We start from the raw sequence: 100,009 nt of genomic DNA on the forward strand, positions 1-100,009 counted from the left end.
GGTGCGCATCTATAACCAGGAACGGCCGCATACGGCCTTGCAATACAAAACGCCCGATGCGGTGCATCGGGCGTTTCTACAGCAGTAAATACTGTCAACCTATTTTAGGACTGGACACCTGCGGCAGCGGCCGCAGGAACTACGCTCTATATTACTTGCGCTTGTTGGCGCCCACTTCTTCCTCGCGGAATTTCACTGCCAATTTATCCAGCACGCCGTTCACATACTTGTGGCCGTCGATACCGCCAAACGACTTGGCCAGCTCGACCGCTTCGTTGATGACGACGCGGTACGGGATTTCCATGTTGTTCTTCAGCTCGAACGCGCCGATCAGCAGGATGCCGTGTTCGATGGGCGACAGTTCCGCGATGTTGCGGTCGATCAAGGGTGCCATGCTGTCGCGCAGCGCCAGCGAATCCTTGATGGCGCCGTACAGCAGCACCGTGAAATGATCGCCATCGGCCTTGTCGAAACCATGCGCGGCGCGAATATTGTTCACGACGGTGGTCGCGTCTTCATTGTTCAGCAGCCACTGGTACAAGCCCTGCAGCGCAAACTCGCGCGCGCGATGACGCGGCGTGCGGTTTTTGCTGGGGTTGGCGAGCAAATTTTTCTCAGTCATGATTGTTACCTGTTCTTAAGTACGTGTTCACTACAAATTCCGGCGAGACAGCACGGCGCGCTTTTCAACGCGCCGCAGCCAACCGCGTGTCAGAACGTTCGAGAAAATGCTCAGAGCAAGGCGCGAGCCCGAAGACAGTACGAATGTACGGCGAGGGCTTGCAACGCAGCTATGGGCGTTTTATCGGACGTTCACTACACGGCTAGTCCTCCTCGGATTCTTGCAACTCTTCTAGCGCTTGCGCCAGATTAGCCATTTCCACTGCCACGCGTGCCGCTTCGGCTCCCTTGACCAGCATGCGCACTTCCGCCTGCTCGTCGTTTTCGGTCGTCAACACTGCGTTGGCGATGGGGATGCCGTAATCGAGACCGATGCGCGTGATGCCTGCGCCCGATTCGTTCGATACCAGCTCGAAGTGGTAGGTTTCACCGCGAATCACGGCGCCCAGTGCGATCAGGGCGTCGAATTGCTCGGTTTCTGCCATTTTTTGCAGAATCAGTGGGATTTCCAGGGCGCCCGGCACGGTCACGTGCAGGATATCTTCATCGGCCACGCCCAGCTTGCTCAACTCTTCCAGGCATGCCGACAGCAAGCCACCACCGACGATTTCATTGAATCGTGCCTGGACGATACCGACGCGCAAACCTTCGCCGGCAAAATTGGTTTCATAGGTTCCTACGCTCATCATATGCCTCTTTATATGTGCTCAGCGGCGGCGCCGTGCGCCGGGCCGCTGAAGGTGATTAATTACTGCTGGCCTGGATGGCACTGAAAACCGGTGACTTCCAGGTCGAAACCGGCCATCGACGGCATCTTGCGGGGGCTGGCCAGCAATTGCATCTTGCTCACGCCCAGGTCGCGCAGGATTTGCGCGCCGATGCCGTAGCTGCGCAAGTCCATGCTGGCGGCGCGGCCTTTCGGCTTGGCTTGCGGCGTGTCCAGAGCGGCGAACTGGGCAAACAGCTCGCTGGAGGTCTCGCCACAGTTCAGCAAGACCATCACGCCCCGTTCGGACTGCTTGATGGCGGCCATCGAGGCCGCTACCGTCCACGAGTGGGTGGTCGCTTCGCTCTCCAGCACGTCCAGCAGGGAAACAGGCTGGTGCACACGCACCAGTGCTTCCAGGCCGGGCGCCAGGTCGCCATGCACGAGGGCCAAATGGGCCGATGCGCTCGGCTTGTCGCGGAACGCGATCAAGCGGAATTCGCCATGCGCCGTGTGCAGGGTGCGCTCGGCAACGCGCTCGACCAGGGACTCCGTCTGGCTGCGGTAATGGATCAGATCGGCAATCGTGCCGATTTTCAGGCCATGCTGCTCGGCAAACACCAGCAAGTCCGGCAGGCGCGCCATGGTGCCGTCGTCCTTCATGATTTCGCAAATCACGGACGCGGGCGTCAGGCCGGCCATGGCCGTCAAGTCGCAGCCGGCTTCGGTATGGCCTGCGCGCATCAGCACGCCGCCTTTTTGCGCTTTCAGCGGGAAGATATGGCCAGGCTGGACGATATCGCTGGGCTGCGTGCCCTTGGCCACAGCCACCTGGATGGTCTTGGCGCGGTCGGCGGCGGAAATGCCCGTCGTCACGCCTTCGGCCGCTTCGATGGAGACAGTAAAGTTGGTGCCGTAGGCGGTGCCGTTGCGCGACGTCATCATCGACAGGTTCAGCTCGTCGCAACGCTCTTCCGTCAGGGTCAGGCAGACCAGGCCACGCGCATGCGTGATCATGAAATTGATGGCTTCAGGCGTCACGAAATCGGCGGCAAGCACCAGATCGCCTTCATTTTCCCGGTCTTCTTCATCGACCAGTATCACCATGCGGCCGGCGCGCAATTCAGCGACGATCTCTTCGGTGCTTGATATAGACATCATTGATCCTCTTAGTGAGACTAAAAACTGAAACATCGCGTGCGAATATTCCGCGAATTTCCGGGAATTTTCTTATAACCTGCTATTTTAAAGGATTTAGCGCTTGCAGACCTGAAATAAGACAGCTTTGCGGCATGCGCGCCGCAGCCTGTCCCGCAAAGCGCCCATTCCCTGATCCGCCGCACACGGAGGCGGCAAGACGCGCGCCGCCGGCCTTGCGAAGAGCATAAGATCAGCCAGTCACCGCCACGGCGCTGACACTCCACTCGCAGCGACACCCTACACAGGAGCGGCAACATGAAAACCAACGGATCGGCCATCTGGTCAGGCGGCATCAAGGACGGCAAAGGAGCCATCAGCACGCGCAGCGGCGCCTTGCAGGAATATCCCTACGGCTTTGCCAGCCGCTTCGAAGGCAAGCCCGGCACCAATCCCGAAGAATTGATCGGCGCCGCCCACGCGGGCTGCTTCACCATGGCCCTGTCGCTGATCCTCGGCGAAGCGGGCCTGACGGCGGAAAAGATGGAAACGACGGCCGAAGTGACTCTCGACAAGGTGGACGACGGCTTTGCCATCACGGCCGTCCACCTGATCCTGAAAGCAAAGATACCGGGCGCCGACCAGGCAACATTCGAGGCATTGACGGGCAAGGCCAAGGCCGGCTGCCCCGTATCGAAGTTACTTAAAGCCAACATTACCCTGGACGCTACCCTGCTGCCCTAGATTTTCGTCACGGGCTTGACCGGCTCCACGGCAGCGACGGGCGCCACCAGCGGCAGGCGCGAGTCGCTGGCCGGCAATGGCCGGTTCATCAAGCCCGGATTCAGCGCTGCATTGTTCAGGTTATACGCGGCGATGGCCGCCGCCACGGACGGATCTTGCGACGAGGGCGGCGGCACAGCCATGCCCGCGTTTTGCGCGGCTAGCGCTTGCGCCTGCGCATTTTGCTGGGCCAGCTGGGCTTGCGCCGTCGCCAGGCCCGCATCGGCTTGCACTTGTGCTTCTCCTGCCAGCGACTGAGCCCGGTCGGACGCCGCCTGTATCGCCCGCGCAGCCTCCTGCTGCTGCGCCTGCTGATCGGTATTCACGCGTTCGCTGTCGATGCGCCGGGCATCCACGCGCTGGCTGTCTGCCCGCTGCGCCTGCAGCAAGTCCTGCTCATCAATGGTAACGGCTGCCGGCGACGGCGGCCGCAATTCCTGCAAGTCCAGGTTCAACTCTTCCGTTTCCAGTTGCTGCTGCAGCTCCAGTTGTCGTTGTGCAATGGCAGCCGTTTGCGGCGGTGCCGCATCAACGGCCTGCGGCTGCGCGGCCTGCACGGCGCTGGATGGCAATGCTGCGCCCGTCAAATCCGCTTCGACCACGGCCGCCAGCGGCGCACCCTGCTGTTGGGCCAGCACGGCGCCCACCTGTGCCAGCACGTCCGTTCCCTGTTGCAAGGCATCCAGGGTGGCCTTACTGTCGACCGCATACGCGGCCTGTAAAGTTGTTGCGTCGACATCTTCATTGCGCAAGTCGATGCCGATGCGCGCCAGACCCGCCTGGGTGAGCAGGCTGCCGTCCTGCGCCAGCGCGGCCGCCGTATCCGTCGTACCGTCGCCCGACAGCAAATCGTAGCGCTGCGCCAGGCTGCCCGGTGTGTCGCCCGCCGTGGCCAGCTGGCTGGCATCGATGCCGCTCGTTTGCAGCTGGGCGAACGATTCCGTCAGCTGCCGCGCCAGCGCCAGCAAGTCGTCATTGACATTCACGGGGGTATTTGCCGTGCCGGCCTGCTCTGCGACGCCCTGCAAGGCCAGCAGTTGCCGGCGCGACAAGGCCACGCCGGACAGGAACTGCCCCAGCGGCGAGAGGTCGACCTGCGTCGATGACAGAGCGGCAAGGGCCGCCGCCGCGCTGGACGACGGCACGGGCAGCGCCGGCGCCAGCGGCGCAGTCTCGCCCACGCGGAACGTGGCCGGGATGGTGTTGGGCACGGTTGCGCGCGAAATCGGGTCCATGGTCAGCCTCCACTGCGGAAAGCTTCATAGTATGCGCGTCGGCAAGAAAAGCAACACACTCCTGGCAAGGACGATGTGTTGCCGTATCCAGTTCTACTTATCTCAGGCGGCGGCCTTGTCCAGCGACAACATCCGCTCGACATAGCGGGCGATCAGATCGATTTCCAGATTGACCTTGCCATCGACCGTCAGGTGCTTCAGGGTCGTCATGGCGATGGTGTGCGGAATCAGGTTGATCGAGAAGCGGCAGCCATTGACGGCGCCCGCGCCCAGGTCTTCCACGCGGTTGACGGTCAGGGACACGCCGTTGACGACAACGGAACCTTTGAAGGCCAGGTATTTCGCCAGTTCATGCGGCGCTTCGATGACCAGTTCCCACGATTCGCCGACAGCTTCGAACTTGCGCACGATACCCAGGCCGTCGACGTGGCCGGACACCAGGTGGCCACCCAGGCGCTCGGCCAGGGTCAGGGCTTTTTCCAGGTTCACTTCCGTGGTCGTATCGAGGCCCACGGTGCAATTGAGGCTTTCACGCGAGACATCGACGGCAAAACCCGTGTCCGACTTTTCCACCACCGTCATGCAGGCGCCATTGATGGCGATCGAATCGCCCAGGGCCACATCGGCCAGCGGCAAGCCGCCCGCATGGATGCTCAGGCGCACGCCGGCATCGAGGCCACCGTCGAGTGCTTGCACGGTTTCAATCTTGCCGATGGCGGCAACAATTCCTGTAAACATGGAGCTAACCTTATAAAAATGATGAAAGTATTAATTGCGCTGGGCGAATCTTGCAAGGATACGCAAATCCTCGCCCACTTGCTGAACCTGGTGAAACCGCAAAGTGCGCTGCTGTTTGAGATCCGTCAAGGCCGGCAAGGCAAACATGCCTTGCGCATCGCCCAGCAAGGTGGGCGCCAGGTAGACCAGCAACTCGTCGACGCAGCCTTCGCGGATCAGCGAGCCGTTCAGTTTGGCGCCTGCCTCGACGTGGACTTCATTGATTTGCCGGCGTCCCAGTTCCAGCATCAGCGCGGCCAGGTCGACCTTGCCGTCCCCGTTCGGCAACAGGATGACTTCCGCGCCCAGGGCGCGCAGCTGCGCCTCTTTCTCGGGGTTGGCCATGGCCGCCACGATCCACGTGCCGCCGCCTTGCAAGATGCGCGCATCGAGGCGGATGTCGAGCCGGCTGTCGACGACGATGCGGCGCGGCTGGCGCGGCGTCTCGACGGCGCGCACGTTCAATTGCGGATCGTCCGCCTTGACCGTGCCGATGCCCGTCAGGATGGCGCAGGCGCGCGCGCGCCAGGCATGGCCGTCGGCACGCGCCTCCGGTCCCGTGATCCACTGGCTTTGCCCATTGTGCAAGGCCGTCATGCCGTCCAGGCTGGCCGCCGTTTTCATGCGCACCCACGGCTTGCCGCGCTGCATGCGCGAAAAGAAACCGATATTCATTTCATATGCCTCGTCGGCCAGCACGCCGGTGCTGACGGCGATGCCGGCCGCTTCCAGCCTGGCCAGCCCCTGCCCCGCCACCAGCGGATTCGGGTCCGTCATGGCGGCCACGACGCGCCCCAGCCCCGCGCGCACGAGCGCATCGGAACAGGGCGGCGTGCGGCCATGGTGGTTGCACGGCTCCAGCGTGACGTACGCCGTGGCGCCGCGCACGTCGTTGCCGCGCGCCGCCGCATTCGCCAAGGCTTGCACCTCGGCATGATCCTGCCCCGCCGCCTGCGTCACGCCGGCGCCGATCACCTGGCCATCCCTGACGATCACGCAGCCGATGCGGGGATTGGGCGAGGTCGTGTACAAGCCGCGCGCCGCCCATTCCAGCGCCAGGCGCATGCCATCGATATCGTTGAGTATTTCCACGGGCTTCTTTGATAGTGAGTAATAGATGAGTCGGGTTACGAACTGTCGGCCACGCCGCTGCAATTGGTCGCCTGCTGCTGCGGATCGCACACGCGCACCCGGCCCAGCATATTGATTTTAATATGGCGCACCTGCTTTCCCAAAGTCAGGGACAAGGTACCCCAGCGCGCCGCCAGACTATTGGTCGCGCTGCAACTGCGTCCTGCGCCATTGTAGGCGATATAAAACGGCGCCGTGGCCGAGGAAAACGCAAACTGGGCCGCAATGCCCGCCGGCAGCGGCCCCTGGCGCAACAGCAATTCGTCGCCGTCATCGAACGCCAGGTTGGCATTGCGGTCGATGAATGCCAGCCAGCCGGTGCCCCAGTCCGTGCCACCAGGCCCGGCCGGCATCAGCAGCACGCGCTGCCCCCGCGCCATCGCCTGCGCCCGCGTCAATTCGATGGCCGAGAACAAGTCCGTGGCCGCCGCGCGCACCTGCTGGCGCGCCAGCAACTGCTGCAAACCTGGCATGGCGGCGGCCGCCAGCAGCGCCGCCATCGCCAGCACGGCCAGCAATTCGAGCAAGGTATGCCCGACGGCGTGCCCGAAAGTGTGCCTGCTCCAGGGTGGCCGCTTGCGCATGGCCACGCCTAGGGCCAGCAATGGCTGGCCGGGCCGCTGCTGCCGCGCTGGCCCGTGCTGCTGAACGACAGGACACCACAATCGGCATCCTGGAATTGCGCATCGACCTTGGACGTGCCCGGCATGGCCCGCAACAGCACGCATTGCCCGATCGTCGAGCCGGGACAGGCCAGCGCCTCGATTTCATACGCGCTGGCAGCCGGCCCTTCGCCGGACCACCACGGAAACGCTTGCACCTGCGGTGCCGGCGAGGCCGAGGAAAAGGCCAGGTAATGATTGTTTTGCGAATAATAACGTTCCTGCTGTTGCATCAGCCGCAGCAAGGTCGCCTGTCCCTGTACCCGCTTGGCGCGCACGACATGGCCGTGATAAGCGGGTACGGCCAGCGCCAGCAGCAGGCTCATGATCGCCAGCACGGACAGCAGTTCGATCAGGCTGAAGCCCAAGGCGGCGGCCGGTGCGCCATCGTCTGCAGCGGACCAGTGCCGCCTTGCCAACGTCCCCATGCAACCGCCCTCCTCTGCTAAAAGCACCAGCCATGCGCTGCGCCGGCCTGTACCGCTGCTTTAACTTTCGGCACGCCAGCCATGCCCACGCCTATTTCTTCTTGGCCGCCTCGTGCAATTCGCGCCAGTTCGCCACTTCGCGCCAGCTCAGGCGCCGCGCCGGCAGCGGCGCGCTGACGACCTTGAGCACCGTCCCGCTGGTCGCACCGGGCAAGCCAGGTTGCAGCACGGCCAATTCCTTGCGCCCCTCGGCCCGCCCTGCCGCCGTCGCGGCGCCCACCGTGCTGTTCAACTCCAGCGCCAGCGGCGGCGCGCGCGCCAGGCCATCGAACAAGCGCCCCGTCTGCGCGCCCGCCTGCACGACGCCGGCGCCATCGGCGGCAAAGCCGCTCAGCACATCGAGCACGTACAGGCGCGTGGCCGGCTTGCTGCAAGGGTCGCGCCCCGGCAAAACGGTATTGAACAGCACCTTGCCGGCGGCCAGCAAGGGACTATTGATGCTGCGTTCGCCCGTCTGCGCCGTATCGAGAAAATCGAGGTACCAGCCGCGCATGGCCTCGCTGCCCGTATAGCGCAGCTCCGCGCCGTCGACGCGCACGCCGCCCACCGCTTCGCCCAGGCTGCGCTGTTCCAGGTCGGTCCGGCTGCGCGTGGGAGACGACTCCCGCAAATCGTCGTGCACGGCATAAAACGACTGGGACAGAAAGGCGGAAGGCCAGGTATCGGCCGCTTCGACCAGCTTGCCCGTGCCGAACAGCAGCACATAGCCGCCACCGGGCGCGTACGCCACGCTCGGTTGCTGCGTCACGGGCTGGCGCCGCCCCTGCGCGTCGCGCGCGACAAAGACCAGCTTGCGCCCCTGACCCTCCTTCCACGGCGGCCCGCCAGCCATGTCGAAGCGCCAGATATTGCCCTGCAAATCGCCGGCATAGATGTACGCCAGTGCGCCGTCACCGCCTGGCACCACGGAGGGCGGGCCCAGCGCATGGGACATGGCGTCGGCGTCCTCATCAGTTTCATGGCCACCGCCACCGCTGGCCACGGGCACCTTGAGCCGGAAGTAATTATTTCCCAACAGCCACGGCGTGCCAGGCGCCTTGTCCAGCGCCAGCAGAAAAATGGCGGCGGCCGCTGCGGGCGCCGTCGTGTCCTTGCCGTCATTCACATGGTTGTTGTAGGCGCTGGCAACGATGGCAACATCGCGGTAGGCCGGCGCGCCCTCCTTGCCGCCCATGTTGATGCGCGCAAAGGATGGCGGCGCGCGCACGTTGCCCATCAGCCTGTCGTCGCGGTCGGTAAACTCCCACAGCGCTCCGTCCTGCGCGAAGCGGGCCGGGTCGGTGATGTCGAGCGCAAACACGCCCTGCGCCCCGCCGCCCATGCCCGCCGCCAGCACCGTCTTCCAGTGTCCCGACGCCAGCACTTCCGCCGTGGCCGCGCCGCCATCGAGCAGCGGACCCGGACTGTAGTGAGTGCTCGCAGCGGCTGCCGCCGCGTGCAGCAGCGCCTGCGGCAAATAGGCAAACACTTCGCTGCCCGTGCGCGCATCGAAGGCGTGCAGCAAGCCATCGTTGGCGCCCAGGTACAACATTTTGCGCCGCTGCAGCAGCGCCTGGCGGTGCAAGCCATAGCCAGCGCCCGGCATGCCCAGCCCCGGCGCGCCCACGTACAGCAGATTGCCGTAGGGTGCCGCACCCAGGCTGCCTGACCGGCGCCGCAGGACGCCGCCCGGCCGGCCCACCTCGTGCGTGCGCTGACCCAGCAGGTACGCCAGGCGCGCCTCCCCTTGCCCATCGCCGCCGTCGAAGGCGCCGCGCTGCTCCGCATCGAGCCGCGTCCAGGCCAGCGGCATCAGGGCGCCCTTCGCGTCGAGCGTGTAGACGGGACGCAAGGACGCGGGCGTTCCATCCGGCACGGGCTTGTCCTGTCCGCCGGCGCGCCACCATGGCTTGCCGGGAAGCAGTGCGCCATCGGCGCCCAACGCAAACGCGGTGCGCGACAAGCTCATGCTGCCATCGGCAAGGCGCAGCTGCGTCTGGAACCAGTATGCCTCTTCCGTGCCACTGGCCAGCGCCATCAGGGCCGGCCCCGCCAGCGTCGTCGGCAAGGTAGCCTTGTCGGCGGCGACAAAGGCTGCGCGCAGTCCCGCGATCAGGGCAGCCGGGTCGCTGCCGGGCAAGTAATGGGCGGGCCAGCGGCCATCCACGCTCCATTCCTCCAGCGCGCTACCCGTTGCACTCTTGAAGGGGTTGGCGTCGCCGTTCGCATCGAGAAAGCCGCCATATTTGGCCACCAGTGACAAGGGGGTGGCGGCGGACGTGGCCGCAGATTCGCCAGCCGGGTCGCCCTGGCGCAAGTCGCCCGCATAGTGCTCGACCCTTGCGACGCCGTCGTGCTTGCCGCCAGGGCGCAGTGGCTGCACATGCGACCAGTAGGCCAGCCCTGCCGCATGGTAGCTGGCGCCGCCCGACCCGTCGGACAGCCATTCCAGCGCCGCCAGGTCGGGCCGTGGCGCGGGATTGCCCTGCACGCCGCCGCTTTCCAGGCTGCCCACCGCGTGCGTCCAGGCCATCGCATCCAACGGCGGCGACGCAAAGCCATCGGCGGCGCGGGCACGGTCGCCGTTGGATGCGGGAGTTAGCGGGACATTGCCGGGCACGTAGCGGTCGCCCGCCATGCCCGCATCGCCGAGGCTGACGATGCCGTGGCGCTGGCAACTGGCGGTTTGCGGGTCGCTCCACGCAATCAACACCGGCAAGCCGTCGTCAATGGCGGGCGGGGCCGTGGCGGGCGGCACCACCGCGCTCGCCTGCCTTCCCTGCAGGTAGCGCAGCGATTCGTACAGCAATTCGGCTGTCGGCGCCGCGCTGGCATACCTGCCGGGATGCCCGGCGCTGCTGCGGCCCAGGCCATTGATGTAAGCGGTCACCCCGCCGCCAGGGCCCGCACCTTGAACCACCGTTGGCGCCACATATACGCCGGTGGCGGGATGCCACTCGACGTCGGCATTGTCTTGCGGCAGATAGTCGGGCGCCGCCCAGCGTTGCCGCCCCACGTGGGCCAGCGGCGCGCGCAGCACGCCGCCATACACGGGTCCGGCGCTGGCGCTCACGCCATTCAAGTGGCCAAACACGCCCACGCGCACCCTGCCGCCATGGCGCTGCACGGCGCCCACCGGCTTGTAGTGCTTGCCATATGCCAGGCACAAGTCGTCGCGCAGCGGTCCTTCTTCAGCGTCGCAGACGCGCACGCGCGCGAGGAACACGCCGTGCGTGGCGGCAATGCCGGGCGCGTCGCAATTGCCGCCCGCAGGCAAGCTGGCGTCGCCGAACAGCAGGCGATTACGGCAGGAAACGATAGCCAGTTGCGCCAGGGCAAACGGCGTCGCCGCCGCCACGCCGGCCTGCAAGACCTTGCGCGGGAAAAAGACGGGGTGGGCAAAGAAGTCGATGGGGCTGTCGGCATCGGGCAGCCAGGCGCGCTGCAGCACCGTCTTGCGCACTTCGTCGATGACGCGGCCGCCGCCCGTCAGCGCGTAGCGGACGATATCGAGCATGCTGGCGCTGGCCCAGTTCAGAAAGTTGCCGCTAAAACTATCGCCGCCGCAGCCGTGCAGCGCATCGGCCGGCTTCAGCACGGAGAAGTAAGCGGTCGCCACGCGCAAATCGGGCTGCATGACGCCATCCTTGCTGCGGTACGGATAGCTGTAGCACATGCGCGCATGGAAGTACCCCAGGTACTCGCGCTGCGGCGCATAGTCGCCGCCATGCGCGGCGGCGGCTGCCGCATGCGTGAGGGACAGGTTGAGCAGCAGATTCGGCGGCACCCTGGCGCCGTGCAAGCCCGCGTCGGCCCGCGCCAGTTCCACGGGAGGAGCGGCGGCAAGGGCGCCGCCGCAAGTGAAGTAAACGATGCAGGCCAGCAGAAGCCAGACGCGGCCGGCATGCCGGCGGGCAGACCACAAAGTGGATCGCAAAGCGGATAGCAAAGCCCTCATGGCACCGCTCCCGCCGCCTCTTTGCGATAGTAGCTTTGCAGCACGACTTGCGTGCTTTCCTGCGCGCCAAAACCGATGGCCGTGATGCGGTACACATAGCTTTCCGTGGCCAGGCCGCCAGTCACTGCCGCCGCCTGCGCGCCGGGCGGGTGGAATGGCAGCAGTTCGATCAGGTAGCGGGGCCGGCGCGACGGCAGGAAACCCTGCCCCGTCTGCATGACGGCGCCCGTGAACTGGCCATATGGCACGGCGCGGCTGCTCCCTTCGGCGCCATCGAGATCCGTACTTAACCAGAGGGCCGGCGCGTCCGGGGCTGCGGGCAGGCACAGGCCCAGTGCGCCTCCCTCGCCACAGCCGTCCACAAACCCGGCCGCGCTGCCTGGTGCGAACAGGCTGCTGCGTCCCGGCGCGCCGGACAAGCCTTCGATATCGTTCTGCGCATCCATCAATGCCTCCTCCGCCGCCTGAAACGCGATCTGCCGGTCGCGCTCACCGCGTGCCGCCTTTTCCCCCTGCAAGGCCATCTGCGCCGCCGATATACCCAGCAGCAAGATGATCACCAGCAGGCACAGCACATACACGAGGGTGGCGCCACCGTGACGTACACGAGCTGCGCACCAAGGTTCGCAACAGCGCCCGCCCGCGCCAGCCATCATGGCGCCCGCCTAGACCGGCCCGTTGCGCAGCATGATGCTTGTCTGCACCAGTTGTCGCAGCCGCGAGCGCGTTGCTATGGGCAAGGCCGTGCGCGCGATGCGCACGCCCGTGTCGCCAGCGCCGTGCGCCTCGGCATACGCCTTGCCGAACAGGTCGAACTGCGCCGGCCCCAGTTCCGCCATCTTGTCCGCCTGGCCCGCTTCGCCATGCAACAGCAGCGCCACGCGCACGCCGGCCACGCGCTTCCAGTGCGTGCGGCTGTGCAAATCGCGCTGGCGCGCGGCCGCATCCACGCCCACCAGCACCAGCGCCGCATCGTAGGCGTCGAGCGCGCTGGCGTTGACATAGCGGTTCGCCACGCCGTCGGGCGGCGTATCCGTATCGAGGCCATACAGCACCTGGAAACCGTCGACGCCGCGGATGATGGCGTCCGCGCCCCAGCCGTTCGCGCCACGGTATTTGCAGCGCAGTTCGCCTTCGCCATCGGCGCCCTGGGCCACATAGAAAATGCTCCAGCCCCGCTGCGCCTGCGTTTGCGCGGCGCCCACGCCGAAGCCGGCGCAGTTGAGCACGGAACCGTCGCCACCCTCTTCCTTGCCGGCACCGTAATAGCGCAGGGCCAGCACGTCGCTGCCATGCAGGGCGCCGGGCAGCGCGCCGCTGATGCCCTCGCTGTTCTTGCCCAGGCTGTGCGCGTCGAGCCCGGCGATATTCGCGCTGTCGTGCGCGGCATGGGCGACGGGCGCGGCGCTGCTGTCCCAGTTGACATAGGCCGTCTGGCGCACGGCGCGGGCGATGGTGTCGAGCGCATAGCGGCCGTTATCATCGAGGCGCGCGCTGGCGGACTGGTCGCCATAACTGCCGCTGGCCGCCAGCAGCACGGTGCTGGCGGCCAGCATCAACAGCGCGCCCAGCGACAGGGCCACCAGTAATTCGACCAGGCTCATGCCGCGATGCCGGCGCAAGACCGTGTTCATGCGCCGCCTCCGCCCAACTGAAACGCCAGCCTGGGCAGCGACCCGCCTGCCGCATTCACGGCGGGCGAGCCGCCGGGCAGGCGGGCGCGCCAGCCCAGCTTGATGACGATGGGCGCGCCCTTGCCGCCGCTGCACGCCCACGGCAAGCCCTGGGCGGCGGCATCCCAGGCGGGCGCATCGCGGCAGATATGCAGGCGCGCGCCGGGCAAGGCCGCATGCAGTTGCTGCTTCCACTCGGCGATGTCAAATTGCGCCAGCTCGGCCGCGCTGCAGGCGGCAGCACCGAGGCAGTCGGGCGCGCCACCGCCTGCTTCCGCGTCGTCCGCCGCCGCGTACGTCACGTTCAGGTAGGGATTGCCCGTATCGGGACCATTCATGAGCACGCTGTTCGCGCGCATGCGCTCGGCCATGCCGGCGGCCAGTTGCACGCCCGCCGACAACAGCGCCGACTCATGGCGCGCGCGCAGCGAGTGCAATTGCAGGATGCTGGCGCCCAACAAGCCCAGCGCCAACAGCAGCAGCGACACCAGCACCTCGACGAGGCTGCTGCCACCCGCAGGAAACATCGTGCGACCGCCATTGCACATGCGCTACTCCCTTCCGCAGACAGAGTCGCAAGAACAGGCGGCCCAGCTACACGATAGGCGCGCGCAAAAAACCGGGTCTGCGCTGGCGCAAACAGCACGGCGATAAGGTGAGAAGAACAGCGTAGGGATTGATCAGACCGCTTGCCAGGCGAACGCTGGCGTGGTGCACACGGGGCGCAGAACCGGCCCCGTTTTCAGGTTTTCAATAGGTGAACGTCAGGGCTTGCTGCGCGCCTGGCCCACTTCGGCGATCGCATCCTGGAACTCGGCCAGGTCTTCGAAATTCTTGTAGACGGAAGCGAAGCGGATATAGGCGATCTTGTCGAGGCGCTTCAGTTCTTGCATGACGAGCTCGCCGATATAGCCGGAATCGACTTCGCGCAAGCCGCTGGTCAGCAGTTTTTCCTGGATGGAGGCGATGGCCGTATCCACGGAGGCGGCCGCGACGGGACGCTTGCGCAAGGCCAGCATCAAACTGCCGCGCAACTTATCCGCAGCGAACTCCGTCCGGCTGCCATTCTTTTTGACGACGGCCGGCATGATAAGTTCAATGCGTTCGTACGTGGTAAAACGCTTGTCGCATTTGCCGCAGCGGCGGCGGCGCCGAATGGCATCCCCTTCCTCCGATACGCGCGTATCGAGAACCTGGGTGTCGCCGTGCTGGCAAAATGGACATTTCATGGGCTGGCTACAACTTTATAGTAATAATTACGGGAAATCGCCGCCCTTGTACAAAGGGCGCCCGAATCACTCCGGGCGCCCTTGGGCACGAAGGAATGTGTCATACAGAATCTTACTCTGTATGACACATTCTGGACAAATAATTATGCGTACACCGGATGCGCGTCGGCCAGCACTTTCACGGCCGCTTTCACGCGCTCGATGGTGGCGGCGTCATGCGGATTGTCCAGCACGTCGGCGATCAGGTTGCCCACTTCTTCCGCTTGCGCTTCCTTGAAACCGCGTGTCGTCATCGCCGGGCTGCCCAGGCGGATGCCCGAGGTGACGAACGGTTTTTGCGGGTCGTTCGGGATGCCGTTCTTGTTGCAGGTGATGTGCGCGGAACCGAGGATGGCTTCGGCTTCCTTGCCCGTCAGGTTCTTGGCGCGCAGGTCGACCAGCATGACGTGCGATTCGGTGCCGCCGGAAACGATGCGCAGGCCGCGCTTGATCAGGGTTTTCGCCAGCACGTCCGCGTTCTTGACCACTTGCTTCTGGTATTCGACGAATTCCGGGCTCAGCGCTTCCTTGAAGGCGACGGCCTTGCCGGCGATCACGTGCATCAGCGGGCCGCCCTGGATGCCGGGGAAGATGGCCGAGTTGATGGCTTTTTCGTGCTCAGCCTTCATCAGGATGATGCCGCCGCGCGGGCCGCGCAACGATTTGTGCGTGGTCGAGGTGACGAAGTCGGCGAACGGCACCGGGTTCGGGTACAGGCCGGCGGCGATCAGGCCGGCGTAGTGGGCCATGTCGACCATGAAGTAGGCGCCCACTTCCTTGGCGATCTTGCCGAAACGCTCGAAGTCGATCTTTTTCGAGAAGGCCGAGGCGCCGGCGATGATCAGCTTTGGCTTGCGTTCGCGGGCCAGACGTTCCATTGCCTCGTAATCGATGTCTTCTTCCGCCGTCAAGCCATATGACACGACGTCAAACCACTTGCCGGACATGTTCAGCGGCATGCCGTGGGTCAGGTGGCCGCCTTCGGCCAGCGACATGCCCATGATCAGGTCGCCTGGTTTCAGCATGGCAAAGAACACGCCCTGGTTCGCCTGCGAGCCGGAGTTCGGCTGCACGTTCGCGCATTCGGCGCCGAACAGCTGTTTCACACGGTCGATGGCCAGTTGCTCGGCCACGTCGACGTATTCGCAGCCACCGTAGTAGCGCTTGCCTGGATAGCCTTCGGCATACTTGTTCGTCAGCTGCGAGCCTTGCGCTTCCATGACGGCTGGCGACGTGTAGTTCTCCGACGCGATCAGTTCGATGTGATCGTGCTGGCGCGTGTTCTCTTTTTGAATGACGGCGAACAATTCAGGGTCGACGTTGGCGAGGGTGTGATCTTTTGCAAACATGTAAAAACTCCAAGTATGAGGGTGCTTGTACTGGCAGGTTGGATCGAATGAGGGGAGCCGGCGTTAAGTGAATAACAACATTGGACAGGCAGCCTCTTCGTGCTTTTCCATAGTGGCTACCCAGGCGAACGGCTGATGAAAAATCTCACGTTTCCCGGTGGGTGCCCACCTTTCGCCGGTTTGCCGATCGCCATCCAGGGAGATCGCCCGACTTTTCGCCAGTCACGTGAGACGTAATGGAAATCAAATTGTAAGTTAAGTGCCCAAATTGAGCAAGGAATGCAACCGTGCAGCTATAATCGCGGCGCGCCATCGCAGCCCGGGCATGACCACAGGCCGCCCCGCAGCGTGACTGCGGCCCTTAAGCTGAACGTAAACCTGGCTGCGGCATGTAAGCGTATGTTACGAAGCTTGCCATTGTGCCCCCCGGATTTACAATGCTGCGGTGCAACTTATATGCAGCTTTTGCATGGCTTTCCAGCAAGCGCCCACAGTCACAAGAAGAAAAATCGCGTAAAATGTTGCTCAATCTCACTACTGGCGCAATAAACATGCCTTCAGTCTTTACCTGGAACGTACGTGTCTACTATGAAGACACCGACGCCGGCGGCATCGTCTATTACGCAAACTACCTGAAATTCTTCGAACGCGCGCGTACCGAATGGCTGCGCGCCATCGACGTGGGCCAGCAGGCATTGCTGGAACAACACGACGCGATGTTCGTTGTCAAAAGCGTCAACGCCGACTATCATGCGCCAGCCAGGCTCGATGACACGGTAAGATTAACCTTAAGCATAGAAAAAATGGGGCGCGCCTCCATCGTTTTCCTGCAACAAGCCTGGTGCGGCGACCTCCTGCTGAACACGGCCCGCGTCAAGATCGGCTGCGTCGACTCGGCATTGCGCCCGCGCGCCGTGCCTGATGCAGTGGCGGCCCGCATGCGCGCCGCCTGAGCCCTACCGCCACCCCCCCGGACAATTCACCCAACAGACTGCCAGCCAATGAACGTTACACAAGATCTTTCTTTCCTCGCGCTCATCTCCAATGCCCATTTGATCGTGCAACTGATCATGGCCCTGCTGCTGCTGATTTCCCTGACCAGCTGGACTTACATTTTCCGCAAGATGTTTGCCGTGCGCCAGGCGCGCAAGCAAACCATCGAATTTGAACGCAGCTTCTGGGCCGGCGGCAACCTGCATGCGCTGCATCAAAGCGCCAGCGGCAACCGTGACCAGAGCGGCGCGCTGGCGCGCATCTTCGACGCCGGCATGGGCGAATTCATCAAGGGCAAGGCTTCCTACGGTTCGCGCGAAGCGCTGGACGTGGGCGCCGTGCTCGACGGCGCACGCCGCGCCATGCGCGCCGCCTTCCAGCGCGAAATGGACGTGCTCGAATCGCACCTGGCCTTCCTCGCTTCCGTCGGCTCCGTTTCGCCGTACATCGGCCTGCTGGGCACCGTCTGGGGCATCATGAACGCCTTCCGCGGCCTGGCCAACGTCCAGCAAGCCACGCTGGCCGCCGTCGCGCCCGGCATTGCCGAAGCGCTCATCGCCACCGCCATCGGCCTGTTCGCGGCGATTCCCGCCGTCGTCGCCTACAACCGCTTTTCGCATGACATTGACCGCCTGGCGATCCGCTTCGAGAGCTTCGTCGAGGAATTCTCCAACATCTTGCAGCGCCAGTCGCGCTAACAGGGAGCAAGGTCCATGGGTTCCTCATTCAATAGCGGCGGCATGCGCGGCGGCCGTGGCCGCAAGTTCAAGTCCGAAATCAACGTCGTGCCGTATATCGACGTGATGCTGGTGCTGCTGATCATTTTCATGGTGATGCCGTCGTCGAACAATCCCAGCGTGGTGAACCTGCCCAACGCGGAAAAGTCGGCCAAACCACCCGATGACTATATTCAGATCGTGCTGAAACCGAATGGTTCGCTGTCAATCGGCGTCATCGGCAAGGAACAGCTGTCGCCGGAAACGGAACCGAACCGCGACGCCCTGCTGCGCAAGCTGCGCGGCTTGCACGAGAGCAATCCCGACTATCCCGTGATGATCGCGGGCGACAAGGAAAGCAAGTACGACGATGTGATCCAGCTCATTTCGGAAGCGAAAAAGATGGGCATTACCAGAGTTGGCCTGGCCACCAAGTAAGCGCATTACCCTGTTTCCAGACTTGACCGTTTTTAGATAGACTAGACTTTGCAGACCAAACAAATCGACCATGTACTCGGCAAGCCTTACAGCGTGCCGCGCGAACGCAGCCGCTGGCCCTCGCTGGGCCTGGCGCTGGCGATGCACCTTGGCCTGCTGTTTTTCCTGTGGGTGGGCGTACACTGGCAAAATACGGAACCTGTCGCCGTCGAAGCGGAAGTGTGGGACCTGAAAGTGCAGACGGCCGCGCCGCCGCCCGAGGTGGCGACCGAACCGGAGCCGACACCGGCACCTCCGCCGCAACCGCAAGTGGAGCAGCCGGCCCCGCCGCCACCGCCGCCGGTGGCCGCGCCCGAGCCGAAGGTTGACCTGCGCGAGGCGGAGATCGCCCTGGAACGCAAGAAGGCCAAGCTGAAGGAAGAAAAAGACAAAGCGGCAGCGGAAGAACGCCGCAAGCAGGAATTGAAGGAACGCGAGGAAGAAAAGCGCGAACTGGAAAAGCAGAAGCAGAAAGAAAAAGACAAGGCTGCCAAGCTGGAAAAAGAAAAAGCCGACAAGCTGGAAAAAGCCAAGGAAGCCAAAGAGAAAGCGGCGGAAGAAAAAGCCGAGAAAGAACTGGCCGATAAAAAAGCGGCAGCGGAAAAAGCCGCCAAGGCCAAGAAAGCGGCGGCAGAAAAAGCCGCTGCCGACAAAATGCGCGCCGATGACATGAAGCGCATGATGGCGCAGGCAGGCAATGGCACCACGGGCACGGCCGCGAAAGCGACCGCGCCACGCAAGGACAGCGGCTATGTCGCTGCCCTGACGAGCAAGATCAAGAGCAATATCGCGTACAGCGGTAGCACGGACGTGCCGGGCAACCCGCGCGCCGTGTTCAAGATCGAGCAACTGCCAACTGGGGAAATTATTTCGGTCCGAAAGATTAAAAGCAGCGGTCTGCCGGCGTATGACAGCTCGGTGGAAAACGCCATTAATAAATCGTCGCCACTGCCGAAGAAAAAAGACGGCACCGTGGAACGCGAGATTGAACTCATATTCGAGATGAAGGATTTGCCTAAATGATGATCATGAAAAAAATGAGCTATGTCGTGCTCTGTGCCGGCCTGATGCTGGGAGCGTCAAGCGCCCAGGCGCAGCTGCGCGTGGAGATTACAGGGATCGGCAGCAACCAGATCCCGGTGGCTGTCGCCAGCTTCGTCAATGAATCGGCGGCGCCGCAATCGCTGTCCGGCATCATCAAGGCCGACCTGGCGCGCAGCGGCGTGTTCAAGCTGATCGACGCCGATGCGCCCGTATCGGAAACGGCGCCCGTCAGCTACGACCAATGGAAGTCGCGCGGCGCCGACGCGCTGGCGGCCGGCAGCGTGCAAAGCATGGCCGATGGCCGCCTGGACGTGCGCTACAAGCTGTTCGACACCATCAAGGGCGCGCAGATTTCCAGCATGAACAATGCGGCCGCGCCGCAGTTCAACCGCCTGCTGGCGCACAAGATCGCCGATGACATCTATGAGAAGCTGACGGGCACGAAAGGCGCGTTCGCCACGCGCATCGCCTACGTCACGCAATCGGGCCGCGAATACCGCCTGGAAATCGCCGACGCCGATGGCGAAGGCATCCAGGTCGCCCTGCGCTCGAACGAGCCGATCATTTCGCCGTCGTGGTCGCCGGATGGCACCAAGGTGGCGTATGTCTCGTTCGAAAAGAAAAAACCCATCGTCTACGTGCAAAACCTGGTGACGCGCCAGCGCACCATCGTGTCGAATGAAAAAGGCAGCAATTCGGCGCCGAGCTGGAGCCCGGACGGCGCACGCCTGGCCGTGGCCCTGTCGCGCGATGGCCATACCCAGGTCTACACCGTCAATGCCGACGGCAGCGGCTTGCGCCGCGTCAGCAACAGCAGCGGCATCGATACGGAACCGCAATTCTCGGCCGATGGCCAAAGCATTTACTTCACCAGCGATCGCAGCGGCGGACCACAGATCTACCGCATGTCGGTTGGCGGTGGCGACGCCAAGCGCGTGACGTTTGGCGGCTCCTACAACATCAGCCCGCGGATTTCCTCCGACGGGAAGACTCTCGCTTATATTTCCCGTCGCGACGGCAATTTCCAGCTCTACGCGCTCGACCTGGCTAGTGGCCAGGAACTGCGCCTGTCGGACACCGCCAACGACGAATCACCGAGCTTTTCGCCCAACGGGAAATATATCATGTACGCGACCGAATCCGGACGACGCAAGTCGCTGGCAGTGGTATCGGTGGATGGCCGCGTCAAACAGCGTTTGACTACGCAAGCTGGCAATATCAAGGAGCCCACCTGGGGTCCTTTCATGAAGTAAATGCTGTACAGTTTCACCTTTAACCATGACCCGGAGAATAAAAATGAGTAACTTTAAAAGTTTGGCTTTCATCGCCGCCACCGCAGCCCTGCTGTCCGCCTGCAGCACCCCAGTCAAAGTCGCAGAAACCCCAGTGGTTGAGCGTGCTCCTGAAAAAGTCGTCGCTCCAGTTGACACCCGTCAAGTTCAGCCAGTAACGACCGCATCGGTCGATCCACTGGACGATCCAAAAGGCGTGCTGGCTAACCGCAGCATCTACTTCGACTTCGACAAATACGTCGTGCGCGAAGCGGACACCCCAGTCGTGCAAAACCACGCTGCCTACCTGGTGAAAACGCCTAGCCGCAAGATCCTGATCCAAGGTAACACCGATGAACGCGGTGGCGCCGAGTACAACCTGGCCCTGGGCCAGAAACGTGCTGAAGCCGTGCGCAAGTCGATGGCCGCCCTGGGCGTGTCAGAAGGCCAAATGGAAGCCGTGTCGCTGGGCAAAGAAAAGCCTAAAGCTCAAGGCAGCAACGAAGCAGCATGGGCAGAAAACCGCCGCGCTGACATCGTTTATTGATGTTCACGGGTGAGCGCGGCAGCATTGACGCTTACCTAACTGGCCAGTCATAGGCATAATAATGGGGCGCAGCGCGGTGATTCACCGCCCAGCGCCCCGTTTGCATGTTTTGCGTAACCTTTGAAAGCCCGACCCATGATGACATTCTCGAAAGCCGGCGTCGCCGCCGCCTTGATGGCCGCGTTTGCCTACCTGCCCCTGCACGCCAACGCCGCCCTGTTCGACGACGACGAAGCGCGCAAGGCCATCCTGGAGCTGCGCGCCAAGGTGGACGCCATGGCACGCGACCTGAACGGCCGCATCGACACCAAGGCGGACAAGACCAGCACCTTGAGCCTGCTCAACCAGCACGATCAGACCATGCAAGAGATCGCCCGCCTGCGCGGCCAGATCGAAGTGCTGGGCAACGACCTGGCGAACACGCAAAAGCGCCAGAAGGATTTCTACACCGACATCGACGCGCGCCTGCGCAAGCTCGAGCCGCGCCAGGTCACCATCGATGGCCAGGAAGCGGCCGTGGGCGTCTCCGAGCAAAGCGCGTACGAGTCGGCATTCGGCCTGTTCAAGTCGGGCGACTACAAGGGCGCCGTCACGGCTCTGGACGCCTTCGTGAAGCGCTATCCGGAATCGGCCTACGCGGCCAACGCGCAATACTGGCTGGGCAACGCCTATTACGCCCAGCGCGACTGCAAGAGCGCCATCACGGCCCAGCAGGCAGTGCTGAAACACTATCCGGACAGCCCGAAGGCGCCCGACGCCATGCTCAACATCGCCAGCTGCTACACGGAGCTGAAAGACAAGCCGAACGCGACCAAGACCCTGAACGCCCTGATCTCGCGCTACCCGGACTCCAGCGCGGCACAAGCGGCCAAGGAACGGGGCGGCAAAAAGTAAAAGCGGGGAAAAAGTTGCCCGTTCGGTTTGACAGAATCCCGGGCACCCCCTATAATCTTCCTTCTTCGGGTCGTTAGCTCAGCTGGTAGAGCAGCGGACTTTTAATCCGTTGGTCGCAGGTTCGAATCCCGCACGGCCTACCACGAATACGCAGTACTGATCTGCTTGCAAGTTGTACCAGCAAGCATTTTTTTACAGCACAGTGTTACCGAAGTTGTTGTAAAAAGTTTTTGGGTCGTTAGCTCAGCTGGTAGAGCAGCGGACTTTTAATCCGTTGGTCGCAGGTTCGAATCCCGCACGGCCTACCAAATACTATGAAGAAGCCAACCGTTCGCGGTTGGCTTTTTTGTTTCTGGTCGCTCTCTGGTGGCACCCTCACTTTTCGCAAACATCGATTTATCACTTGTCAACAAGCCTTCGAATTGCGTCAGTCAGGCTAATTTCCGTAGGCGACACCAATACTGCAAGAGGTATGCTTAATATCCCACAAACCTCGCGAGCATGCGTCTCTTCTTCCGCAGCAAGCGCCCGAATAGAATCTGGCGTCGTATGGACGCCGTCGCGCTGCAGGAGGCGTACCGCGATTCTGTCAGCCTCCTCATGTAGCAAAACAACCCCAGACAATTTCAAGGCGGAGAAGACTCCCGCCTCCAAGCGTATGAAGTCACCATTTGGCGCGCGAAGGACAAAGTGCCCGTCCAGCAATAAAGCCTGCCTTGAATCACGCAACCGTTCGATAGCTTGAATTAGTGCGCGCTGATTATCGTCAACATCTGTGACGAATTTATCCTTTCCCCATGACTCGCGCACCCTCTCCTCACGAATGAGTTGGCTAGCTGTCAGATGTCGCACACTGAGACCAGTAGACACCAGAGCACCTAGATGCCCTTTCCCAACTCCGTGAACTCCTGCAAGAAAGATCACCGTCATGACTTCTTCCTTTTGATTAGCAATTTCTCTAATTTCTTCAATTCATCTGGCGTCAAGTATCGGAATGATTGTGGCGGAGTGAACTTAGAAAAAATAAAGTGGGGCTCAATGGGGCTGTCAAATTGTCTAACTTTTCCCAGCATAATTGCGAAGCCTGTTTTCTTGCCACTGTAATAGCCTCTTAATTCACTGCGAGTAAGACCGCCGCCGTTATCTCTAGCTATTTCCCATAGACGAGATGCACTTGCTTCGATCACCTCGACGATTTCGACCAATGCAACAATGGCCTGAATAGGTGAAGACGAATAGATCGCCATCGCTTTAATAGCCTGAGTCGGTGCTGCACGACGCAACTCCACGTGCTTGCTTCCTGCAAGAATAAGATCGGCATATCGAGGTTTAATCGAAATGAGTATTGAACTACCAGTTGGAGATTGAGAGCAATTTTGAGAAGGAATCATCGGAGATTTTTGTAATAGACTGAGGAGGACCAGAGACAATGCCCTCACTTATTAACGAGCTAAACGCCACTGGTTCGGGGAAGTGCCCAACCAACCGGAAAAGCATAACTTTGGTGGCAGTATGCGCCATTAGTTCGATATCTTTTTGACTGTAGACCGTTCTACGTCGAACGACCTGCATAATCTTTGCCGCATCGTTATGAACCTCATAACATTCAACAACGCCAATTGATGTTGCAGCCATTTCGTCGACAGTCCGGTAAAAAATCACCACATCACCGGGCTTCACTTGGTTGGTGGGTGCTTTGCATAAGTATGCCTGCTTGATAGCATTTCCAGCTGTCGAACAAGAGGAAAATAGTTGGGCCTGCCTCGCTAGATCAGGGAAAAGGATCTGATGGAACTGCGGCTGAATAGGGATCAAAAATTTCTGCACAGAGTCATCACGACGAAAGTGGGGGAAATACAGACGTGCGTAATCGGGCGTCGGCAGTGTGGACTCCGGCGGCTCAACTGGATGCTCCTTAACTAGCATTATATCTGCGCCATACATCCCATTCTTCTGGAATCCGAAGTCCTCAAGCAACGCTAATAAATAGACCTGCCCAGGATTAGTATGGACAAATATATTCTCACATCGATTTTCCGTCGCAAAGCGAAAGGCCGCCTTAAGGAATAACTCACCAATCTTTCTCCCCCGAATTTTCTCGCCGACCTTGAATGTACATAGCTTAAGCGATGAGCCATTGAGTTGCTTATTAGAGTCATTAATAACCTCATCCGTTTGAATCGCGTAAATACAGATTGCCTCAAGTTGCCCATCATCCGTTCGAGCGACCCACGCCTTTCTTCCCATCTGCGCTTTTTCACGAAACCATACATTAAAACTCCGGGAAGGCGTATCGTAACTCTCCCGAAGACTATCAAAGAGCGCAGAGTCTAGTTGATTAGTGAGTTCATACAGGTGAACATCATCAATATTGGGAAGTTGAACCTCGGAGGGCTCGTGGAGCCGCCTAAGCCAGTCCTCGGCAGTTTGAATATTGTAGACACGACTACCCAGCCCTGCTTGCCGTGCTTTATTGTGAATCTCACGGTCCTCAGTAACTAGCGCGTGAACAGCAGAGCATTCAAGCGAATGAAGAATGTCATTATCACAGGCATCGTTGGCTGAGGTCTCGTTCGTGTTGCAAGGGCTTGACGGAACACCATCAAGGCGGGCGTATTGAGCTAACCGTGCAAGCGTTCGATCTCGTCTTTCTTTATCTTTGTCGCGCTTTATATCGATTTCAGAGGCAGGATGATAAAGAAGCTGATGCCCACCTGCATTTGCCAAACGAGCAAAGTTGGCGAGACTAGGCTCAAGCACCACCATCGAATCCTGAAGTGGTATTAAAATATTGGTATCAAGCAAGAAGCGCAAGCGTTGATTCAAAATTTATCTCTCAATGGTTACTGTGCTTCTTAATTGTCGGCGACTATATCCAAGCCGCTTTATAGATAACTTCTCGTAACAATTTAGCCGAATGCATCGCCATCTTATCCAATTCAACCTCATAAACTGCTGGGTTTTCGATAATGCTACGATCATTCAAAGGATCGTCTACATGCACCCAAGAATTTCTATACTTTCTCAATGAATGTAAATCGCTTCTAAGTCTTGATGTCCCGGGGACGCGATCTATCAAATCCACAAGACGCTCCGTCCCGTTTACCGAGTGCTCGGCACGCAAATACGTCTCTATTGCCGCGACAGCAGTAAGGATCGAGGCCAGATGAGCACCGTTTACGAAAGCAATATCGGCCTGCTGGACAATAAATGAGCACCATTCCGGCAAGATAACCCCACCTTTGAGCAGCTCGTCATCCAAAGCTATCAGATAGTCCCAACGTTCGTTCGGTTCCATAGGCAAGTTCAGGTGGCAGCGACTGAGAGGGTAGCTAACAAGGATACCGATAGTGTATCTCAGGCAACCTCCAAAACGACGCTTACAAAAATATTATTTCCGCAAAGTTAATCATCAACAAAAGTCGGCCTGCCGTTTCCAATTTTCAACCAATCCTGAGGGAAGAGCGCTAGGGCCAACGCAGCACCCGCGTCACCACTGTGTCGCCGCCAGCCACTCTTCGGAAGACGTAAACGCTTGCCGTCCGGACCAGAAATGGAGCGGACTTCCCAATCTGGTTTTCTTGGTACAGAAATCCCAGCCTATGAGTAACGTTGGCCAACAACTAATGGCACAGATCCGTACCCATCAAATCCTGATCCACGGATTCGAACTTCCCGTAACCTCTGGATTACGAGCGACTGGAATTGTTCGGACCAGCGGGCGAAATGTTATCCTTTCTTACAAGTGCAGAATGAGCGTTTCAGGCAACCCGCCAAACTTCAGCGTTTGATAACCAAATAAGGAGCCACGATGTCCAGCGAAAGCCCGGCCGCCCCCGTCGAAGTGTCGTCACTTGCGGAATACATGGCATGGAAGAAAGCAAAGATGCCCACTCCGAATGGCGAAGGCTATGCGCTACTCTACCGTGGCCATCCAGATGCGACTTACCTGCTTGAGCCGACGGCATACCGGATCAAGGACGGGAAGTCGTTCAGGGCCGTCGAGCACCAGTTGTACGAAGAACTCATGCGGCTCGATCCCGTTGCGTTTTCCAACGACAAGTCGGTTTTCGAACGGTTGGTACGAATGCAGCATTACGGCCTACCTACCCGCCTCCTAGATCTTACACACAGCCCTTTAATCGCGTTATTTTTCGCATGCAGCAGCCATGAGGAAAGGGACGGCGAAGTGATGTTCTTTCCTTGGAAGACAGAGGAAGTGTTCCAACCTTCCGACGTGCCCGACGCGTCCCTTGCCGGAATCCGTATGCAAGCGGACTTTTCGTTCATAGGCAGGGATATCGTTGGAAAATTAAAACGGTTCTTCGCCGATGAAGCAGCATTCGGCTCCGGTCATGACGGATTTGACGGCGCCAGGCAAGTATTTCTACGCGCGGTAATCAACGAGACTGACAAGCTAGCTGAAGGCGATTTCCTAGTCCAGTCGCTGGCGATCCACATCATCGAAGAAAAATTCGTCAGCGAGCTCATCACTCCGTGGAGAAACAGGCTGGACATTGAAAGGAAGGAGTTAGGACTGACTCGAGAAGCGTTGGCCGTATCGGACAGCCAGGCCTTTCTCGAAAGATTCCATAACCGGTTCTGGGACTTGTGCTTGGCAAGCATCGATTCGGTATGCCGCCAGTTGAGGATCGAGAACAATTCTGAGCGGAGCAGTCTCGGCAGATTCCTGGCGCAGTTCACGCACTTCTATTTCGCTTACGCGCCCGTCAACAGCGAGCGCATCCGCCGCCAACAAGGCGCATTCATCATCTGCGCACCGGCCAAGACTAGTTTCTGGCAAGTGGAGGACCACAAGAAGCCTAGCAGAATACGCATCAAGGGAGCGACTAAGAAAGCGATCCTGGGCGAATTAGCGGATTTGGGCGTCACCAGGAGCTACGTTTTCCCAGAACTCCCGGAACAAGCAGCGGAAGCGCAGCGACGCTACCCCGCCCGGTGACGCTCCTCTACAGCACTTTCCAATATCATCTAGGAGTTGGGCTTGGCTCTTTGTCGCAAGACTTCGCGAAACTCGCAACGGGAGCCGCGCATGTGCAGGCTGTGCAGAAACTTAGTTCGTCCAACGGCTTGAAGCCAAGGCCTGCACTCGCTCATAGTGAAGGTCGCTCCGGTACTCCTCCGGTCGCACTACATAAACTGTGGACCAATACGCCCCCATCACGACTGGTCCCCATTACACAATCATACCCTGCTCATCGGCAATGTAGGCGTCTGGTCGCTCTCTGGGCAAGGCCAGATACAATACCGTCAAGCTGGAGCAATCAGCAGCAAAGACCAGTGTAGCGTTCGTGCGAGAAACGACGTAACGATACGTTTAGCCACACAAAGGAAGTAGCGGAACGAACGCCACCAATGCCGCTGCGCCAGCGTAACCCCACGTCGTCGGCTTCAAGTTCTTTTAATCCGTTGGTCGCAGGTTCGAATCCCGCACGGCCTACCAAATACTATGAAGAAGCCAACCGTTCGCGGTTGGCTATTTTGTTTCTAGACTTGCCTGGATCGCAACCACTCCCTCAGCGCATCATTCATGCGCGTTTGCCACCCATCTCCGGTGGACTTGAAGGCAGTGAGAATTTCAGCGTCGAAGCGTATGGTCGTGCTGACCTTGCCGCCAGTACCGGCGGGCCTGCCGCGGCGGCGCGGCATTTCTTGCTGCGCCTCGGCACGGGAAACGGGCTTGTCGCCCACTTGCCAGACGCCCTGCTCGAAAAAACCGTCCGTCAATTCAGGCGCGTCGTCCGGATCAACCCAGGCTTTGCTTGTATTTGTCGATTTCGCGTTCATTTGCCTTCCTCATGCTGATGATTCTGCGCGCCAAACCACGCGGCGTCCAGACCAGTACGAGCAGGCGCTCGTCGAGCCAGCCCGCAGTGATGAAGCGGAGTTCGCCGTAGTCCTGACGCTGGTCCGGCAGCGTAATGGTGAGCCCGTCAAACACTTCGCGCGCACGCGCAAAGTCGAGACCACGCTCCCTGAGCGTCTTTTCACGCTTGACAGCATCAAAAGTGATTCTCATTATTTATTGTAGTAACAAATAATAGAAACAGCCAGCCCTATTTCCGGGCCAAGGGCAGTACCGGAACAGCTAGATCGCCGATCTTAACGCGATACCAGCGCCGGCCTCCCGGCCAGATGCGCCACCACACCGCCCATCACCCGCCCCAGCGGCACCTCCACCCAGCGGTAAAACGCGGCGCCGGCCACCAGGCTGGCGCCCCAGGCCGTCAGCATGCCCAGCGCCTGCCATGCCGGTTCGAGCGGGGCATACGTGACAAACAAGGCATTGACCAGCAGGCTGACGGGAAAGTGGACGAGGAACACCGCATACGAGATGCGCCCCAGGGCGTTGATGATGTTCCAGGCGCGGCCCTGCGAAGGCGTGCGGGCGCGGCCGAACAGGAACAGGGCGCAGGCGACGATCAGCGCCAGGGCGATGCGGCTGCGGTAATCGACGGCCAGCGCCAGCAGGACGGGCACGGCGGCCATGACCATAAGCGCGGTCATGGCACCGGGCTTGCGCCTGGGGTCGCTGGCCCACCAGGCCATGAGTCCCAGGCCATAGCTGCCGAAGAAATACGGCGCCCAGTTGTCCCAGTCCGCGTCCAGGTTGAAATACAGCAGGGAAAAGGCGATGCCCACGGTGACGGCCAGCGGCATCAGCCAGCCCATGCGCCGCTGGCCCGCCAGGCGGCCGCCCAGCCACAGCAGCGATACCGTCAGCAGGTACAGCTGGAAATCGATGGCCACGTACCAGGCGCCGGCCGACAGCGATTCATAGCCCAGCACGCCGTGCAGCAGCAAGGCATGGGCGCTCAGCTGGCCCAGGGTGACGGCGGCCGACATGGAATCGTGTTGCATCCAGATGCCGGCCACGGGCGTGATGATGGCGGCGAGCAAGGTCGCGGCCAGGAAAGGCGGCGCCAGCTTGGCATAGCGGCGCCAGACGGCTTGCAAGGGGGTGGCAATGCCGGGACGGCCGGCGGGCGAGAGGGATTTGGCGACCAGGAAGCCGCCGATGACGAGAAACACTTGCACGGCGATGCGCGCGCTGCCGCCCAGCCAGTCCAGCAACTCGGGCCACAGGGGGCGCACGTAGTCGGACATCGGTCCGTAAAATGCCAGGTGGTGCAACACGATCAATTGCGCCGCGCCCGCCTTTAAACCATTGATCCAGGCAAACTGCGGACGATTTTCCAGGTCCGCCTGTACTACCACTGCTGCTGCCGTCATTCCCATCCCTTGCCATGCCAGGTAGTGTCGCCAGCCCATCGCGCAACAGGCGCGCGGCCGAGGATTTACCGAAAGGCCGACATGATAGCCGAGCCTGGCAGATGGCGGGGCACGGCAGGCGGCTAAGCCGCCGGCTTTTCCGCCTCCGGCGCCGCGGGCGCCAATGGCTGCTGCGCCAAAATGGCATCGAGCAAACCGGGGAAACGGCTCTCGATATCGGCGCGGCGCAAGGTATTCATGTGCGTCGTGCCCGCGTTTTCCGTGTAGACCAGGCCCGCTTCGCGCAAGACCTTGAAATGGTGGGAAACGGTCGACTTCGGCCGTCCGCCGTCGAGGTCGCCACAGGCGGCCGCGTCGACTCTGGCCAGGTGGCGCACGATGTCGAGGCGAATGGAATCGCTCAAGGCGTAGAGTACGCGTTCGAGGACGAATTCGCCGGCGGGGGGATGTTTGTGTGGACGCATGAGCAGAATCATACAGCATGCGCTATACTAATTCCATTATTCGAATATTTACGAACTACCGAATCAGTATTTCCCTACATTTCCATCAACACACACAAAGGCCACCATGTCCGCCCTCTTCCAACCCTACACACTCAAAGACATCACCCTGCGCAACCGCATCGCCGTGCCGCCCATGTGCCAATACATGGCCGTCGATGGCCAGGCCAACGACTGGCACCTGTCGCATTATGCGGGCATGGCCCGTGGCGGCGCTGGGCTGGTGATCGTCGAAGCGACGGCCGTGGCGCCGGAAGGGCGCATCACGCCAGGCTGCACGGGCATCTGGAATGATGATCTGGCGCAAGCCTTCGTGCCGGTGGTAAAAGCCATCAAGGCGGCCGGCTCCGTGCCCGGCATCCAGATCGCCCACGCAGGCCGCAAGGCCAGCGCCAACCGTCCATGGGAAGGCGACGACCATATCGCTGAAGGCGACGCGCGCGGCTGGCAAACCATCGCGCCGTCGGCCATCGCCTTTGGCGGCGGCCTGCCGAAAGTGCCGCGCGCCATGGACCTCGACGATATCGCCCGTGTGCAACAGAACTTCGTCGACGCGGCCGTGCGTGCGCGCGAAGTCGGCTTCGAATGGCTGGAACTGCATTTCGCCCACGGCTATCTGGCGCAAAGCTTCTTTTCCGCCCACTCGAACCAGCGCGACGATATCTATGGCGGCAGCGTGGAAAACCGCAGCCGCTTCCTGTTGGAAACATTGAAAGCCGTACGTGCCGTATGGCCAGAGCACCTGCCGCTGACCATCCGCTTCGGCGTGCTGGAATTTGACGGCCGCGACGAGCAAACCCTGCTCGAATCCATCGGCCTGGTGCGCCAGTTCAAGGAGGCCGGCATGGATATGCTCAGCGTCAGCATGGGCTTTACCATTCCCGACGTGGCCATTCCGTGGGGCCCGGCCTTCATGGGCCCGATTGCCGAAAGAGTCCGCCGCGAAGCGGGTGTGCCCGTCTCGTCCGCCTGGGGCTTCGGCACACCAGCGATTGCCGAGCGTGTCGTCAAGGAAGAACAGCTCGACGTGGTCATGGTTGGCAAGGCGCACCTGGCCAATCCGCATTGGGCATACTTTGCCGCCAAGGAGCTCGGCGTCGAGCGCGCCTCGTGGGTGATGCCGGCGCCGTACGCGCACTGGCTCGAGCGCTATTGATCGTCCTTGACCGTTGCCGGATGCCCCTCCAGGGGTAGTTCCGGCAGGAACAGCAGGAAGACCAGCCCCACTAACAGCAGCACGGCGCCGGCGCCAAACACGCTGGCGATCGCATGGCGGTAGACTTCCACCGTCTGTACCGCCGCCTGCGTGCCCAGCGCCGAGACGGCTTCCACGCCATGCTGGTGCAGCTGATGCGCCAGGATGGCGCCGGACGCCGTCACGCCCAGCAAGCCGCCCAGCGAGCGGAAGAAGGCCAGCATGGCCGTGCCCACACCCCGGCGCGCCAGGGGCAAGGCATTTTGCACGGCAATCGTCATGTTCGGCATCACCAGTCCCAGCCCCGTGCCGAGGAAGAAGATGGCCGGCTCGATGATCCAGTACCCGCGCGACGTTGCCATGGCCCACGCCAGCACGGCAAACGCCAGCACCGCCACGGCCAATCCCGCCACCTGCACCATCTTGTACTTGCCCGAGCGCGACAGCACGCGGCCGTTGAACATCGACGACGCCACCAGCCCCACCATCATCGCCACCGTCATCACGCCCGACTCCGCCGGGCTGGTGCCCATCACCAGCTGGAAGAACAGGGGAAAGAAGACGCTGGCACCCATCAGGCCCATGAAGGTCATGGCCATCACCAGGCTGGCGATATTGAAGGTGCGGTTTTCGAACAGGTCGGGCGGCAGCACGGGTTCATCCACGCGGCTCACGTGGAAGGCCAGCCAGATAGCCAGCAGCACGGCGACGCCGCCGCATACCTTGATGGCCAAGGCATCCCACGGCCACTCGGTGCCGCCCAGCGCCAGCACCAGCAGGGCCGCCGTGATGGCGCCCGTCAGCAATGCCGACCCCAGGTAGTCGATCTGGTGCGCATGCGTGCGCGCCGGTTTGCGCATGGCGCGCGCGATGATGACAAAGGCGGCCGCGCCGATGGGCAGGTTGACGTAAAAAATCCAGTGCCACGACAAGGCATCCGTGATGACGCCGCCCAGCACGGGCCCCAGCACGCTGGTGACGGCAAACACGATGGGTACCATGCCTTGCCGCTTGCCCCGCTCGGCAGGCGGCACGATGTCGCCGATGATGATTTGCGCCAGCGGCATGAAGCCGCCCGCACCGAGGCCCTGGATGGCGCGGAAGATGATCAGCTCCGTCATGTTCTGCGCCAGCCCGCACAGCACGGAACCGAGCAAAAAGGTCAGCAGGGCCGTGAAGATCATGGAACGGCGGCCGTACTGGTCGGCCAGCTTGCCGTACAGGGGCATGGTGGCCGTCGAGGCCAGCACGTAGGCCGTGACAACCCACGACAGATGCGCCATGCCGCCCAGGTCGTCGACGATGCGCGGCAAGGCCGTGGCGACGATGCTCTGGTCCAGCGCACCGAGACCCAGCACGGCCATCAGGCCCAGATAGATGGCGCGCACTTCGCGTTCGGTGAAGGGTTTGGCCGGGTTTTTTTCTGCGCCTGTGGCGTGATCGGGGCCGCTCATGCCTGGCCAATCTCAAGCAGCGGCTGCATGGCGGCGGCCAGTGCATCGATCTGCTGCGGCGACAAGCGTGCGATGCGCCGCGCCAGCGCATCGCGGCGGCGCGCGCGCAAGGTTTCGAGCATGGCCAAGCCTTGCGCGGACACCTGCAGGCCCGAGCGGCGCCGGTCCTGCGGATCGGGCGCGCTGCGCTCGACCAAGCCCGCTTCTTCGAGCGACTTGACCTGCGCGCTGACGGTGGGCCCGCGCACATTCTGCAGACGCGCCAGCGCGGCCACGCCGATGCCGGGCTGCTCGTGGATCAGGGCCAGCAGCATGTACTGCATCATCGACACACTGCCCTCCAGCTCGCCCCCTTCGCGCTGCATGGAGCGCAGCAGGCGCTTGAACGCCGTACGCAATTCATCGGACAGCGCCAGCGCGCGTTCGGGGATGGGAATATCTTCGGTAGTGGACATAGGCATATATAAGTAGGTAGGCTATCTACCTATATTATGCTCTACCCGGACACCATGCAAGGTTTTTTCCATCCCCGCCCTTCCCAAAACCGCCGTTGGCCGTCATAATAGCCGCCCTTGGGTCGTTAGCTCAGCTGGTAGAGCAGCGGACTTTTAATCCGTTGGTCGCAGGTTCGAATCCCGCACGGCCTACCAAGATTCAGTCGTCATCATGGCAAGCATGTTGATACGGCACAGCGTTATCGCAGTTCAGTAGTCAAAGTTTTTGGGTCGTTAGCTCAGCTGGTAGAGCAGCGGACTTTTAATCCGTTGGTCGCAGGTTCGAATCCCGCACGGCCTACCAAATACTTCAGAGAAGCCAACCGCTCGCGGTTGGCTTTTTGCATTTTCCGCCACTATGTCCATGCTACGCCCCGTATCGCCACAAAATAGTCTCTCCACCCTCATTGAAAAACAAATACACAACGCCACCTTCCACGGGCAAACATCGATAAACCACTCACAGGAATCCATGTATGGATACGGCACGCGATACAAGAACCCTCGATTTGGTCGAATGCGAGGAGCTTTGGACCATGGAAACAGTGGATCGCAACGGCTTTATCTGCCGTGGATGCACCACCCAAGTATTTCCTGCATCGTTCGATAAAGAGCACAACAAAAAGCGCCCGTACTTCACGCTAGGGCCGAGCAACAAGCATCAGGCGGGTTGTGATATTGACGGTGAGGACAAGATAATCAAGCGCGCAAAGAAAGAGCGAGTTGGCACGCCAGAAGGGTTCCCACTACCGTTCCCCAGCAAATTGATACTCACCGACAAACGCCCCGTAGAAGCTAAAGACCTCGTTACGCAAGGATTATCCGGCAGCACAAGAACAAGCAGCACGTCGGATAAAAATGCCGCCACGCCACGCAAGTATCATGGCCATTCAGTAAAAAGCATTCGACCCGCATGCCGTGCATTCATTCAGCTTCCAAACGACCGCGACTTTCTGCCGCTCGAGATTCCTGGTGTTGCAGGCAACACCTATGCCAAAATCTTCACTTACCTGCGTAGCAAAAAGCCAGAACCATTCAAGTTTCCAACCCGGCTTTATTACGCAGCAATCCGCTGGACAGCAAGGCCACTGATAACAGAAGAGTACTGCGAGCTGACGCTTAACGCAGGCGAATGGAGCCAAGAAACGGGGGGATACAAGACGCTTTGCAAAGTGCGCGTGAACTGGGAAAGTTGGAGTAAGGTCCGTCGTAACACATTGCTACGCGAATTCACCACGACTCGGGAAGAAGCCATCGAGCAAGCAAAGCGTAACAAGCAGATCAAAGGATGGATTTTCTTCGTCGGTACACAGGACCCTGCCGACCCAAGTATTTTTCATATAGACAATTACCAACTGATCTGCTGCCTTTCAGCGCAACTGATTTGACCATCAAAGAAGTAGCGTTCCCACAGGACGGCCAATACAAGGCACGACAATATTGAGATCGCGGGATCGGAGTCAAGTCCGGCATTCGTACACGATTTCAGCCTTGACCGTCTCCATCTGCAGCAAGTTACGCTCTATCAAACACCGATATTGCTCGATTAACCGCCACTCCCTTCCCCATACCTCCCCGGCGTCACGCCCATCACCCGCTTGAACATGGCGATGAAGGCGCTGACGTTGTCGTAGCCCAGGTCCAGCGCAATCGTCGTGACGGGCTGGCCGGCGGCCAATAATTCCAGGGCGCGCAGGATGCGGGCGCGCTGGCGCCAGGCGGAGGGGGTAAAGCCCGTCTCGATCATGAAACGGCGCGCCAGGGTGCGCGGCGAGACGCCGGCCCAGGCGGCCAGCGCTTCCACGCCCCGTTCGTCGGCCAGGTCGTCGAGCACGGCGCGCGCCACGCGCAGCAGGCGCGGGTCCGTGGGTAGCGACAAACCGAACGGCTCGTGCGGCGAAGCGGCGATCTCGTCGAGGATCACGCCCGCCACCCGGGCCTGCCGCGCGTCCAGTGCCTCCAGTGCGCCATCGTCCCAGCTGCTGGCACGGCCCACCGCTTCGCGCAGCAAGCCCGAGACGCGCATCACGCAAGGCGCGGCGGGCAAGCCGGCGCAGCTGGCCTCGTCCACATACACGCTCCAGCCCGCAAACGGGCCATGCGAACGCAGCGCATGCACGTGATGGGGCGGCATCCACACGCAGTGGCTGGCCGGCACCACCCACTGTCCGCTGTCGGCGGCAACGGAAAGCAAGCCCCGCATGGCGCCGAACAGCTGGCCGCTGGCATGGCGGTGCGCCGCCGTCACCCGTTCCTGCGGCTGGGCAATGCGCATGGCGCGCAGCGGCGACGGCGGCGGCGACGCTGCAAAAATTGGCGGCTTTGACGTATCGAATGACATAAACAACGCAGGCAAGACAATCCGGCCATCATACAGTGAAGTCTTTCCAACCTTCAGGAGTTCACCATGCGTGCAGAAGACGTATTAGCCGATCAACAAAACCAGGGCCAGTTCAACGGCGTCACCGTGCGCAAGGGCACAGTGGGCGCCTTCCTCGCCAATGCCAGGCTATGGCTGGATGACGCCAGCAGCAGCGCTGAAAAGGCCGTCGCCGAGCGCGACATTGTCGACGCCTTGCCCGCCCTGCACGCGCTGGGACTGTTCGATATCCTGCAAGTGCGCGACCTTGCGCTGCGCGAACTGGTGGCCGTCTCCACCGCTTGAGCGGGCACCGGCTCGTGCCCGGCGCGCATTTCCTCTATGATGCTGCTTTGCCCGCCCTCGCACCCGCCATGCCGTTTACCATCGCCACCCCCGTCTACAGCGAACTGATCATCAAGAAAAGCCGTTTCATCGGTTGCGTGCAGCCGATGACGGACCGCGCCAGCGCGCAGCAGGTGGTCAATGACTTGAAGGCGCAGCATCCGGGCGCCTGCCATGTGTGCTGGGCCTTGCTGGCGGGCGGTCAATCGGCGGCCGTCGATGATGGCGAGCCGAGCGGCACGGCCGGGCGGCCCATGCTCGACGTGCTGCGCCACCAGGACCTGGAAGGCGTGCTGGCGACCGTGGTGCGCTACTTTGGCGGGATCAAGCTGGGCGCGGGCGGCCTGGTGCGCGCCTACACGGACAGCGTGGCGCAAGCGTTGTTGCAGGCGGAAAAGACGGCCATCGTGCGCCAGCGTACCTTGCGCTGCACGGTGCCGTATGCGATGGAAGGCATGCTGCGCCGCGAACTCGATGGCGCCGGTGCCACCTTGCTGAACGTGACACACGGCGACGCCGTGCTGTTCGACTTCAGCCTGCCTGAAACGGCCGCCACCGCCCTGCTGGCCCATCTGCATGAGGCGGGCAATGGCCGCATCGTCTGGCTTGACGTCGAGGACTGAGACTGGCGCAGCTTATTGCACGCGACGCACCTTGGGCGAGTTGTTCGTGCCTTCGATCTTCAGGAAGAAGGTGCCGATGAAATTGCGTTCGAGCGTCACCTTGGGATTGTCCTGCGGCGCCAGCACGGCGGAGCTGCCATCGACGATGCGCCATACCTGGCCATTGCTCAACTTGATCAATTCGTTGCCGTTCCAGCCATAGAACTTGCCGGCGATGCTGCTGCTGATCGACTTGCTTTCTTGCGCCTCCGCGGCCTTCGGCTGCTTGACCGTTTCCATGCCAAAGCTTTGCTCGCGCTGCTGCGCGGTCAGCACCGCAGTAACGGGGGCGATGGGCGCGGCGGCGCCCAGAGGAATGGCGTCATAGCATTTCACGCGGCTGGCGATATCGGCCAGCGAACGGCATTGCAACATGGCAGCATCATCGGCCAGGGCCGCGCCCGATACGAACAGCAGCAAAAAGAGAGCTTTCATCGAAATTCTTTCAAAATAAGAGAAGTTGCGCCAAGCATGCCGTTTGCCATGCATGCGGGAATGATTATATCGATGTCCAGGGGCCGTGGCATGACGATCTTGCCACGGCTTGCTGTGCTTATGCGAAACTCAGGCGCCGCGCGGCCGCTTGATCTGCAGCAAAATGAAATGTATCCACGCCAGCGCCGGCAACACCAGCAACAGCAGCATCATTCCGGCCGGCATATCCGGCACGAAGCGCACGAAGCAGGCGAGAAAAGCGGCGATGGCCAGCCAGAAGCGCCAGTTGAAGGCATAGGCCTTGCGCGCCACTGTCGCCAGCGCAATGCGCCAGAATTCCAGCAAGGCCCACAGGCCGCCCGTCAGCAACAGCGCGGCCAGGGCATGGTCTCCGGGCGCGTCGGCCCAGGTGCGCACCAGGTTATACAGCAACACGGGATAGCCGGCCGTGACGGCCAGCGTGGCCGGGCCGGCGGCGATGACAGCTTCCAACAACTGCCCTTTGGAACGATGATCCACTACCTCCCCCTATACCACGGCGCCCGAATGGGCGGCGGTCACTTGCAGCGCGCCGGCCGCATCCTGCGTCCAGACGCGCGTAAAACGGAAGTCGCCATGCGTTTCCACGTCGTGATAACTGCCCGTCAGTTGCATGCGCACGGAAACCACGGCCACGTGGCCGTTGACGCGCACATGGCGCTCGGAGGCGCGCAAGTCCGTGATGGTCAGCAGGCGCTGCTCGTGCGCCGCCAGGTCCGCATGCTTGCTCAGCAAGTGTCCCAGGTGATTGGTAAACAACAAGTCATCGGCCAGCAACACATTCAGTACAGCCACGTCGGAGGCCATCATGGCCAGGCGCAAGCGCTCTTCCGCATCGAGTACTTGGGCTTCCGTTAAAGCATTCATCTTTTTCCTTAAAAATAGTGCGCCAGATTAGCAAACGAACAAACGTGCAATGCTGGCATGAAATCTTCCTTTTCACAATCATCCGGCAGACCTATTCCTGCGCTTATGCCTGTGAAGCATATTTATATAGCGTAATATTCGCAGCGGTATGGCGCAAAACGCCACCATAGTACTGTACAGTGCTTGCCCTTCCGCCCCGGGCTGGGGCAGCTGTCAGTGGTAGTACAGTTTTATGTGCTGCGTGCAGTCTCGAATAAAACCAAGATAAGGCCCCCTTCATGGCAATTAACATCATTCTGAACCTGCTCGTTGCGTTGCTCGTCTTCGCCTTCATGTTCCACCAGCAACGCAAACACGCGACGTTTACCGTGCGCGTCTTCACGGGCCTGGGCCTGGGCGTGCTGCTCGGTGCGGCCGCGCAAGCCATCTACGGCGCCGGCTCGCCCATCATCGCGGGCACCAATGAATACATCGACATCGTCGGCAGCGGCTACGTCAAACTGCTGCAGATGATCATCATGCCGCTGATCATGGTCTCCATCATTTCCGCCATTTTAAAACTCAAGGATGCGAGTTCCCTGGGCAAGATCAGCGTGCTGACCATCGGCACCCTGCTCATTACCACCACGATCGCCGCCGCGCTGGGCATTTTGATGGCCAAGCTGTTCGGCTTGACGGCCGTCGGCCTGACGTCGAGCGCCGCCGAAGTGGCGCGCGGCGTGCAGCTGCAAGGCTCGCTGGAAACGGCAAAAGCGCTGTCCTTGCCCAAACTGCTGGTCAGCTTCGTGCCGACCAACCCCTTCCTTGACATGACGGGCGCGCGCAAGACGTCGACCATCGCCGTGGTGGTGTTTTCCATCTTCATCGGCATCTCGGCCACGGGCATCGCGGCGAAAAAACCTGAAATCTTCGCTTCCTTCGAAAGCTTCATGAAAGTGGCGCACGCCATCGTCATGCGCATGGTCACGCTGGTGCTGCGCCTGACGCCGTACGGCGTGTTTGCGCTGATGTTTGCAGTGGTGGCCTCGTCGAGCTACACGGACATCTTGAAACTGATCAACTTCGTCGTCGCCTCGTACAGCGCGCTGATATTGATGTTCCTGGTGCACCTGGCCATCATCGCCGGCGTGGGCCTGAACCCGCTGCGCTTCGTGAAAAAAGTCTTCCCCGTGCTGGCCTTCGCGTTTACGTCGCGCACGAGCGCCGGTTCGATCCCGATGAGTGTGCAGACGCAAACCCAGCGCCTGGGCACGCCGGAAGGCATCGCCAACTTCGCCGCCTCGTTCGGCTCGACCATCGGCCAGAACGGCTGCGCCGGCATCTACCCTGCCATGCTGGCCGTGATGATCGCCCCTACCGTCGGCGTCGACCCGTTCACCGTCAGCTTCCTGCTGCCCTTGCTGGCCATCATCACCATCGGTTCCGTCGGCGTGGCCGGCGTAGGCGGCGGCGCCACGTTTGCCGCGCTGATCGTGCTGTCGGCCATGGACTTGCCCGTCGCGCTGGCCGGCTTGCTGATCTCCGTCGAACCGCTGATCGACATGGGCCGCACGGCATTGAACGTCAGCGGCTCGATCACGGCCGGCACCGTCACCAGCCGGGTCATGGGCGAAACCGACCTGGCCGTCTACAACAGCGACGACGCCCCCGATCTGGACGAAGCGGAACACGCCGCCTAGGAAGCCATCCACCGGCGCGCCGTGCCTTGCCGCTTTTCTCTATATTTACTCATAATAAATACAGAGGAAGGCGCAAGGCGATGGAACAAAAATGGCCGCAGCACATCTGGATCGTGCGGCACGGCCAAAGTGCCGGCAACGTGGCGCGCGATGCCGCCGAAGCGAAAAAACAGCTGTTGATCGCCATCGCCGAGCGCGATGTCGACGTCCCGCTCTCCGAGCTGGGCGCGCGCCAGGCGCACGCCCTGGGCGACTGGTTCGCCACCCTCTCTCTTGAACAACAACCGACCGTCGTGCTGTATTCACCGTATGTGCGGGCGCAGCAGACGGCGCACGCCGTGCTGGCGCGGCTAGCCACGGACAGCCTCGCCTCCGTGGTGGCCGACGAACGCCTGCGTGAAAAGGAATTCGGCATTCTCGACCGCCTGACCGTGCACGGCATCGCCAGCAAGTACCCGGAACTGTACGAACAGCGCCAGCACGTCGGTAAATTTTACTTCCGCCCACCGGGCGGCGAAAGCTGGTGCGACGTCATCCTGCGCCTGCGCAGCGTGCTCGACACCATCACCCGCGAATACCGGGGCGAACGCGTACTGATCGTCGGCCACCAGGTCATCGTCAACTGTTTCCGCTACCTGCTGGAACGCTGCGACGAGCATGCCATCCTGGCCATCGACAAGGCGGCCGACGTGCCCAACTGCGGCATCACCTCGTACGCCTTCAATCCCGCCCTGGGCAGGCACGGCAAGCTGCAGCTGGACCTGTGCAACTTCGTCGCGCCGCTGGAAGCGGCCGGCACCCCCGTCACGGCCCAGCCCGACATGCCGGCCGCGCCAAAATCCTGAACGGGGGTAACAACGGCATGGAAACAACAGCCATAAGCATATCCGTAAAGAATCGTTCGCCTTGGCAACAACCTCCCTTAAGCTCATTCCATTGTTTTCAGATGAACAAGCTTAAAGGATACCGCCGTGCACCTGCGCCACTCATACGCCCCCCTTGCCACTCCCGCCACGCCGCTGCGCGCCATCGTGCTGGCCTGCGCCATGCTGGGCACTGCGCCCGCATGGGCCCAGGATGCGCAAGCGACCGCCAGCACAGGCGCCACCGCTGACGCGGCCGGCGCCAGCATCGACCAGGTCACCGTCGTCGGCTCGCGCGCGCGCAATCGCACGGTCTTCGACAGCAGCGTGCCCATCGACCGTTTCGGCGCGCGCGAAGTGAGCAACGCGCTGTCGACGGGCGACGTGGGCGCGGCCCTGCAAAACCTGTCGCCATCGATCAACTTCCCCCGCATCGAGTCGAGCGGCGCGTCGGACTCCGTGCGCGGCATCCAGTTGCGGGGCCTGGCGCCCGACCAGGTGCTGGTGCTGATCAACGGCAAGCGCCGCCACACGAGCGCCGTTCTGGACACGGAAAGCAGCTTCGCCGGCACCGTGCCGGTCGACATCAACGCCATTGCGCCGAACGCCATCGACCACATCGAAATCCTGCGCGACGGCGCCGGTGCCCAGTACGGCAGCGATGCCGTGGCGGGCGTGATCAACATCGTGTTGAAAAAGGCGCGCACGGGCGGCGCCGCCTCCGTCAGCTATGGCGCCAACCACACGCATTTCGACCCGACCGATCAAACCCTGACGGATGGCCAGACCGTCATCGTCAACGCCGACTATGGCGTGCCGCTGGGCGAAGCGGGGTTCTTCCGCTTCGGCGCGGAAACGCGGCGCCGCTCGCCCACGGAACGGGCCGGCCCCAGCGACGCGGGCTGGACTTCCTACAACTTCACGCCGGCCGACCAGGCGCTCGATGGCAAGGTGCTGTTCAAGTCCGGCGACTCGCTCCAGCGCAACCACTACCTGTTCTACAACACCCAGCTCACCCTGGCCAACGGCCTGGACCTGTACTCGTTTGCCACCCTCAACGAGCGAAAATCGGACGGCAGCGCCTACTTCCGCTATCCGGGCGACCCGTCGAATGTGCCGGCCCTGTATCCGAACGGCTACCGCCCCGTCACCAACGGCGACAAGCGCGACCTGAGCATCGTGGCCGGCGTGCGCGGCAGCGCGGGCGAGTGGAACTGGGACGCCAGCGCGCGCCACGGCAGCGACCGCTTCGACTACGGCGTGAGCCACTCCGTCAACGCTTCGCTGGGCGCAGCCAGCCCCACGCGTTTCAAGCTGGCCGGCTTCGACTTCCGCCAGAACGCCTTGAACCTCGATGCCACGCGCAGCATCGACATCGGTTTGCCCGCCCCTTTGAGCCTGGCAGTGGGCGCCGAATGGATGCGCGAAACCTACACCAGCTCGGCCGGCGACCCCGCTTCGTATGCGGCCGGCGGTTTCACCGACGCGCCACCGGGCGCGCAGGCGGGACCGGGCTTGCGCCCATCGGACGCCTACGACGGCAGCCGGCAAATCCGCTCCGTGTATGCGGACGTGGAAAGCGACCTCACGCCGCGCCTGCTGGTAGGCGCCGCCGCCCGCTATTCCCACTACAGCGACTTCGGCAGCGCCAGCACGGGCAAACTGTCCACGCGCTACAAAGTGACGGACAATTTCCTCGTGCGCGGCTCGCTGTCGAACAGCTTCCGCGCACCGGCCCTCGTGCAGACGGGCTTCCGCTTCGCCACATTGAACTTCAACGCCGATGGCACGGCCCTGCAAACATCGGCCCTGCTGCCGGCCAGCGACCCGCTGGCGCGCAGCTTCGGCGCGCAACAGCTGAAACCGGAAAAGTCGACCAACGTCTCGCTGGGCCTGGCCTGGAAACCGGCGGCCGCCACCAGCGTGACGGTGGACGCCTATGTGATCCGCATCCGCGACCGCATCACGCGCTCGAGCGATTTGCAAAGCGACGCCGTCACCGCCTACCTGGCCGCCAATGGCCGCAGCGACATCCAGTCCGTGGCCTATCTGGCCAACCTGCTCGACACCGCTACCCGCGGCCTGGATGTGGTGCTGAATCACGACCTGGCGTTCGCTAAAGGCAAACTGAACCTGAACGCGGCGCTGAACCTGAACAAGACCAACCTCGACAAGGTGCGCCAACGTTCCGCCGCGCTGACCGATATCGATCCGAGTCTGACCCTGCTGACGGAGACGAGTTTGTTCCGCATCAAACATGCGTCCCCCAACAGCAAATTGATCCTTGGCGCCGACTGGCAAGCGGCCGGCTGGGGCGTGCAGGCGCGCGCCACGCGCTTCGGCGAGCTGAAAGATTTTTCGTATGACAGCGAGGCGCCCCTGATCGACGGCATTCCCGCGCAGCGCTTCGGCGCGGTCTGGTCGCTGGACCTGGAAGGCCAGTTAAAACTGAGCAAGCAACTGACGGTGAGCGTGGGCGGCAACAATATCCTCGACCGCTATCCGCAACGCGTGCGCCAGACGAATAACGCCACGTATGGCGGCGCCCTGCCCTACAATTTCATCAACCCCATCGGCGTCAATGGCGCGTACTTCTACGCCAAGCTGGCCTACACGTTTTAACGTCACGGAAAGAGCATATGATCATCAAGAAAATTTCTCACCTCGTCGCCGGCGCCTGCCTGAGCGCCCTCCTGCTGTCGTCCGCCCAGGCTGCCGCACCGCTGGTACTGATGACGGACTTCGGCACGGCCGACGGCGCCGTGTCCGCCATGCATGGCGTGGCCTATGGCGTCGACCCCACACTCACCATCTCGGACCTGACGCACCAGATTCCCGATTACGACATCTGGCTGGGCGCCTACCGCCTGTACCAGACGGCCAACTACTGGCCGCAAGGCACGGTGTTCGTGTCCGTCATCGATCCTGGCGTGGGCACGGCGCGCAAGTCGGTGGTACTGAAAACCAAGGGTGGCCGCTACTTCGTGGGGCCGGACAATGGCCTGTTCACCCTGATCGCCGAGCGCGACGGCGTAGCCGAACTGCGCGAAATCGATGAGAAGGTCAACCGCCTGGCCGGTTCCGCCGAGTCGTACACCTTCCATGGCCGCGACGTGTACGCGTATGTCGGTGCGCGCCTGGCGTCGGGCGCCATCAGCTATGAACAGGTGGGCCCGCCATTGCCGAGCGAATCCGTGGTGAAAATCGCGTATCAAAAACCTGTGCGCGACGGCAACACCATCCGCGGCATCGTGCCCGTGCTGGATGTGAAATATGGCAATGTGTGGACGAATATTCCGAAATCGCTGCTCGACGAATTGCAGGTGAAACTGCATGACCCGCTGCAAGTGCGCATTTTGCACAAGGGCAAGCAAGTGGCCAAGGTCACGGCGCCCTTCGAACACACGTTTGGCGGCGTCGCCAAGGGCAAGCCCCTGGTCTACCTGAACAGCCTGCTCGACGTCGCTATCGCCATCAGCCAGGGCGACTTTGCGGCCCAACACCACGTCGCCTCGGGCGTGGATTGGGAAGTGGAAGTGAGCAAGGCCCCTGCCGCCAAATAAATGTCCTTGCGCGGCCAGGGCATCCTGCCCTGGCCCAACTGGCCATATCCATTGCGGGTTTGCGCCACGTCAAACCCAGCGCTTTGCCCGCCCCCGTCAGCACCACGGCTGTGCAAGTCCGGTGAACCTGTGCCGGCCCACCCGCTCTAAACCTAGCAAGCGATGCCAGCCATGTTTCAGATACGCAATCTGGCGAGGCGTGCGTTTCCACGACAGTCTTCCACTGAAAAGGAACAATCATGACGGCTCCACTCCTGACCACCAACAAGCTCGTCCTCGGTAGCGCCATCGTCTGTGCGCTGCTGGGCGGTTGCAACAAACGCAGCGACACCAGCACCACCGCCACGCCCGCTGCCACTGCGCCGGCAACGCCGCCCGCCACCAGCGGCACGTCCGGCACCACAGGCACGACCAACCCGGACACCACCACCCCTGGCATGACACCGGGCACCACCAATCCCGATGGCACGACCACGCCGCCCGCCACCACCCCGCCTCAAAATGGCACGCCACCGGGAACAGGGACAGGGACAGGCACCACGCCGCCACCGCGCAACAGCTAGCGCACACCGGCCCGCAGCGTCACTGGCAGGCAAAAAAAGAGCCTTCCGCAGAAGGCTCTTGAAATACCACGGCGCAGCGCAAGCCACGCCTTGGCCCGGTACTATTTTTGCAGGCTGACCGACGCCGCTTTCGGCGTACGGCGTCCCATCAGGAACAGCACGGCCTTTTTCAGCATGCGGTAGACGAAGCGCACCAGCAGCAAGGTCAGCACGCATTCGATCAAGGTCAGGATCATGGCCACGGCCACGGGCATGCGCGCGGCGCGGCGGTGGAACTTGGCCACGGCGCCATCACGGGCGATTTCGATGCTGTCATAGAAGGTCGGTACGACCAGCAGAGTCAGAATCGTCGAGGTGATGGTGCCGCCGATGATGGCGATCGCCAATGGACGGTAGAACTCGCCGCCCTCGCCCAGGCCCAGCGCCACGGGGAACATGCCGGCGATCAGCGCAAACGTCGTCATCAGGATGGGGCGCAGACGCATGCGGCCCGCATACATCAGCGCTTCCTCGCGGCCATGGCCCTCTTCCTCGCGCTTGCGCGCCGCGTCCAGCAACAGGATGGCGTTCTTGGCGACCAGACCCATCAGCATGATGATGCCGATAAAGCTCATCAGGTTGAGGGTGTTGTTCGTGATCACCAGCGCCACCACCACGCCAATCAGACTGAGCGGCAAGGACATCATCACGGCCACCGGCGCCGTGAAGGAACCGAACTGCATCACCAGGATCAAATACATCAGGCCGATACCCATCACCAGCGCGATCAGCATTTCCGTGAATAGCTCTTGCTGGTCCTGGCCGGCGCCACCGAGCGCCAGGCCGTAGCCGGGCGGGAAGTCGATGGAGTTGGCCAGTTTCATGGCGTCGCTCGTCACTTCGCCGTTCGAGCGGCCTTGCGCATTGGCCGACACGGTGATCGTGCGCTTGCCATTCTTGTGCTCGATGCCGGACGGGCCCTTGCCCATGGTAATGGTGGCGATCTGGTCGAGCGGCACCATTTGCGAGGTGCCCGTCACGCTGATCGGCAGGCGCTCGATGTTTTCCGATGCCACGCGGTCATCGGGATGCAGGCGCACGGCCACGTCGCGCGTCTCGCCCGTCGGATCGACCCAGTCGCCCACTTCCACGCCGGCAAACGCCACGCGCAACGATTGCGCCGCATCATTGACGGAAATGCCCATCGAGTTGGCCAGGCCACGGTTGAGCTCAATCTGCAGCTCGTTCTTCGGGTCCTGCTCGGACAGGCCCACGTCGACGGCGCCGGGAATGGCGCGCAGCTTGTCCATGTAAGCGTTGGTAATTTCCATGAGTTTACGCGAATCCGGACCCGTGAATTCCACCTGGATCGGTTTTTGCGAACCGTTGCTCAAGTCATCCTGCACCACGTATTCGGCGCCCACCAGACGCGACATCTTCTCGCGCAGTTCGACGGCGATTTCCTTGGCCGAACGCTTGCGGGTGTTGCGCTTGCCGATGTCGACATACACGCGGCCGCCGCCGGCATTGATGGAGCTGTTGGTATCCTTGGTTTCAGGCAAGGTGCGCGCCAGCACGGCCGCCGCTTCCAGTTTCAAACGCGAATACTCGATGCTGCTCGACGATGGCGTGCGCACATTGATCATCAGATTACCCGAATCGGATGCCGGCAGGAAACTCGTGCCGCCATGCGTGGCGTGCAGGGCAATGGCGCCCACCAGGCTGCCGAAGGCGATGACGGCCATCCAGCGGCGGTGGTGCAGGGCCCAGGCGATCACGCGGCCATAGCGGTCCGCCTGGTGGTCGAACCAGTGGTTGAATTTCTCCAGCACGCGGCCGATGCCCTTTTTCGGCGCCGCATGTTCCTCGACCGGGTCGCCCCAGTAGGCCGACAGCATGGGGTCGAGCGTAAACGAGATACCCAGGCTGACCAGCACCGAGCACGTCACCGTCAAGGCAAACGGACGGAACCATTCGCCGGAAATACCGGGCATGAAGGCCACGGGAATGAAGACGGCGATGATGGAGAACGTCGTGGCGGCCACGGCCATGCCGATCTCGGCCGTGCCTTCCAGCGCGGCCGTGCGGCGGTCCTTGCCCATCTGCATGTGGCGCACGATGTTTTCGCGCACCACGATGGCGTCATCGATCAGCACGCCGATGGCCAGCGACAGGCCCAGCAGGGTCATGAAGTTCAGGGTAAAGCCGCACAGCCACACGGCAATGAAGGCGGCAATCACGGACGTCGGCAGGCTCAGCGCCGTGATCAGGGTCGAACGCCACGAGTTCAGGAAGGCGTAGACGACGAAAATCGTCAGCACGGCGCCCAGCACCAGCGATTCGATCACATTGTTCAGGCTATGCTGGGCGTTTTCGCCGCCGTCGCGCGTCACTTGCAGGATCGTGCCTTTCGGCAAGGTCTTGTTGATTTCCGCCACCATGTCGCGGATCTTGTTGGCCACGCTGACGGTGGAGGCGTCGCGCACGCGGGTAATCGACATGCCCACGTTGGGCTTGCCGCTGCGCATGCTCAGGCTGTTGACTTCGGCAAAACCGTCCACGATGGTGGCCACTTGCGCCAGGCGCACGATTTCCTCGCCGCGGCGCTTGATCACCACTTTCTCGAAGTCGGCTGGCGATTCGATGCGGCCCACCAGGCGGATGCTTTTCTCGTCCAGAGTGCCGCGCACCTTGCCCACGGGCGCATTCGTGTTCTGGTTGCGCAAGGCGGTAACGACGTCGCTGACGGACACATTATATTCACGCAATTTTTCCGCGCGCAGCAGCACGGACAGCTCGCGCTTGAGCGAACCGCCCACGTTGACCAGCGCCACGCCATCGACGGTGCGGAAGCGGTCCGACAGCACGTCCTCGGCCAGGCGCGAAATTTCCGCATGACTTTGCGTATTCGACGACAGCGCCAGTTGCATGATCGGTTCGGCAGCCGGGTCGATGCGCTGCAAGATAGGCTCGCGCATTTCCGTCGGCAACTTGTAGCGCACGGCGGCAATCGCATTGCGGATATTGTCGGACGCCTCGATCAAATTGGTATTGAACGAGAACTTCAGGAAGATGGTGGCCGAACCTTCATTCGAATCGCTGTTGACCTCGGTCACGCCGGAAATGCTTTGCAAGGACTTTTCCAGGCGGTTCACCACTTCGCGCTCGACCGTATCGGGCGATGCGCCAGGGTAAGGAATGCTGACGACGATGAAGGGCACTTCGACGTCCGGATTCTGGTTGACGCGCAGTTTCTTGAGCGCCAGCAAGCCGACGCACATCATCGCCAGGATCAGGACGATGGTGGCGGTGGGCCGCTTGATACTGAAATCGGAAAGGAACATGGCTTAGTTTCCTTTACCGGCAACGGCGGTGCTGCTGCTGGCCACGGCGGCGGCGGGTACGGCTTTGCCGGCCGTCAGCTCCACTTTCTGCCCATCCTTGAAGGTCGAACCCGGCGTGCGCAGCACGGTATCGCCGCTGGCCAGACCGCTTTGCACTTCCCACTGGCCCGTGCGCACATCGCGCGCGCCGATGCGCAAGTTGACTTTATGCAAGGCCTTGTCCTTGACCTTCCACGTGTACGTGACGTCGCCCGCCTTCACCAGCGCCGAGTCGGGAATCATCAGCGCGCTGATGCTGTCCGTCTCGATGCGCCCTTCCGCATACAGGCCGGCCACGCGCGGTTGTTCCTTGTCGTTGAAATCGACCAGCACGGCCACCTGGCGCGTGACGGCATTGGCGGCAGGATCGACTCTGCGCACCTTGCCCGTGAAATCCTGGCCCGGATACCCATTGATGCGGAACAGCACGGGCTGGCCCACCTTGACGACGCCGATCTTGTCGGCCGACACCAGGCCTTCCAGACGCATGCTGGTCGGATCGATGACCTTGATCAATTCCTTGCCGATTTGCGCCGTATCGCCATTCGATACCTTGCGCTCGCTCACGATGCCGTCGAACGGCGCGCGCACGAGGGTGCGCTGCAGTTGCTGGCGGGCCTGGGCGGCGCGGCTTTTCGCGGCGGACAGATCGCTTTGCGCATTATTGCGGCGAATTTCCGCGTCTTCCAGCGCCTGCGTCGAGGTCATGCCCGAGGCGCGCAGGGTTTTCATGCGCTGGAACATGCGTTCGGCCTGTTCCAGCACCTGGCCCGAGGCGCGGCTGGCTTCCTCGGCCGAATTGAGGCTGTCGCGAATGGACGTTTCATCCAGGCGCACCAGCACGTCGCCCCGCTTGACGACTTCACCATTTTCCTTCATGACCTGAATCACCACGGCCGACACTTCGGCGCGCAAGTCCGCGTTGCGCTCAGGCTGCACGGAACCGGTGATGACGGGCCCCGAGGCCAGCGCATTGCTCTGGATGGTCAGCAAGTCTTCCGGGGAGACCAGCAGATTGACGGCGGCGCCCGCCTGTTCCTTGGCTCCCTTGCCGCCCTTGCCGGGATCCTTGGACTCTTTGCCGCAGGCGGTCAGGGCGGAAGCGATTGCCAGAACAAACAGGGTTTTGCGCAACATGGGTAATTCTCCGGATAGATAGCACCGCTACCGTCCCCACGGCCCGGATAGGGCTGCAGGCGTTAGCAAGCATTTATTTTTATTAAAACCACAAGCGCCAAAGTATCCATGAGCGTGTCCGGGCATGTCAATCGGCGGTTTCCTGTAATGCTTTAATCAATGGATGAAACGTAGTTTTTACGCCCTGAAACGCAAAACCCCGCCTTGAAGCGGGGTTTTACGTTTCAGGTGAAGCGGACTTAGCGGCTAAAAATGGTGTTGATCAGGAAGCCGATCGCCACGCCCGTGCACAGGCCGCCGGCGATTTCCACCAGCGTATGACCCATGCGCTCGCGCAAGGTCTTGTGCGCGGCGCTGGCCGCTTCCCCGGCCAGGCGATTGATGGCCGCCGCCTGCTTGCCCACGTGCTGGCGCAGGCTGTTGGCGTCGATGATGACGATGAAGGCCAGGGTCACAGCCACGCCGAAGGCGGGGTGGCCGATGCCTTCGCGCAAGGCGATCAACGTTGCCATGCTGGACACGACGGCGCTATGGTTGCTGGGAAAGCCGCCATTGCCGACCAGGCCGAACGCCCATTGCCGCGTGCGGACACTGTTGATCAGGAATTTGATCGGTCCGACCAGGATCCAGGCGATCAGGGGCGTGACGAGGTAAGCGATATCCACGGGTATTCCTTCTTTTATAGGTAGAGAGTGTATCTGGAGAGACGGGCGCGCCGCAATTATCGCAGATCATCCGCGCCAGCAGAACTGTCTGGCGTCAGACTATAAAACGCGGCCCCGGGCCGCAACTAATATAAAATCATGGCATATACAACAATTGACGTATATCAACACTGAGCGCGGCGCGCACAGCGGCGCGGATAATCAAACGTCTTTCATTCTTGCAACGGGGTCCTCATGCGGCATTTCAGAATTTCCTTTTTAGTCACTTTTATCCTGATGGCGGTGTCGGGTTGGTGGGGTTACAGCCATGGCGGCATGCCCGGCCTGATCAATGCCCTGTGGATCACGGGCGTGCTGGGCGTCATGGAAGTGTCGCTGTCGTTCGACAATGCCGTGGTGAATGCCTCGGTCTTGCGCCACTGGAATGAATTCTGGCAAAAACTGTTTTTGACGGTCGGTATCCTCGTGGCCGTCTTCGGCATGCGGCTGCTGTTCCCGCTGGTCATCGTATCCGTCGCCACGGGCCTGGGCCTGGTCGATGTCTGGACCATGGCCACCACCACGCCGGACGTGTATGCCAAGCACCTGACGGACAACCATGCGCAAGTGGCAGCCTTCGGCGGCGCCTTTTTGCTGCTGGTGTTCCTGAACTTCCTGTTTGACGACGAGAAGGAATTGCACTGGCTGGGCTGGGCCGAGGAAAAAGTCAATGCGCTGGGCACCGAAAGCCTGGCCGTGCTGATCACCATGGGCGCCGTGGCGGCCTGCGTGGCGATGGGCCCTGCGGATGAAAAATACAGCGTGCTCGCTGCGGGCATCGTCGGCATCGCCGTCTACATCGGCGTGAACTGGATCAGCGGCTTGCTGGAAGAAGGCGAACCGGACTTGCAGGATGACGCAGAAGAAGGCGCCGCGCCAGCCAAAAACGGCAATGGCGATCTCGTGAAAACGGTGGCGCGCGGCAGCATCGGCGGCTTCCTGTACCTGGAAGTGCTCGATGCCTCGTTCAGCTTTGACGGCGTGATCGGCGCCTTTGCCATCACCAACGACGTCGTCATCATCATGCTGGGCCTGGCCATCGGCGCCATGTTCGTGCGCTCGATGACGGTCTTCCTCGTGCACAAGGGCACGCTGGACGAATTCGTCTACCTGGAGCACGGCGCCCATTATGCGATCGGCATCCTGGCCTTGATCATGCTGGCGTCCGTCAAGTACCATATTCCGGAGTGGTTCACGGGCCTGTCGGGCGTGGCCTTCATCCTGGTCTCGCTGTGGTCATCCCTGCGTTATCGCAAACGGCACGCGGCACAAGCTTGAAATCGGGGGTTGCGCCCCCAATTGAAAAGGTAATGGCACGAGCGCCTGGCGCTCATCCCATGAAGGCATGTTTGAGTTTAATTACTAAAAGGAGCACCACATGGCAATCAGTTTACAAAAAGGCGGCAACGTCAACCTGAGCAAGGAAGCACCGAACCTGAAGAAGATCATCGTCGGCCTCGGCTGGGATCCTCGTTCGACGGACGGCGCCACCTTCGACCTTGACGGTAGTGCTTTCCTCCTGAAAAGCGACGGCAAAGTCCGTGGCGACTCTGACTTCATCTTCTACAACAACCTGAAGTCGACCGACGGTTCCGTCGTCCACACGGGCGACAACACCACGGGCGAAGGCGAAGGCGACGATGAGCGCATCGAAATCGACCTGACCCGCGTGCCAGCCGACATCGACCGCATCAGCATCACCGTCACCATTCACGACGCCGACGCGCGCCGCCAGAACTTCGGCATGGTCTCGAAAGCCTTCATCCGCTGCCTGAACGCGGAAGGCGAAAAAGAAATCGCCCGCTACGACCTGTCCGAAGACAGCTCGACGGAAACGGCGATGATCTTTGGCGAAATCTACCGCTACAACGGCGAATGGAAGTTCAAGGCCATCGGCCAGGGCTTCAACGGTGGCCTGGGCCCGCTCGCTCGCTCGTTCGGCGTCAACGCCTAATTCACACTCGTTAAACCTACTGCGCCGCTCACTTTCGGGCCTGCGTTGCTCGCTGTACCTGCGTACAGCTGCGCGACTTAACCCGAAATCGAGCTTGCTCGCTACGGTTTTCCGAGGTGAATTATCTTAATGTCATATCATTGCTGCCGCCTGCACAGATCAGGCGGCTTTTTTTTGGAGATTTATCATGCCAGTATTTAGTGTCACGGGAGACGTCGATCCCTTCCTCCACGTCAGCATGAAGCAGGGCGAAACCATCTATTGCGAATCGGATGCGATGGTGATGATGGAGACGGCGCTGGACTTGAAAGGCAAGATGACGGGCGGCTTGGGCAGCGCCATCATGCGCCGCTTCGCCAACGGCGAATCGTTCTTCCAGCAGCATATCGAAGCGGTGCGCGGCAGCGGCGATTGCCTGCTCTCGCCGACCCTGCCGGGCGCCATCGAAGTGGTCGACGTGGGCGCGCGCCAGTACCTGCTCAACGACGGCGCCTTTGTCGCCGCCACCTCGGGCACGGAAATGAAGGTGCGCACGCAAAGCATCGGCAACGCGCTGTTCGCCCAGTCTGGCGGCTTCTTCGTCATGGAGACGGCCGGCACCGGGCAAGTGGTGGTGTCGGGCTTCGGCTCCATGTTCCAGCTCGACGTCGAGCCGGGCAAGGACGTCGTGATCGACAATTCCCACGTGGTGTGCTGGGACAATAGCCTGAAATACGAGATTTCCGTGACCACGGGCGGCGGTGCCAGCGGCGGCGGCATCGGCGGCTTCCTCGGCAATATCGTCAACAGCGTGACCAGCGGGGAAGGCATCGTGCTGCGCTTTTCCGGCTCGGGCAAGGTCTTCATCTGCTCGCGCAACCGCGACGCATTCCTGAAATGGACGGCATCCGGCAAGGCCGGCTGATCCCCTCCCTCTAAGGCCAGGTTAAGTCTGGCCGTTTAGAATTCACGCGCGCGCACCTGCGCGCGGCTTCCCCTATTTCCACCCGGTCCCCGTACATGCAAAGAGTCTGGTTCAACAAAACATTTTCCTCGGTCGGCACGGCCATGCGCCTGATCCGCGAAGCCGATATGGCCGCCACTGGCGGTGCGCCCCGCTATCACATCGTGTGCAGCAATACGAACGCGCACGCGGCCGCCTTCTTGTCGGCCCACGAATACGCGGTCGAACCGTCGGGACTGACGGGCCACAACTATGTCGAGTGGTGCCTGGAATTTTGCCGCGACCGCAACATCACGATTTTCTGGCCCGGCAAGGAAGCGGGCCTGATCGGCAGCGCCAGCGCGCGCTTCGCCGCCCTCGGCACGCGCGTGCTCAGCGTGGCCACCGAAGAGGTACTGGACCTGATGCACGACAAGGCACGCTTCTGCGACGGCCTCGATCTGCCCATGGCGCGCCCGGCCGACTACCGCGCCGTAACCACCATCGAAGAATACGACGCCGCCTGGGCCGAACTGCGCCCGCTGCATCGCAAGCTGTGCATCAAGCCGTCCGAATCCGTGTATGCGCTGGGCTTTGCCATACTCGATGAAGAGCGCAGCAGCGCCCAGCTGCTGCTGGCCGGCGCCGCCTACCAGATCAATGCGCAAGAGCTGCGCAGCGGCCTGGCGCAGATGGAAACGTTCAAGACCCTGCTGCTGATGGAATACCTCGACGGCCACGAATACAGCGCCGACTGCGTCGCCGACCAGGGCAAGCTGATTTGCGCCGTGCCGCGCAAGAAGCTGCATGGGGGCGGCAGCGGCCAGCTGATCGAGCTGCGCGCCGACTTGCTGGCCGCCTGCGACAAACTGGCGCGCGACTATCGCCTCAATGGCGTGTTCAACATCCAGTTCCGCGAGGGTGCGAATGGCCTGGCGCTGCTGGAGATCAACCCGCGCATGTCGGGCGGCATCGGCATGGCGTGCGCGGCAGGCCCCAACCTGCCCTACCTGGCGCTGGCCGGTTTCGACCAGGGCTTTGACAAGCTCAGCGTGCCCGCCATCCACGAAGGCATGCGCGTGGGCGAAGCCGCCTACGCCGTGGAGCTGCCATGAACGCCGTCAAGCAGCAGATGCCCACGGGCGAGCTGACCCTGAAAGTGGACGAGGCGCGCTTTCCGCTGGACTGGCTGATCGGCTTTGCCGCGCGCGCCAACGCCAAGCGCGGCTTCCTGTTCCTGTCAAAAGTGCTGGGCAAGCACTGGCCCGTCACGCCGCGCGCCATGCAAGCCATCCACGACGACCTGGCCGCGCAGATACCCCCCAGCCTGCCCGGCCCCGTGGTCTTCATCGCCATGGCGGAAACGGCCGTCGGCCTGGGCCAGGGCGTGTTCGAAGCCTGGCTGCGCGCCAATCCGAATGGAAAAGCGCTATTTTTGCACAGCTCGCGCTATCGCGTTGGCAGTGTGCCCTTCTTCGAATTCGAGGAATCGCACAGCCACGCGCCGCGCCAGTTCCTGCATTTATCGGACGCGGCCAGCGCGCTGTTTTCCACCGCGCGCAGCCTGGTGCTGATCGACGATGAAGCGTCGACCGGCAACACCTTCGCCAACCTGGTGCAAGTGTGCCGCGCGCGCTATCCGCAGCTGGAAAAACTGCACCTGGGCGTGATCACCAATTTCATGGGCCAGGCCGCCAACGCGGGCTTGAGTGAGCGTTTCGGCCTGCCCACGACCATCGGCGCGGCGCTGTCCGGCCACTACGCCTTCCAGGCCGGCGATGCGCCGGCGCCGGTAGCGGCCAGCGCGCAGCGCTTCGAAGCGAATGCGGAACGCGGCGCCAGCCCCGCCTTCGGGCGCATCGGCGTGGGACGCGCACTCACGCCGCCGCAAGGCCTGGCGGTGCAACTGGCGCAGGAAATCGGCGCCGGCGACTCCGTGCTGGTGCTGGGCACGGGCGAATTCATGCACCCGTCGTTCCTGCTGGCGCGCGAACTGGAAAGCCTGGGCAAGAACGTGGTGGTGCAATCGACCACGCGCTCGCCCATCCTGTCGTGGGGCTCCGTCGGCCATATCGTCAACTGCGACGACAATTACGGCGAAGGCATCGCCAATTACCTGTACAACGTGGCGCCTGGCCAGTACCAGCACGTTTTCATCTGCCATGAAACTCCGGCCAGCCCGGCCCTCATGCAACTCGCCGGCCAATTGAATGGCCGCCTGTTCCACTTTCAGTCAGAGACCAAAATTGAAGAAATTCCTGTTTGTTGATCTGGACGACACACTGTTCCAGACCCCGAAAAAATGCCCGGGCGAGAGCGATTTGCAGCCGGCCGCCTATTTGAAAAATGGCGACGCCTGTTCGTTTACGACGGCGCGCCAGCGCGCCTTCTTTGAGTTCGCGCAAAGCGGCATGACCCTGATCCCCGCCACGGCGAGAAATGGCGACGCGTTTCGCCGCGTCGACCTGCCGTTTACCAGCTACAGCGTGCTCGATTACGGCGGCATCGTGCTGCAGCCTGGCGGCGCGCTCGACGCGGGCTGGCTGGCCCTGATGCAAAGCGACATGCAGACGGCGCTGCCCGGCCTGCAGGACGCCATGCGCATCATCGACGATTTCCAGATCAAGACGGGCATGCCCTCGCGCGCGCGCCTGATCGAGGATTACAACACACCGTTCTACATCGTCGTCAAGGACCATGAAGCGCGCGGCGAACGCCTGGCCGACATCGAAGAGCAAGTGCTGCAGCAGTGGATCGCCAGCGAAGGTTCGGACTACTTCATCCACCGCAATGGCAACAACCTGGCCGTGCTGCCGAAGACCCTGAACAAGGCGCGCGCCGTGGCTTACCTGCGCGCGGAGCTGGAAGCCGAACACGGCCCCATCGTCAGCTTCGGCATGGGCGACAGCCGCTCGGACGCGCGCTTCATGGCCGCCTGCGATTACGCCATCATCCCCAACGGCACCCAGCTGGCGGCACTCACGGTGGCGGCGCTATGACCGACGGTACGCAGCATTTCAGCGGCAGCTATCGCCAGGAAGACGTGGAGTTTCTGCTCACGCCGATGGCGCTCGAACCCATCCTCGATCTGGCCGAAAAAGAGCGCTTGATCCAGTCCGGCCAGCGCCACTACAGCGAGATGCTGTCGCCAGAGTCCCTGCCCTCACCCGCCTACCTGGCCCTGTTCCAGAGCGCGTTCGCGGCCAACCGCCTGCAAATGGCGCGGGACTGTCTGCGCCTGGCGGCCCTGATCGCGGCGCGCCGCACTGGCGCCATCACGCTGGTGTCGCTGGCGCGCGCGGGCACGCCCGTGGGCGTCATCCTGGGGCACTTGCTGCGCCAGGTATTCCAGCGCGAGTGCAGCCATTATTCCGTCTCCATCATCCGCGACCGCGGCATCGATGCGAATGCCTTGAAACACATCCTGGCGCAGGGCCACAGCGACGCTTCCCTCGTCTTCGTCGACGGCTGGACGGGCAAGGGCGTGATTTCGCGCGAACTGCGCCAGACCGTCAATGATTTCAACGCGGCCAATGGCACGGCCATCGACGGCGGCCTGTTCGTGCTGGCCGACCTGGCCGGCACGGCCGCCTGCGCCGCCTCGGCCAGCGACTACCTGATCCCGTCGAGCATTTTGAACGCCACCGTCTCGGGCCTGGTCAGCCGCTCCGTGCTCAATGATGCCATCGGCCCCGACGACTTCCACGGCTGCGTGTACTACGCGCAGTTCGAGCAGCACGACCAGTCGCGCGATTTCGCCGACGGCCTGGTGGCCGACGCCATGGCGATCGCCGCCAGCAGCGGCGTCCCGCTGGCCGAAGCGAGCGATGCGCCAGCCATGGCGGCACGCTCGCAAGCCTACATGGCCGCTGCGCAGCAGGAGTACGGCATCAGCGACATCAACCTGATCAAGCCAGGCATCGGCGAAGCGACGCGCGTGCTGCTGCGCCGCGTGCCCGAGCGCCTGATCGTGCGCGACACGAATGCGCCGGACGTGGCACATTTGCTGCTTCTGGCGCAGGAAAAAGCCATACCCGTCATAGTAGAACCGGCGCTGCCTTACCAGGCGGTCGCCCTTATCAGGAGCGCAGTCGATGGATAACAACTCCCTACACCCACAAAGTGAACACAAGGCGGCGCTGGGCGCCTCCATGTATGTGCCGACCACGCACAAGGACTTGCTGGCGATCGCCAATGGCGACAAATTCAGCCATTTGCGCTCGGTCATTCTTTGCACCGAAGACGCCATCGCCGAACGCGACCTCAGTTACGCGCTGTTCAATTTGTCGCTGGCGCTGCAAAACATGTGCGACGAATCGGATACCTTGCGCTTCGTGCGCGTGCGCAATCTCGACGTGCTGGCGCGCGTGCTGGCCATGCCCGGCGCCGACAAATTGAGCGGCTTCGTGCTGCCGAAATCCACGCGCCACAATTTCGCCGCGTATTTCGATCTCGTGCGCCACACGCATCATTTGCTGATGCCGACCCTGGAAACGGCGGAAGTGTTCGACGACGAAGAGATGAAGCAGTTCCGCATCGTTTTATCGGCACCGGAAGTGCGGCGCCGCATCCTGGCCCTGCGCATCGGCGGCAACGACTTATTGGCCCTGCTGGGATTGCGCCGCCCCACCAGCGGCACGATTTATTCAACGCCACTGGGCCAGGTCATCGGCCGCCTGGTCACCATCTTCAAGCCGCACGGTTTCCAGCTGACGGCGCCCGTCTTCGAGCACCTGTCGCAGGGCAGCTGGCTCGATGCCGAAGTGGCGCAGGACATGGCGCACGGCATGATCGCCAAGACGGCCATCCACCCGGACCAGGTGCCGCAGATCGAACGCCACTACCAGGTGGCGCAGTCGGACATCGAACTGGCGCTGCGCATCATCGACCCGGATAGCCCGGCCGTGTTCCGCATGCAGGAATCGATGTGCGAAGTGGCCACGCACAGCAGCTGGGCGCAGCGCATCATCGAACAGGCGCGCCTGTTCGGCATCCGCCATGCGGCCGACGGCGCCGCGGCGCCCGCCCCCCATTTGCATCACTCCTTGAATACTCAACTCTCCAGCGACGAAGGGATTGCACGACCATGACCAATTTCACACGCGGACAAAAAGGCAAACTGGCGGACCTGGGCTTGAATGGCCCGTTTGCCGTCACGCTCGATATCGCATCGGGCTCGATGGAAGTGGACGTCAGCTGCTTCGGCGTCGATGCGGCCGGCAAGCTGTCGGACGACCGCTACATGGTGTTCTTCAACCAGAAAAGCGCGCCGAACAACGCCATCACGGTGGACTTGAACGGCCCCCGCTCCACCTTCCAGGTCGACCTTTCCCGTCTGCCAGCCTCGATCGACAAGCTGGTGTTCACGGCGGCGACGGAGCAAGGCAGCATGCGCGCGCTGGGCAACTCCAGCATGGCGCTGGGCCAGGCAGCCACGTTCGCCTTCACGGGCAATGACTTCCAGGACGAAAAAGCCGTCATCATCGGCGAGCTGTATCGCCGCGACGGCAGCTGGCGCTTCGGCGCCGTGGGCCAGGGCTTCGCCGGCGGCCTGGCGGCGCTGCTGAAGCACTTTGGCGGCAGCGAGGCGGCTTCCTCGTCCCCTGCTCCCGTGTCCACGCCAGCAGCGCCACCGCCACCACCGGCAAATAAAATCTCGCTGTCGAAAATCCGCCTGGAAAAACGCGGCGACAAGATTTCGCTCGACAAGCGCGACAGCGGCGGCTATGGCCGCATCAAGGTCAACCTGAACTGGAACCAGAACGCCGCGCAAGGCCAGGCGCCCGCCTCCAAGCTCGACACGGGCTTCCTCGGCAAACTGTTCAACAAACCGGCCAGCCGTTCGGGCGGCATCGACCTCGATATCGGCTGCCTGTTCGAAATGAGCAATGGCAGCAAGAGCGCCGTGCAAGCGCTGGGCAACAGCTGGGGCGCCTATGACAGGCCGCCGTACATTCACCTGGAAGGCGACGACCGCACGGGCAGCATCAGCAGCGGCGAAAACATCTTCATCAACGGCACCCATTTCGACCAGATCAAGCGCGTGCTCGTGTACGCCTTCATCTACGAGGGTGTGCCGAACTGGGCCGCCACGGATGGCGTCGTGACGATCGAAATTCCCGGCCAACCGACGGTGGAAGTGCGCCTCGACAGCGACAGCCAGCACGCCATGTGCGCCATCGCCATGCTGGAAAACCACGGCGGCAACCTGCAGGTGACAAAACTGGTGGAATACTTCGGCGGCCAAGGTAAAATCACGGCGCACCAGGCCATGGATGAAAGATATAACTTTGGCTTGAACTGGAAAGCCGGACGGAAAGACTAACTCTTTCTCCAACTAAACAATTCACCCCTTAACATGACCCCTACGACCAAAAAAGTCACCTTCGCCTTCGTCATCTTCCTCGTGGCCGGCTTCCTGCTGCTGGCCGCCTATACGTGGATGGCCCTCAGCTTCTCGTACTCGGAAGGCGAACGGGCGGGCTACCTGCAAAAGTTCTCCAAACGGGGCTGGATTTGCAAGACATGGGAGGGTGAATTGCTGCTGACGGCGCTGCCGGGCACCATCCCGGAAAAATTCCAGTTCAGCGTGCGCGATGAAGAAGTGGCGAAGCAACTGACGGCCGCCGCCGGCAAGCGCATCCTCGTCACCTACAGCCAGCACAAGGGCGTGCCGACGCAATGCTTCGGCGAGACGGAGTATTTTGCCGATAAAGTCGTCTTGAGCCAGTAATAGAGACAGTAATACGACCGTAAGTCCAGCAGCATCGCGCCGGCCAGCCCTTCCAGGCCGGCGCCTCCCCTCCCGCCGCATCCTTGGCGCGCCTCACACATTCTCACTTTCTTATACACTAGGGCAATTAGTTCTGACTGAGACATTTTACGAATGTAGTAAATGTGCGTGGTGATTGCGCCGTCGCATGATGCCCAGCCAGCCAACCTTCAGCCTGTATCATCACCGGAAATGTCATGCGCATCTGCCACCCTGTCCTGGCCTTGCTGGCCGTCTCGCTTCCCCTCTCCGTCCAGGCACAGGATATCTCCGGCATGGCCGGCGCCCTGAAAGTGCACTCGACCAATGAGCGCACCTTTGTCGCCGCCGTCAGCTACACGCAGCCGGTGGGACACTACAACGCCGTCAGCCTGTCGTATATCAACGAAGGCCACCCGGAAGACCATCACCGCGACGGCATGGCGGGCCAGTTCTGGCTGCGCACGAAAAAAGTGGAGCAGGGCCTGATGCTGGGCGCCGGCGTGGGCCGCTACTTCTTCTTCGACACGGCCAGAACCGACGACGGCCTGCACAACTTCGACAATGACCATGGCTGGGGCTCCATCGTCAGCCTGCAGGCGCGCTGGCAATTCGATAATCGCTGGTATGCGCAAGCGCAGCTCAACCGCATCAAGCCCGATGGCAAGGACAACACCACGCACCTGCTGATCGGCGCCGGCTACCGCTATGACGGCGTGCCGGGCGCCAAGCTGCACTTGCAGAACTGGGCGCACGACGACACCTTGACACTCTCGACGGGCCACACCATCGTCAACAGCTTGCGCTCGGAAAGTGCGCGCCCGTTCACGCTGGAATACCGGCGCGCGGCGGGAAAATACGTGGACTGGACAGTCACCGCCCTCGATGAAGGCGATGCCGACCTGGCGCACCGGCGCGGCGTGGCCGCCCAGCTGTGGCTGATCCGTTCACTCAATGAAAAGGTGGAATTCGGCATGGGTGGCGGCCCCTACCTGGCGTGGGACGGGCGCGATACCCAGGGCCACAGCACGCGCCTGACAGGCTTGCTATCGGCCACAGCCCGCTACCACCTCGACCGCCGCTGGGTGGCGCAAGTGGCGTGGAACCGGGTCGTCACCGATTATCACCGCGATGCCGATGTGCTACTGGTGGGGGTGGGACGGAAGTTTTGAGGGCGAAACCAGTCCCGGTGGGACTGGTTCCGAATCCTGTTAACGTGAACGCCAGACGGCGCCAGCGTCGTTAGGCTGCGTCAAGCGTTCGATCACCTCGCGCGTCAAACTGGCCGAGCTGACTTGTCCGGCTTTTGCGCGGGCGGCGCTCAAGGAACTGGAAAAGACCGTTTGCGGCTGCTCCAGGCTGGCGCGCAGGGCGGCCAGCTCGCGCTCTTGCTGCTGCGCGCGCGCCGTGTCCTGTTCCAGCAACTGCTGCCTGGCGGCGGCCATCGCGCGCGTGGTCGCGGCGGCCTTGCGCTGCAGGGCCGCATGCGCCTGGGCGCTGGCCAGCAAGGCTTGCTGCGCCGCGAGTTTCTCGCTGGCGGCCTGCTGCGCGACCCGTTCCAGCTGCTCGCGCTGGCGCATGGCGTCGAGCGCCTGCTGTTCCATGGCGGCGCGCGTTTCGGCCGCCGCTGTCGCCTGCTTTTCCGCTTCCAGGCGGCCGGCGATGGCTTGCGAGGCGCGCTCTTCGGCGCTGCTGGTCTGGCGCTGCTGCACCAGTTTTTGCGCGATCAGGGACAGCGACTCGCGTTCGGCCGCGACGAAATCGCGCTCGGACGCCAGCAGCGCGTCGGCCGCTTGCGCCTTGTCTTCTTCCACGCGGGCGCGCTCGCTATGCACTTGTCCCAGTTCCACGGCCAGGCGCGCCTGCGCCTGCACGGCTTGCGCGGCAGCCGCTTTCTGCTCGCCTTCAACCAGCGCCTGGTCCATCAGGATGCGAATGGCGTCGGCTTCCTTGTCCGCCGCTTCCCGCAAGGCCTGTTCGGCCGCGTACTGGCCGCGCAGCAGTTCGGCTTGCGCGTCTTCTGCGGCGATGCGTTCCTGCGCCGCGTTGCACGCCAGCGCTTCGGCTTCGAGTTTCTCTTTCAAGGCGGCCAGGGCGGCTTGTTCGGCGGCCAGGCGCGCCTGTTCGGCCTGCAGCAGTTGCTCCGCCTGCCGGGCTTTTTCCTGCGCCAGTTGCGATACCTGCGCCTGCGCAGCCAATGTCGCCTTGCCGGCATCGACCTCGGCCTGCTCGGCTGCGTTCTGGCTGGCGGCCAGTTCCGACGCCTGGCGCGCCAGTTCGGCGCGTTCCTGCGCCAGGCTGGCGGCGCGCTGCTGCTCTTCCAGTTCACGCGCCGCTGCCACGGCGGCTGCCTGCTCGGCCGCTTCGCGCGCCTTGGTCTGTTCCAGTGCGGCCGTTTCCGCTTCCAGCTTGGCGTGGCCGGCGATTTCCGCATCCTGTTCGGCCGCTACGCGGGCCAGCGCCACGGCGCGCAGCTGGCGGTCCACCTCGATGCGCGCCTCGGTGGCGGCCAGGATGCGCACGTCGGCATCGCGGCGCGCCTGCGCGCTGGCCACGGCGACCATTTCCAGGCGCTCGCGGTGGATGGCCGCGTCGCGCAATTCCTTTTCCGTCTGCAGGCGCAAACGCAGGGACTGCGCCGCATGGCGTTCCGATTCCGCCTGCGCCAGCGCGATGGCTTCGCGTTCCTGCTCCAGGTGCGCCAGCGCGCGCGCTTCTTCCAGGGCGCGCACTTCGGCGGCGGCGCGGTTGAAGGCCGATTCCAGCGCGATCTGGTCGGCGCGCTCGCGCTGCACCGTCAAGTCCAGCGCTTCGCTTTCCGCTTCGGCCAGCATCTGCGCCGTCTGGCGCGCACCGTGTGCATGGCGCTCGCGTTCACGCGCCAGCACGGCGACTCGTGCGTCGGCCGAGGCGATGCCCACCATTTCTTCCTTGGCCGCCTGCACGGCGGCGACGCGCTCGACGGCTTGCAGGCGCGCCTGCTCCGTCTGCACCTGCAATTCTTCGGCGGCGCGGGCGGCCTGATCGGCCAGTTCCGACTGCACCGCCACTTGCTCGCAGGCGCGCAAGCGGCTTTCCTGTTCCGCGCGCGAACGCTGTTCGGCGGCCAGGCGGATGGCATTGTCGGACTCCACGCGCGCGCGCAGTTCGGCCGTCTCCTGCTTGACCGCTTCCAGGCGGGCCACGCTGGCTTGCGCGGCGGCGCGCATGGTATCGAGACGTTCGCGATTGGCGGCAATCGCTTCTTCGGCTGCCTGCGCATTTTGCTGTGCGGCGGCGGCGGCGGCCGCGTCGATGGCGGCGCGGTCCTCGGCCAGCGAGCGCACGCGCGCCTCGGCCAGCGCGCGGCTCTCGGCGGCGCAGGTGGCCTTCGCTTCCGCTTCCACGCGGGCAATCGCCTCGTGGATGGCTTTCAATTCCATTTTCTGGCGTTCGGCAGTGGGCGCCTTGGCGTCGGTTTCGGCTGTCGGCTCGGCTTGCGACTCGGACATGGGGGTGGCCGGAGCGGCAGGGACAGGCGCAGGTACGTCAGCCTTGCGCTCCAGGTCCTTGAAATCATGCAGCGAGACCATGCTGTCCTGGTCGAACTCGTCGTCGGCCGAATAGGCGACGGTGAGGGAGGCGGCCTGGCGCTGATTTTGCTGTGCTTGCATGATTTCTCGCTTATTCGGGTGAATTCCATTGCTTATGGGAATTTATTACCACCATTATCGAACAGGCATGCACAAATCAGCGCCGCAAGAAGAGCGACTTTTACCACGCTTTTCGTGCGTTTAGGTCAAATAGACCACAATGGCGCTTCATCCATCAGCGCCACCTGCTCCCTGAGTTCCAGGATGCGGTCCTGCCAATAGCGCTGCGTGTTAAACCACGGGAAGGCGACGGGGAAGGCGGGGTCGTCCCAGCGGCGCGCCAGCCAGGCCGAATAATGGATCAGGCGCAGGGTGCGCAGCGCTTCGACCAAGTACAGCTGGCGCGGGTCAAAATCGCAAAAATCTTCATAGCCGGCCAGGATGTCGCTCATCTGGCGCACCTGGTCGCCGCGCTCGCCCGACAGCATCATCCACAGGTCCTGGATGGCCGGGCCCATGCGGCTATCGTCGAAATCGACGAAATGGGGGCCGGCGTCCGTCCACAGCACGTTGCCGCCATGGCAATCGCCATGCGTGCGCAGCACGGCCACGTCACCCGCGCGGTCATAGCAGCGCTTGACGCCATCGAGCGCCTGCTGCGCCACGCTGGAATACGCGGCCAGCAGTTCGGGCGGCAGGAAATTGCCCTCCAGCAAGAACTCGCGCGGCTCGACGCCGAACGTCTGGTGATCGAGCGCCGGCCGTTCCTGGTAGGTGGACAGCCCACCGACGGCGTGGATGCGGCCGATGAAACGCCCTATCCATTCCAGGGTGGCCGGGTCATCCAGCTCGGGCGCGCGGCCGCCGTGGCGGGGGAAGACGGCGAAGCGGAAGCCCTGGTACTGGTGCAGGGTGCTGCCGTTGATTTCCAGCGCCGGCACCACCTGGATTTCGCGCTCGACCAGCTCGGACACGAACGCATGCTCTTCCAGGATGGCCGTATCGCTCCAGCGCGCGGGGCGGTAAAACTTGGCCACCAGCGGCGCGCTGTCTTCGATGCCTACCTGGTAGACGCGGTTTTCGTAGCTGTTCAGGGCCAGCAGGCGGCCATCGCCGCGCAAGCCCACGCTGTCGAGCGCGTCGAGCACGCAATCGGGGCTCAGGGCGGAAAAGGGATGGACGGGCCGGTCGTCCTCGTGCGGCTGGTTTTCATTGTGCATAAGCGACATTGTAAGGCGCGCGCGGGCCGCCGGTGCAAACACTTCGGTGATGAAACGCCGCAAGGCGTATACTGGCGGCTTACATTCAATACAAAGAGCAAGCCATGCAACTCGAACAGCCATTATCAGAAAAAGAATTCGACGAACTAGACCAATTCCTGTTGTCGGAGCGCTGCTCCGAAGACGCGATGACCATGGATATGCTGCACGGCTATCTGACGGCCGTCGCCATCGGCCCGGAACCGATCATGCCAGCCGAGTGGTTGCCGCGCGTGTGGGGCGAAGATGCCGAAGATGCACCGAAGTTCAAGAACAGCAAGGAAGAAGAACGCATCGTCAACCTGATCATGCGCTTCATGAACGAAGTGCTGGTGACGTTTGAAGTGGCGCCGAAGGAATTCGAAGCCCTGTTCGTCGAGCACGACTACGAAGGCCAGACCCTGATCGACGCCGAAGCCTGGTGCTGGGGCTTCTGGGACGGCATGGAGCTGCGTCCTGGCTCGTGGAACGAGATCTGGACCTCCGAAGTGGCCGAGCTGATGCAGCCGATCTACCTGCTGGGCGCCGACGAAATCAAGGAAGAAGAACTGAAACTGGTGGAAGACCCGGTCAAGGCGCACAAGCTGGCGCAGGAACTGGAAGCGAACCTGCCGGCCATCCACCGTTTCTGGGTACCGCGCCGCAAGGCACCGGTGCAAACCATGAAACGCGAAGAGCCGAAAGTGGGCCGCAACGACGACTGCCCTTGCGGCAGCGGCAAGAAGTTCAAGAAATGCTGCGGCGCCGAGACGGCAGCCGAGTAATCCCGCAGTAGCATCCCTGTTGCGCCGGCGTCCTGCCGGCGCAGCGCTGGCGCTGGCCCCCGGGCTATAATCGCCGCATGAAACTCCCCGACCTGAACCTGCTCGTCGCCCTCGACATCCTGCTCGAGGAAGGCAGCGCCGTGGCCGCCGCGCGGCGCATGCATCTGAGCGCACCGGCCATGAGCCGCACCCTGGCGCGCATCCGCGACGCCATCGGCGACCCCGTCTTCGTGCGCTCCGGGCGCGGCCTGGCGCCTACTCCGCGCGCGCTGGAATTGCGCGAGCAGGTGCGCGGCGTGGTGGAGCAGGCGCACGCCATCTTCACGTCCGGCCGCGAAGTCGACCTGCGCACGCTGGAGCGCACCTTCAGCCTGTGCGCCAACGACGTGTTCGTCGGCGCGTATGGGGGCAAGCTGCGCGACCTGCTGGCCAGCCATGCGCCGCACACGGTGCTGCGCTTCGTGCCCGAAGGCGATGGCGCCACGGAAAACGACGCCCTGCACGCGGGCCGCATCGACCTGTACATCAGCGCGCGGCGCGCCTTTGCGCCCGACATCAAGCTGCAGCAGCTGTTTACCAGTTCCTTTGTCGGCATCGCCCGCAGCGACCACCCGCTCTTCGACGGCCCCATCACCCTCGACAGCTTTACCGAGTACGAACATATCAGCGTCTCGCGGCGCGGCCTGGCGCGCGGCCCGTTCGACACCATCCTGGCCGAGCGGGGCTACACGCGCCGCGTCTCGCTGATCAGCCCCAACTTCCAGTCCGCCATTTTCGCCGTGGCCGATTCGCGCCTGCTGCTGCCGCTGATGCCCACGCCCCTGTTGCCCATCGTCGAGCGCCTGGGCTTGAAGCTGCGCACGTTCGAACTGCCGATTCCCGTCGACAGCGTGGAAGTATTCCAGGCCTGGCACCCGCGCCTCGACCACGACCATGCGCACCGCTGGTTGCGCCGCATGATCAAGGAGCTGTGCGGCAGCACGCCGCGAGATGAATGAATCATTGCGTCTGACGCAATTCAGACTTCATCAATGATCAATTTTCATCATATTTAGCGCTACCTATACTGCGTGGACTGATCCTCATCCACGGAGTTCCCTGTGTCCGCTGTACCGTTTCCCGGCGCCGCCCCCGCGGCCGCGCCACCCGCAGCTCCCATTTTCGGCCTACGCCTGGCCACGGGCCTGGCCGGCGTGCTGCTGGCCGTGCTGGTGTCCGGCCTGAATGAAAACATCACCAAGGTCGCGCTGGCCGACATCCGCGGCGCCATGGGCATCGCGCGCGACGACGCCAGCTGGCTCGTGGCCCTGTATGCGGCCGCCTCGGTGTCGGCAATGGCGTTCGCGCCGTGGTGCTCCGTCACCTTCTCGCTGCGCCGCCTGACGGCCAGCGCCATCATCGTCTGCATGGCCGCCGGCGTGCTCTGTCCATTCGCGCCGAACCTCTCCGTGCTGATCGTCCTGCGCGTGGTGCAGGGCGCGGCCGGTGGCGCACTGCCGCCCATGCTGATGACGGTGGCGCTGCGCTTCCTGCCGCCGAATATCAAGCTGTATGGTCTGGGCGGCTATGCGCTGAGCGCCACCTTCGGTCCCAGCCTGGGCACGCCGCTGGCCGCCTTCTGGACCGAGTACCTGGGCTGGCAATGGGCCTTCTGGCAAATCGTCCCGGGCAGCATCTTCGCCCTGCTGATGGTGTCCTGGGGCTTGCCGCAAGACCCGCTGCGCCTGGAGCGCTTGCGCCAGTTCGACTGGCGCGGCCTGCTGCTTGGCCTGCCCGCCATCAGCATGCTGGTGGTGGGATTGCTGCAGGGCGAGCGCCTGGCGTGGTTCGCCTCGCCGCTGATCTGCGTGCTGCTGGGCGGCGGCGTGCTGCTGCTGGTGCTGTTCTTCATCAACGAATGGTCGCATCCGCTGCCGTTTTTCAAGCTGCAGCTGCTGTCGCGGCGTAACCTCAGCCACGCCCTGCTGACCCTGGGCGGCGTGCTGTTCGTGCTGCTGGCCGTGATCCTGATTCCCTCGTCCTACCTGGCGCAGGTGCACGCCTACCGCCCGCTGCAGACGGCGCCCGTGATGCTGATGGTGGCGCTGCCGCAGCTGATCGCCCTGCCGCTGGTGGCCGCCCTGTGCAATCTGCGCGCCGTCGACTGCCGCTGGGTACTGGCCATCGGCCTGGCCCTGCTGGCCCTGTCCTGCGTGCTCGGGGCGCGCATGTCGCCGGACTGGATCCGCACGCATTTCTACCTGCTGCAGGCGCTGCAGATCTTCGCCCAGCCGATGGCCGTGATTCCCCTGCTGCTGCTGGCCACCACGGGCCTGGCGCCGCAGGATGGCCCGTTCGCCTCGGCCTGGTTCAACACCATCAAGGGCATGTCGGCCGTCGTCGCCACCGGCGTGCTCGATGCGCTGATCACGCGCCGCAACCATTTTCATTCGACGGTGCTCAGCGAACGCCTGGGCAACCTGCCCGGCGCCGTGGACGTGGCAGGTTTGGATCCGGGCCTGGCGCAGCGCATGCATGCGCAAGTCGTCACCCTGACCTCGTCCGACCTGTACCTGATCGTGGCCGCCATCGCGCTGGCCATGATTGTGATCATTCCCATCCTGCCGACGCGCGTCTATCCGCCGCGCGCCGCCTGACTTTTACTTCAAGAAAGAGCATCACCATGCAAACACCCATACTGCGCTCACGCGCCTTTCTTCTCGGCCTGGCCCTGCTGGCCTGCGCCCTCGCCTTTTGTGCCTGGCAACTGCTGTTCGCCCGTGGCGACGAACAACGCACCGACGACGCCTTTGTCAGCGCCGACTACACCGTGCTCTCCCCCAAGGTGGGTGGCATCGTGCGGGACGTGCTGGTGGAAGACAACCAGACTGTCAAGGCCGGTGATCTGCTGGCGCGCATCGATGACCGCGATTACCAGGCCGCCGCCGCCTCGGCCCGCGCCGAGGTCGCTGGCGCCGAAGCGCAGCTGGCGAATGCCCGCGCCACGGTGCAGCGCCAGCAATCGGTGATCGAGCAGGCCAGCACCCTGGTCGACGCCAACCAGGCGGAAGACAAACTGGCGCAGCAGGAGCTGGCCCGTTCGCAGCACCTGGCCGGCCAGGGCGCGGGCAGCGTGCAGAACGCGCAGCAGGCGCAATCGCGCTTCGACGTGAGTCGCGCGCGCCTGGCGCAAAACCGCGCCGCCCTCGTCGCCACCCGCAAGCAGACGGACATTTTGCAAGCGCAGCAAGGCGCGGCCAAAGCGGCCCTGCTGCGCGCCCGCGCCAGCCTGCAACGCGCCGAACTGGATTTGTCGCATACGCAGCTGCGCGCCCCCATCGACGGCATCGTCGGACGCCGCGCCGTGCGCGTCGGCGCCCTGGTGGCGCCTGGCGCCAACCTGATGGCCGTGGTGCCCTTGAACCGCAGCTTCATCGTCGCCAACCTGCAGGAAACCCAGTTGACCCACGTGCGCCAGGGCCAGCGCGCCAGCATCGCCGTCGACGCCTATCCGGACGTGCTCCTGCGCGGCACGGTGCACAGCATCGCCCCCGCCACGGGCGTGACGTTCGCCGCCATCGCGCCGGAAAACGCCACCGGCAACTTCACCAAGGTGGTGCAGCGCATCCCAGTCAGGATCGCGCTCGATCCGGGCCAGGATGGCGAACATCGCCTGCGCGTGGGCATGTCGGCCGAAGTGCGCATCGATACGGCCATGCGTCGCCAACAGCTGCAACAGGTGAGCGCGCGATGAAAGCACTGATTTTCATGACGGCCGTGGGCCTGGCCGGCTGCGCCAGCGTCGGCAGCGACTTCCAGCGCCCGCACAACGATCTGGGACAGCAATGGCGCCAGGCGCAGGACGCCCGTTTCGCCGCGCAGCAGGATGGCGCCATCGAACAGCGCTGGTGGGACAGCTTTGGCGACGCGACTTTATCCGCCCTGCTGCAGCGCGCCGCCGGCGCCAACCTCGACCTGCTGGCGGCCAGCAGCCGGCTGGAACAGAGCCGCGCCGCGCGCGGTGTGGCCGGCGCCGCGCAAGGCCCGTCCCTGGGCGCGAATGGCAGCTATGGCCGCGCGCGCAACAGCGAACAAGGCTTGAGCGACCCGTCGCGCCACAACGGCCAGGCCGCCTACAGCCTGTGGCAAGGCAATCTCGACGCGGTCTGGGAACTGGACCTGTGGGGCCGCGTGCGGCGCGAAGTGGAAGCGGCTGACGCGCGCGTCGAGGTGGCCGTGGAAACGCAGCGCGGCGTGCTGCTGGCAGTGCTGGCCGAGACGGCGCGCGACTACATCGAATTGCGCGGCGCGCAGCAGACCCTGTCCATCACGCAGCAACTGCTCGATATCGCCCGCCATACCTTGAACCTGACGCGCATCCGGCTGCAGGAAGGCGCGGCGACGCAGCTCGACGAGGCCGAAGCGGCGGCCCACGTGGCCACCATCGAGGCGCGCCTGCCGCCGCTGCAGCAGCGCGAAGAGCGCCTGGGCAATGCCCTCGCCCTCCTGCTGGCGCTGCCGCCGCAGTCCCTGCGGGCGGAACTGGCAGTGAAACAGGACATTCCGGCCGTGGCCATGCAGGTGCAGCTGGGCGTGCCGAGCAGCCTGGCCGAACGGCGTCCCGACATCCGCCGCGCCGAAGCGCAGCTGCACGCGGCCACGGCCGCCATCGGCGTGGCGCAAGGCGATTTTTATCCGCGCATCACGCTCTCGGGCAGCGTCGGCCTGCAGGCGATGCAGCTGTCCGACATCGGCTGGGACGCCAAACGCTTCGCCTTCGGCCCCGGCTTCAGCGTGCCCCTGTTCGATGGCGGCCGCCTGCGCGGCAACTTGCAATTGCGCGAGGCGCAGCAGCAGGAAGCGGCCATCGCCTACCGCCAGACGGTACTGGCCGCCTGGCACGAGGTGGAAGATGCGCTGTCTGGCTACCAGGCCAACGCCCGCCGCCAGGCCAGCCTCGATGCAGCCGTCAAGCAGGGACGCCGGGCGCTGGGCAGCGCGGAACTGCAGTACCGCCAGGGCGGCACGGACTTGATCAACGTGCTGCATGTGCAAAACACCTTATTGAACAACGAAGCGGCGCTGGTCGACAGCCGCGCCACCGCTGCGCTGTCGCTGGTCCAGGTCTACAAGGCGCTGGGCGGCGGCTGGCAAGCATTTACAAGCACCTCGCAAGGAAGCACGCCATGAAACCGCATCCCGCACATTTCTCCATCCACGACGTCAGCGACTTTCCCATTGTGCGCTTTCGCCCTGAAACGGCCATCACCGGCTATGCCCCGCTATGGGAAAACGACATGGACGCCCTGCTGCGCCATGGTGCACCGTTCGTCCTGCTGTTCGAAGAGGAACGCAGCGACGAAGCGCACATCGACCGCAAACGCCGCGGCCTGTGGCTCAAGCATAACAAGGTGGCGCTGGCCGCCCTTTGCCGGGGCCTGGTATCGGTCGAGGCGGACGCGGAGCAGCGCGCGCGCCTGCAGGCGATGGCGGCCGGCGCCATGAAGGCCTTCGGCATCCTGCAGGAAGTCGCCGCCACGCGCGAACAGGCCGAGGCCCTGATGGTGTGGCTGCTCGGTAGCGGCCAGATGGCGCGGCCGCGCGCGGCGGACGTCTGGTGAATCAGGCGGCCCTGCGCACCGCGCTTCTGGCGGGGATGACGCAGACGTCGCCATCGCTGCTGGTCGCCGTCGTCAGGGCGATGCCGTACAGCGCGGCCAGGGCGGGAACCGCCTCGGCATCGCTGGCGATATCGGCGACCAGCTGGCCCGAACGCACCAGCAGCAGCCGCTCGAAGCCCAGCAAGGCATGATTGATGTCGTGCAGGATGGCGACGACGGCGTGGCCGCGCGCGGCGCAAAACTGCTGCAGGCTATCGAGCAGATCGAACTGCAGGCCGGGATCGAGCGCCGCCAGCGGTTCGTCGACGAGTATCAAGCCATTTTGTACGTCCCACATCTGCGCGAAGAGGCGCGCTAGCTGCACCCTGGCCTGCTCGCCGCCGGACAGGGTGTCCAGGCGGCGACCCAGCAAATGCGCGGCGTGCGCCAGCGCGGCCGCCTCCTGCACGATCCGCTCCAGCTGCGGGTCGACCAGGCGCGCCACCCGCCCCAGGCCGATCACCAGCGCGCACCGCAATCCAAAAGCCACGTTCGAGCCTTGCGGCAGGACGGCGCGGCGCCGCGCCAGGTCGGCCAGCGGCCACTGCGCCAGCGGCCGGCCCGCGAATATCACCTGTCCCGCCTGCGGCTGCAGTTCGCGCGCCATCAGTTTCAACAGGGTCGATTTGCCCGCGCCGCTGGGACCGAGGATGGCGATGCGCTCGCCGGGCGCCACCCGCACATTGAAGGGGCCGAAATACTGCTGGCCAAGTTGGGTGGTGGCGAAGGAGAGTTCCAGCAGCGACGTCATGTTCACCTCTAGGCGCTGGCGTGGCGGAAGCGCCGCAACAGCATCAGGAAAAATGGCCCGCCCAGCAAGGCCGTGAAAATACCGACGGGGACTTCCGCGGGAATGGCGACCGTGCGCGCCAGGGTGTCGGCCAACAGCAGCAGCAAGCCGCCCATCAGCATCGCCAGCGGCAGCACGCGGCGCTGGTCGGCGCCCAGCCAGGTGCGCACCAGGTGCGGCGCGATCAGGCCAATAAAACCGATGCCGCCGCACCAGGCGACGGCAAAACCCGTCAGCACGGCCACCAGCACGATCACCTGCGTGCGCAGCCTGCCCACGTCGATACCCACATGCAGCGCCTGCGCCTCACCCAGCGCCAGCGCATTCAATGAACGCATCAGGAAGCGCGTGGCCCACAGCGCGCCGGCCAGCACCAGCAGCAACGCCGCCACCTGGCGCCAGCTGCCGGCCGACAGCGAGCCGAGGGTCCAGAAAGTCAGGGTGCGCAGCTGGTCGTCGCTGGCCAGGTAGATGCACAGGCCCATGACGGCCACCGTAATGGCATTGAGCGCCACGCCCGTCAGCAGCAGGCCGACGATGGAGCCTGGCGTGGCCCAGCGGGCAACGCGGTCGAGCAGCACGCAAATGAGCATGGCGCCGGCAAACGCGGCGGCGGGCAGCAGCCACACGCGCAGCTCGGGCGCCACGTGCAGACTGGCGGCGAAGACGATGGTGGCCGCGCCCGCGCAGGCGGCGCCGCTGCTCACGCCCAGCAGCCCCGGGTCGGCCAGCGGATTGCGGAACAACCCTTGCGTCAGGCCGCCGGCCAGCGCCAGCGCGGCGCCGATCAGGATGGCAAACAGGGCGCGCGGCAAGCGGATATGCCACAGCACGTAGGCGCCACCGGACAGCGCCGCGTCGCCCGCTTGAAACGGCGCCAGCCAGTCGGCCAGGGTCACGGGTACGGCACCCGCCTGCACGGCGATGAGCAAGCCGCAAGCCAATGCGCCCGCCAGCAGAGCGCCAGCACCCCAGCGTGACCAGGACACTGCCGGCGTCATCGCGCGCACGTTCATGCGGCCATGGCTTTGGCAAAGGCGGCGTCGAGTTCAGCCAGCGCCTGCGGCATGCGCGGACCAAAGCCCAGCAGCAGCATGGCTTCCAGCGAGACGATGCGGTGCTTGCGCCCGGCCGGCGTCTGCGCCAGGCCGGGCAGTTTCAAGATGCCGTCCACGCCGCCCGAGGCTTTCAAGCCCTGATCCGTGACGAGCACGATATCGGGCCGCGCGGCGATCACCGCTTCCGGCGTAAGGGGCTTGTAGCCGGCGAATCCGCCCTGCCCGCCCATCACGTTGACGGCGCCCGCATACGCGAGCATGGCGTCGGCGCCCGTCTCGCGCCCGCCCACCATCACCTGGTTGGGCGCATGGGCGAGGATGAACAGCACGCGCACGGGTGCATGCTGGCGCTGGCGCACCTTGCCCAGGGCGCCGTCCCACTGCTGCTGCAAGGCTTGCGCCAGGCGCGCGGCGGGGTCGGCACGGCCCGTGATCTGGCCCACCTGTTTCACGCGCTCGAGCAAGCCTTCGAACTGGTTATTCGCGTTCAGCACCGCCACCGGCACGCCCGCGTCGCGCACCTGTCGCAGCACCGCTTGCGGCCCCGCCTCCTCGGTGGCGATCAGCTGCGTGGGCGCCAGCGACAGCACGCCCTCGGCCGACAGGGTGCGCGCATAGCCCACCTGCGGCAGCTGTTGCGCCACGGCCGGATACAGCGACGTCGTATCGACGCCCACCAGCTCGCCCTGCGCCCCGAGCGCGTAGACGATTTCCGTCAGGGCGCCGCCGACGCTGACGATGCGCCGCGCTTTGACCACAGGTTTGCCCGCGTCGGACACGGCGGCCAGCACCTGCATCGGCGCGGCCAGGGCCAGCGCTCCCGCCCCCATTTTTTTCAGCGCGATGCGGCGCGCCACGCTGGCGGCGATCATGCGGCGCATAGTTCGCCCTCCTGCGCCACTCTGTCGACGATATGGCGCCATTCGCACAATTCATGCACGCCCGGCTTGCGTTCGCCGAAGAACATGACGATGGTGTCGCCCTTCGCGTCGAACAGTTCCACCGACGTCACCAGGCCATCGACGGTGGGCTTTCTGACCACCCAGGCGCTGGCGATATGGTCTTCGCGCAAATGCAGGTTGAAGCGCGTGTCGAGGACATTGATCCACGGCCCCATCACGGCGATCTTGTGCACAGGCCCCGAATGGATCTGGATCATGCCGGCATTGCCGACGAAGGCCATGATGGACACCTTTTCGAGGGCGGCGCTATTGAGCAGGTCGAGCACGCAGGATTTGTCGATCTGTTGCACGAAGCGCGCCTCGGCCAGGCGCAGGCCTTGCAGGCGCGAGACCGCATACTTTTTCAGCACGGTGAAAAATTCATGCGTGTCGCGCAAATCGGCCCAGGCGGCGCGAAAGCCGGCCACGTCGATCTGCGCGTCGGGCAATTCCGCTGGCGGGGCCACCGGCGCCGTCACGGCAATGCCGGCCGCCTGGTTTGCGTCGGCAAAATGCGCCACCAGCGCGTCGTAGGCGGCCAGGTCGCTGTGCGGCTTGAGGAAAATCTTGTGCACGGCATGGCCGGCCGCATCGAAAAATTGCAGGCTGCGCTGCACCGCGTTTTCGCCCTCGTTCACCTCCCGAACGGCAAAGCCATGTGCCCAGTGACGGTAAAACACGCGCAAGTCGATGTCGCCACCGAGCACCAGGCCCACATGATTATTATGGCTGGCTTTTCGATAGACGCCCGTCTTTTCATGCACGCACGAGGCGTTGCGCGTCAGCGCCATGACTTCGCCCAGCGGTTCCAGCGCGGCGACGATGGCGGGCCAGTCGGCCTGCAGGCGTACGGCGCCCAGCAAGGCGCCATCGGCCAGCGACAGGCCCGCATGCGCGGCGATCAGCTCGCCTTCGGCCATGCCCAGTTCCTCGGCGATGTCGCGGTGGCGGGCTTTCTTTTCGCGGCGCAGGCGGGCAAATTCGCTGGCGACCAGTTCGGTATTGCAAATGGGGAACGTGCTCGACACGGTGTCTCCTTTCAAGGCGAACACTGGCTGGCATGCGGAAGGCTGGCTGGTGGTGGGGGAATCTTGAAATCAATTATAAATGAGAATCATTCGCAATCAAGACTTTATGTGCAAAAAAAAAACGCCGCGACAGGAAACCCGTCGCGGCGCAAAGGAGACCGATCGATACAGCCGATCAGTTCAGGAAAACAGGATCAGGCGCTGGCCTGCACGCCCGGCATGGCCGGCGCCTTGGGCGCGGGACGCTGCGCCAGCAAGACCACGGCGGCCAGCACCATGGCGCCGCCCAGCAATTGCGTGCCGCTGACCGATTCTTTCAGCATGGTCACGCCGAACGCCATCGTGATCACAGGTTCAAACGTGGAAATGATGGAAGCCTTGGCCGCGCCGATCTGCGCCACGCCGGCAAAGAAGGCGGCAATCGCGATGGCCGTCGAGAACAGGGCGATGGCGCTGACGGCCAGCCAGCCCGTCGCCGTGCCCGGCAAGGCCACGCCTTGCCACAGGGCAATCGCAGTATTCGACAGGCCAGCCGTGCCCAGGATCACCACACAGGCGGCCAATGGGTGAATATTCTCGCGGCTTTTCGACAGGCTGTTGCCAAACAGGATGTACACGGCGTACACGCCGGCGGCCATCAATGCCAGCGCGATGCCGATGGGCTGGCCCTGCAGCTTGCCGCCCAGGGTGATGGCCATGCCGGCAATGGCCAGCGCCATCAGCACCAGCATGCGCCGGTCCAGCTTTTCCCAGCCCAGCGCCAGCGCCAGGATCGTCACCAGCACGGGATACACATACAGCAGCATGCCGCACAGGCCGCTGCTGGCATACATGAGGGCATTGAAATAGCCTTGCGACTGGGCCGTGTACATCAGGCCCATCAGCATGTAGCCGGCCAGCAGGCGGCCGCGCGGCAAGCGCCAGCCACCGAGCCACACGAGCGGCAGCAACAGCATGGCGGCGATGACGAAACGCAAGGCCAGCATGGTCGACGGGTTGACCCCGGACGCATAGGCCGCCTTGGCAAACACTGCGGAACTGCCGAAACCGGCGGCCGACAACAACACCAGCGCAACGGCGCGGCGATCAGACATGACTAAACCTCTTTGAGTACACCTGGGCAAACCTGCTGCGTATCGCGACGGTTTTCCCAGGCGTTGTAAATATAAATGCCAAGCAAGGCTGGCGATAATTCATGCGTGAATCCTATTGCGGGTCACTTCACGCAGTGACGGCATCATATTCGCTTGCGCAAAATGAAACAAACCAATATTCTTCACGGATAGGCCCAATATTACTGAGGCTCAATTCTCTTGAAGAGTGCCATGTCACGTCCCTTGCCCCCGCTCGCCGCCCTGCACGCCTTCGAGGCGGCCGCCCGCCATGAAGGCTTCCAGCGCGCGGGCGAAGAATTGCACGTCTCGGCCGGCGCCATCGGCCACCACGTGAAACAGCTCGAAGCGTGGCTGGGCGTCGTGCTGTTCCAGCGCCTGCCGCGCGGCGTGGTGCTCACCAGCGCCGGCCAGCGCTATGCGGCCTCGCTGGGGCCGATACTCAACCAGCTGGCCGACGTCTCCGAACAGGCGCGGCGCCAGGGCGATGACAAGGTGGTGACGGTCACGGCCACCAGCTCGCTCGTCTCGCGCTGGCTGATGCCGCGCCTGGGCCGCCTGCGCGACCGCTATCCGCAGATCGAACTGCGCGTGCTGGCCTCGATGCACCCGGTCGACCTGGCGCGCGATGGCGTCGACGTGGCCATCCGCCTGGGACCGGGCCGCTATCCGGGCCTCAAAGTCGATTTATTGATGGAAGAATGGTTTTCCGCCGTCTGCAGCCCCGGCTTTCGCGCCAACGCGGCCAGCCTGCGCCAGCCCGCCGACCTGCTGCGCTATCCGCTGCTGCACGACGAGCCGGAAGTGCACCTGCCCGGCGAAATCGACTGGACGCGCTGGCTGCACAGCTGCGGCGTGCATTACAGCGGCAATAGCGGCAACAGCGGCGCACGCTTTTCGCACACGTATTTATGCCTGGACGCGGCAGCCAGCGGCCAGGGCGTGGCCATCGCGGCCAGCCCCCTGATCGGCGACGACCTGCGCTCGGGCCGCCTGGTGCGCGTCTTCGAACACGCGGTGCGCGGCCCCCACTGCTATTATCTGCTGCGCTCGCCCCAGGCGGAAACGCGGCCCCTCGTGCATGCGTTCTGCGAATGGCTGATCGCCGAGGCGCGCGCCGACCAGGAAACCGTCTGGCCCACCGTGGAGAGCGCATGACGAACAGGGAACTGGCGCGCAGCGCCCAATACATCGTCCAGCATGAATACGAACAGGCCACGGTGACGGCGGCCGATGGGTGGCAAGCCAGCCTGGGCGAGTTCTATGGCGATCCGGCCGTGGCCTTGATTGATGCTGATGAACAATGGTGCGCCGTGGCGGGCGAGGGATTGGTGCTGTGCCGGCTGGGTCAGCCGTTCGGGCAGTGCACGGCATATTTCCGCCAGCCCGGCGAAGTGCGCTGGGTCACGGCTTTACGGCAAACGGGGCCGTTTGCGCTGGAGTGGCAGGGCGAGGATGGGGATTGGCACAGCCTTGCCTTTGAGGTGGCTGTGTCGGGTTACGCGCCAAGGCGCTAACCCGACCTACGCCGACCTGCGCCAACGGTTGCAATGACCCGTAGGTCGGGTTAGCGCATAGCGCGTAACCCGACAACACCATTACAGTTTAATAAAATGCTCACGGTAGTATTTCAGCTCTTCGATCGACTCCAGGATATCGGCCAATGCCGTGTGCTTCTGGTGTTTCTTGAAGCCGGTGGCGATTTCCGGCTTCCAGCGCTTGCACAGCTCTTTCAATGTCGATACGTCAACATTACGATAGTGGAAGAACGCTTCCAGCTTCGGCATGCCGCGCACCATGAAGCGGCGGTCCTGGCCGATGGTGTTGCCGCACATGGGCGACTTGCCTGCCGGTACGTATTTCTTCAGGAACGCGATCAGTTCCGCTTCCGCCTGCGCTTCCGTCACGGTCGACGCTTTCACCTTGTCGATCAGGCCCGAGCGGCCATGCGTGCCCTTGTTCCAGGCATCCATCTTGTTCAGCGTTTCATCCGACTGGTGGATCACGAACACGGGGCCTTCGGCCAGCAGGTTCAAATGCATGTCCGTCACCACCACCGCCACTTCGATGATGCGGTCGGTATCGGGCTCCAGGCCCGTCATTTCCATGTCGACCCAGACCAGGTTCATCTCGTTTGGACGTGCCGGCACGGCGGGTGCGGGGGTGGATGCAGAGGTGGGTGCAGATAAGTCGGTCGCTTGTGACATAATTCTCTCTTGGCCTAATCAAACTAAATAATCAGCCATTTTCTCACAGGCACAGAATGTATTCACTCGCGTTTTCGATTTTGTTTGTATCCGTCCTCGTTTTGACCCTGGCAGTGCGCTTCTGGCTCGCTTCGCGGCAGATTCGCCACGTGCTGGCCCACCGCGCCGCGGTGCCGCCCGAATTCGCGGAAAAGATCCCGCTGGCTGCGCACCAGAAGGCGGCCGACTATACGGTGGCGAAGACCAAGTTCGGCTTGCTGACCTTGCTGGTCAACTACGCCGTGCTGATCGGTTTCACCTTGCTGGGCGGCCTGCAATGGCTGGCGCTGTCCCTGAATGACTGGATGGGAGCGGGTTCGCCCATGCTGTACCAGATCGCCCTGATCGCCGCCTTCGCCATCATTTCCGGCCTGATCGACCTGCCCTTCGATTACTACCGCCAATTCGTGCTGGAACAACGTTTCGGCTTCAACACCATGGCACGCAAGCTGTTTTTTACCGACATGCTCAAGGGCGTGGGCCTGGGCGCGGCCATCGGCCTGCCGCTGATCTGGGTCGTGCTGACCCTGATGGCCAGGTCGGGCGACCTGTGGTGGCTGTACGCGTGGTTCGTCTGGAGCGGCTTCCAGTTGCTGATGATGGTGCTGTTTCCCACCGTCATCGCTCCCCTGTTCAACAAATTCACGCCGCTGGCCGACGAATCCTTGAAAAGCCGCATCGAAGGCTTGATGCAGCGCGTCGGTTTCGCCTCGAAAGGCTTGTTCGTGATGGACGGCTCGAAGCGCAGCGCCCACGGCAATGCGTATTTCTCGGGTTTTGGTGCCAACAAGCGCATCGTTTTCTTCGACACCCTGCTGTCGCGCCTGGCGCCGCAGGAAATCGAAGCCGTGCTGGCGCATGAACTGGGCCATTTCAAGCTCAAGCACATCGTCAAGCGCATCGCCATGATGTTCGTCATCTCGCTGGGCTTTCTGGCGCTGCTGGGCTTCCTGAAGACGCAGCCATGGTTTTATGCGGGCCTGGGTGTCGATCCCGTCACCCTGGCACTGACGGGCCAGCCGACGGACGCGCTGGCCCTGCTGCTGTTCATGCTGGCCTTGCCCGTCTTCACTTTCCTGCTGGGACCGTTGACCTCGCTCAGCTCGCGCAAGCACGAATTCGAGGCCGACGCCTTTGCCGCCACGCACACGCAGGCGGACGACCTGGTCTCGGCGCTCGTCAAAATGTATGAAGACAATGCGTCGACCCTGACGCCCGACCCGCTGCACTCGGCCTTCTACGACTCGCATCCGCCGGCCAGCGTGCGCATCCGCCACCTGAAAGGGGCTACGACATGAATACGCCATCGACTTCGCAAGACCTGGCCCAACTGAGTTGCTCGCCGCGCCAGCAGGCGCTGGGCGACACGGACATCGCCACCCTGCACGCCCTGCTGCCCCAGTGGACGCTGCAAAATGGCAAGCTGTGCCGCGACTTCGGCTTCAAGAATTACTACCAGACCCTGGCGTTCGTGAACGCCCTGGCCTATATGACCCATACGCAAGACCACCATCCGGAGCTCATCATCACTTACAAAACCTGCGCCGTGCGCTACGATACGCACTCGGTCAACCAGGGCGCCGGCGGCCTGTCCGAAAACGACTTCATCTGCGCCGCCAAGGCCGACCTCATCTACCAGAGCAGCCAGGTGGCCCCATGAGCGAAGGCAAGTTGACGGGTATCATCATCGCCGCCCACGGCCGCCATTATCTGGCCGACGTGGATGGCGCCAAGCTGCAATGCGTAACGCGCGGCAAGAAGACCAATGTGGCCGTGGGCGACATCGTGCACCTGACGCGCACCTCCAACGACCAGGCCGTCATCGACCGCATCGAGGAACGCAAGACCCTGCTGTACCGCTCGGACCAGTACAAGTCCAAGCTGCTGGCAGCCAACCTGACGCAGCTGTTCATCGTCGTGGCGACGGAACCGGGCTTTGCCGACGACCTGATCTCGCGCTCGCTGGTGGCGGCCGACGCGGCCGGCATCGCGGCGCGCATCATCCTGAATAAAACGGACGTGACGGCCTCGCTGGAGCGCGCCCGCGAACGCCTGCTGCCGTATTCCTCGATGGGCTATCCCGTCGATGAGGTATCGGCGCGCGCCGAACCGGAGCACGCCGTGGCCACCCTGGCGCCGCTGCTGGCGGGCCAGTCGTCGATCCTGATCGGCCAGTCGGGCATGGGCAAATCGTCGCTGATCAACCTGCTGGTGCCGGACGCGGACATCGCCGTGCGCGAAATCTCGGCCGCGCTCGACACGGGCAAGCATACGACGACCTTTACGCGCCTGTACAAACTGGACGAACTGGGCGCCAACAGCTCCATCATCGATTCGCCCGGCTTCCAGGAATTCGGCCTATACCACTTGTCCGAAGGCATGCTGGAACGCGCCTTCCGCGAATTCCAGCCCTACCTGGGCGGCTGCAAGTTCTACAACTGCCGTCATCTGATCGAGCCGCAGTGCGCCATCCTGCAAGCCTTGTCTGAAGGAAAAATTGCCAAGATGCGCCATACCCTGTATGGCCAGCTGCTGCACGAATCGGCGCAGACCCTCTACTAAGCACACGCCACAGAACAAAGATAGCGATAGAAAAAGCTCGGCTGGCGAAATTTAATTTTGCAGCCGAGCCCGCCATCCGACTTTAATCCCAAAACCGTTCATCCGCCGTTTTCGGCATTTCAGCGCGTCAAACCTGCCTTCCATCGCCTGCCGCTGGCGATGGTGAGGCGCGTTTGCTAACTTGACACCAGTCCCTGCCGGAAACCCGCCAGCGACCACACGATCTAACCCTAACCAATCCTGTCATCCTGATCGAAGGTGAATGTCATGCATACCAAACGCTTACTCCCCCTCCTCGCCGCTCTCTTCGCCCTTGCTGGCGGCACCGCCCAGGCGCAAACCACCACCGCACCGCAAACCGCTGACAGCGTGCGCGTGACCTCGGGCGCCTACTATCACGTCACGGCCCAGGAAGCCTTCGACATCGAACAGCAATACCGCCTGTCGAATGGACAACGGCTGGAAGTGCGCCAGCAGGACAAGCATTTTTTTGGCCGCCTGATCGATGACCGCGAATGGCAGGAAAAGGCCAGCGTGGAAATCTACCCTACCGGCCCTGGCCAATTCGTCACCAAAAAGGGAGCCACCTTCGTCTTCAGCAATGAAGGCGAGCATGTGGTGATCGACGATGCCCAGTTCCTGCCCGGCTTGCGCATGCCCGCCGACATGCGCAGCGCCAGCACCGTGACGGGCAGCGCCAGCATCCGCCTCGTATCGCGCTAAGCGCCGGGCTCGGCATCGGACGCCGGGGGCAAATCGCCCCCGCCGGTGGCGCCATGTCGGATACATCATTCTGACCAGCGCACTGAACAATTCCCCTGAATGCAGCTTACAATGCGATGACACATGGCCTGTGCGGTCGCAGGCTGGTGCTACTGTTTGCGGGGAGAATGCTTGAATGGAAATGTTCGCGCTCGAACATGACGTGGCGCAGTGGGAAAGCGCATTGCTGCCGTTGCGCGGCGCCGGGCGCGTACCGCTGCTGCTGTTGCTGTCCTGGCATTTGCGCCAGCGTGATTGCACCAGAGCAATTGCGCTGAGCGAGGAAGCGCACCTGCTGCTGCCGCTGGGCGGCCAGGAAGCGGCAGCACGGGAACAGGCGCGCGCGCGCCTGCAACTGGTGCAGGCGGAAGTAGCGTGGCTGCAAGGCGCGCTCGACTCTGCGGAAAGCCTGGCCATGGCGGCACGCGCAACCTGCGACGCGCACGGCGACGCCGTCGGTTGCGCCGACGCCCACTGGCTGCTGTCCTCGATCGCCGTCGACCGGGGCGACCATGCCCGTTGCGATGCCGAACTGCTGGCCGCGGCGCAGCAAGCGCGCGGCGCCGGCGATGCGATGCGCGCCAGCCTGGCCGACGCGGCCTCGGCGCGCTGGGCCGTGTTGCGCGATGCGCCTGCCGCGCAGGCGCGCTGGAGCGGGCACTTCCAGGCCGACGCCGGCGTCAAGCTGGCCGCGCCGCTGGCCGCCTGGGTGCATGACTTCCGCGGCTTGCTGGCGCACACCTCGCGCGACCTGGGCGCGGCCGCCGGCTACTACATGCAAAGCTACGAGGCGGCGCTGGACAGCGGCCAGCTGCGCGGCGCCATCACGGCCGCCATCAATATCGGTGACTGTTTCTCCAGCCTCAACGACAACGAATCGGCCCTCGAATGGATGCAGTGCGCGCTGGATCTGGCCCGGCCCACGGGCTGGCCGCGCAGCATCGGCGCCTGCCAGACGCATACGGCCGAAACCATGCGCAAGCTGGGACGCCTGACCGCCGCCGAAGACTTGTTGCGCGAAGCGCTGCAGATCCTGGCGCCCATGTCGGGTGCGCGCACGTATGCCAACGCGCTGTTCCACCTGGGCGAACTGAGCCTGGACAAGGGCGACTACGACACGGCGCTCGACGCCTTCAGCCGCCTGGCGCAGCGCGCCGAAGCGCTGGGCCAGGCCGATTTCCGCAGCATGGCGCAGCGCGGCAGCGCCCACGCGCTGTCCTACCTGGACCGGCCGGACGAGGCGCTGCAGGCGGCCGAGCGGGCGCGGCAGCTGGCCACGGCGCAGGGCGACGCCATGCACCAGGTGGCGGCGCTGCGCGTGCTGGCCATGCTGCATGCGCGCCACGAGCTGCCGCCGCCGGCAGGCATGCAGGAACGCAATCCGGCCCTGCATTTCCTGCACCAGGCGCTGCAGGTAGCCTCGTCCATCGAAGGCTATGTGCCGCCCGGCGAACTGCTCGATGCGCTGGCACGCGAATACGCGCATGCGGGCGACTATGCGCGCGCCTATGATATCGCCCTCGATGCGGGCGTGGCGCGCGAAAAAAGCCACACCCAGCAGGCCAGCAACCGCGCCACCGCCATGCAGGTCTACCACCAGACGGCACATGCGCGCTCGGAAGGCTATCACCACCGCGAACTGGCCGCCTCCGAAGCGCGCCGTGCCGAAGTGCTGCAACAGACCAGCGACACGCTGGAACGGCTGTCGGCCATCGGCCAGGAAATCACCACCCACCTCGACGCCAGCGCCGTGTTCCAGGTGCTGGACCGCCACGTGCATGCCTTGCTGCCAGTCAACACCTTCGCCGTCTACATGCTCGATGCGGCGGGCACGGCCCTGCGCCGCGCGCACGGCATGGAAGCGGGCCGGCCGCTGTCCGACAACGCCATTCCCCTCAGCAATCCACGCGCCTACTCCGTGCGCTGCCTGCTGGGCCGGCGCGAAGTGTATATCGACCAGGTGCCGCCCAAGCGCCACGCCTACACGGTGCCCGGCACCCTGCATAACCAGAGCGTGCTGTACGTGCCCTTGACGGTGGGCGAGCGCGTGCTGGGCGTGATGACGGTGCAGGCTTGCCATGCCCACGCCTACGGCGAACGCGAACGGCTGATCTTCCGCACCCTGTGCGCGTATGGCGCCATCGCGCTCGACAATGCCAGCGCCTACCGGCAGCTGCAAGATGCCCAGGCGCAACTGGTGTCGCAGGAAAAACTCGCCGCCCTCGGTTCCCTGATGGCCGGCGTGGCGCATGAACTCAATACCCCGATCGGCAACAGTCTGTTGATCGCCAGCACCATGCAGCAAAAGACGGAAGACGTGGAACGCCTGATGAACGGTCCCGGCCTGCGCCGCTCCGACCTGGCCGCCTACATCGAGGATGCGGGCAAGGCGTCGGCGCTGGTGATGCGCGGCCTGCACAGTGCGGCCGAGCTGGTCAACAGCTTCAAGCAGGTGGCCGTCGACCGCACCACGGAACAGCGGCGCCAGTTTGACCTGCAACAGGTGAGCAATGAAATCATCGCCACCGTCATGAACCGCATCCGCAGTTCGGGCCACCGCATCGAGACGGACATCGCCTTCGGCATCGCCATGGACAGCTATCCGGGCCCGTTCGGCCAGGTGATCACCAACCTGATCAACAACGCCCTGCTGCACGCGTTCGCTCCCGCGCCCAACGATGGCGGCGCCGGCGCGGGCTGCATGCGCCTGTCCGCCACGCTCGATGGCGCGCGCGTACAGATCGTCTTTGCCGACAATGGCGGCGGCATTGCCGAACAGCATCTGTCGCGCATCTTCGACCCCTTCTTTACTACCAAGCTGGGCCAGGGCGGCAGCGGCCTCGGTTTGTCGATCAGCTACAACATCGTCACGGCCTTGCTGGGTGGCACCATCCAGGTGACCAGCAGCGCCTCCGGTACGCGTTTCACACTCGATCTGCCGCTGCTGGCGCCACAGATCGATGCGGCCACGCCGGCCAACATCTATTGAGCCGGCAAGCGCCTGGCTGAACGCGGCCACTTGTCTACACAAGTACCCGTCCGGCCGGTCTTTCCAATCTAAAAGCAAAACCCTTATAATTGAATGGCTGAAGTCCCTGCCATTGCATGATTTACAACTTGGCAAACCGCATCGACCCGCGCGACAAACAGGCACGGGCACCGATCAACACAGCAGCGCGCCGGGCGAGGCAGTCATCAGACGAGATGTTGTACGCTGATGCAACCCGGCGGGAAAGGCACGCCGCCGGCGGCCTGCGCATCTTCAAGTGGTCATTATGTCGACAAAAAAACCGATCAAGCATTACCTCCAGTTCTCCGATTTCACGTTGGAAGAGTACGAATATGTGATCGAACGCGCCCATCTGATCAAGCGCAAGTTCAAGAATTACGAAATCTACCATCCACTGATCGACCGCACCCTGGTGATGGTCTTTGAAAAGAACTCCACCCGCACGCGATTGTCGTTCGAAGCGGGCATGCACCAGCTGGGCGGCGCCGCCATCTACCTGAACACGCGCGATTCCCAATTGGGCCGCGGCGAGCCGGTGGAAGACGCGGGCCAGGTCATGTCGCGCATGTGCGACATCATCATGGTGCGCACGTTTGGCCAGGAAATCATCGAGCGTTTCGCCGCCAATTCGCGCGTGCCGGTGATCAATGGACTGACCAATGAACACCACCCGTGCCAGGTATTTGCCGACATCTTCACCTATATCGAACACCGCGGCTCGATCGCCGGCAAGGTCGTCGCCTGGATCGGCGATGCCAACAACATGCTGTACTCGTGGCTGCAGGCGGCCGAAGTGTTCGGTTTCCACGTCAACGTGTCGACGCCGCAGGGCTATGACATCGATTTGGCGCAAGTCAAGACCGAGCGCTACACGTTCTTCGCCAATCCATCGGACGCCTGCGAGGGCGCGCACCTGGTCAACACGGACGTGTGGACCAGCATGGGCTACGAAGCGGAAAACGCGGCCCGCATCGCCGCCTTCGACGGCTGGATCGTCGATGGCGCGAAGATGGCCCGCGCCGCGCCCGACGCCCTGTTCATGCACTGCCTGCCCGCCCACCGTGGCGAGGAAGTGGCCGCCGAGGTGATCGACGGCCCGCAATCGGTGGTGTGGGACGAGGCGGAAAACCGCCTGCACGTGCAAAAAGCGCTGATCGAATACCTGTTACTCGGTAAAATCACTTAATTCGCCAGGCACTGCAACCATTCTGGCAGCATCGCAATACATACATCGACAACGACAACTGGAAGCAATATGAGCGACATTAAAAAAGTAGTCCTGGCCTATTCCGGCGGACTCGACACCTCCGTCATCCTGAAATGGCTGCAAGATAACTACCAGTGCGAAATCGTCACCTTCACGGCCGACCTGGGCCAGGGTGAAGAACTGGAACCGGCGCGCGCCAAGGCCATCAAATTCGGCATCAAGCCGGAAAACATCCATATCGAAGACGTACGCGAAGAATTCGTGCGCGATTTCGTCTTCCCGATGTTCCGCGCCAACACCGTGTACGAAGGCGAATACCTGCTGGGCACCTCGATCGCCCGTCCGCTGATCGCCAAGCGCCTGATCGAAATCGCCAACGCCACCGGCGCCGACGCCATCTCGCACGGCGCGACCGGCAAGGGCAACGACCAAGTGCGTTTCGAACTGGGCGCCTACGCGCTCAAACCTGGCGTGAAAATCATCGCCCCATGGCGCGAGTGGGATCTGCTGTCGCGCGAAAAACTGCTGAAGTACGCGGAAGACGCCGGCATCGACATCGACATGAAGCACAAGAACGGCGGCGCGCCGTACTCGATGGACGCCAACTTGCTGCACATCAGCTTTGAAGGCCGTCACCTGGAAAACCCGAGCGCCGAAGCGGAAGAGACCATGTGGCGCTGGACGGTCAGCCCTGAAAAGGCGCCGGACGAAGCCGAGTACCTGGACATCGAATACGAAAAAGGCGACATCGTCGCCATCAACGGCGTGCGCATGTCGCCCGCCACCGTGCTGGCCGAACTGAACAAAGTGGGCGGCAAGCATGGCGTGGGACGCCTGGACCTGGTGGAAAACCGCTACGTCGGCATGAAATCGCGCGGCTGCTATGAAACCCCGGGCGGCACCATCATGCTCAAAGCCCACCGCGCCATCGAATCGATCACCCTGGACCGCGAAGTGGCCCACCTGAAAGATGACCTGATGCCGCGCTACGCATCGATGATCTACAACGGCTACTGGTGGGCGCCCGAGCGCGTTGCCCTGCAAACCCTGATCGACCACACGCAGGAAACCGTGAACGGCTGGGTACGCATCAAGCTGTACAAGGGCAATGTCATCGTCGTCTCGCGCGATTCGAAGACCGATTCGCTGTTCGACATGAACATCGCCACCTTCGACGAAGACGGCGGCGCCTACAACCAGGCCGATGCCGGCGGCTTCATCAAGCTGAACGCCTTGCGCATGCGCATCGCCGCCATCGCCCGCGAAAAGCGCGGCCAGAAGTAATCAGTTGTCGGGAGGCGCCGCCTCCCGTACCAGCCGAAAGCCGCCCACGGGCGGCTTTTTTACGTCTGGAACGCACTGGTCCGCGATTTTACCCCCCTGCAGCTCCCGTATCCGCCCCCGTTTTGCTGTCCCCGTGGCAAAATGCTACAGTGCAATTTAGAGCACCTAACATAACCTACTGCGCGTCGCGATTTGCGGCCTCCGATGCTCACTGTGCATTAGCACAGCTGCGCTTCTCAGCCGCAACTCACTGCCGCTCGCTACGGTTCTGTTAGGCGCTCTTAGTCGAAAAATTCCCGCTTCCGGAGCCACCATGTTCAAAGACCTGAGTATCAAGAATAAACTGTACCTGGGCTTCGGCTCCATCGTGGCCATCATCCTGATCCTGCTGGGCGTGGCCTACAACAGTTTTACGCGCCTGTCGGAAGCCAATGCCTGGGACCGGCACACGATGGAAGTACTGATCGAGATGGACAAGATCCACAATTCCATCCTGCAAATCCAGGTGGAAGCGCGCGGTTTCATCCTCACCGGCAACGAAGCCTCGCTGAACCCTGAAACGGACGAGATGGCGGTGTTGGCGCAGCACATGCAAAAAGCCATCGCCATGACGGTCGACAACAAGGTGCAGTCGGAACGTTTCCGCAAGATCGACCAGTTGACCAGCACCTGGGTCAAGGAGTGGATCGATCCGCTGATCGAGAAGCGCCGCGCGCTGGGCAATGGCCCGGGCGCCACAGAAGCGGTGGCGCGCACCATGCCACCAGGCGGCTACCCGGCCGTCAAGCAAGCGAACAAGCTGCTCGACGAAGCTGCGGCCGAAGAATCGCGCTTGCTGGCCGAACGCACGACCGCCACGGCAAAATTACAGGAAACCATGATGCTGACCCTGGCCCTGGGGGGCTTGCTGTGCGTCGTGCTGGCGCTGGGCATTTCCTACCTGCTGGGCCGTTCCATCCTCGCTCCGCTGAACAACCTGACGGATGCCGTCGGGCGCATCGCCGGCGGCGAGCAGAACGCGCGCGCCGCCATCCTCTCGCGCGACGAACTGGGCAAGGTGACGGAAGAATTCAACCGCATGGCGCAAACCATCCAGGACAACCAGGCCAATGAACTGGCGGCCACGAATAGCTTGCGCGCCAAGGTCGACTCCTTGCTGGAAGTGGTGTCGAAAGCAGCCTCGGGCGACCTGACGGGCAAGGTCGGCATCACGGGCAGCGACGCCATCGGCCAGCTGGGCAACGGCCTGGCGAAGATGTTCGAAAACCTGCGCAGCCTGCTCAACAATGTGCAAAAGGCCGGCATCCAGGTGACGACGTCGGCCACGGAAATCGCCGCCTCGGCACGCCAGCAGGAAGCGACCGGCATCGAGCAAGCGCAAACCAGCGTGGAAATCCTCAGCACCACCAAGGAAATCTCGGCCAATACGAGCCAGTTGCTCAAAACCATGGAAGACGCCACGGCCGTGGCCGACTACACGACGAATGCCACGGCCGAGGCGCAAAACAACCTCAAGCGCATGGATTCGACCATGCAGCACATGGTCTCGGCCACCGACTCCATCAATGCCAAGCTGGCCGCCCTGTCGGAAAAGGCCAGCAATATCAATAGCGTCCTGATCACCATCACCAAGGTGGCCGACCAGACCAACATCCTCTCGCTGAACGCCGCCATCGAGGCGGAAAAGGCGGGCGAGGCGGGCCGCGGCTTTTCCGTGGTGGCGACGGAAATCCGCCGCCTGGCCGACCAGACCTCTGTTTCCACCTGGGATATCGAGCAAATGCTCAAGGAAATGCAGTCGGCCGTGTCGGCCAGCGTGATGGGCATGGATAAATTTTCCGAGGAAATTCGCCGCAGCGTGGGCGAAGTGCGGCAAGTGGCCGAGCAGCTGTCATCCGTGATGGACCAGGTGCAAAAGCTCACGCCGCAATTTGATGCCGTGCTGCAAGGCATGCAGTCGCAAGCGATAGGCGCGTCGCAGATTTCCGACACCATGATGCAGCTTAACGACGCCACCCAGCAAACGGTGGAGTCCCTGAAAGCCACCAGCGAGGCGGTGCACCAGCTGCAGTATGCGGCGGGCGACCTGCAGTCGAGCGTCTCGACCTTTGCCGTGACCATCTGATCCCATGAAAGTACTGGTCTTTCACATCGGACGCGACCGCTACGGCCTGCCCCTGGCCGGCATCGTGCGCGTGCTGCCGCTGCTGGAACTGAAGCAGCTGCCGCTCACGCCCGACTATGTGGCCGGCCTGATGGACTTGCACGGCACGCCCGTGCCCGTGATCGATCTGTCGCGCCTGGCCGGGCTGCCGGCCGCCGCCGCGCAGTTCGACACGCGCATCGTCGTCGTCGACTACCGCGCAGCTGGCGGCGCCACGCATGCGCTGGGCTTGATGGCCTCGCAGGTGCGCGGCATCGCCGACATCGACCCGCAACAGCTTGAAGACAGCGGCGTGGCGACGGCACCGTTCCTGGGCCAGGTGGCCAGCGACGCCGACGGCATCGTGCAGCTGGTCGAACTGGCGCATCTGCTGCCGCCGGACGTGCGTGCGATGCTGTTTCAAGACGCGGGCGCGGCATGACGGCCCAAGCCCTGCTGCGCCGCGCGACCGGCCTGTCCGTCTCCAAAGCCGTGGCCGAGCGGGCCGTGGGCCAGCGCATGGAGCAGACGGGCTTTAGCGATAGTGCCGCCTACCTGCAGGCGCTCACGCCGGCCGAAATGACGCAATTGATCGAGCTGGTGGTGGTGCCCGAATCGTGGCTGTTCCGCGACCCGCAGGCGTTCTACGCCACCGTCGAACTGGTGCAGGAACGCTGGGCGCGCGGGCGCGCCACGCGCATCCTGTCGATCCCCTGCGCGGGCGGCGAGGAACCGTATTCGATGGCCATGGCGCTGCGCGACGGCGCTGTGCCGAAACAGGCGTTCAGCATCGACGCGTATGACCTCAGTCCCGGCTGCATCGAACGGGCGCAGGCCGGCGTGTATGGCCGCAACGCCTTCCGCGCCCAGGACGTGGCCTTCCGCGAACGCTATTTCACGCACGTGGCCGACGACGCCTACCGCATCATCGACTCCTTGCGCGAGCAAGTCACCTTCAGGCAGGGCAACCTGCTGCAGTTCGACACCGCCACCTGCAGCCGCCATTACGACGTCATCTTCTGCCGCAACCTGCTGATTTATTTCGACAAGCCGACCACGCGCGCCGCCATCTCCAACCTGTCCGCCCTGCTGGCCGACGACGGCATGCTGCTGGCCGGCTATGCGGAAGTGCCGTCGTTCTGCCAGAACGGCTTTGCGCCGCTGCAGTTCCGCCAGGCCTTCGCGCTGAAAAAGGAAGCCACGCCACCGGCCGCCGTGATCCAGGTGGCCGCCTTGCCGCCGACGCGCGCGCTGCGCAGCGTGCCGCCCGCGCCACGGCCCGCACCGGCCCGCGCAGCCCCTGCGCCGGCGGCGCGTCCGCGCCCCGTGCCGGTGCAGGCGCCGCAGCCACCGGCGGATCTGCTGGCCGAAGCGCGCCGGCTGGCCGACCGTGGCCAGTTGCGCGAGGCGGGCGAAAAATGCCATGCCCACCTGGCGCGCGTACCCGAGGCGGCCGAAGCGTATTTCATGCTGGGCATGATCAATGAACTGGCCGGCAAGATGGACCTGGCCGACGACTACTGGCGCCGCTGCATCTATTTGCAGCCCGATCATTACGAGGCGCTGTGCCACCTGTCCCTGCTGGCCGAACGCAATGGCAACCACACCGCCGCCGCCACCATGAAGGCGCGCGCGGCGCGCATCTACCAGCGCCGCCAGGCGTCCAACTAAGGGGCAAGCATGACCAACCTCATCGCCACCGAGTCCTCCGCCAGCATCGACGACTGCTGGAACCATATCGGTGTGGTCGGCGACCAGAGTTGCCCCAGGCTGCCAGCCAATGTACATTGCCGCAACTGCGACGTGTACGCGGGCGCCGCCCAGCGCAACCTGCAACGGCCCGTGGACGCACATTACCAGCGCGACTGGGCCAGCCACTTTCGCCAGACCGATGCGGGCGGCGAAGTGCGCGACAGCTCGGCGCTGGTGTTTCGCATCGGCCGCGAATGGCTGGCGCTGCCCACGCGCGTGTTCGACTCCGTCGCGCCGCAAGCCAAGCCGCACGTGCTGCCGCACCGCAGCGGGCGGGGCCTGTCTGGCATCGTCAATATCGGCGGCAAGCTGTATCCGTGCATGTCGCTGGCCAGTTTGCTGGGCATCGACGAACAGGGTGCGCCTGCGGCCCGCGGCCGCCACACCTTTGCGCGCCTGCTGCTGATGCGCTGGGAAGAACAGGCCTATGCGCTGCCCGTGGCCGACCTGCACGGCATCGTGCGCTACGCTTCAAGCGCCGTGCAGGCGCCTGCGGCCACCATCAACAAGGGCCTGTCGCGCTATCTGTCGGGTGTCATCACCGAGGGCGACATGCGCATCGGCTGCCTCGACACGGCGCTGATCGGCTTTCAACTTGCGAGACTATTACGATGAGCCAGGACCAGCACGGCGACCTGAGTGCCTTTTCCATGCTGGACCTGTTCCGCATGGAGGCGGACAGCCAGACCCAGATTCTCACCGATGGCTTGCTGGCCATGGAGCGCCATGCGGGCGACGCGGCCGCCGTCGAATCGATGATGCGCGCGGCGCACTCGATCAAGGGCGCGGCCGCCATCGTCGGCCTGCAAGTGGTGGTGCAACTGGCGCACGGCATGGAAGACAGCTTTGTCGCCGCCCAGCATGGCCGCTTGAAACTCACGCCGGAGCGGGTCGATGTGCTGCTGTCGGGCGTCGACCTGATCGTGCAGCTGTCACGCCTGGACGATGCGGGCGCCGAAGCGTGGCTGGCCGCCAACGCGACGCAGATCGACCAGACCCTGAACGCCATCGCCGGCATCGCCGAGCTACCGGAATTGCCGGCCCTGCCCTCGGCCCCCGCGCCTGCTACCTTGCCGCCGGAAGCGGCCGAACCACAGGCCGCCGTGGCCAGCGGCCTGGCGGGAGAGGAAGCGGAAACGGCCGCCCCGGCGCCGCGTACGGCGACCGGCGCAGCAGCACCAGCCAAGGCCCAGGGGCAGAATTTCGACAAATTGCTGTCGCTGGCCAGCGAATCGCGCATCAATGCGCACCAGATGCACCCGTTCGTCGGCGCCCTGCAGCGCTTCAAGCGCAACCAGAGCAGCCTGTTTTCGGCCATCGAACAGCTGCACGTCGCCATTGCCCGCTCGGGCGATCCGGATCTGATGGAAAAGTCCCTGCTGGCGCTGCACAAGACGCAGCCGCTGAAGCAGTTCATGCTCGAGCACATCGCCGACATCGAAACCTATGAGCGGCGCCTGCTGGCCGTCTCGCAGGGCATGGTCGACGAAGTGCTGGCCCTGCGCATGCGCCCTTTCCGCGACGGCATCCACGCGTTCCCGCGCATGGTGCGCGACCTGGCGCGCAGCCTGGGCAAGGAGGTGCAGCTGGAGATCGACGGCGAAGACACGCTGGTTGACCGCGACATCCTGGCGAAGATCGAAAGCCCGCTGAACCACATGCTCAGGAATGCCATCGACCATGGCATGGAAGGCCCGTACGAGCGCATCGACGCGGGCAAGACAGCAATGGGCACGATACGCATGGAAGCGCGCCACCGCGCCGGCATGCTGAGCATCGAGATCAGCGACGACGGGCGCGGCGTCGACCTGGAAAAAATCCGCCAGTCCGTCATCGAGCGCAAGATGGCCAGCCCCGCCATGGCCGCCGCGCTGTCGCCGGGCGAGCTGCTGGAATTTTTGTTCCTGCCCGCCTTCAGCCTGAAAGCGACGGCCAATCAATTGTCCGGACGCGGCGTGGGCCTCGATATCGTGCACGAGACGATACGCCAGCAAAACGGCACGGTGCGCCTGGAATCGGAGCCGGGACGGGGTTTTCGCGCCCTGATTACCCTGCCGCTGACGCAGTCGATCGTACGCGCGCTGGTGATCGACATCCAGGGCGAGGCCTACGCCATCCCCATCGTCAAGGTGGAAAGCGTGGTGCGCGTGCCGCAAGCGGCCATCCATACCTTGGAAAACAAGCAGTTCTTTGAACTCAAAGGCGAGCATCTGGGCCTGGTGTCGGCGGCGCAGGTGCTGGAGCTGGGCGAAACGCCCGGCAGCGCCGACGATTTGCCGGTGGTGGTGATCGGGCGCGGCAAGCAGAGCTATGCGCTGGTGGTCGACGCCATCCGCGGCGAACAAAGCCTGGCGGTGCAGGCCATCGATCCGATCTTTGGCAAGATGCGCGACATTTCCGCCGCCGCCCTGCTCGACGACGGCGAGCCGGTGCTGATCCTCGACGTGCCCGATTTGCTGCTGTCGATCGACAAACTGCTGCACGAGGGCGGCCTGCACCAGCTGGCGCAGGCCGGCCACGCGCAGCAGCGCCGCGCCAAGCGCATCCTCGTCGTCGACGATTCGCTGACGGTGCGCGAAATGGAGCGCAAGCTGCTGCTGGCGCGCGGCTTCGAGGTCGACGTGGCCATCGACGGCATCGACGGCTGGAACGTGGTGCGCAGCGGCGAGTACGACCTGGTGATCACCGACGTGGACATGCCGCGCATGGATGGCATCGAGCTGGTCTCGCTGATCAAGAAAGACCTGCACCTGCACAAGCTGCCGGTGATGATCGTTTCATACAAGGACCGCCCTGAAGATCGAGCGCGCGGCCTGTCCGCCGGCGCCGATTATTATCTGACCAAAGGCAGCTTCCACGACGAGACCTTGCTCGACGCGGTGGCCGACCTGATAGGAGATGCCAGCTTATGAGTCGTACTTCATGAAAATTGCCATTGTCAACGATGTCGCCATGGCCGCCGAGGCCCTGCGCCGGGTGGTGGCCAGCACGCAGGAGCACCAGGTGCTGTGGATCGCCCGCACGGGACTGGAGGCCGTGCGCATGTGCGAGGGCAACCGTCCCGACCTGATCCTGATGGACCTGAACATGCCGGAGATGGATGGCGTGGAAGCGACGCGCCTGATCATGGAGCAAAGCCCGTGCGCCATCCTGGTGGTCACGGGACGCCCGCAGGACAATGTCAACCAGGTGTTCCGCGCGCTGGGCGCCGGCGCGCTCGACGTCACGGCCACGCCCGTGCTGCAGGGAGAAGTGGGCGGCGACAGCGAACTGCTGGCCAAGATCAAGACCATCGGCAAGCTGATACGCCACAGCGCCGAAGCGCCGCCGCCACGCCAGGTGCAAGCGAACGGCGAGCGCGGCGATGGCCAGGTCACCACCCTGGTGGCCATCGGCGCCTCGACGGGCGGGCCGTCAGCGGTGGCCAAGGTGCTGTCGGGCTGGACGGCGCCGCCCGGCTGCGCCATCGTGGTGGTGCAACATATCGATGAAACTTTCGCCTCGCACTTCGCCAAATGGCTGGACGATCAATTGGACATGCCGGTGCGCGTGATCGCCGAGGGCGACGAACTGGTGGCAGGCAGCGTGCTGGTCGCCAAGACCAATGATCACTTGCTGCTAGATCAAAATTATCGTTTGGGTTACGATGCGGCACCACGCGACTATGTTTACCGTCCTTCCGTCGATGTCTTCTTCCATTGCGTGGCACAGCACTGGCGCGGCGATGCCATCGGCGTGTTGCTCACAGGCATGGGCCGCGATGGCGGCGACGGCTTGCTGGCCATGCGCCGCGCGGGCAAGACGACGATAGCGCAAGACCAGGCCAGCAGTGCCGTGTATGGCATGCCGCGCGCGGCAGCCGAACTCGATGCAGCGCAGCAAATCCTGCCATTGGATAGAATAGGCGCCAGCTTGCGCAACCGCCTGGGCGCAAAACTCAACAATGGGTGGGAGTCCTCCCCTAACCTCTGAAAAGAATGCAATGCCAGAATTTTCCTCCAGTTTCACCCTGCAAGAGCCCGCATTGACCGAATTCAAGGTCAGCGTGCTGCTGGTGGACGACCAGTTGATCATTGCTGAGGCAATCCGGCGCATGCTGAGCGACCAGCAGGATATCGAGTTTCATTACGTGACCGACGCCACGCAGGCGCTGGACACGGCGCTGCGCCTGCAACCGACCGTCATCCTGCAAGACCTGGTGCTGCCGGGCATCGACGGCTTCGCGCTGATCCAGCTGTACCGCGAACACGCGGCGCTCGCGCATGTGCCGGTGATCGTGCTGTCGGCCAAGGATGACCCGAAACTGAAGGCCCACAGCTTTGCCGTCGGCGCCAATGATTACGTGGTGAAACTGCCGGACCGCCTGGAATTGCTGGCGCGCATACGCTACCATTCCAATGCGCACATCAGCCGGCTGCAGCGCGACCAGGCATTTCGTTTCCTGCGCGAAAGCCAAAAAAACCTGGCCGATGCGAATATTGAATTGCAGAAGCTCGCCGCCCTCGATGGCTTGACGGGCATCGCCAATCGCCGCCGCTTCGATGAAACCTTGCAATTCGAATGGCAGCGGGGCCAGCGCGACAAGACGCCGCTGAGCCTGCTGTTCTGCGATATCGACCATTTTAAAAGCTATAACGATCACTTTGGCCACCTGGCGGGCGATCTGGGCCTGAAAAAAGTCGCCGCCGTGCTGACGGAACATCTGAAACGCCCGGCCGACCTGGCAGCGCGCTATGGCGGCGAGGAATTCGCCCTGATCCTGCCTGAAACGCAGGCCGCAGGGGCCTTGCTGATCGCCGAAGCATGCCGGCGTCACCTGGAGGGCTTGCAGATCGAGAACCCGGCGGCAAGCACGGGCATCGTCACCATCTCGATCGGCGTGGCCACCATCGTGCCGTCCCCGGACTCGACGGTCGAGCAACTGATCAACCGCGCCGACCAGGCCCTGTACGCGGCCAAGCGCGGCGGACGCAACAGCGTGTTGAGCGCCGCTGACGTCGAAGACTGATTTTTAACAGCAAGGAAAGTGAAGCATGAGCACACAACTGGACAATGTCAGCGTCGTCAAGAAGTCGAATATCTACTTTGACGGCAAGTGTATTTCACACAACGTCATCCTGGCCGATGGCACGAAGAAAAGCGTGGGCGTGATTTTTCCGTCATCGCTGCGCTTCAACACGGGCGCGCCGGAAACGATGGAAATCGTCGGCGGCCTGTGCAAGGTACGCCTGGCCGACGCGACGGAGTGGAACAGCTATGGCGCGGGCACGGAATTCAAAATCCCGGGCAATAGCCATTTTGATATTGAAACCGTCGAAACTGTCGACTACGTCTGCCACTTCGGATAATCAGACAAACACAGGCTCGGGCGACAGGCGCACGCCATATTTCGCCTCTACATCATCCTGTATCGCTGCCGCCAGCCGGGTAATGTCCGCGCCACGAGCGCCGCCATTATTCACCAGAACCAGCGCCTGCTTGGGATACACTCCCGCGGGCCCCAGGTTTTTTCCCTTCCAGCCGCACTGATCGATCAGCCAGCCGGCTGCCAGCTTTTCCGTACCATCGGCTTGCGCATGGTGCACCAAGGTGGGGAATCGTTCCAACAAGGCAAGACATTGCTCGCGTGACACCACGGGATTCTTGAAGAAGCTACCCGCATTGCCGATCACGGCCGGGTCCGGCAATTTACGCCGGCGTATCGCCATCACCGTCTCGGCCACCTGTTGCGGTGTCGGTTCGGCAAGATGGCGCTCGGCCACGGCCTGTGCCAGTTCCGCATAGCGCAAGTTCGGCTGCCACTCGGCCGGCAACGCAAACGTCACTTCCAGCACGATCAGTTCGCGCCCGTCCGCCTGCTTGAAGATGCTGTCGCGATAAGCGAAACGGCAAGCGTCGCGGTCCATGTCGAAGACGATGCCGCTGGCGCTATGCATGACGCTCACGCTATGCAGATAATCCTTGATTTCAACGCCATACGCGCCAATATTCTGGATAGGGGCAGCGCCCACGGTACCGGGGATCAGCGACAGGTTTTCCAGCCCGCCGACGCCTTGCGCCAGGGTCCACTGCACGAAGTCGTGCCAGTTTTCACCGGCGGCGGCCGTGACGAGGATGGTCTCGAAGTCCGCCTGCGCCAGGCGCATGCCGCGCGTGGCCATGTGCAGCACGGCGCCCGGAAAGTCGCCCGTCAGGACGATGTTGCTGCCGCCGCCCAGTATCAGGCGTGGCATGGCCGACAAGGCGGGATCTTGCAGCGCGGCCTGCAATTGGGCGTGCGAAGTGATGCATACGTAGGCGGCCGCATTGGCCGTGATGCCGAAGGTATTCAGGCGCTGGAGGGAGTAATTGTGTTCGATGGTGAGCTCTGGATGCATGGGATAGGGGAATTTTGCTCGATTATAGAGCGAAAGCGACAAAAAACCACCGCAGGACAAGGGCGACTTGCCCGTTGTCCGTTAAAATGTCGCATCTTTAACAGGGCCGTCCCATGGCGCAGAATCAGCCGCCAAGGCCCAGTGCGCCGAGCGCGCGCTCGCTTTAACAAGAAAAGGAACAGACCATGCCATCATTTGATGTAGTCTCCGAAGCCGATATGATCGAAGTCAAGAATGCCGTCGAGCAATCCAACAAGGAAATCACGACCCGCTTCGACTTCAAGGGCAGCGACGCCCGCGTCGAACACAAGGAAAACGAATTGACCGCGTTTGCGGACTCGGAATTCCAGCTCAGCCAGGTACGCGACGTGCTGACGAACAAATTGACCAAACGCAAGGTCGATGTGCGCTTCCTCGACGAAGGCGACATCAAGAAGATCGGCGGCGACAAGGTCAAGCAGATCATCAAGATCAAGAATGGCATCGAATCGGATGATGCCAAGAAAATCGTGCGCGTCATCAAGGACAGCAAGATGAAGGTACAAGCGAGCATCCAGGGTGAAGCCGTGCGCGTCACGGGCGCCAAGCGCGACGACCTGCAGGCGGCCATGACCATGCTGCGCAAGGACGTGCCCGACATGCCGCTGGAATTTAACAATTTCCGCGATTAATTCCGCTGCGGCGCACGCTGCGGCCTGCGCTTGCACCGGCATGATGGCAAGCCGCCACGGAGCGCCTGCCCGCTTGGAGTAGAATTGAAGCTGCGCACAGCTACATGCGCCCGCGCGCCCGACCGGTAGCGGGCTTGACCGTACATCTGGCTCAGTGATAACCACGGTAGTCTAAGGATAGCAATGAAACGTGTTGATGATTTCCGCCTGCGATTTGGCAAAAAAGAATATGTGCCCATCATGATAGGCGGAATGGGTGTGGATATTTCCACGTCGGAGCTGGCCCTGGAAGCGGCCCGGCTGAACGGTATCGGGCATATCTCCGATGCCATGGTGGAAGATGTGTCGGATCGCCGTTTCGACACCACTTTCGTCAAAGACAAGACGAAACTGTACAAGTTCAACATCAATAACAGCGACAAGGCCGTGGTGCAGTTCGACCTGGGCCGCCTGGCCGAAGCGCAGCGCCTGCATATCGGCCGCACCATGGAAGCGAAAAAAGGCGATGGCTTGATCTTCGTCAATTGCATGGAAAAGCTGACCATGAATGGCCCCCGCGAAACCTTGCGCGTGCGCCTGAATGCGGCGCTGGACGCGGGCATCGACGGCATCACCCTGTCGGCCGGCCTGCACTTCGGCTCGTTTGCGCTGATGGCCGACCATCCACGTTTCCGTGACGCCAAACTGGGCATCATCGTCTCGTCCGTGCGCGCCCTGCAGATTTTCCTGCGCAAGAACGCCAAGCTGGACCGCCTGCCCGACTTCATCATCGTCGAGGGACCATTGGCCGGCGGCCACCTGGGGTTCGGCATGGACTGGGCCAATTACGACCTGCACACGATCACCGCGGAACTGCTGGCCTATCTGAAAACGGAACAGCTGGACATCCCGCTGATCGCCGCCGGCGGCATCTTCACGGGCAGCGATGCCGTCTCCTTCCTGGAAGCGGGCGCAGCTGGCGTACAAGTGGCGACGCGCTTCACCGTCACCGAGGAATGCGGCTTGCCAAACAAGGTCAAGCAGGAATACTACAAGGCCTCGGAAGAAGACATCATCGTCAACGGCGTCTCGCCGACGGGCTACCCGATGCGCATGCTGAAAAACACGCCCGCCATCGGCGCCGGCATCCGTCCAGGCTGCGAATCGTATGGTTATCTGCTCGACGCGACGGGCAACTGCGCCTACATCAACTCGTACAACCGCGAAGTGGCAGCCCATCCGGAACAAAAAACCGTCGTCGTGATGGACAAGACCTGCCTGTGCACGCACATGCGCAACTTCAACTGCTGGACCTGCGGCCATTACACGTATCGCCTGAAGGACACCACGCACAAGCTCGACAACGGCGAATACCAGATCCTGACGGCCGAACATGTCTTCAAGGATTACCAGTTCAGCGTCGACAACCAGATCGCCCTGCCGGAAAAAGCAGTCCAAGGCTGAATATGCTCAGCCTGAAGTAAAAATGGCGCAGCCTGCGAAGGCTGCGCCATTTTTTATGCGGGAAGCATGTCCCGCAATGCCCGCTCGATCACCTCGAACTGTGGCCGCCGCAGCACGTCTTCCTGCAGGCAGGCATCCATCATGGCTTGCAGGCCGGGCAAGGGTGTCGCGCAATGCGCGATCAACTCGCCCAGCAGCACGCCAAAGGCGCGCGCCTCTATACCCTGCAGCAAGTCCCCTTGCGGCGAACCGGGCGCAAACATGGACGCCGCGCCAAAGTCGCCCAGCAGGCAGGCACCGGCGTGCGCATGCAGGATATTGTGGCCATACAAATCACCATGCACGATGCCGCGCGCATGCAGTTGGCATACGGCCGAGGCGATGCCATGGGCAATGGCCAGCGCTTGCGGCGCATCCAAGCGCACGCCATCGGCATACACATCGCGCGTGCATGACGCCAGGCTGGGCGGACCGGCCAGGTTGCGGAAGGCAGCATCGATGAGCGGCATGACCAGGCCCATCGCCTGTTGCGGATGCCCATCGAGCGTCCCAAGGATGGGAATCAGGCCCGCGTGCGTACCGGCGCCGACACAGGCGGCCATTTCGCTGCGTGGCAAGCCGTCGCTGGTCATCTCCCCCTTGAATACTTTGACGGCGACATCATCACGCCCATCGAGGCGGGCACGGTATATCACGCCCGATGCGCCCTCGCCCAGCTGCTGCGCCAATGCCAGGCGGGACCAGGCCACACCCGCCGTGCCGGCATCGGTCAGGACTGCCAGTTCGCGCGCTTGCGTGAACGGGTTGCCCGCATACGCGAGCCAGCTCAGGCGTGGCAAGGACAACAGGCAATCGGGCAGCGCCGTGAAACGGTTGGCGGCAATGCGCACCAGTTCCAATTGGCGGCAATTGGCCAGGGAGGCGGGCAAGCTGGCCAGACAATTTCCCGCCAGCATGAGTTTCTGCAATGCACCGCACTTGCCCAGCGCATCCGGCAAGACGTCGATGGCATTGTCGGTCAGGGTCAGCCAGCGCAGCCTGGGCGGCAAGGCTGCGGCTGGCACATGGTCGATTCGGTTCGCCTTGAAACCGATCATTTCCAGCGCAGGACAGGAACCGAGCACGGCCGGCAAGGTGGTGAACAGATTATCCGAGCAAAAAATGATGCGCAGCTTGTGCAGGCGCGGCAAATCGTCAGGCAGGGAGGACAGCGCATTGCCCGACAAATCAAGGATTTCCAGGCTGTCGGCCAGGTCGAATATCTCACGGGGGAAGTCGCTCAAGCCACAGGACAGCGTCAGGCGGCGCACGCCGGCCAGTTGGCCAGTGTGTAATTGTTCCAGTGTATGCACAGCAGACAAGATATCCCTTTCAAAAACCCGGCAAGCGCTGGTATAGCTCAATCCAGCGGACGAAAAAAAACCCCACCGGAAACCGGTGGGGTTTTTCTCTACTGCGAATAACAAGCCTGACGATAACCTACTTTCACACTGGTTGCAGCACTATCATCGGCGCAAAGTTGTTTCACGGTCCTGTTCGGGATGGGAAGGGGTGGGACCAACTTGCTATGGTCAT

At 63.0% G+C, this 100,009-nt stretch carries 96 protein-coding genes, 4 tRNA genes, 1 rRNA gene and 1 riboswitch; of the genes, 59 read left to right on the forward strand and 42 right to left on the reverse strand.

The genetic code is table 11. From position 1 onward, the window contains the following. Positions 1 to 88: integrase core domain-containing protein (locus tag ACP7DW_RS26340; RefSeq protein WP_426057343.1), on the forward strand; the 88-nt coding region annotated here is incomplete at its 5' end. A gap of 63 nt (positions 89 to 151) precedes the next feature. Here ACP7DW_RS26340 and nusB read toward each other — a convergent pair. From nusB to ribBA, 3 genes are all read right to left on the reverse strand, one after another. Continuing rightward, positions 152 to 622: a transcription antitermination factor NusB gene (gene nusB / locus ACP7DW_RS26345; RefSeq protein WP_071078713.1), complete on the reverse strand. Its 471-nt coding sequence runs from the start codon at positions 620 to 622 to the stop codon at positions 152 to 154. Positions 623 to 824: 202 nt separating this feature from the next. Continuing rightward, a complete protein-coding gene (ribH, locus tag ACP7DW_RS26350) occupies positions 825 to 1,307 on the reverse strand; it encodes a 6,7-dimethyl-8-ribityllumazine synthase (protein WP_099760114.1) in 483 nt (160 codons plus the stop codon). 62 nt (positions 1,308 to 1,369) lie between these two features. Further along, complete coding sequence (gene ribBA, locus ACP7DW_RS26355) at positions 1,370 to 2,485, reverse strand: bifunctional 3,4-dihydroxy-2-butanone-4-phosphate synthase/GTP cyclohydrolase II (RefSeq protein ID WP_071078715.1); 1,116 nt, start codon at positions 2,483 to 2,485, stop codon at positions 1,370 to 1,372. A gap of 297 nt (positions 2,486 to 2,782) precedes the next feature. On the opposite strand from ribBA, the gene ACP7DW_RS26360 reads away from it, so the two are divergent. Beyond that, positions 2,783 to 3,208 carry an OsmC family protein gene (locus ACP7DW_RS26360; RefSeq protein WP_282408699.1) on the forward strand — a complete coding sequence of 142 codons (426 nt, stop codon included), beginning with the start codon at positions 2,783 to 2,785 and terminating at the stop codon, positions 3,206 to 3,208. Here ACP7DW_RS26360 and ACP7DW_RS26365 read toward each other — a convergent pair. The 11 genes from ACP7DW_RS26365 to glyA all read right to left on the reverse strand — a co-directional run bounded on the left by ACP7DW_RS26365 (position 3,205) and on the right by glyA (position 15,767). Then, positions 3,205 to 4,482 (reverse strand): hypothetical protein, encoded by a 1,278-nt coding sequence (locus tag ACP7DW_RS26365; protein ID WP_426057486.1) that lies wholly within the window; start codon positions 4,480 to 4,482, stop codon positions 3,205 to 3,207. The two genes, ACP7DW_RS26360 and ACP7DW_RS26365, sit on opposite strands and share 4 nt — an antisense overlap. 102 nt (positions 4,483 to 4,584) lie before the next feature. After that, positions 4,585 to 5,220 carry a riboflavin synthase gene (locus tag ACP7DW_RS26370; RefSeq protein ID WP_298400373.1) on the reverse strand — a complete coding sequence of 212 codons (636 nt, stop codon included), beginning with the start codon at positions 5,218 to 5,220 and terminating at the stop codon, positions 4,585 to 4,587. 30 nt (positions 5,221 to 5,250) lie between these two features. Further along, the gene (gene ribD / locus ACP7DW_RS26375; protein WP_426057490.1) at positions 5,251 to 6,324 is read right to left on the reverse strand and encodes a bifunctional diaminohydroxyphosphoribosylaminopyrimidine deaminase/5-amino-6-(5-phosphoribosylamino)uracil reductase RibD; all 1,074 of its coding nucleotides are present in this window, start codon (positions 6,322 to 6,324) and stop codon (positions 5,251 to 5,253) included. Between the two features lie 62 nt (positions 6,325 to 6,386). Beyond that, positions 6,387 to 6,974 carry a GspH/FimT family protein gene (locus ACP7DW_RS26380; protein ID WP_426057485.1) on the reverse strand — a complete coding sequence of 196 codons (588 nt, stop codon included), beginning with the start codon at positions 6,972 to 6,974 and terminating at the stop codon, positions 6,387 to 6,389. A gap of 8 nt (positions 6,975 to 6,982) precedes the next feature. Then, positions 6,983 to 7,480 carry a type IV pilin protein gene (locus ACP7DW_RS26385; RefSeq protein ID WP_426057484.1) on the reverse strand — a complete coding sequence of 166 codons (498 nt, stop codon included), beginning with the start codon at positions 7,478 to 7,480 and terminating at the stop codon, positions 6,983 to 6,985. Positions 7,481 to 7,571: 91 nt separating this feature from the next. Next, positions 7,572 to 11,444: a pilus assembly protein gene (locus ACP7DW_RS26390; protein ID WP_426057483.1), complete on the reverse strand. Its 3,873-nt coding sequence runs from the start codon at positions 11,442 to 11,444 to the stop codon at positions 7,572 to 7,574. A gap of 29 nt (positions 11,445 to 11,473) precedes the next feature. Next, positions 11,474 to 12,133, reverse strand: a complete 660-nt coding sequence (locus ACP7DW_RS26395) for a pilus assembly PilX family protein (RefSeq protein ID WP_426057482.1) — start codon at positions 12,131 to 12,133, stop codon at positions 11,474 to 11,476. A 9-nt stretch (positions 12,134 to 12,142) separates the two neighbouring features. Further along, on the reverse strand, positions 12,143 to 13,111 hold the full coding sequence (locus tag ACP7DW_RS26400) for a PilW family protein (RefSeq protein WP_426057481.1): 969 nt from the start codon (positions 13,109 to 13,111) through the stop codon (positions 12,143 to 12,145). Further along, positions 13,108 to 13,677, reverse strand: coding sequence for a type IV pilus modification protein PilV (gene pilV, locus ACP7DW_RS26405; RefSeq protein WP_426085177.1), 570 nt, complete (start codon positions 13,675 to 13,677; stop codon positions 13,108 to 13,110). Before pilV ends, ACP7DW_RS26400 begins: the two co-directional genes overlap by 4 nt. A gap of 237 nt (positions 13,678 to 13,914) precedes the next feature. Next, on the reverse strand, positions 13,915 to 14,379 hold the full coding sequence (nrdR, locus tag ACP7DW_RS26410) for a transcriptional regulator NrdR (protein WP_071078724.1): 465 nt from the start codon (positions 14,377 to 14,379) through the stop codon (positions 13,915 to 13,917). Between the two features lie 143 nt (positions 14,380 to 14,522). Beyond that, positions 14,523 to 15,767: a serine hydroxymethyltransferase gene (gene glyA, locus ACP7DW_RS26415; protein ID WP_116743599.1), complete on the reverse strand. Its 1,245-nt coding sequence runs from the start codon at positions 15,765 to 15,767 to the stop codon at positions 14,523 to 14,525. A 111-nt stretch (positions 15,768 to 15,878) separates the two neighbouring features. Continuing rightward, positions 15,879 to 16,003, reverse strand: a riboswitch (ZMP/ZTP riboswitch). 315 nt (positions 16,004 to 16,318) lie between these two features. Here glyA and ybgC point away from each other — a divergent pair. From ybgC to ACP7DW_RS26460, 9 genes are all read left to right on the forward strand, one after another. Next, a complete protein-coding gene (gene ybgC, locus ACP7DW_RS26420; protein ID WP_426057489.1) occupies positions 16,319 to 16,720 on the forward strand; it encodes a tol-pal system-associated acyl-CoA thioesterase in 402 nt (133 codons plus the stop codon). 48 nt (positions 16,721 to 16,768) lie between these two features. Then, positions 16,769 to 17,458, forward strand: coding sequence for a protein TolQ (tolQ, locus tag ACP7DW_RS26425; protein ID WP_071078726.1), 690 nt, complete (start codon positions 16,769 to 16,771; stop codon positions 17,456 to 17,458). 15 nt (positions 17,459 to 17,473) lie between these two features. Further along, complete coding sequence (locus ACP7DW_RS26430; protein ID WP_223278896.1) at positions 17,474 to 17,914, forward strand: ExbD/TolR family protein; 441 nt, start codon at positions 17,474 to 17,476, stop codon at positions 17,912 to 17,914. 48 nt (positions 17,915 to 17,962) lie between these two features. Further along, positions 17,963 to 18,976 carry a cell envelope integrity protein TolA gene (gene tolA / locus ACP7DW_RS26435; RefSeq protein ID WP_426057479.1) on the forward strand — a complete coding sequence of 338 codons (1,014 nt, stop codon included), beginning with the start codon at positions 17,963 to 17,965 and terminating at the stop codon, positions 18,974 to 18,976. Next, complete coding sequence (gene tolB, locus ACP7DW_RS26440) at positions 18,973 to 20,250, forward strand: Tol-Pal system beta propeller repeat protein TolB (protein WP_426057478.1); 1,278 nt, start codon at positions 18,973 to 18,975, stop codon at positions 20,248 to 20,250. The genes tolA and tolB overlap by 4 nt, the downstream gene beginning before the upstream one ends. Before the next feature lie 43 nt (positions 20,251 to 20,293). Next, on the forward strand, positions 20,294 to 20,815 hold the full coding sequence (pal, locus tag ACP7DW_RS26445) for a peptidoglycan-associated lipoprotein Pal (protein WP_298400405.1): 522 nt from the start codon (positions 20,294 to 20,296) through the stop codon (positions 20,813 to 20,815). Between the two features lie 135 nt (positions 20,816 to 20,950). Then, positions 20,951 to 21,709 (forward strand): tol-pal system protein YbgF, encoded by a 759-nt coding sequence (gene ybgF, locus ACP7DW_RS26450; protein ID WP_426057477.1) that lies wholly within the window; start codon positions 20,951 to 20,953, stop codon positions 21,707 to 21,709. A gap of 67 nt (positions 21,710 to 21,776) precedes the next feature. Next, a tRNA-Lys gene (locus ACP7DW_RS26455) sits at positions 21,777 to 21,852 on the forward strand. Between the two features lie 89 nt (positions 21,853 to 21,941). Next, a tRNA-Lys gene (locus ACP7DW_RS26460) sits at positions 21,942 to 22,017 on the forward strand. 91 nt (positions 22,018 to 22,108) lie between these two features. Here ACP7DW_RS26460 and ACP7DW_RS26465 read toward each other — a convergent pair. From ACP7DW_RS26465 to ACP7DW_RS26480, 4 genes are read right to left on the reverse strand one after another with little or no spacing between them, the layout of a single operon-like run. Then, the gene (locus tag ACP7DW_RS26465; protein WP_426057476.1) at positions 22,109 to 22,639 is read right to left on the reverse strand and encodes an ATP-binding protein; all 531 of its coding nucleotides are present in this window, start codon (positions 22,637 to 22,639) and stop codon (positions 22,109 to 22,111) included. Next, entirely contained in the window at positions 22,636 to 23,100 is a 465-nt protein-coding gene (locus ACP7DW_RS26470) for an ASCH domain-containing protein (RefSeq protein ID WP_426057475.1), read from the reverse strand. Before ACP7DW_RS26470 ends, ACP7DW_RS26465 begins: the two co-directional genes overlap by 4 nt. Further along, positions 23,060 to 24,535 carry a GNAT family N-acetyltransferase gene (locus ACP7DW_RS26475; protein WP_426057474.1) on the reverse strand — a complete coding sequence of 492 codons (1,476 nt, stop codon included), beginning with the start codon at positions 24,533 to 24,535 and terminating at the stop codon, positions 23,060 to 23,062. Before ACP7DW_RS26475 ends, ACP7DW_RS26470 begins: the two co-directional genes overlap by 41 nt. 43 nt (positions 24,536 to 24,578) lie before the next feature. Continuing rightward, complete coding sequence (locus ACP7DW_RS26480) at positions 24,579 to 25,007, reverse strand: hypothetical protein (protein ID WP_426057473.1); 429 nt, start codon at positions 25,005 to 25,007, stop codon at positions 24,579 to 24,581. Between the two features lie 513 nt (positions 25,008 to 25,520). Between ACP7DW_RS26480 and ACP7DW_RS26485 the strand changes: the two genes are divergently transcribed. After that, on the forward strand, positions 25,521 to 26,672 hold the full coding sequence (locus ACP7DW_RS26485) for an FRG domain-containing protein (protein ID WP_426057472.1): 1,152 nt from the start codon (positions 25,521 to 25,523) through the stop codon (positions 26,670 to 26,672). A 545-nt stretch (positions 26,673 to 27,217) separates the two neighbouring features. Here the strand turns inward: ACP7DW_RS26485 and ACP7DW_RS26490 are convergent. From ACP7DW_RS26490 to ACP7DW_RS26505, 4 genes are all read right to left on the reverse strand, one after another. Next, positions 27,218 to 27,517: a BrnA antitoxin family protein gene (locus ACP7DW_RS26490; RefSeq protein ID WP_426057471.1), complete on the reverse strand. Its 300-nt coding sequence runs from the start codon at positions 27,515 to 27,517 to the stop codon at positions 27,218 to 27,220. Continuing rightward, the gene (locus ACP7DW_RS26495; RefSeq protein WP_426057470.1) at positions 27,477 to 27,749 is read right to left on the reverse strand and encodes a BrnT family toxin; all 273 of its coding nucleotides are present in this window, start codon (positions 27,747 to 27,749) and stop codon (positions 27,477 to 27,479) included. The genes ACP7DW_RS26490 and ACP7DW_RS26495 overlap by 41 nt, the downstream gene beginning before the upstream one ends. 83 nt (positions 27,750 to 27,832) lie before the next feature. Then, complete coding sequence (locus ACP7DW_RS26500; protein ID WP_426057469.1) at positions 27,833 to 28,963, reverse strand: acyltransferase family protein; 1,131 nt, start codon at positions 28,961 to 28,963, stop codon at positions 27,833 to 27,835. A 122-nt stretch (positions 28,964 to 29,085) separates the two neighbouring features. Next, positions 29,086 to 29,427: an ArsR/SmtB family transcription factor gene (locus tag ACP7DW_RS26505; protein WP_426057468.1), complete on the reverse strand. Its 342-nt coding sequence runs from the start codon at positions 29,425 to 29,427 to the stop codon at positions 29,086 to 29,088. Between the two features lie 106 nt (positions 29,428 to 29,533). On the opposite strand from ACP7DW_RS26505, the gene ACP7DW_RS26510 reads away from it, so the two are divergent. Next, positions 29,534 to 30,622 carry an NADH:flavin oxidoreductase/NADH oxidase gene (locus tag ACP7DW_RS26510; protein ID WP_426057467.1) on the forward strand — a complete coding sequence of 363 codons (1,089 nt, stop codon included), beginning with the start codon at positions 29,534 to 29,536 and terminating at the stop codon, positions 30,620 to 30,622. Here the strand turns inward: ACP7DW_RS26510 and ACP7DW_RS26515 are convergent. Together ACP7DW_RS26515 and ACP7DW_RS26520 are read right to left on the reverse strand one after the other, a co-directional pair. Further along, a complete protein-coding gene (locus ACP7DW_RS26515) occupies positions 30,616 to 32,115 on the reverse strand; it encodes an MDR family MFS transporter (protein WP_426057466.1) in 1,500 nt (499 codons plus the stop codon). The two genes, ACP7DW_RS26510 and ACP7DW_RS26515, sit on opposite strands and share 7 nt — an antisense overlap. Then, positions 32,112 to 32,570: a MarR family winged helix-turn-helix transcriptional regulator gene (locus ACP7DW_RS26520; protein WP_426057465.1), complete on the reverse strand. Its 459-nt coding sequence runs from the start codon at positions 32,568 to 32,570 to the stop codon at positions 32,112 to 32,114. Before ACP7DW_RS26520 ends, ACP7DW_RS26515 begins: the two co-directional genes overlap by 4 nt. Before the next feature lie 119 nt (positions 32,571 to 32,689). Here ACP7DW_RS26520 and ACP7DW_RS26525 point away from each other — a divergent pair. From ACP7DW_RS26525 to ACP7DW_RS26535, 3 genes are all read left to right on the forward strand, one after another. Beyond that, positions 32,690 to 32,765 (forward strand) — tRNA-Lys (locus tag ACP7DW_RS26525). Between the two features lie 72 nt (positions 32,766 to 32,837). After that, positions 32,838 to 32,913, forward strand: a tRNA-Lys gene (locus ACP7DW_RS26530). Between the two features lie 172 nt (positions 32,914 to 33,085). Continuing rightward, positions 33,086 to 33,997 (forward strand): hypothetical protein, encoded by a 912-nt coding sequence (locus tag ACP7DW_RS26535; protein ID WP_426057464.1) that lies wholly within the window; start codon positions 33,086 to 33,088, stop codon positions 33,995 to 33,997. A 158-nt stretch (positions 33,998 to 34,155) separates the two neighbouring features. Here the strand turns inward: ACP7DW_RS26535 and ACP7DW_RS26540 are convergent, their stop codons facing one another. Further along, positions 34,156 to 34,884, reverse strand: coding sequence for an AraC family transcriptional regulator (locus tag ACP7DW_RS26540; RefSeq protein ID WP_426057463.1), 729 nt, complete (start codon positions 34,882 to 34,884; stop codon positions 34,156 to 34,158). A 132-nt stretch (positions 34,885 to 35,016) separates the two neighbouring features. Here ACP7DW_RS26540 and ACP7DW_RS26545 point away from each other — a divergent pair, with 132 nt between their 5' ends. Next, on the forward strand, positions 35,017 to 35,274 hold the full coding sequence (locus ACP7DW_RS26545) for a hypothetical protein (RefSeq protein ID WP_426057462.1): 258 nt from the start codon (positions 35,017 to 35,019) through the stop codon (positions 35,272 to 35,274). Positions 35,275 to 35,342: 68 nt separating this feature from the next. Further along, entirely contained in the window at positions 35,343 to 35,936 is a 594-nt protein-coding gene (locus ACP7DW_RS26550) for an IMPACT family protein (RefSeq protein ID WP_426057488.1), read from the forward strand. Positions 35,937 to 35,948: 12 nt separating this feature from the next. Here the strand turns inward: ACP7DW_RS26550 and ACP7DW_RS26555 are convergent, their stop codons facing one another. From ACP7DW_RS26555 to ACP7DW_RS26565, 3 genes are all read right to left on the reverse strand, one after another. Continuing rightward, positions 35,949 to 36,410 (reverse strand): hypothetical protein, encoded by a 462-nt coding sequence (locus ACP7DW_RS26555; RefSeq protein ID WP_426057461.1) that lies wholly within the window; start codon positions 36,408 to 36,410, stop codon positions 35,949 to 35,951. A gap of 129 nt (positions 36,411 to 36,539) precedes the next feature. Beyond that, a complete protein-coding gene (locus ACP7DW_RS26560) occupies positions 36,540 to 36,929 on the reverse strand; it encodes a hypothetical protein (RefSeq protein ID WP_426057460.1) in 390 nt (129 codons plus the stop codon). A 9-nt stretch (positions 36,930 to 36,938) separates the two neighbouring features. Further along, positions 36,939 to 37,316, reverse strand: a complete 378-nt coding sequence (locus tag ACP7DW_RS26565) for a nuclear transport factor 2 family protein (protein WP_426057459.1) — start codon at positions 37,314 to 37,316, stop codon at positions 36,939 to 36,941. A 278-nt stretch (positions 37,317 to 37,594) separates the two neighbouring features. On the opposite strand from ACP7DW_RS26565, the gene ACP7DW_RS26570 reads away from it, so the two are divergent. The 5 genes from ACP7DW_RS26570 to ACP7DW_RS26590 all read left to right on the forward strand — a co-directional run bounded on the left by ACP7DW_RS26570 (position 37,595) and on the right by ACP7DW_RS26590 (position 43,984). Next, complete coding sequence (locus ACP7DW_RS26570; RefSeq protein WP_426057458.1) at positions 37,595 to 38,995, forward strand: L-cystine transporter; 1,401 nt, start codon at positions 37,595 to 37,597, stop codon at positions 38,993 to 38,995. A gap of 80 nt (positions 38,996 to 39,075) precedes the next feature. Then, complete coding sequence (locus ACP7DW_RS26575; RefSeq protein ID WP_426057457.1) at positions 39,076 to 39,840, forward strand: histidine phosphatase family protein; 765 nt, start codon at positions 39,076 to 39,078, stop codon at positions 39,838 to 39,840. Positions 39,841 to 39,966: 126 nt separating this feature from the next. Next, a complete protein-coding gene (locus ACP7DW_RS26580; protein ID WP_426057456.1) occupies positions 39,967 to 42,480 on the forward strand; it encodes a TonB-dependent receptor plug domain-containing protein in 2,514 nt (837 codons plus the stop codon). A gap of 17 nt (positions 42,481 to 42,497) precedes the next feature. Next, entirely contained in the window at positions 42,498 to 43,421 is a 924-nt protein-coding gene (locus ACP7DW_RS26585) for an SAM hydrolase/SAM-dependent halogenase family protein (protein WP_426057455.1), read from the forward strand. A 239-nt stretch (positions 43,422 to 43,660) separates the two neighbouring features. Then, positions 43,661 to 43,984, forward strand: coding sequence for a hypothetical protein (locus ACP7DW_RS26590; protein WP_426057454.1), 324 nt, complete (start codon positions 43,661 to 43,663; stop codon positions 43,982 to 43,984). A 101-nt stretch (positions 43,985 to 44,085) separates the two neighbouring features. Here the strand turns inward: ACP7DW_RS26590 and ACP7DW_RS26595 are convergent, their stop codons facing one another. From ACP7DW_RS26595 to ACP7DW_RS26605, 3 genes are all read right to left on the reverse strand, one after another. Beyond that, a complete protein-coding gene (locus ACP7DW_RS26595) occupies positions 44,086 to 47,307 on the reverse strand; it encodes an efflux RND transporter permease subunit (protein ID WP_426057453.1) in 3,222 nt (1,073 codons plus the stop codon). Between the two features lie 3 nt (positions 47,308 to 47,310). Then, complete coding sequence (locus ACP7DW_RS26600; RefSeq protein WP_426057452.1) at positions 47,311 to 48,483, reverse strand: efflux RND transporter periplasmic adaptor subunit; 1,173 nt, start codon at positions 48,481 to 48,483, stop codon at positions 47,311 to 47,313. Between the two features lie 239 nt (positions 48,484 to 48,722). Further along, positions 48,723 to 49,148 carry a divergent PAP2 family protein gene (locus tag ACP7DW_RS26605; protein WP_426057451.1) on the reverse strand — a complete coding sequence of 142 codons (426 nt, stop codon included), beginning with the start codon at positions 49,146 to 49,148 and terminating at the stop codon, positions 48,723 to 48,725. Between the two features lie 234 nt (positions 49,149 to 49,382). On the opposite strand from ACP7DW_RS26605, the gene ACP7DW_RS26610 reads away from it, so the two are divergent. The 11 genes from ACP7DW_RS26610 to ACP7DW_RS26660 all read left to right on the forward strand — a co-directional run bounded on the left by ACP7DW_RS26610 (position 49,383) and on the right by ACP7DW_RS26660 (position 59,986). After that, complete coding sequence (locus ACP7DW_RS26610) at positions 49,383 to 50,465, forward strand: DUF475 domain-containing protein (RefSeq protein WP_298409288.1); 1,083 nt, start codon at positions 49,383 to 49,385, stop codon at positions 50,463 to 50,465. A 100-nt stretch (positions 50,466 to 50,565) separates the two neighbouring features. After that, positions 50,566 to 51,141: a TerD family protein gene (locus ACP7DW_RS26615; protein ID WP_046682304.1), complete on the forward strand. Its 576-nt coding sequence runs from the start codon at positions 50,566 to 50,568 to the stop codon at positions 51,139 to 51,141. 187 nt (positions 51,142 to 51,328) lie between these two features. Continuing rightward, the gene (locus tag ACP7DW_RS26620; RefSeq protein WP_035826041.1) at positions 51,329 to 52,045 is read left to right on the forward strand and encodes a TIGR00266 family protein; all 717 of its coding nucleotides are present in this window, start codon (positions 51,329 to 51,331) and stop codon (positions 52,043 to 52,045) included. A gap of 95 nt (positions 52,046 to 52,140) precedes the next feature. Continuing rightward, positions 52,141 to 53,178 carry an ATP-grasp domain-containing protein gene (locus tag ACP7DW_RS26625; RefSeq protein WP_426057450.1) on the forward strand — a complete coding sequence of 346 codons (1,038 nt, stop codon included), beginning with the start codon at positions 52,141 to 52,143 and terminating at the stop codon, positions 53,176 to 53,178. Next, entirely contained in the window at positions 53,175 to 54,332 is a 1,158-nt protein-coding gene (locus ACP7DW_RS26630; RefSeq protein WP_426057449.1) for a phosphoribosyltransferase domain-containing protein, read from the forward strand. The genes ACP7DW_RS26625 and ACP7DW_RS26630 overlap by 4 nt, the downstream gene beginning before the upstream one ends. Further along, entirely contained in the window at positions 54,310 to 55,062 is a 753-nt protein-coding gene (locus tag ACP7DW_RS26635) for an HAD family hydrolase (protein ID WP_426057448.1), read from the forward strand. Before ACP7DW_RS26630 ends, ACP7DW_RS26635 begins: the two co-directional genes overlap by 23 nt. Then, on the forward strand, positions 55,059 to 56,165 hold the full coding sequence (locus ACP7DW_RS26640) for a cysteine protease StiP family protein (RefSeq protein WP_426057447.1): 1,107 nt from the start codon (positions 55,059 to 55,061) through the stop codon (positions 56,163 to 56,165). Before ACP7DW_RS26635 ends, ACP7DW_RS26640 begins: the two co-directional genes overlap by 4 nt. Further along, complete coding sequence (locus tag ACP7DW_RS26645) at positions 56,158 to 57,153, forward strand: HpcH/HpaI aldolase/citrate lyase family protein (protein WP_426057446.1); 996 nt, start codon at positions 56,158 to 56,160, stop codon at positions 57,151 to 57,153. The genes ACP7DW_RS26640 and ACP7DW_RS26645 overlap by 8 nt, the downstream gene beginning before the upstream one ends. Next, positions 57,150 to 58,388 carry a TerD family protein gene (locus ACP7DW_RS26650; RefSeq protein ID WP_426057445.1) on the forward strand — a complete coding sequence of 413 codons (1,239 nt, stop codon included), beginning with the start codon at positions 57,150 to 57,152 and terminating at the stop codon, positions 58,386 to 58,388. The genes ACP7DW_RS26645 and ACP7DW_RS26650 overlap by 4 nt, the downstream gene beginning before the upstream one ends. A 33-nt stretch (positions 58,389 to 58,421) precedes the next feature. Continuing rightward, the gene (locus ACP7DW_RS26655) at positions 58,422 to 58,796 is read left to right on the forward strand and encodes a hypothetical protein (RefSeq protein ID WP_071078763.1); all 375 of its coding nucleotides are present in this window, start codon (positions 58,422 to 58,424) and stop codon (positions 58,794 to 58,796) included. 236 nt (positions 58,797 to 59,032) lie between these two features. Further along, positions 59,033 to 59,986: a hypothetical protein gene (locus ACP7DW_RS26660; protein ID WP_426057444.1), complete on the forward strand. Its 954-nt coding sequence runs from the start codon at positions 59,033 to 59,035 to the stop codon at positions 59,984 to 59,986. Positions 59,987 to 60,025: 39 nt separating this feature from the next. Here ACP7DW_RS26660 and ACP7DW_RS26665 read toward each other — a convergent pair whose 3' ends face one another. Together ACP7DW_RS26665 and ACP7DW_RS26670 are read right to left on the reverse strand one after the other, a co-directional pair. Next, positions 60,026 to 62,467 carry a hypothetical protein gene (locus ACP7DW_RS26665; protein WP_426057443.1) on the reverse strand — a complete coding sequence of 814 codons (2,442 nt, stop codon included), beginning with the start codon at positions 62,465 to 62,467 and terminating at the stop codon, positions 60,026 to 60,028. 125 nt (positions 62,468 to 62,592) lie between these two features. Then, positions 62,593 to 63,606: a serine/threonine protein kinase gene (locus ACP7DW_RS26670; protein WP_426057442.1), complete on the reverse strand. Its 1,014-nt coding sequence runs from the start codon at positions 63,604 to 63,606 to the stop codon at positions 62,593 to 62,595. A gap of 104 nt (positions 63,607 to 63,710) precedes the next feature. On the opposite strand from ACP7DW_RS26670, the gene ACP7DW_RS26675 reads away from it, so the two are divergent. The 6 genes from ACP7DW_RS26675 (at position 63,711) to ACP7DW_RS26700 (ending at position 70,009) form a co-directional block, all read left to right on the forward strand. Beyond that, positions 63,711 to 64,409: a UPF0149 family protein gene (locus ACP7DW_RS26675; protein WP_426057441.1), complete on the forward strand. Its 699-nt coding sequence runs from the start codon at positions 63,711 to 63,713 to the stop codon at positions 64,407 to 64,409. 77 nt (positions 64,410 to 64,486) lie between these two features. After that, positions 64,487 to 65,407: a LysR family transcriptional regulator gene (locus ACP7DW_RS26680; RefSeq protein ID WP_426057440.1), complete on the forward strand. Its 921-nt coding sequence runs from the start codon at positions 64,487 to 64,489 to the stop codon at positions 65,405 to 65,407. Between the two features lie 102 nt (positions 65,408 to 65,509). Continuing rightward, the gene (locus ACP7DW_RS26685) at positions 65,510 to 67,045 is read left to right on the forward strand and encodes an MFS transporter (protein WP_426057439.1); all 1,536 of its coding nucleotides are present in this window, start codon (positions 65,510 to 65,512) and stop codon (positions 67,043 to 67,045) included. Positions 67,046 to 67,071: 26 nt separating this feature from the next. After that, on the forward strand, positions 67,072 to 68,142 hold the full coding sequence (locus tag ACP7DW_RS26690; protein ID WP_426057438.1) for an HlyD family secretion protein: 1,071 nt from the start codon (positions 67,072 to 67,074) through the stop codon (positions 68,140 to 68,142). Continuing rightward, positions 68,139 to 69,578: an efflux transporter outer membrane subunit gene (locus tag ACP7DW_RS26695; protein WP_426057437.1), complete on the forward strand. Its 1,440-nt coding sequence runs from the start codon at positions 68,139 to 68,141 to the stop codon at positions 69,576 to 69,578. Before ACP7DW_RS26690 ends, ACP7DW_RS26695 begins: the two co-directional genes overlap by 4 nt. Beyond that, on the forward strand, positions 69,575 to 70,009 hold the full coding sequence (locus ACP7DW_RS26700; protein ID WP_426057436.1) for a hypothetical protein: 435 nt from the start codon (positions 69,575 to 69,577) through the stop codon (positions 70,007 to 70,009). The genes ACP7DW_RS26695 and ACP7DW_RS26700 overlap by 4 nt, the downstream gene beginning before the upstream one ends. Before the next feature lies 1 nt (position 70,010). Here the strand turns inward: ACP7DW_RS26700 and ACP7DW_RS26705 are convergent, their stop codons facing one another. From ACP7DW_RS26705 to ACP7DW_RS26725, 5 genes are all read right to left on the reverse strand, one after another. Further along, a complete protein-coding gene (locus tag ACP7DW_RS26705) occupies positions 70,011 to 70,799 on the reverse strand; it encodes an ATP-binding cassette domain-containing protein (protein WP_426057435.1) in 789 nt (262 codons plus the stop codon). 8 nt (positions 70,800 to 70,807) lie between these two features. Beyond that, positions 70,808 to 71,854, reverse strand: a complete 1,047-nt coding sequence (locus tag ACP7DW_RS26710) for a FecCD family ABC transporter permease (RefSeq protein WP_426057434.1) — start codon at positions 71,852 to 71,854, stop codon at positions 70,808 to 70,810. Then, positions 71,851 to 72,777 carry a heme/hemin ABC transporter substrate-binding protein gene (locus tag ACP7DW_RS26715; RefSeq protein WP_426057433.1) on the reverse strand — a complete coding sequence of 309 codons (927 nt, stop codon included), beginning with the start codon at positions 72,775 to 72,777 and terminating at the stop codon, positions 71,851 to 71,853. Before ACP7DW_RS26715 ends, ACP7DW_RS26710 begins: the two co-directional genes overlap by 4 nt. Continuing rightward, entirely contained in the window at positions 72,765 to 73,865 is a 1,101-nt protein-coding gene (locus ACP7DW_RS26720) for a hemin-degrading factor (protein WP_426057432.1), read from the reverse strand. Before ACP7DW_RS26720 ends, ACP7DW_RS26715 begins: the two co-directional genes overlap by 13 nt. A gap of 194 nt (positions 73,866 to 74,059) precedes the next feature. Next, a complete protein-coding gene (locus ACP7DW_RS26725) occupies positions 74,060 to 74,959 on the reverse strand; it encodes a DMT family transporter (protein WP_426057431.1) in 900 nt (299 codons plus the stop codon). Positions 74,960 to 75,190: 231 nt separating this feature from the next. On the opposite strand from ACP7DW_RS26725, the gene gcvA reads away from it, so the two are divergent. Both gcvA and ACP7DW_RS26735 read left to right on the forward strand, forming a co-directional pair. Further along, positions 75,191 to 76,135, forward strand: coding sequence for a transcriptional regulator GcvA (gcvA, locus tag ACP7DW_RS26730; RefSeq protein WP_071078774.1), 945 nt, complete (start codon positions 75,191 to 75,193; stop codon positions 76,133 to 76,135). Beyond that, the gene (locus ACP7DW_RS26735; protein ID WP_426057430.1) at positions 76,132 to 76,494 is read left to right on the forward strand and encodes a hypothetical protein; all 363 of its coding nucleotides are present in this window, start codon (positions 76,132 to 76,134) and stop codon (positions 76,492 to 76,494) included. Before gcvA ends, ACP7DW_RS26735 begins: the two co-directional genes overlap by 4 nt. An 81-nt stretch (positions 76,495 to 76,575) precedes the next feature. On the opposite strand, the gene orn is transcribed toward ACP7DW_RS26735, so the two are convergent. After that, a complete protein-coding gene (gene orn, locus ACP7DW_RS26740; RefSeq protein ID WP_180287809.1) occupies positions 76,576 to 77,184 on the reverse strand; it encodes an oligoribonuclease in 609 nt (202 codons plus the stop codon). 56 nt (positions 77,185 to 77,240) lie between these two features. Here orn and ACP7DW_RS26745 point away from each other — a divergent pair, with 56 nt between their 5' ends. The 15 genes from ACP7DW_RS26745 (at position 77,241) to ACP7DW_RS26815 (ending at position 95,291) form a co-directional block, all read left to right on the forward strand. Continuing rightward, positions 77,241 to 78,521 carry a M48 family metallopeptidase gene (locus ACP7DW_RS26745; protein ID WP_426057429.1) on the forward strand — a complete coding sequence of 427 codons (1,281 nt, stop codon included), beginning with the start codon at positions 77,241 to 77,243 and terminating at the stop codon, positions 78,519 to 78,521. Further along, on the forward strand, positions 78,518 to 78,883 hold the full coding sequence (locus ACP7DW_RS26750; protein ID WP_426057428.1) for a 4a-hydroxytetrahydrobiopterin dehydratase: 366 nt from the start codon (positions 78,518 to 78,520) through the stop codon (positions 78,881 to 78,883). The genes ACP7DW_RS26745 and ACP7DW_RS26750 overlap by 4 nt, the downstream gene beginning before the upstream one ends. Further along, positions 78,880 to 79,785 (forward strand): ribosome small subunit-dependent GTPase A, encoded by a 906-nt coding sequence (rsgA, locus tag ACP7DW_RS26755; protein WP_096234426.1) that lies wholly within the window; start codon positions 78,880 to 78,882, stop codon positions 79,783 to 79,785. Before ACP7DW_RS26750 ends, rsgA begins: the two co-directional genes overlap by 4 nt. Positions 79,786 to 80,052: 267 nt before the next feature. Further along, positions 80,053 to 80,508, forward strand: coding sequence for a hypothetical protein (locus ACP7DW_RS26760; protein WP_426057427.1), 456 nt, complete (start codon positions 80,053 to 80,055; stop codon positions 80,506 to 80,508). 175 nt (positions 80,509 to 80,683) lie between these two features. Then, positions 80,684 to 83,536, forward strand: coding sequence for an ATP-binding protein (locus tag ACP7DW_RS26765; protein WP_426085178.1), 2,853 nt, complete (start codon positions 80,684 to 80,686; stop codon positions 83,534 to 83,536). 286 nt (positions 83,537 to 83,822) lie between these two features. After that, the gene (argF, locus tag ACP7DW_RS26770) at positions 83,823 to 84,743 is read left to right on the forward strand and encodes an ornithine carbamoyltransferase (RefSeq protein ID WP_426057425.1); all 921 of its coding nucleotides are present in this window, start codon (positions 83,823 to 83,825) and stop codon (positions 84,741 to 84,743) included. Positions 84,744 to 84,812: 69 nt separating this feature from the next. After that, positions 84,813 to 86,048: an argininosuccinate synthase gene (locus tag ACP7DW_RS26775; RefSeq protein ID WP_100876093.1), complete on the forward strand. Its 1,236-nt coding sequence runs from the start codon at positions 84,813 to 84,815 to the stop codon at positions 86,046 to 86,048. Positions 86,049 to 86,361: 313 nt separating this feature from the next. Continuing rightward, positions 86,362 to 88,173: a methyl-accepting chemotaxis protein gene (locus ACP7DW_RS26780; protein ID WP_426057424.1), complete on the forward strand. Its 1,812-nt coding sequence runs from the start codon at positions 86,362 to 86,364 to the stop codon at positions 88,171 to 88,173. A 4-nt stretch (positions 88,174 to 88,177) separates the two neighbouring features. Further along, positions 88,178 to 88,633: a chemotaxis protein CheW gene (locus tag ACP7DW_RS26785; protein ID WP_426057423.1), complete on the forward strand. Its 456-nt coding sequence runs from the start codon at positions 88,178 to 88,180 to the stop codon at positions 88,631 to 88,633. After that, complete coding sequence (locus ACP7DW_RS26790; RefSeq protein ID WP_426057422.1) at positions 88,630 to 89,862, forward strand: CheR family methyltransferase; 1,233 nt, start codon at positions 88,630 to 88,632, stop codon at positions 89,860 to 89,862. Before ACP7DW_RS26785 ends, ACP7DW_RS26790 begins: the two co-directional genes overlap by 4 nt. Positions 89,863 to 89,871: 9 nt before the next feature. Further along, complete coding sequence (locus tag ACP7DW_RS26795; RefSeq protein ID WP_426057421.1) at positions 89,872 to 90,558, forward strand: chemotaxis protein CheW; 687 nt, start codon at positions 89,872 to 89,874, stop codon at positions 90,556 to 90,558. Further along, positions 90,555 to 92,855, forward strand: coding sequence for a hybrid sensor histidine kinase/response regulator (locus tag ACP7DW_RS26800; RefSeq protein ID WP_426057420.1), 2,301 nt, complete (start codon positions 90,555 to 90,557; stop codon positions 92,853 to 92,855). The genes ACP7DW_RS26795 and ACP7DW_RS26800 overlap by 4 nt, the downstream gene beginning before the upstream one ends. 10 nt (positions 92,856 to 92,865) lie before the next feature. Further along, the gene (cheB, locus tag ACP7DW_RS26805) at positions 92,866 to 93,915 is read left to right on the forward strand and encodes a chemotaxis-specific protein-glutamate methyltransferase CheB (protein WP_426057419.1); all 1,050 of its coding nucleotides are present in this window, start codon (positions 92,866 to 92,868) and stop codon (positions 93,913 to 93,915) included. Between the two features lie 10 nt (positions 93,916 to 93,925). Then, positions 93,926 to 94,951, forward strand: a complete 1,026-nt coding sequence (locus ACP7DW_RS26810) for a diguanylate cyclase (RefSeq protein WP_426057418.1) — start codon at positions 93,926 to 93,928, stop codon at positions 94,949 to 94,951. 25 nt (positions 94,952 to 94,976) lie between these two features. Continuing rightward, on the forward strand, positions 94,977 to 95,291 hold the full coding sequence (locus ACP7DW_RS26815; RefSeq protein ID WP_426057417.1) for a pyrimidine/purine nucleoside phosphorylase: 315 nt from the start codon (positions 94,977 to 94,979) through the stop codon (positions 95,289 to 95,291). Here ACP7DW_RS26815 and murB read toward each other — a convergent pair whose 3' ends face one another. Continuing rightward, positions 95,292 to 96,320: a UDP-N-acetylmuramate dehydrogenase gene (gene murB, locus ACP7DW_RS26820; protein WP_426057416.1), complete on the reverse strand. Its 1,029-nt coding sequence runs from the start codon at positions 96,318 to 96,320 to the stop codon at positions 95,292 to 95,294. It lies immediately after the preceding gene. Between the two features lie 185 nt (positions 96,321 to 96,505). On the opposite strand from murB, the gene ACP7DW_RS26825 reads away from it, so the two are divergent. Continuing rightward, positions 96,506 to 96,991 (forward strand): YajQ family cyclic di-GMP-binding protein, encoded by a 486-nt coding sequence (locus tag ACP7DW_RS26825; protein WP_010396032.1) that lies wholly within the window; start codon positions 96,506 to 96,508, stop codon positions 96,989 to 96,991. Positions 96,992 to 97,174: 183 nt separating this feature from the next. Further along, positions 97,175 to 98,434: a nitronate monooxygenase gene (locus ACP7DW_RS26830; protein ID WP_100876084.1), complete on the forward strand. Its 1,260-nt coding sequence runs from the start codon at positions 97,175 to 97,177 to the stop codon at positions 98,432 to 98,434. 53 nt (positions 98,435 to 98,487) lie between these two features. Here the strand turns inward: ACP7DW_RS26830 and ACP7DW_RS26835 are convergent, their stop codons facing one another. Together ACP7DW_RS26835 and rrf are read right to left on the reverse strand one after the other, a co-directional pair. Next, on the reverse strand, positions 98,488 to 99,786 hold the full coding sequence (locus tag ACP7DW_RS26835) for a leucine-rich repeat-containing protein kinase family protein (RefSeq protein WP_426057487.1): 1,299 nt from the start codon (positions 99,784 to 99,786) through the stop codon (positions 98,488 to 98,490). A gap of 114 nt (positions 99,787 to 99,900) precedes the next feature. Next, a 5S ribosomal RNA gene (rrf, locus tag ACP7DW_RS26840) occupies positions 99,901 to 100,009 on the reverse strand; the annotation flags it as partial.

It is taken from the genome of Janthinobacterium sp. PSRC1-1, assembly GCF_049897525.1.
GTDB classification, from domain to species: Bacteria; Pseudomonadota; Gammaproteobacteria; order Burkholderiales; family Burkholderiaceae_D; genus Janthinobacterium; species Janthinobacterium tructae.

Coding starts and splice junctions, on each gene's coding strand:
- nusB (WP_071078713.1), bottom strand. CDS start 622: ATGACTGAGAAAAATTTGCTCGCCAACCCCAGCAAAAACCGCACGCCG.
- ribH (WP_099760114.1), bottom strand. CDS start 1,307: ATGAGCGTAGGAACCTATGAAACCAATTTTGCCGGCGAAGGTTTGCGC.
- ribBA (WP_071078715.1), bottom strand. CDS start 2,485: ATGTCTATATCAAGCACCGAAGAGATCGTCGCTGAATTGCGCGCCGGC.
- ACP7DW_RS26360 (WP_282408699.1), top strand. CDS start 2,783: ATGAAAACCAACGGATCGGCCATCTGGTCAGGCGGCATCAAGGACGGC.
- ACP7DW_RS26365 (WP_426057486.1), bottom strand. CDS start 4,482: ATGGACCCGATTTCGCGCGCAACCGTGCCCAACACCATCCCGGCCACG.
- ACP7DW_RS26370 (WP_298400373.1), bottom strand. CDS start 5,220: ATGTTTACAGGAATTGTTGCCGCCATCGGCAAGATTGAAACCGTGCAA.
- ribD (WP_426057490.1), bottom strand. CDS start 6,324: ATGCGCCTGGCGCTGGAATGGGCGGCGCGCGGCTTGTACACGACCTCG.
- ACP7DW_RS26380 (WP_426057485.1), bottom strand. CDS start 6,974: ATGCGCAAGCGGCCACCCTGGAGCAGGCACACTTTCGGGCACGCCGTC.
- ACP7DW_RS26385 (WP_426057484.1), bottom strand. CDS start 7,480: ATGGGGACGTTGGCAAGGCGGCACTGGTCCGCTGCAGACGATGGCGCA.
- ACP7DW_RS26395 (WP_426057482.1), bottom strand. CDS start 12,133: ATGATGGCTGGCGCGGGCGGGCGCTGTTGCGAACCTTGGTGCGCAGCT.
- ACP7DW_RS26400 (WP_426057481.1), bottom strand. CDS start 13,111: ATGAACACGGTCTTGCGCCGGCATCGCGGCATGAGCCTGGTCGAATTA.
- pilV (WP_426085177.1), bottom strand. CDS start 13,677: ATGTTTCCTGCGGGTGGCAGCAGCCTCGTCGAGGTGCTGGTGTCGCTG.
- nrdR (WP_071078724.1), bottom strand. CDS start 14,379: ATGAAATGTCCATTTTGCCAGCACGGCGACACCCAGGTTCTCGATACG.
- glyA (WP_116743599.1), bottom strand. CDS start 15,767: ATGTTTGCAAAAGATCACACCCTCGCCAACGTCGACCCTGAATTGTTC.
- ybgC (WP_426057489.1), top strand. CDS start 16,319: ATGCCTTCAGTCTTTACCTGGAACGTACGTGTCTACTATGAAGACACC.
- tolQ (WP_071078726.1), top strand. CDS start 16,769: ATGAACGTTACACAAGATCTTTCTTTCCTCGCGCTCATCTCCAATGCC.
- ACP7DW_RS26430 (WP_223278896.1), top strand. CDS start 17,474: ATGGGTTCCTCATTCAATAGCGGCGGCATGCGCGGCGGCCGTGGCCGC.
- tolB (WP_426057478.1), top strand. CDS start 18,973: ATGATGATCATGAAAAAAATGAGCTATGTCGTGCTCTGTGCCGGCCTG.
- pal (WP_298400405.1), top strand. CDS start 20,294: ATGAGTAACTTTAAAAGTTTGGCTTTCATCGCCGCCACCGCAGCCCTG.
- ybgF (WP_426057477.1), top strand. CDS start 20,951: ATGATGACATTCTCGAAAGCCGGCGTCGCCGCCGCCTTGATGGCCGCG.
- ACP7DW_RS26465 (WP_426057476.1), bottom strand. CDS start 22,639: ATGACGGTGATCTTTCTTGCAGGAGTTCACGGAGTTGGGAAAGGGCAT.
- ACP7DW_RS26470 (WP_426057475.1), bottom strand. CDS start 23,100: ATGATTCCTTCTCAAAATTGCTCTCAATCTCCAACTGGTAGTTCAATA.
- ACP7DW_RS26480 (WP_426057473.1), bottom strand. CDS start 25,007: ATGGAACCGAACGAACGTTGGGACTATCTGATAGCTTTGGATGACGAG.
- ACP7DW_RS26485 (WP_426057472.1), top strand. CDS start 25,521: ATGTCCAGCGAAAGCCCGGCCGCCCCCGTCGAAGTGTCGTCACTTGCG.
- ACP7DW_RS26490 (WP_426057471.1), bottom strand. CDS start 27,517: ATGAACGCGAAATCGACAAATACAAGCAAAGCCTGGGTTGATCCGGAC.
- ACP7DW_RS26495 (WP_426057470.1), bottom strand. CDS start 27,749: ATGAGAATCACTTTTGATGCTGTCAAGCGTGAAAAGACGCTCAGGGAG.
- ACP7DW_RS26500 (WP_426057469.1), bottom strand. CDS start 28,963: ATGACGGCAGCAGCAGTGGTAGTACAGGCGGACCTGGAAAATCGTCCG.
- ACP7DW_RS26505 (WP_426057468.1), bottom strand. CDS start 29,427: ATGCGTCCACACAAACATCCCCCCGCCGGCGAATTCGTCCTCGAACGC.
- ACP7DW_RS26510 (WP_426057467.1), top strand. CDS start 29,534: ATGTCCGCCCTCTTCCAACCCTACACACTCAAAGACATCACCCTGCGC.
- ACP7DW_RS26515 (WP_426057466.1), bottom strand. CDS start 32,115: ATGAGCGGCCCCGATCACGCCACAGGCGCAGAAAAAAACCCGGCCAAA.
- ACP7DW_RS26520 (WP_426057465.1), bottom strand. CDS start 32,570: ATGTCCACTACCGAAGATATTCCCATCCCCGAACGCGCGCTGGCGCTG.
- ACP7DW_RS26535 (WP_426057464.1), top strand. CDS start 33,086: ATGGATACGGCACGCGATACAAGAACCCTCGATTTGGTCGAATGCGAG.
- ACP7DW_RS26540 (WP_426057463.1), bottom strand. CDS start 34,884: ATGCGCATTGCCCAGCCGCAGGAACGGGTGACGGCGGCGCACCGCCAT.
- ACP7DW_RS26545 (WP_426057462.1), top strand. CDS start 35,017: ATGCGTGCAGAAGACGTATTAGCCGATCAACAAAACCAGGGCCAGTTC.
- ACP7DW_RS26550 (WP_426057488.1), top strand. CDS start 35,343: ATGCCGTTTACCATCGCCACCCCCGTCTACAGCGAACTGATCATCAAG.
- ACP7DW_RS26555 (WP_426057461.1), bottom strand. CDS start 36,410: ATGAAAGCTCTCTTTTTGCTGCTGTTCGTATCGGGCGCGGCCCTGGCC.
- ACP7DW_RS26565 (WP_426057459.1), bottom strand. CDS start 37,316: ATGAATGCTTTAACGGAAGCCCAAGTACTCGATGCGGAAGAGCGCTTG.
- ACP7DW_RS26570 (WP_426057458.1), top strand. CDS start 37,595: ATGGCAATTAACATCATTCTGAACCTGCTCGTTGCGTTGCTCGTCTTC.
- ACP7DW_RS26575 (WP_426057457.1), top strand. CDS start 39,076: ATGGAACAAAAATGGCCGCAGCACATCTGGATCGTGCGGCACGGCCAA.
- ACP7DW_RS26585 (WP_426057455.1), top strand. CDS start 42,498: ATGATCATCAAGAAAATTTCTCACCTCGTCGCCGGCGCCTGCCTGAGC.
- ACP7DW_RS26590 (WP_426057454.1), top strand. CDS start 43,661: ATGACGGCTCCACTCCTGACCACCAACAAGCTCGTCCTCGGTAGCGCC.
- ACP7DW_RS26595 (WP_426057453.1), bottom strand. CDS start 47,307: ATGTTCCTTTCCGATTTCAGTATCAAGCGGCCCACCGCCACCATCGTC.
- ACP7DW_RS26600 (WP_426057452.1), bottom strand. CDS start 48,483: ATGTTGCGCAAAACCCTGTTTGTTCTGGCAATCGCTTCCGCCCTGACC.
- ACP7DW_RS26610 (WP_298409288.1), top strand. CDS start 49,383: ATGCGGCATTTCAGAATTTCCTTTTTAGTCACTTTTATCCTGATGGCG.
- ACP7DW_RS26615 (WP_046682304.1), top strand. CDS start 50,566: ATGGCAATCAGTTTACAAAAAGGCGGCAACGTCAACCTGAGCAAGGAA.
- ACP7DW_RS26620 (WP_035826041.1), top strand. CDS start 51,329: ATGCCAGTATTTAGTGTCACGGGAGACGTCGATCCCTTCCTCCACGTC.
- ACP7DW_RS26625 (WP_426057450.1), top strand. CDS start 52,141: ATGCAAAGAGTCTGGTTCAACAAAACATTTTCCTCGGTCGGCACGGCC.
- ACP7DW_RS26630 (WP_426057449.1), top strand. CDS start 53,175: ATGAACGCCGTCAAGCAGCAGATGCCCACGGGCGAGCTGACCCTGAAA.
- ACP7DW_RS26640 (WP_426057447.1), top strand. CDS start 55,059: ATGACCGACGGTACGCAGCATTTCAGCGGCAGCTATCGCCAGGAAGAC.
- ACP7DW_RS26645 (WP_426057446.1), top strand. CDS start 56,158: ATGGATAACAACTCCCTACACCCACAAAGTGAACACAAGGCGGCGCTG.
- ACP7DW_RS26650 (WP_426057445.1), top strand. CDS start 57,150: ATGACCAATTTCACACGCGGACAAAAAGGCAAACTGGCGGACCTGGGC.
- ACP7DW_RS26655 (WP_071078763.1), top strand. CDS start 58,422: ATGACCCCTACGACCAAAAAAGTCACCTTCGCCTTCGTCATCTTCCTC.
- ACP7DW_RS26660 (WP_426057444.1), top strand. CDS start 59,033: ATGCGCATCTGCCACCCTGTCCTGGCCTTGCTGGCCGTCTCGCTTCCC.
- ACP7DW_RS26665 (WP_426057443.1), bottom strand. CDS start 62,467: ATGCAAGCACAGCAAAATCAGCGCCAGGCCGCCTCCCTCACCGTCGCC.
- ACP7DW_RS26670 (WP_426057442.1), bottom strand. CDS start 63,606: ATGCACAATGAAAACCAGCCGCACGAGGACGACCGGCCCGTCCATCCC.
- ACP7DW_RS26675 (WP_426057441.1), top strand. CDS start 63,711: ATGCAACTCGAACAGCCATTATCAGAAAAAGAATTCGACGAACTAGAC.
- ACP7DW_RS26680 (WP_426057440.1), top strand. CDS start 64,487: ATGAAACTCCCCGACCTGAACCTGCTCGTCGCCCTCGACATCCTGCTC.
- ACP7DW_RS26690 (WP_426057438.1), top strand. CDS start 67,072: ATGCAAACACCCATACTGCGCTCACGCGCCTTTCTTCTCGGCCTGGCC.
- ACP7DW_RS26695 (WP_426057437.1), top strand. CDS start 68,139: ATGAAAGCACTGATTTTCATGACGGCCGTGGGCCTGGCCGGCTGCGCC.
- ACP7DW_RS26700 (WP_426057436.1), top strand. CDS start 69,575: ATGAAACCGCATCCCGCACATTTCTCCATCCACGACGTCAGCGACTTT.
- ACP7DW_RS26705 (WP_426057435.1), bottom strand. CDS start 70,799: ATGACGTCGCTGCTGGAACTCTCCTTCGCCACCACCCAACTTGGCCAG.
- ACP7DW_RS26710 (WP_426057434.1), bottom strand. CDS start 71,854: ATGAACGTGCGCGCGATGACGCCGGCAGTGTCCTGGTCACGCTGGGGT.
- ACP7DW_RS26715 (WP_426057433.1), bottom strand. CDS start 72,777: ATGCGCCGCATGATCGCCGCCAGCGTGGCGCGCCGCATCGCGCTGAAA.
- ACP7DW_RS26725 (WP_426057431.1), bottom strand. CDS start 74,959: ATGTCTGATCGCCGCGCCGTTGCGCTGGTGTTGTTGTCGGCCGCCGGT.
- gcvA (WP_071078774.1), top strand. CDS start 75,191: ATGTCACGTCCCTTGCCCCCGCTCGCCGCCCTGCACGCCTTCGAGGCG.
- ACP7DW_RS26735 (WP_426057430.1), top strand. CDS start 76,132: ATGACGAACAGGGAACTGGCGCGCAGCGCCCAATACATCGTCCAGCAT.
- orn (WP_180287809.1), bottom strand. CDS start 77,184: ATGTCACAAGCGACCGACTTATCTGCACCCACCTCTGCATCCACCCCC.
- ACP7DW_RS26745 (WP_426057429.1), top strand. CDS start 77,241: ATGTATTCACTCGCGTTTTCGATTTTGTTTGTATCCGTCCTCGTTTTG.
- ACP7DW_RS26750 (WP_426057428.1), top strand. CDS start 78,518: ATGAATACGCCATCGACTTCGCAAGACCTGGCCCAACTGAGTTGCTCG.
- rsgA (WP_096234426.1), top strand. CDS start 78,880: ATGAGCGAAGGCAAGTTGACGGGTATCATCATCGCCGCCCACGGCCGC.
- ACP7DW_RS26760 (WP_426057427.1), top strand. CDS start 80,053: ATGCATACCAAACGCTTACTCCCCCTCCTCGCCGCTCTCTTCGCCCTT.
- ACP7DW_RS26765 (WP_426085178.1), top strand. CDS start 80,684: ATGGAAATGTTCGCGCTCGAACATGACGTGGCGCAGTGGGAAAGCGCA.
- argF (WP_426057425.1), top strand. CDS start 83,823: ATGTCGACAAAAAAACCGATCAAGCATTACCTCCAGTTCTCCGATTTC.
- ACP7DW_RS26775 (WP_100876093.1), top strand. CDS start 84,813: ATGAGCGACATTAAAAAAGTAGTCCTGGCCTATTCCGGCGGACTCGAC.
- ACP7DW_RS26780 (WP_426057424.1), top strand. CDS start 86,362: ATGTTCAAAGACCTGAGTATCAAGAATAAACTGTACCTGGGCTTCGGC.
- ACP7DW_RS26785 (WP_426057423.1), top strand. CDS start 88,178: ATGAAAGTACTGGTCTTTCACATCGGACGCGACCGCTACGGCCTGCCC.
- ACP7DW_RS26790 (WP_426057422.1), top strand. CDS start 88,630: ATGACGGCCCAAGCCCTGCTGCGCCGCGCGACCGGCCTGTCCGTCTCC.
- ACP7DW_RS26795 (WP_426057421.1), top strand. CDS start 89,872: ATGACCAACCTCATCGCCACCGAGTCCTCCGCCAGCATCGACGACTGC.
- ACP7DW_RS26800 (WP_426057420.1), top strand. CDS start 90,555: ATGAGCCAGGACCAGCACGGCGACCTGAGTGCCTTTTCCATGCTGGAC.
- cheB (WP_426057419.1), top strand. CDS start 92,866: ATGAAAATTGCCATTGTCAACGATGTCGCCATGGCCGCCGAGGCCCTG.
- ACP7DW_RS26810 (WP_426057418.1), top strand. CDS start 93,926: ATGCCAGAATTTTCCTCCAGTTTCACCCTGCAAGAGCCCGCATTGACC.
- ACP7DW_RS26815 (WP_426057417.1), top strand. CDS start 94,977: ATGAGCACACAACTGGACAATGTCAGCGTCGTCAAGAAGTCGAATATC.
- murB (WP_426057416.1), bottom strand. CDS start 96,320: ATGCATCCAGAGCTCACCATCGAACACAATTACTCCCTCCAGCGCCTG.
- ACP7DW_RS26825 (WP_010396032.1), top strand. CDS start 96,506: ATGCCATCATTTGATGTAGTCTCCGAAGCCGATATGATCGAAGTCAAG.
- ACP7DW_RS26830 (WP_100876084.1), top strand. CDS start 97,175: ATGAAACGTGTTGATGATTTCCGCCTGCGATTTGGCAAAAAAGAATAT.